The sequence below is a fragment of the Streptomyces sp. JLBG701 genome (assembly GCF_058544905.1).
The window spans coordinates 8148214-8263556 of the sequence record NZ_CM178588.1 but is presented as its reverse complement, the minus strand read 5'-3'; the positions used below and the strand labels follow the sequence as shown (position 1 = coordinate 8263556).

The 115343-nt window shown below is 70.3% G+C and carries 91 protein-coding genes and 5 pseudogenes (2 of these 96 only partly in view); 34 read left to right on the top strand and 62 right to left on the bottom strand.

All coding sequences use genetic code 11. The features are described 5' to 3' along the window. The 6 genes from AC5DRG_RS38205 to eccB form a co-directional block, all read right to left on the bottom strand. Window positions 1–383: the start of a hypothetical protein gene (locus tag AC5DRG_RS38205; protein WP_491804307.1), read on the bottom strand. The gene continues 1069 nt to the left of window position 1, outside the view; 383 of the gene's 1452 nt are visible here — the first part of the coding sequence; it begins with the start codon at window positions 381–383; its stop codon lies off the left edge, out of view. Between the two features lie 22 nt (window positions 384–405). Then, on the bottom strand, window positions 406–756 hold the full coding sequence (locus AC5DRG_RS38200) for a hypothetical protein (protein ID WP_491804305.1): 351 nt from the start codon (window positions 754–756) through the stop codon (window positions 406–408). Window positions 757–829: 73 nt separating this feature from the next. After that, window positions 830–2032 carry a type VII secretion-associated serine protease mycosin gene (gene mycP, locus AC5DRG_RS38195; protein ID WP_491804304.1) on the bottom strand — a complete coding sequence of 401 codons (1203 nt, stop codon included), beginning with the start codon at window positions 2030–2032 and terminating at the stop codon, window positions 830–832. A 324-nt stretch (window positions 2033–2356) separates the two neighbouring features. Beyond that, complete coding sequence (locus tag AC5DRG_RS38190; protein WP_491804302.1) at window positions 2357–2641, bottom strand: WXG100 family type VII secretion target; 285 nt, start codon at window positions 2639–2641, stop codon at window positions 2357–2359. A 110-nt stretch (window positions 2642–2751) separates the two neighbouring features. Further along, a complete protein-coding gene (locus AC5DRG_RS38185; RefSeq protein WP_491804301.1) occupies window positions 2752–3063 on the bottom strand; it encodes a WXG100 family type VII secretion target in 312 nt (103 codons plus the stop codon). Window positions 3064–3279: 216 nt separating this feature from the next. Beyond that, entirely contained in the window at window positions 3280–4842 is a 1563-nt protein-coding gene (gene eccB / locus AC5DRG_RS38180) for a type VII secretion protein EccB (RefSeq protein WP_491804300.1), read from the bottom strand. A 434-nt stretch (window positions 4843–5276) separates the two neighbouring features. Here eccB and eccE point away from each other — a divergent pair, with 434 nt between their 5' ends. From eccE to AC5DRG_RS38165, 3 genes are all read left to right on the top strand, one after another. After that, window positions 5277–6605, top strand: coding sequence for a type VII secretion protein EccE (eccE, locus tag AC5DRG_RS38175; RefSeq protein WP_491804298.1), 1329 nt, complete (start codon window positions 5277–5279; stop codon window positions 6603–6605). Continuing rightward, the gene (locus tag AC5DRG_RS38170; protein WP_491804297.1) at window positions 6605–7453 is read left to right on the top strand and encodes a hypothetical protein; all 849 of its coding nucleotides are present in this window, start codon (window positions 6605–6607) and stop codon (window positions 7451–7453) included. The genes eccE and AC5DRG_RS38170 overlap by 1 nt, the downstream gene beginning before the upstream one ends. 210 nt (window positions 7454–7663) lie before the next feature. Beyond that, window positions 7664–10267, top strand: a complete 2604-nt coding sequence (locus AC5DRG_RS38165) for an SCO5717 family growth-regulating ATPase (protein ID WP_491804295.1) — start codon at window positions 7664–7666, stop codon at window positions 10265–10267. A 95-nt stretch (window positions 10268–10362) separates the two neighbouring features. Here AC5DRG_RS38165 and AC5DRG_RS38160 read toward each other — a convergent pair whose 3' ends face one another. The 9 genes from AC5DRG_RS38160 to rimP all read right to left on the bottom strand — a co-directional run bounded on the left by AC5DRG_RS38160 (window position 10363) and on the right by rimP (window position 22503). Further along, window positions 10363–11331 (bottom strand): bifunctional riboflavin kinase/FAD synthetase, encoded by a 969-nt coding sequence (locus tag AC5DRG_RS38160; protein WP_491804294.1) that lies wholly within the window; start codon window positions 11329–11331, stop codon window positions 10363–10365. A 128-nt stretch (window positions 11332–11459) separates the two neighbouring features. Further along, on the bottom strand, window positions 11460–15098 hold the full coding sequence (locus AC5DRG_RS38155) for a trypsin-like peptidase domain-containing protein (RefSeq protein ID WP_491804292.1): 3639 nt from the start codon (window positions 15096–15098) through the stop codon (window positions 11460–11462). Between the two features lie 285 nt (window positions 15099–15383). After that, window positions 15384–16292, bottom strand: coding sequence for a tRNA pseudouridine(55) synthase TruB (truB, locus tag AC5DRG_RS38150; protein ID WP_491804291.1), 909 nt, complete (start codon window positions 16290–16292; stop codon window positions 15384–15386). Then, entirely contained in the window at window positions 16289–16741 is a 453-nt protein-coding gene (rbfA, locus tag AC5DRG_RS38145; protein WP_491804289.1) for a 30S ribosome-binding factor RbfA, read from the bottom strand. Before rbfA ends, truB begins: the two co-directional genes overlap by 4 nt. A gap of 38 nt (window positions 16742–16779) precedes the next feature. Next, window positions 16780–17073, bottom strand: coding sequence for a DUF503 domain-containing protein (locus AC5DRG_RS38140; RefSeq protein WP_491804288.1), 294 nt, complete (start codon window positions 17071–17073; stop codon window positions 16780–16782). 214 nt (window positions 17074–17287) lie between these two features. Then, the gene (gene infB, locus AC5DRG_RS38135) at window positions 17288–20467 is read right to left on the bottom strand and encodes a translation initiation factor IF-2 (RefSeq protein ID WP_491804286.1); all 3180 of its coding nucleotides are present in this window, start codon (window positions 20465–20467) and stop codon (window positions 17288–17290) included. 147 nt (window positions 20468–20614) lie between these two features. Beyond that, the gene (locus tag AC5DRG_RS38130; protein ID WP_266961235.1) at window positions 20615–20893 is read right to left on the bottom strand and encodes a YlxR family protein; all 279 of its coding nucleotides are present in this window, start codon (window positions 20891–20893) and stop codon (window positions 20615–20617) included. A 108-nt stretch (window positions 20894–21001) separates the two neighbouring features. Beyond that, window positions 21002–21994 carry a transcription termination factor NusA gene (gene nusA, locus AC5DRG_RS38125; RefSeq protein ID WP_491804284.1) on the bottom strand — a complete coding sequence of 331 codons (993 nt, stop codon included), beginning with the start codon at window positions 21992–21994 and terminating at the stop codon, window positions 21002–21004. A 2-nt stretch (window positions 21995–21996) separates the two neighbouring features. Next, a complete protein-coding gene (rimP, locus tag AC5DRG_RS38120) occupies window positions 21997–22503 on the bottom strand; it encodes a ribosome maturation factor RimP (RefSeq protein ID WP_491804283.1) in 507 nt (168 codons plus the stop codon). Window positions 22504–22698: 195 nt separating this feature from the next. Between rimP and AC5DRG_RS38115 the strand changes: the two genes are divergently transcribed. The 3 genes from AC5DRG_RS38115 to AC5DRG_RS38105 are packed head-to-tail and all read left to right on the top strand — an operon-like array spanning window position 22699 to window position 24699. Beyond that, a complete protein-coding gene (locus AC5DRG_RS38115; protein ID WP_491804282.1) occupies window positions 22699–23250 on the top strand; it encodes a hypothetical protein in 552 nt (183 codons plus the stop codon). Between the two features lie 3 nt (window positions 23251–23253). After that, window positions 23254–23763 carry a ferritin-like domain-containing protein gene (locus AC5DRG_RS38110; RefSeq protein WP_491804281.1) on the top strand — a complete coding sequence of 170 codons (510 nt, stop codon included), beginning with the start codon at window positions 23254–23256 and terminating at the stop codon, window positions 23761–23763. 45 nt (window positions 23764–23808) lie between these two features. Then, the gene (locus AC5DRG_RS38105; protein WP_491804280.1) at window positions 23809–24699 is read left to right on the top strand and encodes an aminoglycoside phosphotransferase family protein; all 891 of its coding nucleotides are present in this window, start codon (window positions 23809–23811) and stop codon (window positions 24697–24699) included. 74 nt (window positions 24700–24773) lie between these two features. On the opposite strand, the gene AC5DRG_RS38100 is transcribed toward AC5DRG_RS38105, so the two are convergent. The 8 genes from AC5DRG_RS38100 to AC5DRG_RS38065 form a co-directional block, all read right to left on the bottom strand. Further along, window positions 24774–24974, bottom strand: coding sequence for a ferredoxin (locus AC5DRG_RS38100; RefSeq protein ID WP_491804278.1), 201 nt, complete (start codon window positions 24972–24974; stop codon window positions 24774–24776). Window position 24975: 1 nt separating this feature from the next. Then, the gene (locus AC5DRG_RS38095; RefSeq protein WP_491804276.1) at window positions 24976–26193 is read right to left on the bottom strand and encodes an NADH-ubiquinone oxidoreductase-F iron-sulfur binding region domain-containing protein; all 1218 of its coding nucleotides are present in this window, start codon (window positions 26191–26193) and stop codon (window positions 24976–24978) included. Beyond that, the gene (locus AC5DRG_RS38090) at window positions 26190–26771 is read right to left on the bottom strand and encodes a ferric reductase-like transmembrane domain-containing protein (RefSeq protein WP_491804275.1); all 582 of its coding nucleotides are present in this window, start codon (window positions 26769–26771) and stop codon (window positions 26190–26192) included. The genes AC5DRG_RS38095 and AC5DRG_RS38090 overlap by 4 nt, the downstream gene beginning before the upstream one ends. Further along, a complete protein-coding gene (locus tag AC5DRG_RS38085; RefSeq protein ID WP_491804273.1) occupies window positions 26768–27787 on the bottom strand; it encodes an FAD:protein FMN transferase in 1020 nt (339 codons plus the stop codon). The genes AC5DRG_RS38090 and AC5DRG_RS38085 overlap by 4 nt, the downstream gene beginning before the upstream one ends. Then, the gene (locus tag AC5DRG_RS38080; protein ID WP_491804272.1) at window positions 27784–28140 is read right to left on the bottom strand and encodes a hypothetical protein; all 357 of its coding nucleotides are present in this window, start codon (window positions 28138–28140) and stop codon (window positions 27784–27786) included. Before AC5DRG_RS38080 ends, AC5DRG_RS38085 begins: the two co-directional genes overlap by 4 nt. 110 nt (window positions 28141–28250) lie before the next feature. Then, complete coding sequence (locus AC5DRG_RS38075; RefSeq protein ID WP_491804271.1) at window positions 28251–29945, bottom strand: proline--tRNA ligase; 1695 nt, start codon at window positions 29943–29945, stop codon at window positions 28251–28253. Between the two features lie 71 nt (window positions 29946–30016). Further along, window positions 30017–30583: a GNAT family N-acetyltransferase gene (locus AC5DRG_RS38070; RefSeq protein ID WP_491804269.1), complete on the bottom strand. Its 567-nt coding sequence runs from the start codon at window positions 30581–30583 to the stop codon at window positions 30017–30019. A gap of 112 nt (window positions 30584–30695) precedes the next feature. Next, window positions 30696–31544 (bottom strand): GNAT family N-acetyltransferase, encoded by an 849-nt coding sequence (locus tag AC5DRG_RS38065; RefSeq protein ID WP_491804268.1) that lies wholly within the window; start codon window positions 31542–31544, stop codon window positions 30696–30698. A gap of 388 nt (window positions 31545–31932) precedes the next feature. On the opposite strand from AC5DRG_RS38065, the gene AC5DRG_RS38060 reads away from it, so the two are divergent. Then, window positions 31933–32436, top strand: a complete 504-nt coding sequence (locus AC5DRG_RS38060) for a GNAT family N-acetyltransferase (protein WP_491804267.1) — start codon at window positions 31933–31935, stop codon at window positions 32434–32436. Between the two features lie 15 nt (window positions 32437–32451). Here AC5DRG_RS38060 and ispG read toward each other — a convergent pair whose 3' ends face one another. The 3 genes from ispG to dxr form a co-directional block, all read right to left on the bottom strand. Beyond that, complete coding sequence (gene ispG, locus AC5DRG_RS38055) at window positions 32452–33609, bottom strand: flavodoxin-dependent (E)-4-hydroxy-3-methylbut-2-enyl-diphosphate synthase (RefSeq protein WP_491804266.1); 1158 nt, start codon at window positions 33607–33609, stop codon at window positions 32452–32454. 201 nt (window positions 33610–33810) lie between these two features. After that, complete coding sequence (locus AC5DRG_RS38050) at window positions 33811–35103, bottom strand: M50 family metallopeptidase (RefSeq protein ID WP_491813268.1); 1293 nt, start codon at window positions 35101–35103, stop codon at window positions 33811–33813. An 8-nt stretch (window positions 35104–35111) separates the two neighbouring features. Beyond that, window positions 35112–36377, bottom strand: a complete 1266-nt coding sequence (gene dxr, locus AC5DRG_RS38045; protein ID WP_491804265.1) for a 1-deoxy-D-xylulose-5-phosphate reductoisomerase — start codon at window positions 36375–36377, stop codon at window positions 35112–35114. Between the two features lie 189 nt (window positions 36378–36566). Between dxr and AC5DRG_RS38040 the strand changes: the two genes are divergently transcribed. Then, a complete protein-coding gene (locus AC5DRG_RS38040; RefSeq protein WP_491804263.1) occupies window positions 36567–37016 on the top strand; it encodes a lamin tail domain-containing protein in 450 nt (149 codons plus the stop codon). A gap of 6 nt (window positions 37017–37022) precedes the next feature. Here AC5DRG_RS38040 and AC5DRG_RS38035 read toward each other — a convergent pair whose 3' ends face one another. Beyond that, window positions 37023–38963, bottom strand: a complete 1941-nt coding sequence (locus AC5DRG_RS38035; RefSeq protein WP_491804261.1) for an acyl-CoA dehydrogenase family protein — start codon at window positions 38961–38963, stop codon at window positions 37023–37025. 323 nt (window positions 38964–39286) lie between these two features. On the opposite strand from AC5DRG_RS38035, the gene AC5DRG_RS38030 reads away from it, so the two are divergent. Then, on the top strand, window positions 39287–40855 hold the full coding sequence (locus tag AC5DRG_RS38030; RefSeq protein WP_491804259.1) for a sugar transferase: 1569 nt from the start codon (window positions 39287–39289) through the stop codon (window positions 40853–40855). A gap of 121 nt (window positions 40856–40976) precedes the next feature. Here AC5DRG_RS38030 and AC5DRG_RS38025 read toward each other — a convergent pair whose 3' ends face one another. Next, a complete protein-coding gene (locus AC5DRG_RS38025) occupies window positions 40977–41945 on the bottom strand; it encodes a GDP-L-fucose synthase family protein (protein WP_491804258.1) in 969 nt (322 codons plus the stop codon). A 105-nt stretch (window positions 41946–42050) separates the two neighbouring features. On the opposite strand from AC5DRG_RS38025, the gene gmd reads away from it, so the two are divergent. The 4 genes from gmd to AC5DRG_RS38005 all read left to right on the top strand — a co-directional run bounded on the left by gmd (window position 42051) and on the right by AC5DRG_RS38005 (window position 48933). After that, window positions 42051–43064 (top strand): GDP-mannose 4,6-dehydratase, encoded by a 1014-nt coding sequence (gene gmd / locus AC5DRG_RS38020; protein WP_491804257.1) that lies wholly within the window; start codon window positions 42051–42053, stop codon window positions 43062–43064. Beyond that, the gene (locus AC5DRG_RS38015) at window positions 43061–45817 is read left to right on the top strand and encodes a CBM96 family carbohydrate-binding protein (protein WP_491804255.1); all 2757 of its coding nucleotides are present in this window, start codon (window positions 43061–43063) and stop codon (window positions 45815–45817) included. Before gmd ends, AC5DRG_RS38015 begins: the two co-directional genes overlap by 4 nt. Before the next feature lie 228 nt (window positions 45818–46045). Further along, window positions 46046–48283: a LamG domain-containing protein gene (locus AC5DRG_RS38010; RefSeq protein WP_491804253.1), complete on the top strand. Its 2238-nt coding sequence runs from the start codon at window positions 46046–46048 to the stop codon at window positions 48281–48283. Continuing rightward, window positions 48280–48933 carry a hypothetical protein gene (locus tag AC5DRG_RS38005; RefSeq protein WP_491804252.1) on the top strand — a complete coding sequence of 218 codons (654 nt, stop codon included), beginning with the start codon at window positions 48280–48282 and terminating at the stop codon, window positions 48931–48933. The genes AC5DRG_RS38010 and AC5DRG_RS38005 overlap by 4 nt, the downstream gene beginning before the upstream one ends. On the opposite strand, the gene AC5DRG_RS38000 is transcribed toward AC5DRG_RS38005, so the two are convergent. Beyond that, window positions 48903–50030 (bottom strand): glycosyltransferase, encoded by a 1128-nt coding sequence (locus tag AC5DRG_RS38000; RefSeq protein WP_491804250.1) that lies wholly within the window; start codon window positions 50028–50030, stop codon window positions 48903–48905. The genes AC5DRG_RS38005 and AC5DRG_RS38000 overlap by 31 nt on opposite strands. Next, complete coding sequence (locus tag AC5DRG_RS37995; RefSeq protein ID WP_491804249.1) at window positions 50027–50566, bottom strand: WcaF family extracellular polysaccharide biosynthesis acetyltransferase; 540 nt, start codon at window positions 50564–50566, stop codon at window positions 50027–50029. Before AC5DRG_RS37995 ends, AC5DRG_RS38000 begins: the two co-directional genes overlap by 4 nt. Window positions 50567–50669: 103 nt before the next feature. Here AC5DRG_RS37995 and AC5DRG_RS37990 point away from each other — a divergent pair, with 103 nt between their 5' ends. Beyond that, window positions 50670–52130 carry a hypothetical protein gene (locus AC5DRG_RS37990; protein WP_491804247.1) on the top strand — a complete coding sequence of 487 codons (1461 nt, stop codon included), beginning with the start codon at window positions 50670–50672 and terminating at the stop codon, window positions 52128–52130. A gap of 19 nt (window positions 52131–52149) precedes the next feature. Here the strand turns inward: AC5DRG_RS37990 and AC5DRG_RS37985 are convergent, their stop codons facing one another. Genes AC5DRG_RS37985 through AC5DRG_RS37975 form a run of 3 tightly spaced genes read right to left on the bottom strand, consistent with a single transcriptional unit; the run spans window position 52150 to window position 56236 of the window. Further along, window positions 52150–53379, bottom strand: coding sequence for an MATE family efflux transporter (locus AC5DRG_RS37985; protein WP_491804246.1), 1230 nt, complete (start codon window positions 53377–53379; stop codon window positions 52150–52152). Next, window positions 53376–55010: a P-loop NTPase family protein gene (locus tag AC5DRG_RS37980; protein WP_491804244.1), complete on the bottom strand. Its 1635-nt coding sequence runs from the start codon at window positions 55008–55010 to the stop codon at window positions 53376–53378. Before AC5DRG_RS37980 ends, AC5DRG_RS37985 begins: the two co-directional genes overlap by 4 nt. Then, on the bottom strand, window positions 55007–56236 hold the full coding sequence (locus AC5DRG_RS37975; protein WP_491813267.1) for a glycosyltransferase: 1230 nt from the start codon (window positions 56234–56236) through the stop codon (window positions 55007–55009). Before AC5DRG_RS37975 ends, AC5DRG_RS37980 begins: the two co-directional genes overlap by 4 nt. Before the next feature lie 193 nt (window positions 56237–56429). Between AC5DRG_RS37975 and AC5DRG_RS37970 the strand changes: the two genes are divergently transcribed. Then, window positions 56430–56882, top strand: a complete 453-nt coding sequence (locus AC5DRG_RS37970) for an FAD synthase family protein (protein WP_491804243.1) — start codon at window positions 56430–56432, stop codon at window positions 56880–56882. Here the strand turns inward: AC5DRG_RS37970 and AC5DRG_RS37965 are convergent. Beyond that, complete coding sequence (locus AC5DRG_RS37965; RefSeq protein ID WP_491804241.1) at window positions 56845–57558, bottom strand: CDP-alcohol phosphatidyltransferase family protein; 714 nt, start codon at window positions 57556–57558, stop codon at window positions 56845–56847. The genes AC5DRG_RS37970 and AC5DRG_RS37965 overlap by 38 nt on opposite strands. 67 nt (window positions 57559–57625) lie before the next feature. After that, window positions 57626–58435, bottom strand: coding sequence for a GH12 family glycosyl hydrolase domain-containing protein (locus AC5DRG_RS37960; RefSeq protein ID WP_491804240.1), 810 nt, complete (start codon window positions 58433–58435; stop codon window positions 57626–57628). A gap of 208 nt (window positions 58436–58643) precedes the next feature. Here AC5DRG_RS37960 and AC5DRG_RS37955 point away from each other — a divergent pair, with 208 nt between their 5' ends. The 3 genes from AC5DRG_RS37955 (at window position 58644) to AC5DRG_RS37945 (ending at window position 63132) form a co-directional block, all read left to right on the top strand. Next, window positions 58644–59660 carry a LacI family DNA-binding transcriptional regulator gene (locus AC5DRG_RS37955; RefSeq protein ID WP_491804239.1) on the top strand — a complete coding sequence of 339 codons (1017 nt, stop codon included), beginning with the start codon at window positions 58644–58646 and terminating at the stop codon, window positions 59658–59660. A gap of 121 nt (window positions 59661–59781) precedes the next feature. Next, window positions 59782–61836 (top strand): glycoside hydrolase family 31 protein, encoded by a 2055-nt coding sequence (locus tag AC5DRG_RS37950; protein ID WP_491804238.1) that lies wholly within the window; start codon window positions 59782–59784, stop codon window positions 61834–61836. Window positions 61837–61944: 108 nt separating this feature from the next. Then, on the top strand, window positions 61945–63132 hold the full coding sequence (locus AC5DRG_RS37945) for a sulfotransferase family protein (RefSeq protein ID WP_491804237.1): 1188 nt from the start codon (window positions 61945–61947) through the stop codon (window positions 63130–63132). Window positions 63133–63159: 27 nt separating this feature from the next. On the opposite strand, the gene AC5DRG_RS37940 is transcribed toward AC5DRG_RS37945, so the two are convergent. From AC5DRG_RS37940 to AC5DRG_RS37910, 7 genes are all read right to left on the bottom strand, one after another. After that, the gene (locus AC5DRG_RS37940) at window positions 63160–63876 is read right to left on the bottom strand and encodes a glycoside hydrolase family 12 protein (protein WP_491804235.1); all 717 of its coding nucleotides are present in this window, start codon (window positions 63874–63876) and stop codon (window positions 63160–63162) included. A gap of 36 nt (window positions 63877–63912) precedes the next feature. After that, complete coding sequence (locus tag AC5DRG_RS37935) at window positions 63913–66111, bottom strand: glycosyl hydrolase family 95 catalytic domain-containing protein (protein WP_491804233.1); 2199 nt, start codon at window positions 66109–66111, stop codon at window positions 63913–63915. Then, a complete protein-coding gene (locus AC5DRG_RS37930; protein WP_491804232.1) occupies window positions 66108–68090 on the bottom strand; it encodes a beta-galactosidase in 1983 nt (660 codons plus the stop codon). Before AC5DRG_RS37930 ends, AC5DRG_RS37935 begins: the two co-directional genes overlap by 4 nt. After that, the gene (locus AC5DRG_RS37925) at window positions 68090–70294 is read right to left on the bottom strand and encodes a 1,4-beta-glucanase (RefSeq protein WP_491804231.1); all 2205 of its coding nucleotides are present in this window, start codon (window positions 70292–70294) and stop codon (window positions 68090–68092) included. Before AC5DRG_RS37925 ends, AC5DRG_RS37930 begins: the two co-directional genes overlap by 1 nt. 131 nt (window positions 70295–70425) lie before the next feature. Next, a complete protein-coding gene (locus tag AC5DRG_RS37920; protein WP_491804230.1) occupies window positions 70426–71385 on the bottom strand; it encodes a carbohydrate ABC transporter permease in 960 nt (319 codons plus the stop codon). Continuing rightward, on the bottom strand, window positions 71382–72419 hold the full coding sequence (locus tag AC5DRG_RS37915) for an ABC transporter permease (protein WP_491804229.1): 1038 nt from the start codon (window positions 72417–72419) through the stop codon (window positions 71382–71384). The genes AC5DRG_RS37920 and AC5DRG_RS37915 overlap by 4 nt, the downstream gene beginning before the upstream one ends. A gap of 26 nt (window positions 72420–72445) precedes the next feature. After that, window positions 72446–74128 (bottom strand): type 2 periplasmic-binding domain-containing protein, encoded by a 1683-nt coding sequence (locus AC5DRG_RS37910; RefSeq protein ID WP_491804227.1) that lies wholly within the window; start codon window positions 74126–74128, stop codon window positions 72446–72448. 336 nt (window positions 74129–74464) lie between these two features. Here AC5DRG_RS37910 and AC5DRG_RS37905 point away from each other — a divergent pair, with 336 nt between their 5' ends. Further along, on the top strand, window positions 74465–77311 hold the full coding sequence (locus AC5DRG_RS37905) for a glycoside hydrolase family 3 C-terminal domain-containing protein (protein WP_491804225.1): 2847 nt from the start codon (window positions 74465–74467) through the stop codon (window positions 77309–77311). A gap of 137 nt (window positions 77312–77448) precedes the next feature. Here AC5DRG_RS37905 and AC5DRG_RS37900 read toward each other — a convergent pair whose 3' ends face one another. From AC5DRG_RS37900 to gabT, 3 genes are all read right to left on the bottom strand, one after another. After that, complete coding sequence (locus tag AC5DRG_RS37900; RefSeq protein ID WP_491804224.1) at window positions 77449–78894, bottom strand: aldehyde dehydrogenase family protein; 1446 nt, start codon at window positions 78892–78894, stop codon at window positions 77449–77451. Between the two features lie 117 nt (window positions 78895–79011). Then, a complete protein-coding gene (locus AC5DRG_RS37895) occupies window positions 79012–79692 on the bottom strand; it encodes a phosphatase PAP2 family protein (protein WP_491804223.1) in 681 nt (226 codons plus the stop codon). A 391-nt stretch (window positions 79693–80083) separates the two neighbouring features. Further along, window positions 80084–81418, bottom strand: coding sequence for a 4-aminobutyrate--2-oxoglutarate transaminase (gene gabT, locus AC5DRG_RS37890; protein WP_491804221.1), 1335 nt, complete (start codon window positions 81416–81418; stop codon window positions 80084–80086). Window positions 81419–81680: 262 nt separating this feature from the next. Here gabT and AC5DRG_RS37885 point away from each other — a divergent pair, with 262 nt between their 5' ends. Both AC5DRG_RS37885 and AC5DRG_RS37880 read left to right on the top strand, forming a co-directional pair. Continuing rightward, window positions 81681–83804, top strand: a complete 2124-nt coding sequence (locus tag AC5DRG_RS37885; protein ID WP_491804220.1) for an ATP-binding protein — start codon at window positions 81681–81683, stop codon at window positions 83802–83804. 15 nt (window positions 83805–83819) lie between these two features. Continuing rightward, window positions 83820–85403, top strand: a complete 1584-nt coding sequence (locus tag AC5DRG_RS37880; RefSeq protein WP_491804219.1) for a PucR family transcriptional regulator — start codon at window positions 83820–83822, stop codon at window positions 85401–85403. Window position 85404: 1 nt separating this feature from the next. On the opposite strand, the gene AC5DRG_RS37875 is transcribed toward AC5DRG_RS37880, so the two are convergent. The 9 genes and pseudogenes from AC5DRG_RS37875 to AC5DRG_RS37835 all read right to left on the bottom strand — a co-directional run bounded on the left by AC5DRG_RS37875 (window position 85405) and on the right by AC5DRG_RS37835 (window position 93718). Continuing rightward, complete coding sequence (locus AC5DRG_RS37875) at window positions 85405–85641, bottom strand: hypothetical protein (RefSeq protein WP_491804218.1); 237 nt, start codon at window positions 85639–85641, stop codon at window positions 85405–85407. A gap of 72 nt (window positions 85642–85713) precedes the next feature. Further along, window positions 85714–85928, bottom strand: a pseudogene (locus tag AC5DRG_RS37870) (chitinase); the annotation flags it as partial. Between the two features lie 7 nt (window positions 85929–85935). Then, on the bottom strand, window positions 85936–86388 hold the full coding sequence (locus AC5DRG_RS37865) for a hypothetical protein (protein WP_491804217.1): 453 nt from the start codon (window positions 86386–86388) through the stop codon (window positions 85936–85938). A 136-nt stretch (window positions 86389–86524) separates the two neighbouring features. Beyond that, entirely contained in the window at window positions 86525–87952 is a 1428-nt protein-coding gene (locus AC5DRG_RS37860; protein ID WP_491804215.1) for an NAD(P)/FAD-dependent oxidoreductase, read from the bottom strand. A 30-nt stretch (window positions 87953–87982) separates the two neighbouring features. Further along, window positions 87983–88783 carry an ABC transporter permease gene (locus AC5DRG_RS37855; protein ID WP_491804213.1) on the bottom strand — a complete coding sequence of 267 codons (801 nt, stop codon included), beginning with the start codon at window positions 88781–88783 and terminating at the stop codon, window positions 87983–87985. Continuing rightward, complete coding sequence (locus tag AC5DRG_RS37850; RefSeq protein ID WP_491804212.1) at window positions 88784–89716, bottom strand: ABC transporter permease; 933 nt, start codon at window positions 89714–89716, stop codon at window positions 88784–88786. It lies immediately after the preceding gene. After that, complete coding sequence (locus AC5DRG_RS37845) at window positions 89716–90885, bottom strand: ABC transporter ATP-binding protein (RefSeq protein ID WP_491804211.1); 1170 nt, start codon at window positions 90883–90885, stop codon at window positions 89716–89718. The genes AC5DRG_RS37850 and AC5DRG_RS37845 overlap by 1 nt, the downstream gene beginning before the upstream one ends. Then, window positions 90882–92129 carry a polyamine ABC transporter substrate-binding protein gene (locus AC5DRG_RS37840; RefSeq protein WP_491804210.1) on the bottom strand — a complete coding sequence of 416 codons (1248 nt, stop codon included), beginning with the start codon at window positions 92127–92129 and terminating at the stop codon, window positions 90882–90884. Before AC5DRG_RS37840 ends, AC5DRG_RS37845 begins: the two co-directional genes overlap by 4 nt. A gap of 53 nt (window positions 92130–92182) precedes the next feature. Beyond that, window positions 92183–93718, bottom strand: a complete 1536-nt coding sequence (locus tag AC5DRG_RS37835) for a gamma-aminobutyraldehyde dehydrogenase (RefSeq protein ID WP_491804209.1) — start codon at window positions 93716–93718, stop codon at window positions 92183–92185. A gap of 267 nt (window positions 93719–93985) precedes the next feature. Between AC5DRG_RS37835 and AC5DRG_RS37830 the strand changes: the two are divergent. Then, window positions 93986–94084: pseudogene (locus tag AC5DRG_RS37830) on the top strand (DUF1768 domain-containing protein); the annotation flags it as partial. A gap of 159 nt (window positions 94085–94243) precedes the next feature. Here the strand turns inward: AC5DRG_RS37830 and AC5DRG_RS37825 are convergent. Next, window positions 94244–95065 carry a DUF4190 domain-containing protein gene (locus tag AC5DRG_RS37825; RefSeq protein WP_491804208.1) on the bottom strand — a complete coding sequence of 274 codons (822 nt, stop codon included), beginning with the start codon at window positions 95063–95065 and terminating at the stop codon, window positions 94244–94246. Between the two features lie 78 nt (window positions 95066–95143). On the opposite strand from AC5DRG_RS37825, the pseudogene AC5DRG_RS37820 reads away from it, so the two are divergent. Both AC5DRG_RS37820 and AC5DRG_RS37815 read left to right on the top strand, forming a co-directional pair. Beyond that, a pseudogene (locus tag AC5DRG_RS37820) lies at window positions 95144–96293 on the top strand (adenosine deaminase); the annotation flags it as partial. Window positions 96294–96330: 37 nt separating this feature from the next. Then, a complete protein-coding gene (locus AC5DRG_RS37815) occupies window positions 96331–97017 on the top strand; it encodes a glycerophosphodiester phosphodiesterase (RefSeq protein WP_491804207.1) in 687 nt (228 codons plus the stop codon). 15 nt (window positions 97018–97032) lie between these two features. On the opposite strand, the gene AC5DRG_RS37810 is transcribed toward AC5DRG_RS37815, so the two are convergent. After that, the gene (locus AC5DRG_RS37810) at window positions 97033–98715 is read right to left on the bottom strand and encodes an RNA polymerase sigma factor (RefSeq protein ID WP_491804206.1); all 1683 of its coding nucleotides are present in this window, start codon (window positions 98713–98715) and stop codon (window positions 97033–97035) included. Window positions 98716–99154: 439 nt separating this feature from the next. On the opposite strand from AC5DRG_RS37810, the pseudogene AC5DRG_RS37805 reads away from it, so the two are divergent. Beyond that, window positions 99155–99307, top strand: a pseudogene (locus AC5DRG_RS37805) (peptidase); the annotation flags it as partial. Between the two features lie 16 nt (window positions 99308–99323). Here AC5DRG_RS37805 and AC5DRG_RS37800 read toward each other — a convergent pair. Continuing rightward, window positions 99324–100637, bottom strand: coding sequence for an RNA-guided endonuclease InsQ/TnpB family protein (locus AC5DRG_RS37800; RefSeq protein WP_491804204.1), 1314 nt, complete (start codon window positions 100635–100637; stop codon window positions 99324–99326). Here AC5DRG_RS37800 and AC5DRG_RS37795 point away from each other — a divergent pair. Both AC5DRG_RS37795 and AC5DRG_RS37790 read left to right on the top strand, forming a co-directional pair. Further along, the gene (locus AC5DRG_RS37795; RefSeq protein WP_491804203.1) at window positions 100552–100875 is read left to right on the top strand and encodes an Arc family DNA-binding protein; all 324 of its coding nucleotides are present in this window, start codon (window positions 100552–100554) and stop codon (window positions 100873–100875) included. The genes AC5DRG_RS37800 and AC5DRG_RS37795 overlap by 86 nt on opposite strands. A 23-nt stretch (window positions 100876–100898) precedes the next feature. Next, window positions 100899–101247: pseudogene (locus AC5DRG_RS37790) on the top strand (peptidase); the annotation flags it as partial. On the opposite strand, the gene AC5DRG_RS37785 reads toward AC5DRG_RS37790, so the two are convergent. Both AC5DRG_RS37785 and AC5DRG_RS37780 read right to left on the bottom strand, forming a co-directional pair. Beyond that, window positions 101240–101752, bottom strand: coding sequence for a hypothetical protein (locus tag AC5DRG_RS37785; RefSeq protein WP_491804202.1), 513 nt, complete (start codon window positions 101750–101752; stop codon window positions 101240–101242). The pseudogene AC5DRG_RS37790 and the gene AC5DRG_RS37785 sit on opposite strands and share 8 nt — an antisense overlap. Window positions 101753–101794: 42 nt before the next feature. Beyond that, window positions 101795–102433, bottom strand: a complete 639-nt coding sequence (locus tag AC5DRG_RS37780; RefSeq protein WP_491804201.1) for a nitroreductase family protein — start codon at window positions 102431–102433, stop codon at window positions 101795–101797. An 86-nt stretch (window positions 102434–102519) separates the two neighbouring features. Here AC5DRG_RS37780 and AC5DRG_RS37775 point away from each other — a divergent pair, with 86 nt between their 5' ends. The 3 genes from AC5DRG_RS37775 to AC5DRG_RS37765 all read left to right on the top strand — a co-directional run bounded on the left by AC5DRG_RS37775 (window position 102520) and on the right by AC5DRG_RS37765 (window position 105681). Next, window positions 102520–103203 carry an IclR family transcriptional regulator gene (locus AC5DRG_RS37775; protein ID WP_491804199.1) on the top strand — a complete coding sequence of 228 codons (684 nt, stop codon included), beginning with the start codon at window positions 102520–102522 and terminating at the stop codon, window positions 103201–103203. Between the two features lie 98 nt (window positions 103204–103301). Then, window positions 103302–104750, top strand: coding sequence for an NADP-dependent phosphogluconate dehydrogenase (gene gnd / locus AC5DRG_RS37770; RefSeq protein WP_491804197.1), 1449 nt, complete (start codon window positions 103302–103304; stop codon window positions 104748–104750). Window positions 104751–104964: 214 nt separating this feature from the next. Continuing rightward, window positions 104965–105681, top strand: coding sequence for an FAD binding domain-containing protein (locus AC5DRG_RS37765; RefSeq protein ID WP_491804196.1), 717 nt, complete (start codon window positions 104965–104967; stop codon window positions 105679–105681). A 97-nt stretch (window positions 105682–105778) separates the two neighbouring features. Here AC5DRG_RS37765 and AC5DRG_RS37760 read toward each other — a convergent pair whose 3' ends face one another. Together AC5DRG_RS37760 and AC5DRG_RS37755 are read right to left on the bottom strand one after the other, a co-directional pair. Then, window positions 105779–106534, bottom strand: coding sequence for an NPP1 family protein (locus AC5DRG_RS37760; protein ID WP_491804195.1), 756 nt, complete (start codon window positions 106532–106534; stop codon window positions 105779–105781). Between the two features lie 185 nt (window positions 106535–106719). After that, window positions 106720–107565, bottom strand: a complete 846-nt coding sequence (locus tag AC5DRG_RS37755) for a GntR family transcriptional regulator (protein ID WP_491804194.1) — start codon at window positions 107563–107565, stop codon at window positions 106720–106722. Window positions 107566–108031: 466 nt separating this feature from the next. Between AC5DRG_RS37755 and AC5DRG_RS37750 the strand changes: the two genes are divergently transcribed. The 4 genes from AC5DRG_RS37750 to AC5DRG_RS37735 all read left to right on the top strand — a co-directional run bounded on the left by AC5DRG_RS37750 (window position 108032) and on the right by AC5DRG_RS37735 (window position 113613). After that, entirely contained in the window at window positions 108032–109462 is a 1431-nt protein-coding gene (locus AC5DRG_RS37750; RefSeq protein WP_491813266.1) for a cellulose binding domain-containing protein, read from the top strand. A gap of 68 nt (window positions 109463–109530) precedes the next feature. After that, window positions 109531–110202, top strand: a complete 672-nt coding sequence (locus AC5DRG_RS37745) for a winged helix-turn-helix domain-containing protein (RefSeq protein WP_491804192.1) — start codon at window positions 109531–109533, stop codon at window positions 110200–110202. Next, window positions 110199–111452 carry a sensor histidine kinase gene (locus AC5DRG_RS37740; protein ID WP_491804191.1) on the top strand — a complete coding sequence of 418 codons (1254 nt, stop codon included), beginning with the start codon at window positions 110199–110201 and terminating at the stop codon, window positions 111450–111452. The genes AC5DRG_RS37745 and AC5DRG_RS37740 overlap by 4 nt, the downstream gene beginning before the upstream one ends. Window positions 111453–111684: 232 nt before the next feature. Next, window positions 111685–113613: a glycoside hydrolase family 9 protein gene (locus AC5DRG_RS37735; protein WP_491804190.1), complete on the top strand. Its 1929-nt coding sequence runs from the start codon at window positions 111685–111687 to the stop codon at window positions 113611–113613. 21 nt (window positions 113614–113634) lie between these two features. Here the strand turns inward: AC5DRG_RS37735 and AC5DRG_RS37730 are convergent, their stop codons facing one another. Then, on the bottom strand, window positions 113635–115343 hold the 3' portion of the coding sequence (locus tag AC5DRG_RS37730) for an alpha-L-rhamnosidase-related protein (protein WP_491804188.1). The gene runs 1195 nt beyond the window's last position; the window shows 1709 of its 2904 coding nt (coding positions 1196–2904); the start codon falls outside the window, past its right edge; its stop codon occupies window positions 113635–113637.

Here is a 115343-nt window from a genome sequence, read left to right as displayed (position 1 = left end):
GCGTCAGCCATCTGAGTACTATTGAGATCAGCGTGCCAGGCCGCGTACCTGACGTTCTGCGCGATTTCGCGAGCCTTCTTCTCGAAACTCCTGGCTGCGTCGCCCTCCCAGTGCTCCAGGACGTTGTCGACCGCCTTGTCGAGCAGGCCCGCGATCCCCCCACCATCGCCACCGGCAAGGATTTCGTTGACCTTTCCCCAGTGGCGACCAGTCTCTTCGATCAGGTCTGGATTAGTGCCGTCAAGCATCTGCTTGAGCTCTTTGAGTGAGTGGTCAATGAATTGAGTCCTGGTCTGAGGGCGCCCTGGGTCCGCAACGCAGACGTCATTCTCAATCACGGGCTTCGGCAGGTCTTTGTCTCCGGCCATTTTGAACTCCTCCACTTAATGGGTGATTTCGATCGGACTACTTTGCCCAGTCGCCGTTCGAGCCCCCGGAGTCACCACCCATTTGCTGCTTGTTCGCGTACTCCTGCTCGGTGTACTTGTCCTTCACCTTGGACGTGCTCTTGCCGAAACTGTCGATCAGGCCATGCAGTCCCTGGATCGCACCTTCAAGGTCACTCTTCGCGTCCTTATGGGCATTGAAGAGATCGCCCGCCTCCAGGAACACACAATTGTTCCCGAACGCACCCATCGTGATCTCCGTGTTATACCGCGACGTCTGCCCCGCTTTGTCCATGTCGTCCAGCAGCGTCCAGAGCTTCCGGATGACCTCATCCAGCGCACTCAGATCAACCCGCATACCGTTACTCATACCCCGTTGTCCTCTCCCCTGTTCCTCAAGTTGTCAGTACCCGCTCGGTGCCCAAGTTGCCCAACTCGCCCAGTCATCGCACAAGTCCGCTACCCGACCGACCAGCTCGCCCGATCCGGCCATCCTGCCCAACCCGACCATCCCGCCGACTACGCCAGTCCCGCACAGCCACCCCACCCCCCGCAACCACGAGTGCCAGCGCCACCCCCGTGCCCAGGACGTAGATCGCGATCCGGCGTTCCCGTTCCGCCTCGCTCTCGCCCATCGTTACGGCCATCGGGACGACCCTGCCGGCGCCGACCGTCGTCACCGGATCCGGTGACGGAGACGAGCCCGGCGTCGAGTCGTCCGAGAGGGCGGCTACCGGGTCGACCACGCCCCAGCCGATGAAGCTGTTGGGGCCCCGCCCCGGACGTACGGCGGTTTCCTCGATGCGGGTGGCGATTTGGGACGCCTTCCACGTCGGGTGTTTCTGCTTCAGCAATGCCGCTACGCCCGCCACGTACGGAGCCGCGAAGCTCGTGCCGTCGGCGCTGCACTGGCCGCCCTTCGGGACGGTGGAGACCATGTCTACGCCGGGTGCGGCGACGTCGACGAAGTCGCCCGACTGTGAGAAGTAGGCGCGTTCGTCGTTGCGGTCGGAGGCCGCTACCGCGAGGACGCCGGGGTAGGAAGCCGGGTATGTGTCCGCGGACTTGCCGTCGGCTCCGTCGTTGCCGGCGGCTGCCACGATCAGGGCGCCCTGGCCCACCGCGTACTCCACGGCGCTGCGCAGGCCGTCGTTGTCTTCCTTGCTCGCGGTGTCCGAGGAGATGTTGATGATCTCCGCGCTCGCGGCCACCGCGGCCCGGATCGCCTCCGACATGGTCCCCGAGTTGCCCTGCCCCTCGTCTCCCTCCCCGCCCGTGTAGCGGAGGGAGAGGATCTTGGCGTCGGGGGCGATGCCCACGAAGCCCGTGCCCTTGATCGCGCGTGCGGCGATGATGCCCGCGACCCTCGTGCCGTGGCCTTCGAGGTCCTGAGTGCCGTCCGTGGAGCCGACGTAGTCCTTGCCACCAGCCGCCATGGCACTGCTCAGTTGAACGTTGGTGTCGTCGACGCCCGTGTCGATCACGGCGACCGTGACGCCCTTGCCCGTCGCCTGTTCCCACAGCTGGTCCAGGAGTAGCCGCTGGAGCGACCACGGCGTGGACTTGATGACGTCGCCGCCGAAGACGCACTCCGTGCTGGCCGCCAGGCCGAAGTCCACGCTGCCGGAACCAACCGTGTCCGCCATTGCCGACTGCGCCGGCGCCGACGTCAAGCAGATCCCCGTCGCCGCGAGCACGCCGAGAACCCGCTGCAGTGCGCGGGTTCCACTGTTGCGGCTACGCGAACGGGCTTTCCGGCCCTCCACGTTCAGGCCCCTCATGTCCAGGCCCCCAGGGCTTCCTTGCTTCCTTCGAAGCTGGGTCATGTGCGTGTGAAGATTTGCGGGATTTGCCGTGCTCGGTCCCGCAGAAGGTGTGTACGACCCCGGAGCAGAGGTCGGCCCAGCGGACGCCTTGGCATTCGCTGGGCCGATTCTCTTCATCTCAGGTCCCTCGGGTCGCCGACGGGCCTAGCCCCAGGTCGAGGCGTTGCTCTTCTCGGTGGCCTGGTAGCTCTCGGCCGCGCTCTGCAGGGCGGTGGAGATCTTCAGCAGGGTCGCGTGCAGGTCGGCGGCGGTCTGGTCCCATTCGCGCTGCTTGCGCTGGTAACCCTCCTGCGCCTCGCCTTCCCAGGAGTTGGCGACGCGCTTGACCGCGGCCTCGAGGTCGTCGAGCTGCTGCTTGATGCGGCCGGCGGTCGTCTTCACGTCCGTGGACGCGTTGGTGATGGTTGCGTAATTGACGAGAATCGACATCGTCGTTCCCTTTCAGGAAGAGTCGTAAGAAGAGAAGTCAGTGGAGATCGGTCGAGGCCCCTACGGATCCCTCGGAACCGACGAAGATCTGCTGGTGTCCGCGGCCCTTGTCAGCCGAAGTCGGACATGATCTTGCTGATCTCGCTGTTCTGCTGCTCTTCCGACGCGGAGTAGTTGCTCCGCGTGGAGTCCACGGCTTCCTTGATGTCGTTGAGGATGTCGCTCATCCTCTTCGCGTCGGAGTTCCAACGGTCCTGCAGCTGACGGTAGGACTGGGCCGCCTGACCCTGCCAACCTCCCGCGATCTGGTCGATCACTCCGTTGAGACGGCGGATCTCGCCCTGCAGTTGGCCGCTGACGGTGTTGATGTCACCGGAGAGCTTGGTGAGTTCGTCCTCTGTTACCCGGAACTGGCCGGCCATGTTGAACCTTCCCCCATGTCGTCGTTGATTCCGGGAAACCTGCACTGGTGCCCGGAAGCTTCGCACCGTTGAGCGCTGCAAACACTCTATCGTTAGCCTGTCACTCATCCACAGGCAAGACCAATCAGTTACACGGCTCACACACTTGGGCGATCGTTTTGTGATCCACACGCCGTCTTACTCTCAAGTGAGCTTGCACGCCAGCCCGTTGGCCGGTCACTGACTCTGTTCCTGAGTCGCGCTACCGGTGTCCAGAGTGGGCCCCTTCGGGATGAATTTCGCCCACGTCTGCGGCACGACCGCGGGGGTGGAGACGTCCTCGTATCCCAGCCGCGTACGCGCCTTGTCCGTCTCGCTCGCCTCGCCCTCCGACGAGGACGAACCGCTGCTGCCCGACGCCGCGGAACTGTCGTTGTTCACCGGCAGTGAATACCGAAGGCCCGTGTCCGTCAGCAGGTACCACGCCCCGCCGCCTCCCGCCGTACCGACGACCTCCTGGAAGAGAAGCCCCGAGCCCGACGAGACATAGGCGCTCAGCGAATCGGCGATGACCTTCTTCGGGTACGTCGTTCCCGCCCAGGTGGCGAGCTGCGGCTTCTTGTCCGTGCCGATGGTGCCGTCGTAGACGCTGCACGAGGTGGTACGGGCCGCGTCGGTCACCGTGGCCGCGGGGTTGGCCTGCTGCGGGACCTTCTCGGGCCAGCCCTTGTCGGCGTAGAAGCGGTTCGCCTGGCCGCCGTTGGCCGCGCTGATGTCCTGGGTGGGGACCTTGACGGCCTCGGTTCCCACTGCGGAGGGCGACTGGTTGAGCAGCTGGGCGACGAAGGGCGTGATGGAGGCGACCTCGTCCTTGAGGACGACGTAGTACTGCGTGCCCTGCGCGTCCTGCGCCTCAAGGACCTGGCCGACCGTGCTCGCATTGGCGGGGAGGCCCTGGACCGAGGCCGTGTCTCCGGCGGACGGCACCGTCGGGAAGCCGATGACCCCGCCGTCGTTGAGGGTGGCCAGCCACTCCTGGCTCACCGGCTGCGGCTCGGCCCTGCTGCCGATGACGGCGGAGCGCAGCTGCGCCATGGTGGTGTCGTCGAGACCCGACGTGCCGCCCAGCAGGAAACGGTTGCCCTTGCCGTCGACCAGGTACTCCAGCGAGGTCTTGCTGTCGATGACGTACAGGGCCTCGCTGGAGGAGACCTTGCCCGCATCCCCCAGCGCCTTCGCGTCCGCCGCGTCGAGGACGAAGACCGCGCGGTCGATGGCGTTGTCCGAGCCGTCGGTCGGGCGCTCGCAGACCGCCCAGGTCTTCGCCTTCTCCGCGTCGTCCTTGGCGGGGAGGCGGTCGGGGGCGTACGGGATGCCGAGGGTCGAGCCGTGGGGGATGCCGCTCTTGTCGATCTCCTTGCCGGAGACCTCCAGGACGCTGCCCTTGCCCTTGTCGAGGAGGAGCTTGGCGGAGGCGTAGTTGAGGACGGGGTGCAGGGTCGGGGTCTTCTTGCCGTTCGCCGCCTTGTCCTCCAGGACGACGTAGCGCGTCGTGGAGTCGCTGTCGACGATGATGTACTCGCCGGGGGTGTCCCAGCCCTCGGGCGCCGCCGGCTTGAGCACGCCCCAGGCGATGAAGCCGATCACCAGGACGACGCCGACGGCGAGGCTGGGCATCACCGTACGGACGGGACGCGGTGCGCCTTCCTCGGAGCCGCCCGGCGACGGCGCCAGAAACGCCGCGACGGTGCGCTTGCGAGCGAACGTGTAGGCGGCGAGCTCATCCCGACGCTTTGCCATGGTCCCCGTGTCTCCCGATTTCTGGTCCCCGATGGTCCCCGTTGGCGGGGTCCGAGTTCGCAGGCCCCCGTTGGTACCCGTTGGTGCCCGATCGTGCCGGATCGCGAATCGCGAGGCGATGCCCGACGACAGGCCGCCGCTTCGGCCGAGCAGGCACCTACTATGCCCTGCGCCGCGGGGTGGCGGTCCATCAGGGTAGGGCCGTCCCCGCATCCGGCCCCGCATCTTCACAGATCATCTTCACAGAGCTTCACGACAGCGCTCCACCATGCGACGCGGGTCCGTGCGAGGCTGGCCACCCGGGGCTCTGTGTCCCCTGTGCCGCTGTGCCGCCTGTGCTCGGCAGCGGGTACCGTGAGCCACTCGTATGGACGATGTCGGCCAATGGGCGCCTGACGAACGGCCACCACTTCGCGAAAGGGATGTCCCGGGGGATGACCAGCGCTACGAGCTCTCGGCGCGAACGCCGCGCACAGCAGCAACCGGACGGTCCGGGCCGCGGTCCGGGGCAGGGACGCGTGCCGACTCCGGTCCCCACCGCCGCTTCGCCCCGCACGCTGCCAACTCCCGGCGGCATGGGGCCGGTACGGCTGCAGCAGCTCATCCTGGTGGAGCTCGCGGCGGGCGTCATGCTGGCCGCCTGGGTCACCGACGTGTCCTGGCTGCTGGCCCCGGCGGGTGCCGTGGCCGCGCTGCTGCTGCTTCTCGCGGTTCTGCGCCGGGGCCGTCGGCCGCTGCCCGAGTGGTACGAGACGGTACGTGCGCTGAGGCGCCGTCAGCGTGAGGCCAAGTCGCCCGTCCCGCCCGGGACCGACCCGATGCTGGCCCCGGCCGTGGAGTGCGATCCGGCGCTGCGGACCTACGGGTTCGTGTCCCGTAACGACCGTTCGATCGGCCTGATCGGCGACGGGACCTTCCTGACCGCGGTGCTCTTCGTGCAGCCGGGAGACATGCCCCTGCGTCCCGAGGCAGCCGGCCGGCAGCTGCCGCTCCGGCTGATCCAGGACGCGTTGGAGGTCGACGGGATCCGGCTCGCCTCCGCGCAGGTCGTACAGCACACCCAGCCGGCGCCCGCGCCGCATCTGCCCCAGGAGTCGATCGCCGCGCGGTCCTACGGCCCCCTCCAGGCGCAGGCGGGTTCGCCCGCGCTGCGGCTCACCTGGGTCGCCCTCAAGCTCGACCCCGAGCTGTGCCCGGAAGCGGTTCAGGCGCGCGGGGACGGCGTCGCCGGGGCGCAGCGCGCGCTGCTGCGGGTGGCGGACCAGCTGGCCAGCCGGCTGGACGGGGCCGGGTTCAAGGCGACCATCCTGGACGAGAACGAACTGGTGCAGGCCCTCGCGACCTCCAGTTGCCTCAACCCGCGAGTCAGCGCCCAGCACACCCAGGACGGGCGCGCGCCCCAGCGTCGTACGGTCGAGGCGGTTCGGACCTGGCGGGTCGACGACCGGTGGCACACCACGTACTGGATCTCCCGCTGGCCGCAGTTGGGGGACGGCGGGGTGTCACTGCCCGAGCTGATCACGCGGTTCACCTCGCTCCCGGTGCTCGCCACGACGTTCAGCGTGACCCTGAGCAAGGCCGGCAGCCGGGGTGTCTCCTTCGCCGGGCACATCCGGGTCACCGCCCGTGGTGACAGCGAACTCGGCCAGGTGGGAAGGGACTTGGAGCGGACCGCGAGTGCCGCGAAGGTCGGACTGGTCCGCCTCGACCGGGAACAGGTCCCCGGAGCCCTCGCCACCCTGCCGCTCGGAGGTACGTACTGATGTCCCAGCCCGCTCAGACCATGCCCCCGGGTCAGCCGGGCCGGAACGCCGCCCCCGCACGCACCCCCGCGCACGTGGCCTCACCCACCGACACCGGCATCATCCCGATCATCCGGCAGCCGTCGGCGACCCGGCAGCAACGGCGCGTCTTCAGCCCGGGGTTCGGGCTGCGCGGGCCGCGCCGGAACCGCCATGTCGTCACCGTCGACGAGCTCCCGGCGATCAGCATGCCGATCGGCGACGACGGCGTGATCATCGGCACCGACCGGTCGAACCAGCCGGCCGTGCTCGGCCTGGCCCGGCCCACCCCGTTCGATGTCGTGCTCGTGGGCGGTCTCTGGCTCGCCCAGGTGTTGGCGCTGCGTGCCGCGGCGACGGGGGCGCGCGTGGGCGTGGAGACCGGTCGGCCGCAGGCCTGGCAGCAGTTGGCCCAGACGGCCGGTGGCGGCCAGCAGTGTGTGACGGTCTATCCGGTGGGACGCGTGCCCGCTCAGGGCCCCTCCGTGTCGAGCCCGGTCGTCCTGTTCCGGGACTGCGGTATCCGCCCGCCGCGCGGACGCGTCACCTCCCTGCCGTGGCAGGCCGTGGTGACGGTGCTGCCCTTCGTCAGCGAGCACGCTCCGCGCTGGCTGTCCCAGGCCCAACTGGTGGGGATCCAGCGCATCTCGCCGCAGGAGACCGAGATCGTCCAGGACACCCTGGGGATCCCGGACGAACCTCTCCAGTACCTTCCGAACCTTCACGACAGCGTCGCCCTGTGGTGCACTCGTAAGCACCGCAGTTTCGTCATGACCGAACCCACCGACGCGGAGACGGGTCTGCTCGGCGTGGCCCGTCGCCTGGACTGACGCGTCGTCCGTTTTCCGGGAATACGTCACTGTTTCCCGGGATGCGGTGCGAACCGGTCATGCCCATGGGTGCTTTTCCGTACCGCGATGTGAGTGATTAGGCTTCTGGTGATGCGGTGACGATCGCAGCCGCGTGGGGGGTTCGCCACTCGGTCCGCCCGGCCGCGACGACGACCAATTCAGCAGCAGTGGCTGACCAGGAGGCAAGCAGTGAACAGGGAACCGTCCGAGTACAACGGCGGCGGCGGCCCGTCCTCTGACGGGGACGAACAAGAGGTGGAACTCACCGGTGAGTTCGAAATCGTCTACACGCCTCCCGCCTGGTACGCCCCCAGCACACAGTCCGGCTCCGCGGCCGCCGATCAGCGGAACGCCGGGCAGGCCGCACCACAGCCACCGACCGGGTCACCCGTCGGCTCGCCTGGCGGGCCCTCGGCCGGACCGCCCGGTGGTCGCGCACCGCAGCAGCCGGCGCAGGGCGCACCGGGCGCGCCTGGTGTGAACCAGCAGGGCGCGGGTGGCACGAGTGGCTACGGCGTCCCGCAGCCCCCTCAGACCCCCCAGCCGTCGCAGCCCGCCCAGCCGCCGCAGCCACAGCCGCAGGCCGGCTCGACCCCCGCCGCCGGCGTCCCCGCGGCCCCCGGCGGATACGGCTACCCCCAGACCCCCGGCCAGCCCCCCGCCCAACCCCCGGCGTCGCCCCCGCCCGCCGCCGCACCCGGCTTCCCCGTGCTGCGCCCGGTCGACGAGGACTCCCAGGGCAACGCACCGCAGGCCGCCGCCCCCGCGCCGAGCGTTCCCGAAGAGCCCGCCCCCGCCGCACAGCCGATGCCCGAGCTCAACCACGCCGCCGCCGACGCCGAGGCAGCCGCGCTGTTCGGCACCGCCGATGAGCCGGAGGAGCACCGGAGCGAAGAGACGTCGGAGTCGGGTGGCCCCGCGTCCGCCCCGGAGGGCGAGGGAACGGCGGGCGTCCGTTCCGACACGGGTTCCCCCGCGCAGACCGGCGCCGACGCGCCGGCGACGCCGGAGGCAGAGCCCGAGCCCGCCGCGCAGGCCCCCGTGACACCCCCGGCCGGCCAGGGGATCCCCCCGCTGCCGCCGGGCTACACGCCCGCGCACCCCACGCAGGGAGCGCCGCAGCAGCCGCAACAGCCAGGCCGGCCGGGCCAGTTCGCCCCGGCCGCCGCACAGGCCGACGGCTACGGCTACCCCCAGCAGGCCCCTCAGCCCGGACAGCCCCAACCCGGCTACGGCTACCCCCAGACTCCCGCCCAGCCCCCGCAACAGCCGGGACAGCCCCCGCAGCAGGGCACGTTCGGCCCGCCCCCGGCGCAGCCGCAACCACAGCCCGGTTACCCCGCACAGGGCGGACAGCCGGCCCCGGTCGACCCGCGCCTGGCCCCCCAGCCCCCGCAGCCGCAGGCCCCCGGATACGGCTACCCCCAGCCCGCACCCGGACAGCCCCAGCCGCAGCCCGGCTACGGCTACCCCCAGCCCCCCGCCCAGCAGCAGCCGGGCTACGCCTACCCGCCGCAGCAGCCCCCGGCCCAGCAGCAGCCCGGGCAGCCTCCGGCCCAGGCCCAGCAGCCCGCCACTCCCCCCGCCGCCTACGGCAACCAGGGCTGGACCGCCCCGCCCGGCCCGCAGTCCGGCCCCGGCGCCCCCCAGCAGCAGCAAGCCGCGCCCGGCACCCCGCTCGGTTACAACGCGGCCGTCGAGCTGTCCTCCGACCGACTGCTGCGCAACCAGCCCAAGGCCCGTAAGAACAACCAGGGCCCGTCCCGCTTCAAGCTCGGCGCCAAGAAGGAGGAGGCCGAGCGGCAGCGGAAGCTGGGGCTGATCCGTACGCCGGTGATGTCCTGCTACCGGATCGCGGTGATCAGCCTCAAGGGCGGCGTCGGCAAGACCACGACGACGATGTCGCTGGGCGCCACGCTCGCCACCGAGCGACAGGACAAGATCCTGGCGATCGACGCCAACCCGGACGCCGGCACCCTCGGCCGACGGGTGCGGCGCGAGACGGGCGCGACCATCCGCGACCTGGTGCAGGCGATCCCGCAGCTGAACAGCTACATGGACATCCGCCGCTTCACCTCGCAGGCGCCCTCCGGTCTGGAGATCATCGCCAACGACGTGGACCCGGCGGTCTCCACCACGTTCAACGACCAGGACTACCGCAGCGCGCTTGAGGTGCTGGGCAAGCAGTACCCGATCATCCTCACGGACTCCGGTACCGGTCTGCTCTACAGCGCGATGCGCGGAGTCCTCGACCTCGCCGACCAGTTGATCATCATCTCCACGCCCTCGGTGGACGGTGCGAGCAGCGCCTCGACCACGCTCGACTGGCTGTCGGCGAACGGGTTCGCCGATCTCGTCCAGCGGTCGGTCACCGTGATCTCCGGTGTCCGCGAGACGGGCAAGATGATCAAGGTGGAGGACATCGTCGCGCACTTCGAGACGCGTTGCCGCGGTGTCGTCGTGATCCCCTTCGACGAGCACCTCTCGGCGGGCGCCGAGGTCGACCTCGACATGATGCGTCCCAAGACCCGCGAGGCCTACTTCGATCTCGCGGCGCTCATCGCCGAGGACATCGCCCGTACGCAGCAGGGCTTCGGCAACCCGAACATGGGTTACCAGCAGCAGCCCCAGCAGGGTTACGCGCCCCCGCAGCACCCCCAGCAGCCCTACGCCCAGCCCGGCGCCGCCCCCCAGCCGGGCCAGCAGTGGCAGCAGCCGGCGCAGCCGCCCCAGGCTCCGCAGCAGGAGCCGCCGCAGCAGGGAGTCGTACCGCCCGGCTGGACACAGCAGTAGCGGAAGCTGAAGTCGACGCATGACGGAGGGCCGACACCATCACGGTGTCGGCCCTGCGTCGTTCGCGCATGTCCCCCCGGTGTCGGGGGCCGGGATCAGGCGGGGCCGGGCCCGTCCGCGGCTGCGGCCGTGATCAGTTCACGGCACTTCTTCACGTCCTCGGCCATCTGCACCAGCAGCGCGTCCAGCGACTCGAACTTCGCCTGACCGCGCACGAAGGACAGGAAGTCGACGGCGACATGCAGGCCGTACAGATCGAGCCCGACGCGGTCGATCGCGTACGCCTCCACCGTGCGCTCCGTCCCGTCGAACTGCGGGTTCGTGCCGACGGAGATCGCGGCCGGCATCACCTCGTCCTGCGCGTGCAGCCAGCCCGCGTAGACGCCGTCGGCCGGGATCGCGGTGTGCGGCAGGGTCTCGACGTTCGCGGTGGGGAAGCCCAGCTCGCGGCCGCGCTGGGCGCCACGGACGACCACGCCCTCCACGCGGTGCGGGCGCCCGAGGATCTCGGCGGCTCCCTCGACGTCGCCCTCGGCGACCAGGCGGCGGGTGAGCGTGGAGGAGAAGGGCTGGCCGCCGCCTGCCGCGCCGGACACGTACAGGTCGACGACCTCGACCTCGAAGTCGTACGTCTTGCCCTGCTCGGTCAGGAACTCCACGTTGCCCGCGGCCTTGTGGCCGAAGCGGAAGTTGGGGCCCTCGACGACCGCCTTGGCGTGCAACTTGTCCACCAGGACCTTCACCACGAAGTCGGCCGGGGACAGCTTCGAGAACTCGGTCGTGAAGGGGAGGATGAGGACCGCGTCCACACCAAGGTCCGCCATCAGCTCGGCGCGCCGGTGGTGCGGGGCCAGCAGCGGTGGATGGCTGCCGGGGCGCACGACCTCGCTGGGGTGCGGGTCGAAGGTGACGACGACCGAGGGAACGCCCAGCTCACGCGCGCGTTCCACGGCATGCCGGATGATCAGCTGGTGCCCGCGGTGGACTCCGTCGTAGGAACCGATGGTGACGACGCTGCGCCCCCAGTCCTCGGGGATGTCCTCCAAGCCACGCCAGCGCTGCACTGTGACCGCTCCTTGTCGAACCCGTGTCCGTCTTTGCCTGTTCTTACGCAGGTCCTAGGGTGCCATGCCGCGTGCGTCCGTCCGGCATCGGCATGGGGGCTGTGACGGGGCGCACGTATCTCGTCGGGTTATGCGGGGACTCGCACCCCTGCCAGGTTCTCGATCATGCGGCGGGTGCTGGGGCCGACGACCGCGGCCCACGCCTCCGGGGTGTCGCTGAGCCAGCCCGCCACCAGGGTGGCGAAGCCCGGGATCCGGCGGCCCAGGTCGACGAGGCCGCGGTCGAAGCGGGTCGCGCCCGCCGGGGTGCGGACCAGGAGGAGGCCGGTGCGGTGGACGAGGTCGCGGATGCCCTCTGCACGGTGTTGGGCCGCCGCGTGCAGCAGCGCGTCCAGGACGCCGGGATCGTGCTCGTGGGCCAGCAGGAATTCGAGGAGCTCGTGGCGCAGGGGGCGGGACGCGGGGGTGCCGGGCGCGGCGAAGACGGGGGCGAGGGCCTCCCGTACCTCCTCCGGGCCGCCGTCCAGGAGACCGGTGACCAGCGGGAACAGCACGGCACGGGCGGCGGGGCCCTGGTCGAGGCGCCGGTCGACGTACGCGGCTACGTGCGCCGCCGTCTCCGGCCGCTGCTCCACCGCCTCCCGTACGAGGCCGGCGACCCGGCGGGCCAGGCTCGGGGTCGTGACATCGGCGAGGGTCCGCAGCGCATCCCCCGCGTCCGGTCGGCGCAGCCGCGCCCGGAAGGCGTCGAGGACCGGCTCCGGGTCGGTTGGCAGGGCGGCGACCAGTGCGCTCGGCGGGAACTGCGGGTCTCCGGCGGCGAACTGCCGTAGCGCCTGCGGGAGATGGCGGGCGCGGGTGTGCGGATCCCGGACGAGGAGGGCGAGCGCGCCGCCGTGCAAGGTGCAGTCGGCGGGACGGGCGAGCAGGGCGAGGGCGGCGTAGCGGAGCAGTTCACGGTCGGCCTCGGTGCGTACGTGGGGTGCGGCCCGCAGTCCGTACGCCACCGCCGCTACCCGCCGCGCGGGCCGCTCGTCGTGCGCCCATCGGTCGACGGCCCGGCAGACGGCCGACGGCTCGTCCTCCGCGAGTACGGCCAGCAGCTCGTCGGCGCGCCGGTGCGCGACACCGACGAGCACCTCCGTCAGGTCGTCAAGCGCCCGGTGCCGGTGCGTGTGCAGCAGCGCCTGCGCGGCCTTGGCGACCGTGGCGTACGGGGTCGCGGGCAGCGGGCGCTCGTCGTCGAACCAGGCCGTCAGAAGCGGCTGTACGGCCGTGGCGTCGGCGGCGAGGAGATGCGCGGCGGCGTCGAGGTAACGGGGGGAGTCGGTGTCCTGCGGGGCCGGGTCGGCCAGGACGAGACGGCGGAGAAGATCGAGGCGGGTCGCCTGCGCCAAGGGCAGGGCAGTCCAGAACTCGGGGGCGAACTCCCGTGGTGCGGTGCGCTGTTGCTGCCGCCAGGCCACCAGTCGGTCGGCGAGGAGGCGGAGCGGTCCGATGTACGGCGTCGCGTCCGGGACGCTCAGCAGGGTGTCGGCGAGTAGGCGGGCGGCCCACCAGGATTGCGGGTCGGCGTCTACGGCGTGCACCAACTCCTGTAGGCGGGAGGTGAGTTCGGCGGGGCCTTGCTGGCGGGCCAGGAGGAGCAGGGCCTGGACGACAGGGCCGATGCGGTGGTGTGGGACGGGGAGGGGGTGCGTGGCCTGCGGGGTGCGGCGGCGGTGGACCAGGGCTCGCAGGGCCTCGTCCAGGTCCAGGTGCATGCCCTGGATCCAGTCGGCGAGTTCCTCGTGGGCGAAGCGGTAGCCTCCGCCGGCCGGGACGAGGAGACCTTCGGTCAGGACGGCTGACGCCCAGCCCGTGCCGCCGCCTAGCCTCTTCGGGGCCAGGCCCCAGGGGAACACCGCCTCGAAGGACTTGCGGTCCAGTTCGCCCTGGCCGGGGCCCAGGCTGCGGCGGGCTGCCTCGTGGATCTGGCCGGAGACCTTGGCTGCGAGGCGGCGAACGGCTGTCCCGCGGAGGCCGTTCTCGGCGGCTAGGCGTACCGCGATGCGTAGGCACATCAGGTCGAGGTAGGCCGCGAGGATGTCGTCGCGGTCGAGGAGGGGGGTGTCCGGGGCATCGGGGAGGGCGGCGCGGACCTCTGAGAGGAGGCGGAGGGTGAGGGGGTGGCGGGCGTCGGTGTCGTTGAGGACGCCGTCCGGGATGTCGTAGCGGGTGCGGGCCTGGTGGGCCTCGTCTTCGGTGAGGTCGCCCAGGTGTACGCAGGGGTGTTTCTCGCCACCGCCGCCCCTACCCGTCCCATCCCTGGGGGCTGCGCCCCCAGACCCCCCTATCGGCCCTGAACGGGCCTCGTCCTCAAACTCCCCCAGAGGGGGGACCCCCAGACGGGCTGGGTGGTGCGGGCCGGCGTCTGCGGGTGCGGCCCCGTGCAACACCTCTCCCGCAAACCCCACCCCCGCCCCCTCCCAGTACTCCTCCCTGCACGCCACCACCAACCGCGCCCCCGTCTCCCGCAGCCACTCCTCCGTCCCCTCCGTCCACTCCCCCAGGCGATGGGCGAGGACCGGCGGCATCTCCTCGGGGCCGTCGAGCAGGAGCAGCAGCGGTCGGCCAATGTCGCTGGCCACGCGTGCCAGGCGTTCCGGCGTGAGGTCGCCCAGGTCGGCCGGAGTGGTCGACTCGGAGGTGGCGACGATGCGGGCCGCGCGGGAAAGGGTTCGGCGGGCCGCGTCCGCCACCGAGCCGTCTGCGTCCTTCAGGTCGGCGCCGCGGAGCCACAGTGTGGGGGCCGGTTCCGTACCCCGGTGGCGGCGTGCGGCCAGGGCTGCGAGTGCGGTCGTACGGCCGGTGCCCGGGGCGCCGACGAGGGCCAGGACGGCGGCCTCGCCTGCCGTGAAGTTGGCGAACGCCCTTGCCACCGTTGCCCGTTCGACCGGCGCCACCGGGCCCGGGCCTCCTCCGGCGTCCGTCTTTCTGCCTACGTAGCCCGCCAGGGCGCCCGGCGGGCCGTCCGAGCCGACCGAGGTGGCCGTCAGTTCCAGGACGCCGGCCAGGTTGAGGTCGGCGCCGTAGGCGGGCACCGTCGAGGCGTTCAGGGACAGCAGGTCGGCCAGGGGCCCGGCCTCCGCCGCACGCAACCGCACCGCGAAGCCCGTGTCGCGCTGGCCGGCCTGGAGTGCGGTGCCCAGGACGCCCAGTACCGCGCCGGTCGCGGCGTCGAGGACGGGGCCGCCGGCCGCCCCGCCGCCGAGGCGTAGGGCGTCGCGGCCGGCCGTGCCGATCGCCAACTCCAGAGCGTCGTCGAGGAGATGGAAGCGGTCGGTGGCCGTGTAGGTGACGGAGGCGTTGCCCAGGACGCGGGCCTCACGCCAGCATCCGGCGGCGAGGCGGACGTAGGTGCCGGTCTCGATGGTGTCCCGGATGGTGATGGGGAGCGGGTCTACGCCCAAGCCCTCGGTGCGTACAAGGGCCAGGTCCAGGGCCGGCAGCGGGGTCACCGCTTCGGCGGGCACCACGCATGTGCGGTCGCCCGCCGCGCGGAGCACGAGCCGGGGCAGTCCGTCGACCGCCTCGTGGCTGGTGATCACCGTGCCGTGGTGGTCGGCCACGAATCCCGTGCCGCGCGGTCGGCCGGCCAGGTCGTGGATCCGCACCAGGACGTCGTCCCGCGCGGCACCGGTGTCCGTGCCGGTCGCCCGGTCGTCGTCCCGGCTCGCGTCCGGCGTACGGCGGCCGCCGCCGGTCCGCGGGCCCCGTCCCGCCATGGTCGAACCTCCCCGCCGGGCGCCCGTGCTGTCCGCGCCCTGTGTTCGACGGTAGGCGCGGGTTGATCAGCCGGACAGATCGCGCGGTGAACGCGCCCCCTTCCGCTCCCTCGGTTCACTCCGAGCGCCTGCCCGGACGGGTGAATAGGAGGGGGTCGCTGGATACACCCTAGGGGTGGGGGAACCGAGGGGGGACCGTGGAGCGGCGGCCATCGAAGTACGACCCCGTGATCGCCGCTCCACGGGCAGGTGGCCGGGAAGAGAAGAGGTCCGTCGGCGGACCCGTCAGCCGCCGAAGACGGCCAGACTCTTCGCCTTGCCCTTGTGCTCCTCGACCAGCGCGACGAAGACGCCCTCGTGGTCGAAGACGGCGACGGTGCCCTTGCCCGCGTATTCGTCGGGCATTTCGAGCCGCACGCCGTTGATGAGCAGCCGCGCCCGCTTGGCGTCCACGTCCCAGCGGGGGAACGCGGCCGAGGCGGCCTCGGCGATCGGCATCACGGTCAGCTCCTGCTGGTGCTGGTCCAGGGTGCGGGCCGAGTCCAGCTTGTACGGTCCGACGCGCGTCCGGCGCAGCGCGGTGAGGTGTCCGCCGACGCCCAGGTCGGCGCCCAGGTCGCGGGCCAGGGCCCGGATGTAGGTGCCGGACGAGCAGACCACCGAGACGACCAGGTCGAGCACGGGGGTGCCGTCCTCGGCTACGGCGTCCCGGACGTCGTAGACCGCGAAGGACGAGATGGTGACCGGCCGGGCGGGGATCTCGAACTCCTCACCCTCCCGCGCCCGCTTGTAGGACCGGACGCCGTCGATCTTGATGGCGCTGACCTTGGACGGCACCTGCATGATGTCGCCGCTCAGCTTGGCGATCCCGGCGTCGACGGCTTCCCGGGTGACCTTCGAGGCGTCGACGGACCTCGTGATCTCGCCCTCGGCGTCGTCGGTCAGGGTCGTCTGCCCGAGGCGGATCGTCCCCAGGTACTCCTTCTCGGTCAGGGCGAGGTGCCCGAGCAGCTTGGTGGCCTTCTCGACGCCGAGGACGAGCACGCCCGTCGCCATGGGGTCGAGGGTGCCGGCGTGCCCGACGCGTCGTGTCCTCGCGATGCCGCGCATCTTGGCGACGACGTCATGCGAGGTGAAGCCCGACGGCTTGTCGACGATGACAAGCCCGTCGGGCGTCCGGTTCTTCTCGGTCATTCGGCGGCGTCGTCCGTCTCGTCGTCCTCGTCGGGCTTCTTGTACGGGTCGGCGCCACCGGCGTAGTCCGCACCCGCGGACACCTGGCGCACCTTCGCGTCGGAGGCGCGCGCCTTGTCGAGGAGGTCCTCGATGTTCTTGGCGGTGTCCGGCAGAGCGTCCGCGACGAAGGCGAGCGTAGGCGTGAACTTCACACCGGCCGCAGCGCCCACGGCGGACCGCAGAACACCCTTGGCGCTCTCCAGCCCGGCGGCAGCGGCGGCCCGCTCCTCGTCATCGCCGTACACCGTGTAGAAGACGGTCGCCTCCCGCAGGTCACCCGTCACCCGGGTGTCCGTGATGGTGACGTGCGAGCCGAGCCGCGGGTCCTTGATCCCACGCTGCAGCTTCTGGGCCACCACCTCTCGGATGAGGTCCGCCAGCCTCTTGGCACGCGCGTTGTCGGCCACTGGTCCGTCTCCCGTTCTTCCTGTTCTACGTCTCTGATCTAGTCGTCGTCGCCATGGAGCCGGCGTCTGACCGACAGCAGCTCCACCTCGGGGCGCCCGGCGACCAGCCGCTCGCACCGGTCCAGCACATCGGTCAGATGCCCCGCGTCGCCGGACACCATCGCGAGACCGATACCGGCCCGGCGATGAAGGTCCATGTGGTCCACCTCGGCCGCGCTCACCGCGTACTTCCGCTGGAGCTCGGCGACGATCGGGCGGACGACGGAGCGCTTCTCCTTCAGCGAACGTATGTCGCCGAGGAGGAGGTCGAAGGACAGAGTCCCCACGTACATGTGTAACCGGTTCACCCGCCGGTACGGGATCGATGGCCCCACCATCTCAACGGGCGGGACATCAAGAACGGTACAGCGTGAGGCCGTGCCGATCGACGGATATTACGCTCCGTAGACCTTGGAGCGAACCGTCACTGGGGCCTGGGGGCAGCCCCCAGACACGCCGCGTTGGCCGACGGAACGAATGTCCCGCCGGCCAACACGAACCGTTGGCTTACGCCCGCGGCTTTTCGCGCATCTCGTACGTCGCGATGACGTCGTCGACCTTGATGTCGTTGAAGTTGCCGAGGTTGATACCGCCCTCGAACCCTTCGCGGATCTCGGTGACGTCGTCCTTGAAGCGACGCAGCCCGGAGATGGTGAGGCTCTCCGCGATGACCTTGCCGTCGCGGATGAGGCGCGCCTTGGTGTTGCGCTTGACCTCGCCCGAGCGGACCAGGACACCGGCGATGTTGCCCAGCTTGGACGACTTGAAGACCTCGCGGATCTCCGCCGTGCCGAGCTCGACCTCCTCGTACTCCGGCTTGAGCATGCCCTTGAGGGCCGCCTCGATCTCCTCGATGGCCTGGTAGATCACCGAGTAGTACCGGACGTCGACGCCCTCGCGCTCCGCCATCTGCGCGGCACGACCGGCCGCGCGGACGTTGAAGCCGATGACGATCGCGTCGGAGCCGGTCGCCAGGTCGATGTCCGACTCGGTGACCGCACCCACGCCGCGGTGCAGGATGCGGATGTCGACCTCTTCGCCGACGTCGAGCTGGAGCAGCGAGGACTCGAGAGCCTCCACCGAACCGGACGCGTCGCCCTTGATGATGAGGTTGAGTTCCTGCACCAGACCGGCCTTGAGGGCCTCGTCCAGGTTCTCCAGGGAGAACCGGACACCCCGGCGGGCGAAGTTGGCGTTGCGCTCGCGCGCCGCCCGCTTCTCGGCGATCTGACGCGCCGTGCGGTCCTCGTCGACGACAAGGAAGTTGTCGCCGGCGCCCGGGACGTTAGTGAGACCGAGGACGAGGACCGGGGTCGAGGGACCCGCCTCTTCCACGTTCTCGCCGCGGTCGTCGAGCATCGCGCGGACACGGCCGTACGCGTCGCCGACCACCATGGTGTCGCCGACCCGCAGGGTGCCGCGCTGGACCAGGACGGTCGCGACGGCGCCGCGGCCACGGTCCAGGTGGGACTCGATCGCGATGCCCTGCGCGTCCTGCTCCGGGTTGGCCCGCAGGTCGAGCGAGGCGTCCGCGGTGAGGACCACGGCCTCCAGCAGGGAGTCGATGTGCAGACCCTGCTTGGCGGAGATGTCGACGAACATGGTGTCGCCGCCGTACTCCTCGGCCACCAGACCGAATTCGGTCAGCTGACCACGCACCTTGACCGGGTCGGCGCCCTCGACGTCGATCTTGTTGACCGCGACCACGATCGGCACACCGGCCGCCTTGGCGTGGTTCAGCGCCTCGATCGTCTGGGGCATCACACCGTCGTTGGCCGCCACCACGAGGATCGCGATGTCGGTCGACTTGGCACCACGGGCACGCATGGCGGTGAACGCCTCGTGACCCGGGGTGTCGATGAAGGTGATCCTGCGCTCTTCGTCGTTGACCTGAGTCGTGACCTGGTACGCACCGATGTGCTGCGTGATACCGCCGGCCTCGCCCGCGACGACGTTCGTCTTGCGGATGGTGTCGAGAAGGCGGGTCTTACCGTGGTCGACGTGACCCATGACGGTCACGACCGGCGGACGCGCGACGAGGAACTCCTCGCCACCCTCGTCCTCGCCGAACTCGATGTCGAAGGACTCGAGCAGCTCGCGGTCCTCCTCCTCGGGGCTGACGATCTCCAGGACGAAGTTCATCTCGTCCGCGAGGAGCTTCAGCGTCTCGTCGGAGACGGACTGCGTGGCAGTGACCATCTCGCCGAGGTTCATCATCACGCCGACGAGCGACGCCGGGTTGGCGCCGATCTTCTCGGCGAAGTCGGTGAGCGAGGCACCGCGCGACAGACGGACGGACTGTCCGTTGCCGCGAGGCAGCATGACGCCGCCGACCGACGGGGCCTGCATGGCCTCGTACTCCTGGCGCCTCTGCCGCTTCGACTTGCGACCACGACGCGCGGGACCGCCGGGACGACCGAAGGCGCCCTGTGTGCCACCACGGCCACCGGGACCACCGGGACGACCGCCGAAGCCGGGACGGCCACCGCCGCCACCGGCCGGAGCACCCGGACGGCCGGCGAAACCGCCACCGCCGCCACCGGGACCCGCGGGACGACCGGCGAAACCGCCACCGCCGCCACCACCGGGACGACCGGCGAAGCCGCCGCCGCCACCGGGACGACCGCCGCCACCACCGGGACCGCCGGGACGACCGCCGCCGCCACCGGGACCACGGCCACCGGGGCCGCCACCGGGACGGGGGCTACCGCCCGCAGCAGGACGCTGCGGCATCATGCCGGGGTTCGGACGGTTGCCGCCGGGGCCGCCACCGGGACGCGGAGCGCCACCGGGACCACCCTGCGGACGAGGCATGCCGCCCGGGGTCGGACGGGCACCGCCCGGACCGCCCTGCGGACGCGGAGCGCCGCCGGGACCGCCCTGGGGACGAGGACCACGGTCCTGACCCGCGCCCTGGGGACGCGGAGCGCCGCCGGGGGCACCACCGGGGCCACCGGGACGCGGGGCGCCGCCCGGACGGGGCGTCTGCGGACGCGCCATACCGGTGGAGCCACCAGAGGTGAACGGGTTGTTGCCCGGACGGGGACCCGACGGGCGGGCACCACCCGGACGCGGGGCCTGGCCGCCGGGACGCGGAGCGCCCTGACGGTCGCCGCCACGCTCGGGACGGTCACCACGACCCTGGCCGCCGCCCTGGCCGGGACCGGCCGGACGGGCACCGGGACGCGGAGCCTGGCCCGCCGGACGCGGGGCGCCCGGACGAGGAGCGGAGGAACCGGTGGAAGCCGGTGCGGCGGGAGCCGCGGAGGCCGCGGGAGCCGCCGGGGGTGCCGTGAACTCGGGCACGGCCGGAGCCGGGGACACCGGGGCGGGCCGCGGTGCGGGCTTCGGGCCCGGGGTGGGACGGGGGCCGGTAGCAGCCGGAGCGGCGGCAGCCGCGGGCTTCTCGGCGGCCGGCTTCGGGGCCGGCGGGCGCGGGGCAGCCGGACGGGCGGCCTGCGCGGGGGACGGGGCTGCCGGACGCGCCGGGGCAGCCTTGCGTGCGGAAGCGGGCTTGCCGCCTCCGTTGCCCTGCTGGAGGGCGTCCGTCAACTTACGGACAACGGGCGCTTCGATGGTCGAAGACGCCGAACGGACGAATTCACCGAGTTCCTGGAGCTTGGCCATGACGACCTTGCTCTCAACCCCGAACTCCTTGGCGAGTTCGTATACCCGGACCTTAGCCACTTCGCTCCTTTTAGGTCCGGGTTGTGTCCGGACCGTCGCTACTTCATGGGCGTACTCATCGCGTGCTCATCGAGTGCTCATCGCAATCTCGACCTACTTCCAACTCGCGGAATACCGGGCCGCACGGGGGTTCCGTACGACTCGCTCTTACGGTGTTGCCTGCTCGACGTAGAGGCGCAACGCCTTGGTGTCGAGCGCTCCCGGGGCGCGCAGCGCCCGCGTGAACGCCCGGCGGCGTACCGCCAGGTCGAGACAGACCAGGGCGGGATGCACATACGCACCCCGGCCGGGCAGCGTACCGCGATGATCAGGGACGCATTCGCCCTCGACCGCCACGATGCGCAGCAAGTCCTTCTTGGCCGCTCGCTCCCGGCACCCCACACAGGTGCGCTCAGGGCATGCTCGGGCTCGCGTCCGGCCAGACACTCTTAAGTCTACCTCCCCGCACCGACCTCACCCCTTTGGGGCAAGAATCGAACGGCTGTTGTCGTGATCTAAGCCACGTGCGGCTTGGATCTATTCCTCACGTGGACGTCAGTCCTGTTCGGACGGCTGCTCGATGTCCGGACGGATGTCGATCCGCCAGCCGGTGAGCCGGGCCGCAAGCCGGGCATTCTGCCCTTCCTTGCCGATGGCCAGCGACAGCTGGTAGTCGGGGACCGTCACGCGCGCGGAGCGGGCCGCGAAGTCGACGACCTCGACCTTGGAGACCCGCGCCGGGGACAGCGCGTTCGCCACCATCTCGGCCGGGTCGTCCGACCAGTCGACGATGTCGATCTTCTCGCCGTTCAGTTCGCCCATGACGTTGCGCACCCGGCCGCCCATGGGGCCGATGCAGGCGCCCTTGGCGTTCAGCCCGGAGCGCGTCGAGCGGACCGCGATCTTCGTCCGGTGACCGGCCTCGCGCGCGATGGCGGCGATCTCGACCGAACCGTCGGCGATCTCGGGCACCTCAAGCGCGAAGAGCTTCTTCACCAGATTGGGATGCGTGCGCGAGAGGGTCACGGACGGACCGCGAACGCCCTTCGCCACCCGGACGACGTACGACCGAAGCCGCAGCCCGTGCGGATACGTCTCGCCCGGGACCTGCTCCTGCACCGGCAGGATGGCCTCCAGCTTGCCGATGTCGACCAGCACGTTCTTGGGGTCGCGGCCCTGCTGGACCACGCCGGTGACGATGTCGCCCTCCCGGCCGGCGTACTCGCCGAGCGTCGCGTCGTCCTCGGCGTCGCGCAGCCGCTGCAGGATGACCTGCTTGGCGGTGGTGGCGGCGATACGGCCGAAGTCGCCCGGGGTGTCGTCGAACTCGCGCGCCTCCTGCCCCTCCTCCAGGTCCTCGGGGTCCTCCTTCGCCCACACCGTCACGTGGCCGGTCTCCCGGTTGAGCTCCACGCGCGCGTGGCGGCGGCTTCCCTCGGTGCGGTGGTAGGCGATGAGGAGGGCCGACTCGATCGCCTCGACCAGCAGGCTGAAGGAGATCTCCTTCTCCCGTACCAAGCCCCGCAGGGCACTCATGTCGATGTCCACGGCTACGCCTCCTCTACGTTCTCTTCGTTCTTGTTCTTGCGGTTGAACTCGACCTGGACGCGCGCCTTGGCGATGTCCCCGAAGGCGAGCCGTCTGGCGGTGGGCTTGCGCCCCTTCACGCCGGGCACTTCGAGGTCGATCCCGTCGTCGTCCACTTCGAGGATCCGGGCGACCAGCTCGCCGCCCTCGCCCAGCTGGAACTTCACCAGGCGGTCGATCGAGCGCACGTAGTGGCGGTGTTCCGTGAGCTCGCGCTCGGCACCGGGGGTTCCGACCTCAAGGGTGTACTCGCCCGCGCCCATCGCGTCCGTCTCGTCGAGCTTCGCCGAGAGCGCGCGGCTCACATCGGCGACCTGGTCCAGGTCGGCACCGGTGTCGGAATCGACGACGACACGCAGCACCCGCTTACGTCCAACCGAGTCCACTTCGACCTCTTCGAGATCGAGTCCCTGGGAGCTGACGAGCGGTTCCAGCAGTTCCCGCAGCCTCTCGCTCTGGGTGGTGCTCATCCGGGTGACTCCTCGGCCGCGTGTGCTGTTGTGGTTTGGTCGCGTGTCTGGTCAAAGGGTATCCGGTCCCGGGGTGTGTTGCCGTCCACCCGCTGATGGGCGGTGCCGGTGACCGGTCTCGGACAGATGCGCGGGTACCGTGATCACGGGCTTGCCGCCCTCCCTCTTTCGTACGAGCTCCCGAGGACGTCTGCCGTGCCGTTCCCCCCGCCGCCGCGCACCCCCTCGGGGCCGCGCAGAAGGAGCCTGCTCGCCGCCGCCTCGACGGCCGCGCTGCTCGCCGGCTGTTCCAGCCGGTCCGAGGAGTCCGGCAGCACGGGCGGCAGTCCGTCCGCCGCCGACCGGGCACGCGCGCGTGCGGCCCGCGACAGCCAGGGGCTGACCGAGCGGTACGACACGGTGCTCGCCGTGTTCCCGGCGCTGGCGGCGCGGCTGGGGCCGCTGCGGGCGGAGGTCGTACGGCATGTGGAGGCGTTCGGGGGGAGTGAGAAGGCGTCGCCGTCCGCTTCGCCGTCCGCTTCGCCTTCCGCCTCGTCATCTGCTTCGTCGTCCGCTTCGGCCTCTCCCTCCGCCTCCTTTCCGGCGAGCGAAAGGGACGCGCTCGCCGAGCTCGCCACCGCCGAGCGGGCGCTCGCGGACCGGCGGGCGAAGGCTCTCCTTGAGGTGCCCGGCGAGCTGGCCAGGGTACTGGCCTCGGTGGCGGCCGCCGGGGCGGCGCACGCGTATCTGCTGACGGAGGGTGGCTGACAGATGAGCGAGGCGAAGAAGACCGGGAGCCCCGAGAGCACGGCGAGCGCGGAACTGGTCGCGCTGCAGGCCGCGCTGGGGGCCGAGCACGCCGCCGTGTACGGCTACGGGGTCGTCGGCGGGCTGATCCGCGAGGGGCGCCGGGTCGAGGCACGGGCCGCGTACGACGCTCACCGGGCCCGGCGGGACGCGCTGGCGCGGGAGGTGCGGGACCTGGGCGGTACGCCGGTCGCCGCGACCGCCGGGTACGCGCTGCCCTTCCCGGTGCCGGACTCGGCCGCCGCGGTGCGGCTCGCCGCCGAGTTGGAGGAACGTGTCGCCGGGGTCTACTCCGACCTGGTGCGGGCGACGGACGGCGACCGGCGCGGCACCGCCGCCGAGGCGCTGCGCGAGGCCGCGGTGCGGGCGGTGCGCTGGCGCGGCGAGAGCGTAGCCTTCCCTGGTCTTGCCGAGCGGGCCGCCACCGCGTCCGCGTCGGCCTCGGCAACAGCGACGGCGACGCCCACGGCGTAATCCGCACCGGCTCGCAGAAGCTCGCAGGAAGGGAACGACTCGCGCATGGCTTTCGAACCGCCGCAGCGTCTGGTGAGGGCGCTCGGTGAGACGCCACCGAACGGTGACGACTGGTTGGAGAAGCTGCCCGAGGCGGCCCAACAGGTCGTTGATCTACGCGGGTTGACCGTGGAGCGGGTGCAGGTGCCCGGTGGGCGCAGCAGCCTCGTCGTGCTGGTGCGGCGTTCTGATGGGACGCCGGCCGTGCTGAAACTGGCCCCGCGTCGGGCCCGGCCGGAGAGTGAGCGAGCCGCGCTGGCGCACTGGGGTGGGCGGGGTGCCGTACAGCTGCTGGAGCCGTTCACCAGTGACGGTGTGCTGTTGCTTGAGCGGCTGCACCCTGATGTGTCCGTGCGGTCGTTGCCTGAGGCGAAGGCGTTGCTGGAGGCGGCGGGGACGTTGCGGCGGCTGTGGGTGGAGCCGCCGAGTGACCATGTCTTCGAGACCGTGGCCGAGCGGACGGGGCGGCAGGCCGAGGTTATGCGGGGTGCGTCTTCGGAGGTGGCGGGGCTGGTGAGCGCGGCTCTCTCGGCGCGTGAGGAGCTTTTGGCTGCGCCGCCTGAGTTGCGGTTGCTGCATGGGACGTTTCGGCAGAGCAAGGTGCTTGCGGGTGAGCGGTCTCCCTGGCTGGCCGTCGGGCCTGATCCGGTGGTTGGGGAGTGTGCGTTCGATCTGGCTCGGCTGGTGCGGGATCGGGTGGAGGATCTGATCGCCTCGTCGTCGGGGGCGTCGATTACTCGGCGGCGGGTGAGGCGGCTTGCTGAGTCGTTGGATGTGGATCAGGAGCGGTTGCGGGGGTGGACGTTGTTCCGGGCCGTGGAGTCCGGGGTGCGGGCACTGCGCGTGGGGCGGCCTCGGGATGCTGAGTTGTTGCTGGAGTTTGCCGGGTGGCTTTGAGGGGCTTGCGGATCATTGCGGAGTGCGGGTGCTTCGTGGCTGGTCGCGCAGTTCCCCGCGCCCCTTCAGGTACGTCACCCAGACCTGAGTTTCAAAGCTAGGGCCGGGCAGTCCGTCGCCGCTCTGCGGGCTCGTTTGATCGTTCTGGTGGGGATCGGGGTGTCGTCCACTATCGGGTAGCCCCACTCGTCCTCCGTGATGCGTTCCGGTAGGAGTTCTGTGCACAGGCCGTGGGCCTCGCAGGATGTCCAGTCGATTTCTATGTGCTGGTCCATGTCAGTTCTCCTCCTCGGGGACGGGCAGCAGGGGTGTTCGGTCGGTTGCTGTGCAGGAGCCTCCTGCGTGGGCTTCCAGTTCGGTCGCGAACGTGGTCAGGGCGCTGCGGACCAAACGGACCGTGCCGTCGGGGTGGTGGCAGGCTCCTCGGCCTTCCACCAGGCCCGCCCAACGGGCCACATCTGTGCGGGTGTTGGCCTGGAGGCCCGGTGTGGCCAGGGTTCGGAAGGCGGCGGCTATGCGAGGGAGGCCGTTGAGGCAGGGGCCGCACTGGCCTGCTGACTGGAGGGCCAAGTAGCGGAGGACGCGGGCGGTTTCGGCCAGGCCGCAGCGGTCGGTGGGGAGGGAGGCCAGGACGCCCGCTCCCAACGTGGCTGTGGTGAGGCGGAGTTGGGCGGCTTCGTGGGCCGGGATCCACGTGCCGTGGTAGCCGCCCAGGAGGACCGCGGACATTCCGTCGAGGGGTAGGAGGCGGGTTAGTGGCATGCCGAACGGGGCTTCCACCACCCGGGGTTCGCGTCCCGGGGTGTGGATTGTGCACAGGGCGCTTCCCGGTTCCGACGGGGTGCCTGCGGCTCGGTACCAGTCGGCGCCGTAGCGGGCGATCAGGGCCAGGTGAGCGAGGGTTTCCACGTTCTGGACGAGGGTCGGGGAGCGGTGCACGCCGCGTTCGCGGACCGGCGGGTTCTGGTACGTGGGGAGGGCGGCACCTCCCGAGAGGTACCGGGCCAGCGCCGAGGACTCCCCCGACAGGAACCGTTTCGGGAGCCGTACGACCGTGACGCGCAGGGGGTCCTTGCGCTGTGCGAGGGCCGATTCGAGATAGGTCGCGCCGTCCTCCACGGCCAGGTACGCCTCCCCCGCGCCGACCGCCCGGGCCGCCAACTGCAGCCCGTCCAGGACGAGATGGGGCGACAGCTGGAGCAGCGTGCGGTCCTTGCGGCTCGCGGGCTCGCCCTCCGCGCCGTTCGCCACGACGACGGGGGCGCGGTTGGTTCGCCGGCCGGCCTCGATCACCGAGACCAGCTTGCGGTACGCCGGGAAGGCGGCTCCGCCGCGGCCCGTGAGGCCGGATTCCGCGACTGTCCGGAGCAGGGCGGCCGGATCGCCGTACGCCAAGGGGCCGTAGCGCTGCTCGTGTGTCGTGAGGTCGGCCGGGGCGCCGCCCGGTGCGAGCAGCCGGGGTGACATGTAGAGGTCCGTCGAGGTGAGGGTCACGGTCGGGCTCCTTCGGCCGCGTGGAGGAGGGCGGCGGGCGTGCGGCGGGCGGCTCGGACGGAGTTCGCCAGCCGGATGCCGCCGGCGGTGAGGACCGCGGCCACGCAGGAAACTGTCAGCCAGGTCATCCAGTCGGTGCCGGTGTCCGTGCCGATGCCGATGCCGTGGATCAGGGCGACGGGCCAGGAGGCGTAGGCCAGCCAGTGCAGCCCGCGCCAGGCGCGGTGGCCTATTCGTTCCCTGAGCAGGCTGGTGATCAGGACCGCGAGCAGCAGGTCGAACGCGACCGTGCCGAGGCCCAGCCACAGGGGCTGGTAGTCGGAGACGAAGGGGACGAGGGCGTCCAGGGCGGTGATGTTGACGTAGCCGTCGACTATCGCGGTGGTGATGTGGAGGGCCAGGAAGGCGGTGGCTGAGAGGGAGAGGGTGCGGTGGAGGGTGACCGTGCCGAAGCGAGGGAGGCCGGGGATCTTCTTGCGCAGGCGTACGGCTATGCCGAGCAGGACGACTGTTGTGAAGAGAATCAGGCAGACGGCACCGGTGGCTCTGTTGGCGTACCAGAGGGTTTCGGAGGTCATGCGGCTGTCCCCCGGCGGGTGGTGCTATCGGCCTTGACGGCCTCGTCCTCAAACGCCGGACGGGCTGAAATTGGCCAACCCGGGGTTGTAAGGACGACCCCCTCTTGCGTCACCAGTCGCGCCGGCAGCCCCAGTCGCGTCAGCCAGCGTTCCGCCCCCGTGCCCTTCACCAGGGCCGCCGTGGTGGCCGCGTTGGCGTCGGCGCAGGTCGCGGCTGCCACGGAGACCGTGCGCCAGGGGGTGAGGACGGGCAGGCCGGTGTGTGGGTCGATGATGTGGTGGAGGCTCTGGGTACCACGGCGCCAGTGGCGGGCCGCCGTGCCCGACGTGGCCAGGCCTCCGGCGCGCAGGCCGATCGTGGCGTACGGGCCCTGCTCGGGTGTCTCCTCGACCGGGCCCGTGACGTCCTGGACGCGGATCTGCCAGCCGCCCGCCGGGGGCTCACCGGCGACGGCCGTGTCGCCGCCCAGGCTCACCAGGATTCCGCAGCCGGCGGTGCGGGCCAGCATGGTCGCGGCCCTGTCGGCGGCCCAGGCCTTGGCGGTGGCGCCGAGGTCCAGGCGGACTCCGTCGGGGACGCTGACCGTGCCCGACTCGCGGTCCAGCTTGATCAGGCGCCAGCCCGGAGCGCGCTTCACCGTCAGCCGTACCGGGCGGTCGTCCTCGCGGACGAGGGTGAAGTCGCGGTCGTAGCCGATCGCCTCCATCGCCGAGCCGACCGTCGGGTCGACCGCTCCGTCCGTCGCCTCGGCTGCGCGCAACGCCACCGCGAGTGCCTCGGCGAGCAGCGGGCTGACCCGGACCGGGCGGCCGTGCGTGCCGTCGAGGGCGGCGAGTTCGGAGTCCGTGCGGAAGCGGCTGCACGCCGCGTCGACCTCGGCGAGGTGTCTGGCCAGCAGCAGGTTGCAGGAGTCCAGGAGGGCCGGGTCGGTGGTGACGAGGCGGACGCTCGTGCCGAGGGCGCGCCACTCGGTGGCGGCCGTCGTCCGCGGGGCGGTGGCGGCTGCGGTGGTCACGACGCCCCCGAGGTGGAGTCGGAGGAGCCGCTGCTGCCGGACGTCAGGCTGTCCGAGGACGACGACTGAAGGTCCGAGGAGGAGGAATCCGAGCTGCTTGAACTGTCCGAGGACGAGCTGCTCGAACTGCTTGAGCCGTCCGACGTCGAGGAGTCGCTCGACGATGACGAAGACGACGTAGAGGACGAGTTGTCCGTGCTGCCCGTCGCCGTCGCTTCGGCGTCCGACTGCATCGTGCCGACCAGGGCGAACACCCCGGCCGCCGCCGCCAGCGTCACCGCTGCCGTCGTCGCGGCTATGCGCCGCGTTCCTCTGCGGACCGCCGCCGCGGCCCCCCGCTCCCTGACTGTCATGGCCGTTCCCCTCCCGAGTGACGCTCTGTCACGTCATACGGTCGGGGAACGGCCTGAGAGAAGTCTGTGAGGCGTCCATACGCCTCTCAAGAAGTCTCTGAGAGGTTTCTTTACGCGGTGAGGCGGGCGATCGCTTCCTCGACGGTGAGTTCCTCGCGCTCTCCCCTTCGGCGGTCCTTGAGCTCCAGGACGCCCTCGGCGGAGCGGCGGCCCGCGACGAGGATCTTCGGTACGCCGATGAGCTCGGAGTCCGTGAACTTCACGCCCGGGGAGACGCCGGCGCGGTCGTCGACCAGGACGCGGACGCCGGCCGCGGCCAGCTTGTCGGAGATGTCGAGGGCCAGTTCCGTCTGGAGGGCCTTGCCCGCGGCGACGACGTGGACGTCGGCGGGGGCGACCTCCTTGGGCCAGACCAGGCCCTGCTCGTCGGCGTGCTGCTCGGCGAGGGCGGCGACGGCGCGGGAGACGCCGATGCCGTAGGAGCCCATGGTCACGCGGACCGGCTTGCCCTGCTGGCCGAGGACGTCGAGCTGGAGGGCGTCGGCGTACTTGCGGCCCAGCTGGAAGATGTGGCCGATCTCGATGGCGCGGTCCAGCTTGAGGCCGGTGCCGCAGGCGGGGCAGGGGTCGCCTTCCTGGACGACCACGGAGTCGACGTACTCGTCGACCTCGAAGTCACGGCCCACGAGGACGTTCTTCGCGTGCACGCCCTCCTTGTTGGCGCCGGTGATCCAGGCGGTGCCGGGGGCGATGCGCGGGTCGGCGAGGTAGCGGACCTTCTCCAGGCCCTGGGGGCCGACGTAGCCGCGGACCAGGTCCTCGCGGCCCACGAAGTCCTCGGCGGTGACGAGTTCGACGGGGGCCGGGGCGAAGTGCGCCTCGACCTTGCCCAGGTCGACCTCGCGGTCGCCGGGGACGCCGATCGCGACGATCTCGCCGTCCACCTTGATGAGGAGGTTCTTGAGGGTCGCGGAGGCGGGCACGCCCAGGTGCGCGGCGAGCGTCTCGATGGTCGGGGTGTCGGGGGTGGGGATCTCTTCGAGGGCGGGCACGGCCGACCCGTCCACCGGCTGGAGCGCGTACGTGATCGCCTCGGTGTTGGCGGCGTAGTCGCAGTTCGGGCAGTCGGCGAAGGTGTCCTCGCCGGCCGCGGCCGGGGCGAGGAACTCCTCCGACTTGGAGCCGCCCATGGCGCCGGCGGTGGCCGCGACGATGCGGTAGTCCAGGCCGAGGCGCGTGAAGATCTTCTGGTACGCCTCGCGGTGCAGGGCGTACGACTTGGCGAGGCCCTCGTCCTCCAGGTCGAAGGAGTAGGAGTCCTTCATCAGGAACTCGCGGCCACGCAGGATGCCGGCGCGGGGGCGGGCCTCGTCGCGGTACTTGGTCTGGATCTGGTAGAGGATCACGGGCAGGTCCTTGTAGGACGTGCACTGGTCCTTGACCAGGAGGGTGAAGATCTCCTCGTGGGTCGGGCCGAGGAGGTAGTCGCCGCCCTTGCGGTCCTTGAGGCGGAACAGTTCGGGGCCGTACTCCTCCCAACGGCCGGTCGCCTCATAGGGTTCCCTCGGCAGCAGGGCGGGGAGCGTGACCTCCTGGCCGCCCATGGCGTCCATCTCCTCGCGGACGATCCGCTCGACGTTGGCCAGCACCTTCTTGCCGAGCGGCAGCCAGGACCACACACCGGCGGCGGTGCGGCGCACGTAGCCGGCGCGCACCAGCAGCTTGTGGCTGAGCACCTCGGCGTCCGCCGGGTCGTCGCGCAGTGTCTTGACCATCAACCGGGACATGCGCTGGACCTGGGCCATGATTGTTTACTCCTGCTGCTCAAGGGTTATGGCAGGAGGTTAGCCGGGCGGCACGGGACGGTGGAAATCCGTTAGCGGTGACGCAGGGGCAAGGGGGCGCCCATCACCGCATACGGCTTGGGGGCGCTGGGGAACAGGACCCTGCGGGCCAGGTCCTCGTAGCCGAGGGAGTGGTAGAGGCCGCGGGCCGGGCTGTCGGTGTCGATCGCGGAGAGGATCGAGCGGGGCTCGGCGGCGGCGTCGGTGACGGTGGTGATCAGGGAGCGGCCGATACCGCGGTTCTGGTAGCGGGGGTGGACGTGCAGCTCCGTGATCACGAATGAGTCGTCCAGCCAGGCGTCGTGGCCCTGGGCGCGGAGGTAGGGCTCCACGACGGTGGACCACCAGTGGGCACGGTCGTTGGGCATGCCGTAGACGAAACCCACGAGGCGATCCGCTGCGGTGGCCCCCAGGGCCGTTGCTCCCGGGTAGGTCATGTGGCGCAGGACGATCTGGCGGCGTACGGCGATCTCGTCGGCGCCCAGTCCGAAAGCCAGGGCTTGGACTGCCAGCGCCTCGTCCACGCGGGCGCTCAGGTCGAGGGGGCCGATCACGACTTCGTCGGGGTGGCGGTGGCCGTGACCGGGGAAGCGCAGCATGTCGGGAGACTACAGGGGGGTGCGCGTTGTTGATTTGGTGCGGGCTGTCTGTGGCTTGTCGCGCCCACGCGGCGGAGCCGCATATCGATACAGCCCCGCGCCCTAGGGGGTTTCAGAACAGGATGCTCATGAACGCGCCGACCTCTTGGAAGCCGACCCTCCTGTACGTCCTTCTCGCCGACGTGTTGAAGTCGTTCACATAGAGGCTTACCACCGGGGCCACGTCGGCCATCGCGTAGCGGAGTACCGCCGCCATTCCGGGGGCCGCGTAGCCCTTGCCCCGGTATTCGGGGGCCACCCAGACGCCCTGGATCTGGCAGGCCCTCGTCGTCGCCGCGCCGATCTCCGCCTTGAAGAGGACCTTGCCGTTGCCGTCGAGGCGGGCGAAGGAGCGGCCGGAGCCGACCAGTTCGGCGACGCGGGCCTGGTAGAGGAGGCCGCCGTCGCCTGCCAGCGGGGAGACGCCGACCTCCTCGGTGAACATCGCCACGCACGCCGGCATGATCGTCTCCATCTCGTCCTTGCGGATGCGGCGGACGTACGGATCCGGGGCGATGTCGACGGGCATGCGGTCGGTGACCATGAGGGGCTGGTGCGAGCGGACCTCGCGGGGCGGGCCCCAGTGCGGTTCGAGGAGGCGCCACAGCAGGGCGGTGGCATCGGCGGGGCCGACGATCGAGGAGCAGCGGCGGCCTGCGCGGCGGGCCCGGTCGGCGAAGGCGCGAACCGCTCTGGGGGTGGCGCAGATCGGGACGAGGTTGGCGCCCGCGTAACAGAGGGACGTCAGCATGCCGTCCTCGTACCAGCCCCACATCTCGCCGCCGAGCCGCCACGGGTCCAACCCCGCGATCTGCACCCGCGATGTCACGAAGGCGTTCGCGACCGGCTCGCGGTCGAGTACGGCGAGCGCGGCGTCCAGGTCGCTCGGTTCGAGGACCCGGGAGGTGGTCTGCGTCAACACGTGCGGGGCCTCACCCTGGGGTCTGCTGATCTCCGCACTGTACCTGCGGAAGCTGAGCCGCGCCGCCCTGTGTAAGGGGGCTGCCTTCTCGTAGGTGGCCGTTGGGCAGCGTGCCGTTCCTGGGGGCTGCCGCCCCCAGACCCCCGCTCCGGCCCTGAACGGGCCTTGTCCTCAAACACCGGACAGGCTGAGTGATGCGGACCGGCGTCGAGAGGTGCGCCCCCAGCGGGTGGGTGGGGGCTCGGGACGGCAGTGGTCGTCCTCAAACACCGGACAGGCTGAGATACCCGGACCGGCACTGAAAGGGAACGCCGCCCGACGCCGAGATACGTTCCCTCCGGCGTTAACCAGGTGCGGGTGAGTGTCGGCAGCGGGGAGACTCACGCGCATGACCCATGTCATCGCCCCTCCACGTCTCGTCTGGCCCACCGTCGCCGTGCGCGATTCCTATCTGACCGGCGAGCGGGCCGACTGTCTCGCGGAGGGGCGGTCCACCGAGTGGCTGGGGCCTGCCGGTGACGACTTCGACGCGTTCGTCGCGGAGCGGCGTGGGCCGCGGATCCGTTGGGGCGTCCCCTCCACCGTGTTCTGGTATGTCTCCGGTGAGCACTACCTCGGCACGCTGGTGGTCCGGCACGAACTGACGCCCGAGTTGGCCGAGGTCGGCGGCCATGTCGGGTATCACGTCGTCACGCCTTGGCGTCGGCAGGGGCATGCGACGCGGATGCTCTCGGCCGGGCTGGAGGAGTGCCGACGGCTGGGGCTCGACCGTGTCCTGTTGACCTGTGGCCAGGAGAATCACGCGTCCCGCCGGGTGATCCAGGCCAACGGCGGCGTCCCCGACGGGCAAGTGCGCGGCGAGGATCGGTTCTGGATCACCCTTGCTGCATGAACGGACGCGGCTTCGTCAGCCCGCGACCGAGACCGACGGCTCGCCTGACGCCACGCCCGCCGCCTCCATCTCCTCGGCGATCTTCAGGGCTTCCTCGATGAGGGTCTCCACGATCTTGGACTCGGGCACCGTCTTGATGACTTCGCCCTTGACGAAGATCTGGCCCTTGCCGTTGCCCGAAGCGACGCCGAGGTCGGCCTCGCGGGCCTCGCCGGGGCCGTTCACCACGCAGCCCATGACGGCTACTCGGAGCGGGACCTCCATGCCGTCCAGGCCTGCGGTGACCTCTTCGGCCAGCTTGTAGACGTCCACCTGGGCGCGGCCACAGGAGGGGCAGGAGACGATTTCCAGGCGGCGTTGGCGGAGGTTCAGGGACTCCAGGATCTGGATGCCCACCTTGATCTCCTCCGCCGGCGGGGCCGACAGGGATACGCGGATCGTGTCGCCGATGCCCTCCGACAGCAGCGCGCCGAAGGCCACCGCCGACTTGATCGTGCCCTGGAACGCCGGGCCCGCCTCCGTCACGCCAAGGTGGAGGGGGTACTCGCACTGGGCCGCGAGCTGGCGGTAGGCGTTGACCATGACCACGGGGTCGTTGTGCTTGACCGAGATCTTGATGTCCCGGAAGTCGTGCTCCTCGAAGAGCGACGCCTCCCACAACGCGGACTCTACGAGCGCCTCCGGCGTCGCCTTGCCGTACTTCTTCAGGAGCCTCGCGTCCAGGGAACCCGCGTTCACGCCGATGCGGATCGGGGTGCCGTGGTCCTTGGCGGCCCGCGCGATCTCCTTGACCTTGTCGTCGAACTGCTTGATGTTGCCGGGGTTGACGCGGACCGCGGCGCAGCCGGCCTCGATCGCGGCGAACACGTACTTCGGCTGGAAGTGGATGTCCGCGATGACCGGGATCTGGGACTTGCGTGCGATGGTCGCCAGGGCGTCCGCGTCGTCCTGCGTGGGGCAGGCCACTCGGACGATCTGGCAGCCCGACGCCGTCAGCTCGGCGATCTGCTGGAGCGTCGCGCCGATGTCCGACGTACGGGTGGTCGTCATGGACTGCACCGACACCGGGGCGTCTCCGCCTACCGCCACGGATCCGACCTGGATCTGTCGGCTCTGCCGGCGTTCGGCGAGCTTGGTCGGAACGGACGGCATGCCGAGAGAAATCGCAGTCATCTGCTGTGCAACCCCAAGTCGTGGATCAAGGCTCCGGTCCCGGAACAACGGGCTCCAGGCTTCGAGATTACGGCACGTGCGCAGGCCGGAGCACTCCCCCACCTCGAACCACTCGGCGGGGGGACCCCCATCGCCCTTAAACCCACTCATGAGTGAGCGGCCTGGCACAGATCGTGCCAGGCCGCCACAAAATCCGGGTGACTAGGAGATTCTCACCGGGTTAACCACGTCCGCGATCAGGACCAGGATGGTGAAGCCGATGAAGATCGTGGCCACCACATAGGCCACCGGCATCAGCTTCGCCACGTCGAACGGGCCCGGGTCCGGGCGGCGGAGCACCTTCGCCAGGTTGCGGCGCAGCGACTCCCACAGGGCGCCCGCGATGTGTCCGCCGTCCAGGGGCAGTAGCGGGAGCATGTTGAAGAGGAAGAGCGACAGGTTGAAGCCTGCTACCAGCATCAGTGCCATCGCCAGTTGCTGGGTGGGCGGGATGTCCAGGGTGAAGATCTCGCCGCCTACTCGGGCCGCGCCCACCACGCCCATCGGGGAGTCCGATTCGCGCTCGGCGCCGTCGAACGCGGCGTTCCACAGGGCGGGGATCTTGCTCGGGAGGTTCGCGATCGAGTCGACGGCCTCGCCCATGCGGTCGCCCATCCAGGTCAGGGAGTCACCGAAGTCCTGGCGGACGATGCCGGTGGCCGCACTGAAGCCGAGGAAGCCCGCGGTGACGTACTCGCCCTGGACGATCTGACCGCTGGAGTCCTTCTTGGCGACCTTGTTCGTGGCGATGGTCGCCTCAAGGGTCTTCTGCTCGCCGTCCCGGTCCACGACTATCGGGACCGTCTTGCCGGGGTTGGCGCGGATGAGGTCGGAGAGGGTGTTCCAGTTTTCCGTCGCGACCCCGTTGAAGGAGACGATCTTGTCGCCCGCCTTCAGGCCCGCAGCCGCGGCCGGGGAGGCCGGGTCGGAGTCCTTGCACTTGTCGCGGTTCTCGGTCTGCGAGATGACGCACTGGGAGACGGAGCTGACGCTGGTGGTCTGCTGCGAGATGCCGAAGCCCATCAGGACGATGAGGAACAGCGCCACCGCCAGGATCAGGTTCATGAACGGGCCGGCGAACATGACGATGACGCGCTTCCACGGCTTGCGGGTGTAGAAGAGGCGGTTCTCGTCACCCGGGCGCAGTTCCTCGAAGGCCGCCGAGCGGGCGTCCTCGACCATGCCGCGCCAGGGCGAGGTGGAGCGGGCCTCCAGGCGGCCGTCGGGGCCGGGCGGGAACATGCCGATCATGCGGATGTAGCCGCCGAACGGGATGGCCTTCACGCCGTACTCCGTGTCGCCTTTCTGGCGCGACCAGATGGTCGGGCCGAAGCCGACCATGTACTGCGGCACCCGGATCCCGAAGAGCTTGGCCGTGGACAGATGCCCCAGCTCGTGCCAGGCGATCGAGACCAGCAGGCCCACCGCGAACACGACTATGCCGAGGATCATCATCAGGGACGTCATGCACGAGCCTCCGCGGTCGCTGTCGTCTGCGCTGTCAGTTCCCTCGCCCGGGCCCGGGCCCAGGTTTCCGCTTCGAGGACGTCCGGCACGGTGAGCGAGGTTCCCGTGCGCGGGGTGCCGTGCTCCTCTACCACCCGCGTGACCGTCTCCATGATCCCGTTGAACGGCAGCATGCCCTGACGGAACGCCTCCACGCACTCCTCGTTGGCCGCATTGAACACCGCCGGAGCGGTGCCCGCGAGCTGCCCCACGTGCCGGGCCAGGTTCACCGACGGGAACGCGTCATTGTCGAGCGGGAAGAACTCCCACGTCGAGGCCTCGCTCCAGTCGAAGGCGGGCGCCGCGTCCGGGACGCGCTCCGGCCAGCCGATGCCGATGGCGATCGGCCCCCGCATGTCGGGGGGCGTCGCCTGGGCGAGCGTGGATCCGTCCGTGAATTCAACCATCGAGTGGACATACGACTGCGGGTGCACGACGACCTCAATGCGGTCGAAGGGAATGTCGTACAGCAAGTGTGCCTCGATGACCTCCAGGCCCTTGTTGACCAAGGTCGCGGAGTTGATCGTGATCACCGGGCCCATGGCCCAGGTGGGGTGCGCGAGTGCCTCCTCGACCGTCACCTGCGCCAGCTGCGCCTTCGTACGGCCACGGAAGGGGCCGCCGGAGGCGGTGACGACGAGCTTGCGTACGTCCGCGCGCGTGCCGGCCGCCAGCGCCTGGAACAGGGCCGCATGCTCGGAGTCGACCGGGATGATCTGGCCCGGCTTGGCGAGCGCCTTGACCAGCGGGCCGCCGACGATGAGCGACTCCTTGTTGGCGAGCGCGAGGGTGCGGCCCGCCTCCAGGGCGGCGAGGGTCGGGGCCAGGCCGATGGAGCCGGTGATGCCGTTCAGGACCGTGTGGCAGTCCGAGGCAGCCAGTTGGGTGGCCGCGTCCGGGCCCGCGAGGATCTCGGGGAGCGGCTCGCCCGCTCCGTACTGTGCGGCGAGCGCCTCGCGCAGCGCCGGTACGGCGTCCTCGCGGGCCACCGCTACGGTCCGCGCCCGGAGCCGGTGCGCCTGCTCGGCGAGGAGTCCAACCCGTCCGCCCGCGGCGGAGAGTCCGGTGACCCGGAAGCGGTCCGGGTTGCGCAGCACGAGGTCGATGGCCTGGGTGCCGATCGACCCGGTGGAGCCGAGGATCACGACGTCCCGCGGACCGTCCGGTGCTACGGGGTCGTAGACGAGGTGCGGGTCGGCGAGAGGGGCTGGGCTGTCGGTCATCCCTCCATTGTTGCCGTAACAGCTGTCGGCGAGGACAGTGCGTCCCTCGTGCGGGTGCCTTATCTGCTCTCGCCACCGAATGAAGTGAAATCCCCCTTTGTGAAGTCGGCGTGAAGATCGTGTGATAACACTTCAATCCTGGTCGGTGGACGACCGGCCACTGGTCGACATCCTTGGGGGGATTCCACTATGCGAATACGCCTTGCCATGCCCGCGCTCGCCGGTGCGGCGCTGCTCACCGGCACCCTGCTCAGCACTCCGGCCGAGGCCGCCGGAGGCGTGATCATCTATCGCGTCTGGTTCGACAGCCCGGGCTCGGACACCGGCTCCAACACGAGCCTCAACGCCGAGTGGGTGCAGATCAAGAACACCAGGACGACGGCGGTCTCGCTCAAGAACTGGGTGCTCAAAGACGCCTCGAACCACAAGTACGTCTTCCTCAACGTCAAGATCGGCGCGGGCAAGACGATGAAGATCCGCACAGGCACGGGCTCGGACACCGCGACGAACAAGTACCAGGACCGTGGCTGGTACGTGTGGAACAACACCAGCGACACGGCGACGCTGACCAGAGCCAGCGGCACCAAGGCCGACTCCTGTTCCTGGACGACGCGGGATCCGAGCTCCAAGTACTGCTGACCGGTTCTACCTGATCGGGCGGTGCACGTTCTCCCGTGTGCTGGGGCCGGGGGTCGCGTCCGCGATCCACGGTCCCTCGCCCGACAGGTCCACGATCCCGTCCTCCAGCCATGTGTAGGCGCCGCCCAGAACGCCCTTGACGACCTTGCGGTCGACGTCGTCCGTGTTGGACCACAGGCGGCCGAAGAGTTCCTCGACGCGGACGCGGGCCTGGCGGCAGAAGGCGTCGGCCAGTTGGTAGGCCTCGCGGCCGTTCTCGCCTGTGCCGCGCAGGAGTTCGGCGCGTACGCAGGCCGCGCTCATCGCGAACAGCTCCGCGCCGATGTCGACGATCCGGCCCAGGAAGCCCTGCTTGGTCTCCATGCGGCCCTGCCAGCGGGACATGGCGTAGAACGTGGAGCGGGCCAGCTTGCGGGCGTTCCGTTCGACGTAGCGGAGGTGGGGTGACAGGTCTACGCCGTTGTCGAACTCGGCGTAGGCACGCGGGAGTTGTCCCGGGCCCGCGACCAGTTTCGGGAGCCACTTGGCGTAGAAGACACCCGCGCTCGCGCCCGCCTTCGCCTTGTCCGTAAGGGACTTGTCGGGGTCGATCAGGTCGCCGGCGACCGACAGGTGGGCGTCCACCGCCTCTCGGGCGATCAGCAGGTGCATGATCTCCGTCGAGCCTTCGAAGATGCGGTTGATACGGAGGTCGCGCAGGACCTGTTCCGCCGGGACCGCGCGTTCACCTCGGGCAGCCAGCGACTCCGCCGTCTCGAAGCCCCGGCCGCCGCGGATCTGGACCAGTTCGTCGGCCATCAGGCATGCCATCTCGGAGCCGTAGAGCTTGGCGAGGGCGGCTTCGATGCGGATGTCGTTGCGGTCCTCGTCGGCCATCTGGGAGGAGAGGTCCAGTACGGCTTCCAGGGCGAAGGTCGTCGCGGCGATGAAGCTGATCTTCGCGCCGACCGCCTCGTGGAGCGCCACCGGCTTGCCCCACTGCTCGCGCACGCCCGACCACTCGCGGGCGATCTTCAGGCACCACTTGCCGGCGCCCACGCACATCGCCGGCAGCGACAGCCGGCCGGTGTTCAGCGTGGTCAGGGCGATCTTGAGGCCCGCGCCCTCGGGGCCGATGCGGTTCGCGGCGGGGACGCGGACCTGGTGGAAGCGGGTGACGCCGTTCTCCAGGCCGCGCAGGCCCATGAAGGCGTTGCGGTTCTCGACCGTGACGCCCTCGGAGGCGGCCTCGACGACGAAGGCGGTGATGCCGCCCTTGCCGCTCTCGGACTTGGGCACGCGTGCCATGACGACGAGGAGGTCGGCGACGACGCCGTTCGTCGTCCACAGCTTGACCCCGTCGAGGATGTAGTCGTCCCCGTCCGGGACGGCGCTCGTGGCCAGACGGGCGGGGTCCGAGCCGACGTCCGGCTCGGTCAACAGGAACGCCGAGATGTCCGTGCTGGCGAGGCGGGGCAGGAACCTGTCCTTTTGCTCCTGCGTACCGAAAAGTTTCAGGGGCTGCGGTACGCCGATCGACTGATGGGCGGAGAGCAGGGCGCCCAGCGCCGGGTTCGCGGAGCCGACCAGGGCGAGGGCCTTGTTGTAGTAGACCTGCGTCAGCCCGAGGCCGCCGTACTTGGTGTCGATCTTCATGCCGAGGGCGCCGAGTTCCTTGAGGCCGCTGATGACCTCGTCGGGGATCTGGGCGTCGCGCTCGATGCGGGCCGCGTCGATCTTCGTCTCGCAGAAGTCGTGCAGCCTGGCGAGGAACTCCTCGCCGCGCCGGGCGTCCTCGTCGGCCGGGAGGGGGTGGGGGTGGATGAGGTCGAGCCGGAAGCGGCCGAGGAACAGCTCCTTGGCGAAGCTGGGCTTGCGCCAGTCCTGCTCCCGGGCCGCCTCCGCCACCTGGCGTGCCTCACGTTCGGTGACGGTGGGGCGTGTAGGTGGGGTGGTTGGTGCGGACATGAGGCTCACCTCGCCGCGATCGGGGATCTTGGGGGCCTTACGTTACTGATCGGTGCTACTGGATCGTATGTACCCGATACCGGGCGAGCCCACCACCCCTGGCGCGCGGTTCACTGCCCGACCCCCGACTGTTTCCGCCTGGTTTCCATGGGCATCACGTGGTCGTGACGTGAAGGCCCGTCATCAACACCTTCACCGGATTTCTGTGAATTCTTCGAAAACGGCAGCCAACGAACGTACTTGTGTCCTAACGTTCTCGATCACTTGCTCGCATCTGAATTTGGGGAGCCCTGGGGGGCGGATGCGGCGCTGAGCGTTGACGTATGGCTGGGGGGCACATGCGGGATGTCGACGTGTCCGAGTCCGCCGGGGAACCGGGGGCGCAGGAGACCGAGGACGCACAGGAGGCGCAGGAGACCTCCGGGGAGATCGGGGCCGCGAGACGGAAGCCTGTACGTGCCAGACCCAAGGTGCGGACAGGCGACGGGAAGGCCCGCTGGTACCGGCCGCTCGCGGTCGTGACCGATGCCTGCGGGATCGGGGTTCCGCTCGCGGCGGCGCTGGAGGCGGAAGGGCAGAACGTTCCGGTCGTCGGCGGGCTGGTGGGCGCCGGGGTGTGGGCGGCCATCCGGGCCTTACGGCGGCGGTACGCGGACCAGCGGCTCGGGGAGTCGTGGGGCGTGCTGGCCGCGGTGCGGGACTGGGTGCTCTTGGCCGGGGTCCTGGCGCTGGCGCTGATCCTCTCCGATGTGGACGACGGACCCCAACCGACCCTCGCCCTGGCCTCGTTGACGCCGGGGCTCGCCATGGCGGCGACGGTGGGGCCGATGACCCGGCTGCATCTCAACAGGCAGCGGCGTGAGGCCCGTTCGGTGCGTAGGGCGCTGGTGGTGGGTGAACCGGCGGCAGTTGACCAGGTGGTGGGGCGGCTGGCCTCCCGTACGGATCACGCGTATGTGGTGGTGGGAGTGGTGCCGATCGGTTTCCAGGCCCTGGGGTGCGGCATGCCGGTCGACGAGCGGCTGGGGGCCTTCCCCTCGGACCACACCCAGGACAGCGAGGTCGTGCTGCGGGCCGTGGAGGCCTTCGGGGCGGACGTCGCGCTGGTGGTGCCGGGGCTGCGGATGACCGGCGACCGGCTGCGACAGGTGTCGTGGGCGCTGCACGGGGCCGGGCTGCAACTCGCCGTGGTGCCGGGGCTGACCGAGGTCATGGAAGGGCGCGTGCGGCCCACCTCCGCCGCCGGGTTGACGATGCTTCAGGTCGCGCCGCCTGCACAGGAGTTCGGGCAGCCGTGGCTGAAGTCGCTGCTCGACCGGGCGGGGGCCGCGATCGGACTCGCCCTGCTGGCACCGGTGTTCGGGGTGCTGGCGCTGTCGGTGCGCTGCACTTCGCCGGGGCCGGTCTTTCATCGGCAGACCCGGTGCGGGCTGGGCGGGGAGCCGTTCACCATGTGGAAGTTCCGCACGATGGTCGTCGACGCGGAGGCCCGGCGGGACGAGCTTGATCGGGCGGGGGCCAACCAGCACGACGGGCACATGTTCAAGATGCGGCGCGATCCTCGGGTTACGCGGCTCGGGGCCATGTTGCGGCGGCTGTCCCTGGACGAGTTGCCGCAGCTCTTCAACGTGCTTCGTGGTGACATGTCCCTGATAGGGCCGCGGCCGCCGTTGCCGGATGAGGTGGCTCGTTACAGCCGTACCGAGCACCGGCGGCTTGCCGTCAAGCCGGGGATGACCGGGTTGTGGCAGGTCAGTGGGCGTTCCGATCTGTCGTGGGACGAGACCGTGGCGCTGGATCTGTGGTACGTGGACAACTGGTCTGTCGGCGCCGATGTGGAGATCATGACCCGTACCCTGCGCGCCGTCGTCGACGGGCGCGGGGCGTATTGAGGGCGGCCAGGTGAGGTTGTTGCTTGGCTGCGGGTTCGTTGTGGCTGGTCGCGCCCCGCGGCGGAGCCGCATATCGACACGGCCCCGCGCCCCTGAGGGGCGCGGCCGAACCGTTTCTCGTTCAGTGCTGGGCGAGCCACCACTCGTATGTCGACCTGATGCCGTCTCGCAGTTCCACCGACTGCTTGAAGCCGAGCGCTGTGAGTCTGGAGACGTCCAGGAGTTTGCGCGGGGTGCCGTCGGGCTTCGTCGTGTCCCAGACGATCTCGCCTTGATACTCCGTCACCTCCCGGATCAACGCGGCCAGTTCGGCGATCGGGAGATCTTCGCCGCAGCCGATGTTGACCGGGCCCTCGTCGTCGTAGCGGGCCAGGAGCAGGGTGCAGGCCGCTGCCACGTCGTCCACGTGCAGGAACTCCCGGCGGGGGGTGCCCGTGCCCCAGAGGACCACCTCGGGGGCGCCGGTCTCGCGGGCCTCGTGGAAGCGGCGGATCAGGGCGGGGAGGACGTGGGAGGTGGCCAGGTCGAAGTTGTCGCCGGGGCCGTAGAGGTTGGTCGGCATGGCGCTGATGTACGCGGCGCCGTACTGGCGGCGGTACGACTGAACCTGGGTGATGCCGGCGATCTTGGCGATGGCGTAGGCCTCGTTGGTCGGCTCCAGTGCGCCGGTGAGCAGGGAGTCCTCGCGGATCGGCTGCTCGGCGAGCTTCGGGTAGATGCAGGACGAGCCGAGGAACAGCAGGCGCTCGACGCCGGCGGTGTGCGCGCCGGCGATGACGCTCAGCTGGATCCGCAGGTTGTCCTCCAGGAACTGCACCGGATAGGTGCTGTTGGCCATGATCCCGCCGACCTTGGCGGCGGCCAGCACGACGGCGTCCGGGTGGGCGTCGCGAAGGAAGGCCTCGGTCCGTGCGGAGTCGCGCAGATCGAGCTGGTCCCGACCGCGGGTCAGTACCTCGTGTCCGTCGGCCTCCAGCCGTCGTACCACCGCGGAACCGACCAGGCCGCGATGGCCCGCGACGAACACGCGGGCCGGGCGCGGAAGCAGGGGGGACGTGGGGTCGGGCTGGGGCGAAGCGTCAGCAGTCATGGCGCGGATTGTGCCAGCGACGGCGGCCCTCAGGGAACGTTCCATGGAAATCTGGGTCAATTCACATGAAAGTGCGGCCTGTTGGCCGTGACGGAGGGGGTACGGATGGGCAAGTCGGCACTCATCACCGGAGTGACCGGTCAGGACGGCTCGTATCTGGCGGAGCTGTTGCTGGGCAAGGGCTACACCGTGCACGGCCTGATACGCAGGTCGTCGAGTTTCAACACCGAGCGGATCGACCACATCTACCAGGGGCCCGACCAGCCGGAACGCTCGTTCATCCTGCACCACGCCGACCTCTCGGACGGGGTGGCGCTGGTGAACCTGCTGCGTGACATCAGGCCCGACGAGGTATACAACCTCGGCGCGCAGTCGCACGTCCGGGTCTCCTTCGACGCGCCCCTGTACACGGGCGACGTCACCGGGCTGAGCGCGGTCAGGCTGCTGGAGGCGGTCCGGGCGAGCGGCATCCACACCCGGCTCTACCAGGCCTCGTCGTCGGAGATGTTCGGTTCCACACCGCCGCCGCAGAACGAGAAGACGCCGTTCCATCCGCGCAGCCCGTACGGTTGCGCCAAGGTCTTCGGCTACTGGACGACCGTCAACTACCGCGAGGCGTACGACATGTTCGCGGTCAACGGCATCCTCTTCAACCACGAGTCCCCGCGCCGCGGCGAGACCTTCGTGACCCGCAAGATCACCCGTGCCGTCGCCCGCATCCAGGCGGGTCTCCAGGACCGTCTCTACCTCGGCAACCTCGACGCGGTGCGCGACTGGGGATACGCGCCCGAGTACGTCGAGGCGATGTGGCGGATGCTCCAGCGGGACCAGCCGGACGACTACGTGGTCGCCACCGGTGAGGCCGCGTCCGTACGGCAGTTCCTTGAGGTGGCGTTCAGTCATGTCGGCCTGGACTGGGCCGAGTTCGTGCGCTACGACCCCAAGTACGAGCGGCCCAGCGAGGTCGACGCGCTGATCGGGGACGCCTCCAAGGCGGAGGAGCTGCTCGGCTGGAAGCCGTCGGTGAAGGTGCAGGAGCTGGCCCGCATCATGGTGGACGCCGATGTGGCCAGCCTGGACAACGAGATGGCCGGTACGGCGGTCAGGGTGGACAGATGAGACGGGCACTGCTGTCCGTACTCGCCCTGACAGCGGGCCTGTTGGGCGGTACGACGGTCACGGCACCGTCGGCCGCCGCGGTCACCTCCCCGGTCGCGTTCAGCGCGGACGACCTGGACACCTGGCAGACCAACGGGATCGTGTGGGCGCTCGCCGAGAGCGGCTCCACGGTCTTCGCGGGCGGCACCTTCTCCACCATCCGGCCGCCGGGGGTCGCCTCCGGCGGCACCGGCACGCAGTCGGCCGTGAACTTCGCGGCGTTCAACGCGGCGACCGGCGCCCCGACGAGCTGTTCCCTGTCCTTCACCCGCACCTCCGGCACCGCCACGGTGCGCGCGCTGGCGGTCTCCCCCGACGGTGAAACCCTTTACGCGGGCGGCTACTTCACCGCCGTGAGCGGCGTCGCGGTCAACGGCCTCGCGGCGATCGACATCGACACCTGCACGGCCCGGTCCGCCTTCAACCCCGCCTTCAACTCGACCGTGCGCGCCCTGGACGTGGCGCCCGACGGCACGGTCTACGTGGGCGGCGACTTCACGACCGTACGCGGCACCGCCCGGCAGCGGTTCGCCGCGCTGACCCCGGCCGGGGCGCTCACCTCGTGGACTGCGGACGCGGATCTGTCGGGGCGGGCGGTCGAGGTCACCGAGGACGGTCAACACGTCGTGCTGGCCGGTGACTTCACCACCGTCGCGGGCACGGACTCGCACTCCCTGGCCGTGGTGGACACCGCGACCGGCGCCCTGGAGCACACCTACCCGATCGGGTTCATCCCCGCCACGGCCGTCATCAAGGACCTGGTGACGGACGGCACGGGCGTGTACGCGGCCGGCGAGGGCATGGGCGGCGCCTCCTTCGACGGGCGGCTCGCCATCGACACCGACGACTGGGAGCAGCGCTGGCGGGACACCTGCCAGGGCGCCAATCAGGCGCTCGCGGTGTACCAGACGGTGCTGTACAGCGGGAACCACTCCCACGACTGCTCCTCGATGGGCGAGTACCCCAACGTCGAGCGCAAGCACTTCCTGGCGCAGAGCGTCAATGACCCGGCGCTGCTTGCCTGGGCCCCCGACACCAACGAGGGCACCGGCGAACAGCTCGGCCCGCGCGCGCTGACCCTAGCCTCCAGCGGCAGCTCCGAATTCCTGTGGGCGGCGGGCGAGTTCACCACCGTCAACGGTTCGGCCCAGCAGAGCCTGACCCGGTTCGGCACCACCGACACGGGTGCCCCGAGCGCTCCGGCGGTGTGGGCGTCCGCCGACTCCCCCGGCAGTGTCAACGTGCGCTGGCAGGCGAGCCAGGACCTGGACGACGGCAACCTCACCTACGCGATCTACCGCAACGGGTCGAGTACGCCCATCTACACCACGACGGCCTACTCGCTGCCGTGGGAGCGGCCCCAGTGGTCGTGGACGGACACCTCGGTGACCGCCGGGACGACGTATTCGTACCGGATCACGGCGAGCGACGGCACCAACACCAGTGCGCTGTCGACGGCCCGTACGGCTACGGCGGTGAGTTCGGCGGACGCCTACGCGGCTGCCGTACGCGGTGACGGGGCGTCGCTGTACTGGCGGTACGACGAGTCCTCCGGGACCTTCGCCTCCGACAGCAGCGGGGCGAACGACTCGGGCGCGTACGTGAGCACGCCGTCCTACCGGCAGACCCCGGCCGCGGTGCCGGGCTCCAGTACCGCGCTCGGGCTCAACGGCACCTCCGAGTACGTGTACAGCGAGAAGCGGCACAGCCGACCGGATACCTACACCGCGGAGACCTGGATCCGGACGTCCACGACGAGCGGTGGGCGGATCATCGGGTTCGGTGACAACGTCGGTTCCGCACAGGGGTACTTCAGCCGGAACTCCGACCGGCTCGTCTACATGACGGACGCGGGCCTGCTCGGCTTCGGCACCGGCAGCACGCGGGCCGGGAACCAGGCGACCATCCTGACCTCGGCCGCCTACAACGACGGGGCCTGGCACCATGTGGCCGCGTCCCAGGGCCCGGGCGGCATGGCGCTGTACGTGGACGGCGTGCTGGTCGGCTCCAACACCGTGACGACGGCGCTCAATACGAGCGGCTTCTGGCGGGTCGGCGCGGACACGCTCACCGGATGGCCGTCGAACCCGACGAGCGCGTTCTTCGCGGGCACGGTCGACGAGACGGCCGTGTACCCGAGCGCGCTCAGCGCCGAGCAGGTCGCCACGCACTACGCCGTCGGCACCGGTTCGGGCGGGGGCGGGGGCGAGGAGTCCACGGTCACGCTGGCCGCGACCGAGGACTCGTACGTCAACGGCTCGGCGACCGGCACCAATTACGGCACGTCGACCTCGCTCGCCGTGCGCGGCACCGCCGCTTACATCGGCTATCTGCGCTTCGAGCTGCCGGCCGCACCCAGCGGCACGACGCTCACGGGCGCGGTACTGCGGCTGCGCACCACGTCGCTCAGCACGGCCGGGTCGGCGGACTCGTTCGACGTGGTGCCGGTGACCGGGGACTGGACCGAGACGGGGGTCACGTACGCGAACCGTCCCGCCCTGTCCTCGACGGTGCTGGGCACGCTGGCCGCGCCGAACGCGGTGTCGACCGACTACGAAGTGGCTCTCAGCTCAAGCGGGTTGAGCGGGCTGCTCGGGTCGACGTCGTCGGTGGCGCTGACCAGCACCGGCACCGACGCGCTGTGGCTGTGGTCGAGCGAGGTCGGCACCGAGGACTACCGGCCCGAGCTAGTCCTCACGTTCAGCCCTTCCTGAGCCCCCACCTCAGACTGCCGGGCGGCCCGGACGACCCCTCCCCCGGACCGCCCGGCTCTCTCTGCACCAAGCGAACTGGTGAATTCCGGTGCGCTACAGCGCCCGCTTTTTTGGGGGCGCGGGGAACTGCGCGACCAGCCCCCACCGGGCCGCAGCCAACGAACCGCCTAACCAGCGGAGTACTTCGCACCGCTCGCAGCACAAGGAGATCCAATGCACCACAGACCCATGAGTCGCAGACCCAGACCCCGCCGGAGCCTAGCCGCCCTGGCCCTCACTCTCGCCGCCCCCATGATCAGCGTCCCGCTGACCAGCACGGAGACGGCCGCCCTCACCCCGCCCGTGGCGCTCACCGCGGACGACCTGTCCACCTGGCAGACGAACGGCGTCGTGTACGCCCTCGCCCAGTCCGGCGGGGTCGTGTTCGCCGGGGGCACCTTCTCCGCGATCCGCCCCGCGGGAGCCGCCGCCGGGGACGCCACCGAGCAGGCGGCCGTGAACTTCGCGGCCTTCGACGCGGCGACCGGCGCGCCCACCGGCTGCACGCTCTCCTTCACGGTCGGCGAGGGCACCGCGACCGTGCGCGCGCTGGCCGTCTCGCCGGACGGGCAGACCCTGTACGCGGGCGGGTACTTCGGCGCGGTCAACGGCGTCGGCGTGAACAGCCTGGCCGCGATCGACATCGCCACCTGCACCCCCAGCCCCGACTTCCATCCGGCGGTGGCCGCGACCGTGCGGGCGCTGGACGTGACGGACTCCACGGTGTACCTCGGAGGGGACTTCGGGACCATCAACGGCACCACGAGGGAACGATTCGCCGCCGTGGACACGGCCGGGGCGCTCACGTCCTGGACCGCGAACGCGGACGAGCCCGGACGGGCCGTCGAGGTCACCGCGGACGGGCAGCACGTCGTGATCGGCGGGGACTTCTTCGACGTCAACGGCACCAACTCGCACGCCCTCGCCGTCACCGACGCCACGACCGGCGCCGTGACGACGGCGTACCCGAGCGGCTTCTTCCCGAGCACGTCCGTCGTCAAGGACATCACCGCCGACGCCACCGGCGTCTACACCGCCAACGAGGGCAGCGGCGGCGGGGTGTTCGACGGCCGTACGGCGTTCGAGCCGGACACCTTCGCGCAGCGCTGGCGGGACACCTGCCTGGGCGCCACCCAGGCCCTCCAGCTCTACCAGGGGCTCGTCTACAGCGCCTCGCACGCGCACGACTGCTCCTCGATGGGCGAGTACCCGGACGGACAGCGCCGTCATCTGCTCGCGCAGGGCACCTCCGATCCGGCACTCCTCGGCTGGGCCCCGGACACCAACGACGGCATCGGTGAGGGCATCGGCCCGCGCGTGTTCGCCCTCGCCCCCTCCGGCGGCACCGACTACCTGTGGATCGGCGGCGAGTTCACCACCGTCGGCGGCACCGCACAGCAGGCCCTGACCCGGGTCTCCTCCGGCCCGGACACCGGCGCGCCGACCGTGCCGCAGGTGAAGCTGGAGAGCGTCGTGGCCGGGCAGATCGCCGTCCACTGGCGCTCCAGCTACGACACCGACGACAGCCACCTCACCTACCGCGTCTACAAGGACGGGGCGAGCACCCCGATCTACACGGTGGCGGGCGACTCGCTGCCCTGGTCGCGGCCCCAGCTCACCTGGACCGACACGAGCGTGGCGGCCGGCGAGACCCACTCGTACCGGATCAGCGCCTCCGACGGCACCAACACGACGTCCAAGTCCACCGCCCAGTCGGTGACCGTGGCCAGCGCGGCGGACGCGTACGCCACGGCGGTCCGGGGCGACGGGGCGTCGCTGTACTGGCGGTACGGCGAGGCCTCGGGCACCTACGCGGCCGACAGCTCCAGCGCGGACGACAGCGGTGTCCACTGGAACGCGCCGACGCAGGCCGTGACCGACGCGGTGGCCGGATCCGGCTCCTCGGTCGGCTACACGGGTTCGCAGAGCGAGTGGACGTACAGCGACAAGCTGCACAGCGCCCCGACCTCCTATTCGCTGGAACTGTGGTTCAAGACCACGAGCACCAACGGCGGGAAGCTCATCGGCTTCGCCAACAAGGTGCAACTGACGTCCACGGTCTACGACAAGCACATCTACATGACCAACAACGGACGGCTCGTCTTCGGCGTCTACCCGGGCGCGATCCGGACCATCACCACGCTCCAGTCCTTCAACGACGGTGCCTGGCACCACGTCGTCGCCACCCAGGGCAGTGACGGCATCCGGCTGTACGTGGACGGAACACAGCGCGCGTCCAACGCGTTCGTCACCGGGAACGAGGCGGGCAGCGGGTACTGGCGGGTCGGCGGCGACAACCTCGACAGCTGGACCAACCGGCCCTCCAGCCGCTTCTACACCGGACTGATCGACGAAGTCGCGGTGTACGGCGGGGTCCTGACGTCGAGTCAGGTCGCGTCCCACTACGCGCTCGGGACGGCCTCGTGAGGCGTACCGCGGTCGCGGCGGCGCTGCTGCTCCTGCCCCTGCTCGCCGCGTGCGGCGGGGGCGGGGAGCAGCGCACCGAGGCGGCCGGGAGCAGTCCGCGGCCGGCGGGAGAATCGGCGGCACCGACGTCCGGTTCTCCCTCCCCCACCGCCGCCGGGAAGAGCGCGTCCAGCGCCTCCTCCCAGGGCCCGAAGAACACCGTCCCCGACGACGAACTCACCCCGGCCACCGGGTCGTTCACCAAGAAGGAGAAGAAGTACCTGTCCGGGCGGGTGCCCGAGGGGACCGATCCGGCGGCGATCCTCCAGGCCGGCCAGGAGACCTGCGACAAGATCGCGTACACGGCGAAGGTCGACCGGGACGCGGCCGTGGGGGCGGTCATCGCGGGCGAGATCAGCGGGGCGAAGGCCGCGGTGGAGGGGCTGTGCCCGGACCTCCGGTCGGTCATCGACGACGCCGAGGGCGGCTACGCCGACGGCGACCACGCGCAGCCCGCGGCCGGCACCTACCGTGCCCTGACCCCGACGAAGGACTGCTCGTGGTCCCTCGACGGCACGTCGGGCACCGAGCACACGATCACCGTCAAGAAGGGAACCAAGTCCTTCTCGTCCAGCGGGTGTTACGCCTGGGCCCGCACCAGCGACTCGTAGAGCGACTGGAGGCGGTCGGTGACCGCCTCCAGCGAGAAGGACGTACGGGAGAGCTGCCAGGCCGCCTCGGAGGCGGTCTCGGCGGCGTCCGGATCCAGCAGGGCGAGGATCTCTCCCGCGATGCGCTCGGGGGTGCGGGCCACCCGGCCCCCGCCCGAGCGGGTCAGGTCGTCGGCGAGCCCGTTGGTAGGCGTGACCACCGACGGGACGCCCACGGAGAGGGCCTCAAGCACGGACATCGGGAACGGTTCGTCCACCGAGGGCAGGACATGCACATGGGCCCGGCGCAGTTCACCGAGGACCGCGCCGGGCGCCAGGCTGCCCAGGTAGTCGACGGAGTCGGCCACGCCCAGGGACTCGGCGAGCTTCAGCGCCGCACCGAGCTCGCCCTCGTCGGCCCCGGCCAGCACGAAGCGGGCCTCGGGGTGGTGGCGCAGCACCTCGGGGGCGGCGGCGACGAAGTCCGAGGGGCGTTTGCGGGCCTGCATCCGGGCCAGGTACAGGATGCGTGGTGGTCCGGCAGGGTGCGGGCGGCGGTTCTGTGCGGGTACGCCGTTGACGAGCCGGACGCCGTTTCCGGGGTCGGTTCCGCCCAACACCGCGTTCAGGCCCTTGCGTTCGTACGACGTGAGGTGCAGGACGGCGTCCGCACTGCGCAGCACCCGGCGTACGGCGACGGCGTCGAGGAGCTTGGCGAGCGCCTTGTCGCTGGGGTCGACCATGCCGTGCGTCTGGAGGACCAGCGGGCGCCTCGCCGCGAGCGCCGCCAGTGCGATCGGCAGGGTCACCAGGTCGCGGGCGAGGTGGACGTGGACGACGTCGGCGTCGCGGACCAGGCGGCGGGCGCCGGCCAGCAGAGACGGCGAGGTGATGCCGCTGAAGCCGGCGCCGGGCAGGACGCGGCGGGCCGGGTAGAGGCGGGCGGGGCTGCCGTCGACGTCGGTCGGGAGCGGCCCGTCGAAGCCGGAGCCGAGCGCGACGATCCGCGTCTCGACGCCCCGCGCGGCCAGTCCGCCGGTGAGGTTGACGGCGACGCGGACCGGGCCGCCGAACGCCTGGGTCGGCGTGTGCAGGGTGACCGCGTGCAGGACTCTCACGGTGTGGGCTCCTTCAGCTCACGGGTCCCCGCCGCCGTGTGCAGCGTGAGTTCCGGCAGGTCCCGGCCGAGGACGGCACCGGCGCCGACCACCGCGTGGCGGCCGACGGTGACCCCGGCGAGCACGGTCGCCCGCGCGGCGATCCACGCGCCGTCCTCTACCCGGATGGGCGCGTTGCGGTACCGGAAGTCGGTCGTACGGTGGTCATGGCTGCCGGTGCACAGCAGCGCCTCCTGGGAGACGCACACGTGGGCGCCGATGGTGACCGGCTCCAGGTTGAGCAGCCAGGCGCCCTCGCCGATCCAGGTGTGGTCGCCGACGGTCAGCTTCCAGGGCCACAGGATCCGCACCCGGTGCCTGATCAGCACACCTTCACCGATCTTCGCGCCGAAGGCCCGCAGCAGCGCGACGCGTATGCGGGCCGGGCAGAACCACGCCATGAACAGCGTGTTCATCACGCAGAACCAGAGTGCCTGCACCGCGATCCCGCGTCCCTTGTCGTATCCGGACAGGGTGAACGTCCGTAGATCGCGCATGAGTCGCCCCCCTCAGAGCCCCGTTGTGATCCACCCTAGGGATTCAACGCCCACTTCGCACACAAATCCGTAGACTCTGTGAACGATAAGTAGAGGGGGGCTTATGGCCGTGGCAACACCGGCTGTCGGAACGTCGGTTGGACGGCTGGCGCCCGGCGCCCTGCGGCGCGTGCTCGCGCTGCCGCTGGTCCTGGGGTTGACGGTGTTGCTGCCCGCGTTCGTGGCGCTGCAACCGGGGGCCGGGCTGCGTGACCAGGCCTACGTCCTTCAGCTGGTCCTCACGGTGTACGCGGGGGCGCGGCTGTCCGCGATGATCCTGGGGCGGCATCGCAAGCTGCTTCAGGGCACGTTCTGGCTGTTCGTCTACATGGCGATGGGGATCGCGGCGCTCGCGCAGGCCGTGGTGGGCAAGACGCCGGTGCCGGTGGCTGGTTCGCGGTCCGATCTGGCGCTGGCGGTGGCGCTGGTGATCGTGGCGTGCGTGGCCTTCGACGTGGGGGCGCTGCTGGTGCGGCCTGGGGCGCGGACAACCGCCCGTACGGTGTTCCGGCCGGCGATCGTCGCCCGACGGCGGCTCGCGGTGCTGGTGGCCGTGGCGTTCGTCGGCAGCGGGCTCTTCGTGGTGAAGCTCGGCGGGCTCTCGGTGTTCTTCGCCAGCCGGATGGAGATCAACGAGTCGATCGCCGACAGCGGTCTCTCCAGCGCCGGTTCGCAGGCGAGTACGGCGATCCTGCGCGGCTTCGGCACGGTTCCCGCGCTGCTCGCGCTGATGGTGGTGACCCGCTGGCTGATCACCTCGCCCCGGGCGCGGCGGCGTCCGCTGCCGTGGATCACGCTGGTCGCGCTCGTGGGGCTCAACGCGATCGTCAACAACCCGATCTCCAACCCGCGTTACTGGTTTCTGACCGTCCTGCTCGCCCTGTTGTTCACGGTGTTCCCGCAGAGCCCGGCGATGTACCGGGCGGCGCTGTCGCTGGGGGTCCTGGCGGCCGTGCTGATCTTTCCGTTCGCCGACAAGTTCCGCTACGACGAGGCCAACACCCGGGCCACCGAGACGACTTCGATTCTCGATCCGCTGGTGCTCAAGGATTACGACCAGATGGCGATGTTCGCCAACACCCTGACGTATGCGGATGCGGGCAATGGGCACACGTACGGGCGTCAGCTGACCGGGTCCGTGCTGTTCTTCGTGCCGCGCTCGGTGTGGACCGACAAGCCGAAGGACACGGGGGTGATGGTGAGCGAGTGGATGGCTGCCGCCAACACCAACCGGTCGTCGCCGTTGTGGGCCGAACTCTGGCTGGACTTCGGGCCGTTGGGGATGGTTGGCGGGTTCGGGCTGATCGGGTGGGCGTCTGCTCGGGTGGATCGGCGTTATGCGCACGCGGTGACTCGGCCGGGGCCGGCGAGCATTCTCACGCTGGCGGTGCCGCTGGTTGCCGGGTACTCGTTCATTTTGCTGAGGGGGCCGTTGCTCCAGGCGTCCGGTCGTGTCGCTATCGGCATCATGTGCCTGGCTCTGATTACGACGCTGCGTCCGGAGCGGTGGCGGCAGCTGCACTGACGATGGACAGGTCGGTCGTTCACTGCGGGCCGGTGGGGGCTGGTCGCGCAGTTCCCCGCGCCCCTAAGAACCCCTCTGTCGCTCTGGCCGCCTGCCCCCACGCCGCCGCCCCCTTCAGCACCGACCCCAGGCACAGGCCCCAGGCCGCTCCCGCGACTCCCGTCCATGCGTATCCGGCCAGCAGCAGCCCCGCCGACACCGGGGAGAACACCAGCTGGACGGGGAGTGTGGCCCGGGGTGACAGCACCCGCAGGGCCAGCAGGCCGCTCACGCCGAAGGCCATCGCCGCGTACTGGGCGCCCGTCGCGGGCAGGACGCGTGACGCCGACTCCCAGGTGTCGCCCAGGAGTTGCCTACCCCAAGTCCCGGGCAGCGTGTACAGGACGGCACCCCAGCCGGCGGCTACGGCGGCCAGTGCCGTGCCCGCCAACAGAGCCGCTCGCCGGGGTGCCGGGTGGCGGGTGAGGAGGGGTGGGCCGAAGCCGGTGGCCGCGTTGAAGGCCACGTTGAGGGGGCCGAAGAGGGTGGTCGCACCCCGCAGGGCGCCCACCGCGAGAGGGGTCGCGAACAAACCCAGGGCGAGGACCGCGAGTTGGCTCGTGGCGTTCCCTACTCCGAACTCGACCAGGAAGCGCCGGCCCAGGTGACCTCGTACGAGATAGGGCTTGAGGTCGGCCTTCGCGCCCCTGACGTGCGGGCGCAGCAACGCCAAGGCCAGTAGGAGGGCTGGGAGTGCGGACAGGCCCCACACCAGGGTCGTGCGGGCGGCGGAGGTGTCGTCGGGCTGTAGGGCCAGGGCGGGGAGCGCCACCGCCAGTCTCAACAGGTCGGTCAGCAGGGCCAGTTGGGGTTGGCGTAGGACCGAGAAGCAGTAGCGCAGGGTGTCCTGGGTCAATGTGATCGGCAGGACCAGGCCCAGGGCCGCGAAGACCGCCGCGTCGTCCGTCAGCAGTACCGCGCCGCCCGCCAGCAGGGCCCCCAGCGTGGTCGAGGCGCATGCCGTGAACGCCGTAGCCGAGCGGCAAGCCTGGCGCAGCGTCTCCGGCTCACCCCTGTGCAGTACGAGCTCCTGGCCTACGTACGCCCCGAATCCCCCCAGCAGCACGCTGAACACGACGTACGCCGTGGTGAACAGGGCGAAGGTGTCGGCCTCGCTGTGACGGGCGACCAGGACCAGGACGGCGATGTTGGTGAGCGCGCTCACCGCCTGGTCGAGGACGGAGCAGAGGGCGGCTGTGCGGGCTCTCAACGGGTGACCGAGGACAGTGTGATGGTGGTTTCTGTTTCGGTGGGGAGGGGCCCTACCGGCTTCGGGACCGCGTGCGCGGGGGCTTCCCGGCGGCGGAGACGGCCCTTGCGCTGGCGTCCGCCGGAGTGCAGGACGGCGCCGAGGACCTGGCCGCCGGCTCCGTCGATGAGTTCGCGGATGCGTTCCAGGGCGGTACGGGCGACCGTGCGCGGGTCGCAGACCACGACGACTCCGTCGACGCGGTCGACGAGGGCGAGGGCGTCGGCGTAGGAGAGGACGGGTGGGGCGAGGACGACGACCGTGGTGTTCGGGGCGTCGGCCTGGTCGATGAGGCGGGTGGTGGCCGCGGAGGTGAGGATGCGGGCGACGTGCGGTACGCGGGTGCCGGGGACGAGTTCGAAGGTGCCGGACTCGCCCGCGTCCACCGTGATGTGCCGGCCGCCGGGCCATGGAGTGCCGTCCGTCGCCTGGCCGTTGGCCCAGCTGGCGCGTGTCCGGGGTGCTTCGGGCAGGCGGCTCGCGAGGTCGGGGTGGCGCAGGTCGGCCTCGATGAGGAGGGCGGACATGCCGGTCTCGGCGAAGCAGGCGGTGAGGTTGACGGCGACGATCGACGCCGTGGTGCCCTCGCCGTTCGGTTCGACGACCAGGAGTCTGCGGCGGTCTGCGAAGTGGCGGTCGTACGCCAATCGGAACGCCACTGAGCGGTACTGCTCCGCGAGGCTCCCGTCCGCCGCGAGCAGCGGTTCCTCCGGGACGCGGGGCAGGCTGCCGAGGACGGGGGCGCGCAGTGCGCGGGAGACGGAGTCTGCCGAGCGGGCCGCCGGGTCGAAGATCATGCGCAGCCAGGCGCCGAGCAGGCCCAGGGCCAGGCCGACCACTCCGCCGAGCGCGATGAGCATCGGGGTGCCGAGGCCCTCGGCCTTCGTGGGCGGTTCGGCGGTGACGGTGATGTAGCCCGGGGTGGTGTCCAGGGCCCGCAACTCGCTGATGTCGTTGGTGAGTTCGGCGATCTGGCTGAGCAGGTTGGCCTGCGCGGCGAGCGCGGTGCTCTTCTCGGTGTCGCCCTGGAGCTGGTCGATCTGGTCGAGGAGGTCCTCGCGCTGCTTGGCGAGCGGGTTGAGCTGCTCCTTGTACCCGGCGATCATGTTGTTGACGGTGCCGGTGGTCTGCTTCTCGCGGTATTCGAGGTACGCCTGCGCGAAGGCGTCGGCGCCCTGGGCGGCCTCCCGCGGGGTGCTGCCGACGTAGGTGAACTTCAGGACCAGCGTGTCGGGCGGGTTGGTCACCTGGAGGTGCCCTTGCAGATCGCCTACGTCGGAGGTGCTGACGCCGAGCTTTCGCGCGGCCTGTTCGGCGACCGCGTTGCCGCCGGCGGTCTGCCGTTCGCTGCCGATGTTGATCTGCTTGTCGACCGAAACCCCGTTCGTGGCATAGGGGTTGATGGTCGCCGCCCGCACGAGCACCTCGCTGGAGGACTCGTACGTCGGTGTCGCCCCGAAGGCGAGCCAGGCCCCGGCGAGCAGTCCCGCGACCAGTCCGCCGGAGACCAGGACGCGGTGCCGCAGGATCTGCTGGACCTGGTCGCGCAGCAGCTCGGGCTCTTCCTGCCGCCCGCGTGCGTCTTCGCTCATGCGCGTGCCACTCCTTTGTGCGCGTGGGTGCCACGCTCCAGTGCCTCGGCGAGGAGGTCGTCCAGCCGGCCGAGTCCGGCGGCACGGCTGAGCCGCTCGTCCACGTAAGCGGGCCCGCGGGCCCCGAGCCGGTCGGCCTTGGCGGGATCGGCCGCGAGATCTCGTACGGCCTTCACCAACGCACCCGGGTCCTCCGGGGGGACGAGCACGCCCGCGCCCGAGCGGCGCACCTCGTCGGCGGTGCCGCCCTCGTCGGCGACAGAGGCGATCACCGGGCGCCCGGCGGCGAAGTAGGAGGTGAGCTTGGACGGGATGCTCATGTCCAGGACGGACGCCCGCTGGGTGACCGCGAGGACGTCGGCGGCGGCGAGGACGTCCGGGAAGTCGGCGTCGTCGGCGGGCGGCAGGAAGTTGAAGTTGGGGAGTGCTCCGGCCAACTCCTCAAGCGTGGCTCGCTGGTTGCCATCGCCCATGAGGACGAAGTCCATGCCCGGGTCGAGGCGGGCCGCTTCGACCAACACCTCCAGGCCCTGCTTCAGGCCCATGTTCCCCGAGTGCAGGACGACTTGGCGGTCGGGCGCCCAGCCGAGCCGGGCCCGGGTCTCGGCACGCGGGCGCGAAGGGCGGGCCACGTGAGACCAGTTGGGGACGAGGCGGATGCGGGACGGGTCGACGCCCATGGCCTCGACGCGTGGGCGGAAGGTGTCGTGGATGACGCCGACGAGGGTGGCCCGGCTGAGCGCGTACCGCTCGGCGGCTCCGGCCACGGCGGCCGCCTTGTCGCCGCCGCTGATGCCGCTCTGCGCGGCGGCCGCACCCATCAGGTCCTGCACGACGGGGATGAACGGCACCCGGTGACGGCGGGCGATCCGCGCCGCGGCGACCGCACCCGCCAGGCTCGGCATCTGGGCGACGACCGCGTGCGGGCGGGGCATCCGGGGCGGGGCGGCGAGCTGGTGGGCGAGCAGCGAAGCCTCGAACAGGGCGCGGCGCAGGGCGGTTTGGCGGGCCGGCACGGTGTGTCTTCGCCGGTGCACGGTGACCCCGCCGCGCTCCTCCCGCGCCCGCCACCTGCCCGCATAGGCCGGGTCCAGGCGCCAGGACGGGTAGTGCGGCATGCCCGCGAGAACGTGGATGTCGGCGCCGCGCGCGGCCCAGTGCTCGGCGAGCTGGGTGGCGTACGGGCCGATGCCCGTGTGCTCGGGCGCGTAGTTCGTGGACACCAGCAGCAGCGTGCGGCCGGCGAGTGTGTCGTGTATCCGCTGCGGCTGCTCTATACGGACATGTGTGGGCTCGAATCCGGTCAACGCCGGTCCCCTTCCCCCCAGAAGCGTTCCTTGACCACCTTAACTGTTCACCCGATCTCCAGGTGGACTTCACAGTAAGGTCGTTGAACCATCGACCGTGGGGGGAGAAAACATGGTCCATCGTGTCGGCTATGCGCCCGGCGTCTACGACCTGTTCCACATAGGCCACTTGAACATCCTGAGACACGCCCGCAGCCAGTGCGACTACCTGGTGGCCGGAGTCGTCTCGGACGAGATGGCCGAACTCGCCAAGGGACGCAGCCCGGTGGTCCCGCTGCCGGAGCGGCTGGAGATCGTCCGCAGTGTCCGGCATGTGGACGCCGCGTTCGTCGAGACCGTCCCGGACAAGCTGGAGACCTGGCAGCAGGTCCGCTTCGACGTCATCTTCAAGGGCGACGACTGGCGGGGTACCGAGAAGGGCCGGCGCCTGGAGCGGGACTTCGCGACCGTCGGCGTCGAGGTCGTCTACTTCCCGTACACCGTCCACACGTCCAGCACCCTGCTGGGCAGGGCGCTGGACGCGCTGGTCACGCCGGGTTCCGGGGAAGCCCGGACAGCTCCCTGAACCACTTCGCGAGGAACGCCACGAGGAACACGGTGTGGACGACGGCGAGGACGGCGTAGGCCGCCCGGAACACCTGTGGCGCTCCCAGGGTGAGGAACACCAGGCAGAACACCCCGTAGTCCACCGGCAGCAGGGCGATGGCCCGGAGCCGGGAGGGCTGAGCCGCCGGGGTGGAGCCGACCGCCTTGCCCCTCTTGAGCTGCTCGGTCAACAGGCCGCCGCAGAATGTGACCACCGCGGCGAGCTGGAAGCCCAGCGGCAGCAACAGCCAGCCGTCACCGGGGAGTTCGAAGAACCGGTAGAAGGCGATCAACACCGCCGCATGCAGCGCGACCATCTTCGCGCAGTCCACGACGTGGTCCAGCCACTCGCCCGCGGGCCCGCCCTTCCCGGTGAGCCGCGCGAGCTGCCCGTCCGCCGAGTCGAAGGCGAAGCCGACCACCAACGCGGCGTAAACCGCGAGCGCCAGCGGCCAGGACGGCCGCACGAGTGCCACGGCCGCGATGCCGGCGAAGGTGAACGCGGCGCTCACCAACGTGACTTGATTGGGCGTCAGCCCTACCCGAAACGCGCCCGCCGCCAGGATCCGCCCGGCCGGCCGGTTCACGTACCGCGAGTAGAGCGACACCCCCTTCGCCGACTTCTGCGCGCCGCGCAACGCCGTAAGAGTCCCCACGAGCCCCCCTCGTGTCCCCGTTTCAGTGAACGCAATGATGACACGGGGTGAACGGGAGTTCGGCAGGCTAGCCGATGTTGACGGAGTACGACTTGGTGTCAAGCCGTCCCGTGCCCTTGAAGACCTCGGTGCCCGACTCGATGCCGGAGACGTACTTGTCGTTGCTCAGCAGATTCCGCCGGACGAGCGCCTGGGTGAAGTCGTCCAGGTTGAGGGTGGCCTTGGTGGTGTTGGCGCGGCGGACGAAGGAGTACACCTTCCAGCCGATGTCGCCCTGGTAGATGTCCCACATGGCCCCGCCGAGGCTGACACTGCCGTACTTGGTGCCGAGCGGGCCCGCTCCGCCCTGGCGGTTGAGCCAGATCATGATCTCGTCGGTGGGCTGGTCCTGCCAGTCGGCCGTGTTCTTGGTGTGCAGCCACAGGTCGTAGGCGACGTTCATGGTGCCGGGCGTGGAGTTGAGCGAGAACTCCCAGCTGGCCGTGACCTTCTTGCGGTCGCCGACCCGGATCGGCAGCCCGGTGGACGCCTTGTCGACCTTCCAGCCCCAGTGCCAGCCAAGCACCGTGCTGGCATACGACTTCACGTCGTAGTCCTTGCCGGTGGCGCTGTTGGCCAGGCTGTAGCTCGTGCCCCAGGAAATGGTGGACCCGGACTGGGAGTTGTCCCAGACGCACTGGGTGCCGGTGTACTTCCCCTCGTTCCAGAGGTTGTTGTTCACGTAGTACTTGCCGAGCGTGATGGTGTCGTAGGCCGTGCACTTCTTGCTCGACTCGCCCGCCTGGGCGATGGTCACACCGGCGGCGGCCGCGAGCGCGACCGAGGCGGCGACGAGGGCCTTCGCCTTCTTGGACAGGCGGGGTCTGCGGTGTTGCATCGGGGGTCCTTCCGGGGGACGGTTCGGTGTACGTCCCTTCAGTGGCCGCCGCGGGCGACAAGGTTGCCGTGGCGCCCGAGAAACCTTGTCGAAGCGCTTCGACAACCTATGGACACCCACCCCCGCTGGAGCTACTGTCGAACCACCCTCACCCGCCCGTATTCGCAACGCGCACTGTCGAAGCGCTTCACAAAGCTTGGAGAGCTGGATGGTCACCCTCGCCGAGGTCGCCCAGCACGCCGGAGTCTCGGCGAGCACGGTGAGCTATGTCCTCAGCGGCAAGCGGTCCATCTCCGTGACCACCCGCAAGCGGGTCGAGCGGAGCATCCAGGAGCTGGGGTACCACCCGAACGCGGGCGCCCGCGCCCTGGCCAGCAGCAAGTCGAACATCATCGCGCTGATGGTCCCGCTGCGCACCGACATGTACGTGCCGGTGATGATGGAGATCGCCATCGCCGTGGCGACCACCGCGCGCATTCACGGCTACGACGTCCTGCTGCTCACCGGCGAGGAGGGGCCCGACGCCGTACGCCGCGTCACCGGCAGCGGGCTCGCCGACGCGATGATCCTGATGGACGTGGAGCTGGACGACGAGCGGCTGCCGCTGTTGCGCGGCACGGACCAGCCGTCCGTCCTGATCGGCCTCCCCGCCGACACCAACGGGCTGACCTGCGTCGATCTCGACTTCGGGGCGACGGGCGCGCTGTGTGTGGAGCACCTGGCGATGATGGGGCACCGCGACATCGCTGTCATCGGCGAGGCGCCCGCGGTCTACGAACGGCACACCGGTTTCGCCGAGCGCACCCTCGACGGATTGCGCTCGCGCGCCCGGGAGCTGGGGCTGCGGGTGCTGCACCGGCCGTGCGAGGGCGGCTACGACGCGATGGCCCTCACTCTCGCCCGGGTCTTCGACGAGCGCCCGAGTACCACGGGCTTCGTCGTGCAGAACGAGTCCGCGGTCGAGCCGCTGCTCGCCCTGCTGCGCCAGCAGGGCCGTGCCGTGCCCGAGGACGTGTCGGTGGTCGCGATCTGCCCCGACCAGGTCGCCACCCAGGCCTCGGTGCGGCTCACCTCCGTCGCCATCCCCGCCCAGGAGATGGGCCGGCACGCCGTGGAGCACCTGGTCGCGAAGCTCGACGGGCGAGGCAAGGACGAAGTCGTGCTGATCGCACCCGAGTTGACGGTCCGGGCCAGTACGGGTCCGGCCCCCGCCGCCGCCATCTGATCCGGCTCCGGCCGCATCCATCTGATCCGAGAGCTCCACGCGCGTCGCCCTTCCGGGGCACCCCTGTGCCCGCACCGCCTTCCTGTCTCCTCATGTCTCCACTCCCCCAGGAGCACACCACGTGAATCAGCCTGCCGAAAACCAGCCTCAGGTCAGCTTGGCCCAGTCGTCCCCCACCGTCGGTACGTTCCGGGAGCGGGACGGGGCGCTGGAGTGGAGCGGCCGCCAGGAGACCGTACGGATCGAGCCGTGGGGCCCGGACGCGGTCCGGGTGCGGGCCAGGCTCGGCGGCCCGATCCTCGAAGCGCTTCCGGGCGCCCTCCTGGACGAGGCTCCGGCCACCGAGGCCTCGGTCAAGATCGAGGACGGGCAGGGCACGCTCACGGTCGGCGCGCTGACCGTCGAGGTCGACGCCGAGGGCCTGATCCGCTATCTGCGCACCGAGGACTCTGCCGAGCTGCTGGCCGAGGAGCGCGCCCACTTCTGGTGGCCGGGCTCGCGCCTCTACACGGCCGTCGGCAATGGCCACCACCGCCTTGAGCAGCGGTTCGCCGCCTACGAGGGCGAGAAGCTGTACGGCCTGGGCCAGCACCAGCACGGGCGGCTCGACCAGAAGGGCCTCGTCCTCGATCTGATCCAGCGCAACGCCGAGGTCGGCATCCCGGTGCTGACCTCCAGCCGCGGCTACACCCTCCTGTGGAACAACCCGGCGATCGGCCGCGTGGAGCTGGCCGGCAACGGCACGCGCTGGGTGGCGGACTCGGCCCGCCAGATCGACTACTGGATCACCGCGGGCGCTCCGGCGCGGGCCCAGCGCAACTACAGCGCGGTGACCGGCCGTTCGCCGATGATGCCGGAGTGGGCGGCGGGCTTCTGGCAGTGCAAGCTGCGCTATCGCACCCAGGACGAACTCCTCGCCGTGGCAAGGGAGTACAAGCGGCGCGGACTGCCCATCACCGCGATCGTCTGCGACTTCTTCCACTGGACACACCTGGGCGAGTGGAAGTTCGACCTGTCCGAGTGGCCCGACCCGGCGGCGATGGTCCGTGAACTCGACGAGCTGGGCATCAAGTTGGTGGTCAGCGTCTGGCCGTCGGTGTCCCCGCTCAGCGAGAACCACTCGCTGATGGAACAGCGCGGCTACTTCATCGGCACCCAGTACGGCCCGATGGCCCACGCAGACTGGCCGGACAAGGGGGTCGCCTCCACCGTCCAGGTCGCCTTCTACGACGCCACGAACCCCGAGGCCCGCGAGTTCCTCTGGTCGAAGGTCCGCGACAACTACCTTGCCCCGTACGGCATCACGGCCTTCTGGCTGGACGCCTGCGAGCCCGAGCTGAAGCCGGGCTTCCAGGAGAACCTGCGCTACTGGGCGGGCCCCGGCCTGGAGGTCGGCAACATCTACCCGGCCGACAACGCCCGCACCTTCCACGAAGGCCTGCTCGCGGAGGGCGAGTCCGAGGTCATCACCCTCAACCGCTCGGCGTGGGCGGGCAGTCAGCGCTACGGCGCCGCCCTGTGGTCCGGCGACATCGGCACCGACTTCCCGACCCTGCGCCGCCAGATCGCGGCCGGCCTCAACACGTCGCTCTCGGGCATCCCTTGGTGGAACACCGACATCGGCGGCTTCCACGGCGGCGACCCGAGCGACCCGGCGTACCAGGAGGTCATGGTCCGCTGGTTCCAGTTCGGAGCCCTGTCCCCGCTGATGCGCCTGCACGGCTTCCGCGACCCGGGCATGCCGCTGGGCCCCGACATGACGGGCGGCCCCAACGAGGTCTGGTCCTACGGCGAGGAGGCCGGCGCGATCCTGGAGAAGTACCTGCGGCTGCGCGACCGTCTGAAGCCGTACGTGCTGCGGGTGATGCGGGAGGCCCACGAGGAAGGCCAGCCGGTGATGCGCCCGCTGTTCCTGGAGTTCCCCGAGGACCAGGCAGCGTGGTCGGTCGACGACTCCTACCTCTTCGGCCCGGACCTCCTGGTCGCCCCGGTACTGACGGCGGGCGCCACGGCCCGGACGGCGTATCTCCCGGCGGGCGCGTGGTGGACGGACGCGTGGACGGGCGAGACGTACGAGGGCGGTACGGCCGTCACGGTCGACGCCCCGCTGGACCGCATCCCGCTGTTCCTGCGGGACGGGGCGCGGCTGCCGGTGGCGGAGCAGGGCGCGCTGTGAACTTCCGTTAACGGAACGATTTCCGGTGAACTTCCCTGTGGAGAGGGGCAGTTGGCGTGGGTAGGTTCGCCCCGTCCACTGCCCCCCACGCGAAGGATGTTCCCCCACATGTCCTCGTCCCCGCTCGCCCTCGATGTGGCCAATCTGCTGCTCAGCCCGTGGTTCGGCTCCCGCCGCACCCCCGACCGGAACTTCGACCGGCTGCTCGCCGATGCCGAACAGGCGGACGGGGACAAGCAGTTCGTCGACGAGTTCAGGTTCCTGTTGCGCCACTGGGCCAGGGACGAGACCCTCACGCCGGTCGGCTGGGCGTCCGCGCAGACCCACGTCCGCAGGCATCTCACCAACCGGGCCCGGATCCGCCGACTGATCGCCGAGCACCCCGAGATCGCCCAAGAGCCCATCGAGAAGCCAGTGTTCGTGGTGGGTCTGCCGCGCACCGCGACCACACTCACCCACGGCGTGCTGTCCCTCTCGCACCAGCACCGATGTCCGAGGTTGTGGGAACTACTGACCCCCGACCTGGACGGAACGCCCTGGCAGCGACGGAAGGCGCTCAGGACCGCGCGCGTCATGGTCGGCGGAATCAACCTTTTCGATCCGGGCTACCGCGACATCCACCCGATGGTGCCCGAGGGCCCCGAGGAGTGCACCTTCGCCCTCCCGCACACCATCATGCCGCTGTCCCAGGCCCGCATTCCCGAGTACCAAGTCCGCCTCTACGAGCGGGACTTCACCCCCGACTACGCGTACCTCAAGCAGATCTACCAGGTACTCCAGTACGGCCGCGTCCGCCGCCGCTGGGTGCTGAAGTCCCCGCTGCACACCGACAATCTGGACGCGCTGCTCGCGGCCTTCCCGGACGCCACGCTCGTGTGGACCCACCGTGACCCGGCCGCTGTCGTGGCCTCGTTCTGCAGCCTGATCGAGCACGGCATGGCCATCACCCTGCGCCCCCTGGACCTGCACGGCCTCGGCGCCACCTGGCTGGAGCTCCTGAGCCGCTCCGTGAGGCGCGGCCTGGCGGCCCGTTCCGCGATCCCCCGCGAGTCCCTGGTCGACGTCCCGTACTCCTGGCTCGGATCCGACCCGGAGGCGGGCGCCCCGAAGCTCTACGACGCCATCGGCGCCCGCTGGACCGACGCCGACGCGGCCCGCCTCCCCGGGGTCGTCGCCCGCCCCAGGGGATCCCGCCGGCACACCTACGACCTGGCCCGCTATGGCCTGACCCGGGCCGACGTCGACGCTGCCTTCGCCGACTACAACGTACTGCGGGCCGAGGTCGACCGCGCCTGACGGTACGACCCCGGCCCTGATGGTGGATCAGCTGCTGCTGACCGTCAGGTTGTTGGCGGCGAAGTCGAGCCCGCCGGACGACGAGGTGATCTCGAAGCCGAACTGCACGTCACCGATGGTCTCGTTGCCGAACCAGCCCTTGGTGTCCTTGATCCACTTGAGGATCGGCAGGACGTTGACCGTGCCGGAGGACGAGTCGGAGGTGCGCAGGAACGAGAAGACCTCGTTCGCTCCGTTGTTGCCCTTGTACACGGTCCAGGTGTGGCCGCCGAGGGTGAGGTTGCCCTGCGAGGTGCCCAGGGGGCCGACGGCTCCGTTGTAGTTGACCCAGAGCATGATCTCGTAGTCGTAGTCGGTGTCCCAGATGTCGTACGACGTGTTGTACGCGCCGGACGACGGGACGGTGACGTTGTAGCTGCTGGATAGCGAGCCGAGCGAGGTGATCGTCTTGTTGATCACCTTCTTGGAGTTGGGGTAGGACTTGATGCCGCCGGTGTTGGGGTGGTTGGCCCAAACACCCCAGTTGGTACCGGAGTTGGCCCAGATGCACTGGCTGCCGGCGCCGGAGCCCCAGATGTTGTTGTAGAGCGTGTAGCCGTTCAGGCTGGTGTTGCCCCACTGGTCGCAGGAGCTCCAGACGGCGGCCGAGGCGGGGGCGGAGGCGAGGCCGATGGTGGCGCCGAGCGCGAGGGCGGGTGCCAGCAGGGCCTTGGTGATCCTGCCGAGCGTGCGGGTTGTTGCCATGGTGTCCCTTCCATGGGTGGGGGGAATTGCGGGGATCTACCACGTCCCCAGGGTGAGGACCTGGTCTTCTCCGGCGACGAGGTCGAGCGGCTGTGCGCCGGAGGAAGTCCTGAGTTCGATGCGATGGCTGCGCGTGGGGCGGATCACCGCGGACGCGCTGTCGGGGCTCCAGGCCAGGTCGACCTCGGCCCCGAACCTCGTGCGGATACCGCGTAGTTGGCCTTTCGGGTACGACGCCGGACGCGCCGGCAGCAGGACCAGCCGGTCCGGCGTCGACTGCACGAGCATCTCGACGAGCACGGCGGGCAGGGTGTGTGCGGCGTCCGCGTTGTAGACGTCGCGGTCGGGGTAGTGCGCGCTCATCAGGGAGACGTGGAAGAAGTCCCCCTTGAGAACCTGGCCGAGGGCGTCCGCGACCCGTTCGCCATCGCGCAGACGGGCCGCGATCAGGGCGTGGTGGAGGTGGCCGTGGGCCGAGTCGTTCTCGGCGCCCCGGAGTTCGAGGGCGCGGTGGGCGGCGGCCGCGAGGCCCGGGGTGTCGTACGGGTTGATCTCGTCGAGCGGCCAGACGCCGTAGAGGTGACTGAGATGGCGGTGGTCGTAGGTGTCGTCGAGGCCGGGCCAGGCCCATTCGGCGAGCGCGCCGTCGGAGTTGATCCGGTGGGGCGGGAGCCGGTCGGCCAACGCACGCCAGCGGTCGGCCTGTTCGGGGTGGTACTCGGCGGCGGTGAGCAGGGCGTGCCGGGCGGCCGAGAGGTCCATGGCCGCGTTGACCGCCCCCCAGCTCCCGTTGGCCGGCCGGTTCTCGGGCGAGTAGGAGGGGACGACGACGAGGTGACCGTCGTCGTCGGTGCTGGTGAGGAAGTCCTGGTAGAACTGAGCGACTTCGGCGAGGGCGGCGGCGGTGCGCGGGTCCTGGTGACCGCGGGTCTCGTCGTGGTCGACGAGGGGCTTGAGCAGCCAGTCGGCGCCGGCGGTCCACAGGTGCAGCGGGTACTCGCGGCTGAAGTGGTACGTCAGCCCGGACTCGCCGTCGGTGTGCGCGGGAGCCATGACGCCCCGGACGCCGAAGACGGAGCGGGCGTTCTCGCGCCAGTCGTCCAGCTGACCGTGGATCAGTGAGGCGAGTGCTTCCGTGACTTCGGGGAGTGCGGCGGCAGCGGCCGAGGCGGTCTGAAGGTTGACGTTGGCGTCGTTGGTGAACGCTCCCGCCCACGCCGTGTCCCAGTCGCCGGTCCACAGGCCGGTGAGACGGGGCGGGAACAGACCACTGGCGGAGAGCAGGTGGTAGCGGCCGGCGGCGAAGAGGCGTTCAAGGAGGGCCGCGCTGTCGGGGTACTCCAGCAACTCCGAGCCGGGCAGGGCGCGTTCGTCCTTGTCGCCGCCGAGGTCGAGGGTCACGCGGGCGTAGGCACTCCGGTGGAGGGCGAGATGGCGGTCCAGGAGATCGCCGTACGGCGTCTCCGCGCGCGTCAGGAGATCGCGCAGCGCCCGCGCCTCCTCGACCACGTCCAGTTCCCCGGTGTGGCGCCGGACTCGGGTGAGGAGCAGGACGGATTCGGCGCCCTGGACCCGAACTCCCGGTGGGGCGAGGGTCGTTGTGCCGCCCGTGACGGCGACGAGGGTCGTGCCTGTGTAGGCGCGGTCGCTGTCCGGGTAGCGGGCGCGGAGGCTCAGCAGTGCGCCCTCGGGGGTGAGGAGTGCGCCGTGGCCGACTCCGAGGCCGGCCGGGGCGCTCGGGAGGCGGTGGTCGAGGGAGATGTCGAGCGTGAGGTCGGGGGCGATGACCCGCTGGACGATCACGTCGTCGGCGCGGGAGACGAAGACCTGGCTGGTCCAGCCCGCGCACTCGGCCCGCGTGACACCGGTGGCGAAGTCGACGGACCGGCGGTAGCCACGCACGTCCCCGGCCGGCCGACGCAGCCGTATCTGAAAAGCCGGGTGGAAGGGCTGTACCCACTGGAGCGGGCGCCCGTCCGTGAAGCTCTCGGCGGCGGTGAGGTCGCCCGCGAGCAACCGGTCCTGGAGAGCGGGGAGTTCGGCGGCCAGGTGGGGTGGGCGGGCGTGTTCGCCGCCGTTGGGGCGTACGAGGGTGTGGTGCGTGACGATGACACGGTCGTCGTTCGGATCGCCGAACGCGAGAGTGCCGTGGTGGCCGTTGCCGCTCAGGAAGGCGTCCTCCCAGCGAGCGGCCGGGAGCGGTTCCCAAGTGCCGTGCACGGGACCGCCGTTCATGGCTTCAGCACCGCCGCTCCGTAGCGGCCGAGGGTGACCTCGTCCGTGACGGTCACGCCCGTCAGCAGATCCTGGTGGGTGCCGGGGACGGGGACGGTGACCGAGTCGCGGCCGTGGTTGAGCACGAACAGCAGCTCACCTCGGCGGACGGCCTCGACGCCGTCGGGGATCGAGTCGAGCACCGGCCGCACACCCGCGTCGGCGGCGATCCGGGCGAGCAGCTCGCGGTGCGCCTGCGGCTCCGGGAGGGTGGAGACGTACCAGGCGCGGCCCTTGCGCAGGACGGCGGGCAGCCCGTCCAACTCCCCGCCTTTGTACGGGATCGACTCGGCGGCCGAACCGTCGCCCTCGATCTCCTCCGACCACAACTCCCCCCGGAAACCGTCGCACTCGACGCTCTCCCCCGGGTCCAGCGGCCACCACTCGTGCAGCGTGCGGATGCCGAACAGCTCGCGCAGCCGGGCGTCCATGCCGCCTGGCCGCACACGGTCGTCCTCGTCGGCGACGCCGGTCAGGAAGCCGCAGACGAGGGTGCCACCGCCCTGGACGTAGGCGAGGAGGTTGTCGATCGCCGCGTCCGTGAGGAGGTAGAGCTGCGGGACGACGACCAACCGGTACGCGGAGAGGTCGTGTTCGGGGTGGGCGAAGTCGGTGGTGAGGTGGGCCTGCCAGAGGGCTCGGTGCCAGGACTTCAGGACCTCGGCGTGGTCGACCTGCGTGGACGGCCGGCCTTCCTGGGCGCTGGCCCACCAGGCGTGCCAGTCGTGCAGGATCGCGATGTCCGAGGTGATGTGACTGTCCGTCACCTGTGGGCTGATCCGGGCGAGTTCGGCGCCGAGCTGCCTCACCTCCTGGAAGGTGCGGCCCTGTTCCCCCGCGTGGCTGACCATCCCGGAGTGGAACTTCTCCGCGCCCTGCCGGGACTGACGCCACTGGAAGTAGCAGACGGCGTCGGCGCCTCGGGCCACCGCTTGGAGGGACCAGAGCCGGTTGAGACCGCGCGGCTTGGGGTGGTTGACGCCACGCCAGTTGACCGGACCGGCGGCCTGCTCCATCAGCATCCAGGGACCGCGAGCCTGGGAACGGGTCATGTCCTGTACGACGGCGCTCTCTTGGGCACCGAGGGGGTCGCGCGGATCGGGGTAGATGTCGACGGAGACGACATCCTCCTCCTCGGCCCAGCGCCAGGCGTCCTGCCCCGTCCACAGCGGCATGAAGTTGCTGGTGACAGGGATGTGCGGGGTGTGGCGGCGGACGATGTCGCGCTCGGCGGCGTAACACTCCAGGAGCATGTCGGAGGTGAAGCGCCGGAAGTCCAGAACCTGGGTCGGGTTCTTCATGTAGTGGGTGCGGCGCGCGGGCAGTACACCGTCCCAGCTGTCGTAGCCCTGGCTCCAGAAGGCCGTGCCCCAGGCGGAGTTGAGGGCATCGAGGGTGCCGTACTTCTCGCGCAGCCAGCGGCGGAAGGCGGCGGCCGCCTCGTCGCCGTGGTCGAAGGTGCAGTACTCGTTGTTGATGTGCCACATCGTGAGGGCGGGGTGGCCGCCGTAGCGGGCGGCGAGGTCCTCGGTGATCGCGGCGGCGTAGCGGCGGTAGGTGGCGCTGGAGTGGGAGAAGTGCTGGCGGCCGCCCCACCATTCGACGCGGCCGTCCTCGTCGCGGGGCAGGGTTTCCGGGTGCAGCCGGCCCATCCAGGGCGGGGGCGCGGAGGTGGGGGTGGCGAGGACGACACCGATGCCGTTGTCGTGCACCAGGTCCATCAGCCGGTCCAGCCAGCCGAACTCCCTCGCCCCCGGCTGCGGTTCGAGCTTCGCCCAGGAGAAGACGCCGAGGGTGACGGAGTTGACGCCGGCGTCCTTCATCAGCCGGATGTCGTCGGCCCAGGTCTCCTCGGGCCACTGCTCGGGGTTGTAGTCGCCGCCGAAGAGGATGCGGCCACGGGTGGCGGAGGCGAGGGTGGGTTGTCGGCGTGCGGCCATCAGACCGGCTCCCCGTACTGGATGCCGCGCCCGTTGGTGGCGAGGTAGACACGGCCGTAGACCCGCGGGTCACCGACGATGACCTCGCCGGTCCAGCCCCACTGATGGGCGTCGTCGTTGATACGGACCCAGGTCTTCGCCTCGTCGTCGGAGCGGTAGACGGCGGTGATGCTCTCCGTCGAGCCGACCTGGTAGATCGCCGGGTAGCCGGCACCGTCGGCGGCCTTGCCGAAGCCGAGGGTGTACGAGGCCCAGCAGCTGGCGACCTTGGAGAAGGAGACGCCACCGTCGGTGGACCGGTAGAGCCCGTTCCACTTGGTGCTCACCCACAGGTCACCGGAGCGCCCCGGCGCCGCGACCAGCTTGAACTGGCTGTCACCGGAGGGCAGCCCACCCGCACGGGCCGTGAACGAAAGGCCACTGTCAGTGCTGGCGTATAGCGTTCCAGTGTCGGAATCGAATGCGTAGAACAGTGCTGGATCGGCCGGGTCGGCGACCGGTGTGGCGCCCTTCGGGAAGGAGGAGATCTCGGTCCAGGTGGCGCCGTTGTCCGCCGAGCGGTGCGCCGCGTACTTCGTGCCGTCCCAGTGCACGAAGGACCACAGGAGCACGCTGCCGTCGGCGTTGGCGGCGATCGGACCCGGTGCGTTCTTGGCGATGTCGGGCTGGGCCTCGAAGGGCGCCCAGGTCTGCCCGCCGTCGTTGGAGTAGGCACCGTTGCCGTTGTCGCCCCAACCTGCCCGGACGACATACGCCGGTCTGCCCGCGGCCTGCGCGAGTCCCGTCGCCGACCCGAACACGGGGTTCGTCGCCATGCCGCGCGAGGGCGAGGCGGTGAGCCGCTCGTGGTACATGACGCCGATGTCCCTGGACCCGCTCAGCAGGTGCGCCTCCCCGACCGGGGGCGACACCAGCTGCACCACGGACGCCTCCTCCAGGCCACGGATCTGCGGGGCCCAGTGAGTGAGGTCCCGCGTCCCGTAGAGGGTGGCGCCGGTGCCGTAGACGACGTGCTTGGAGTCGTACGGGTCGACGCCCACGGCCTGGATCCACCAACCGAACTTGGGCGCGTCCGCGCCCCACTTGAGGTAAGGAGTCTCGGATACGTCGAAGACAGCGGCGTCCTTGAGGGACGTCCAGGTACGCCCGCCGTCGGTGGTCCGGTACAGGGTGTCGACGGCCGCCCACCGGTTGTTGGTGGAGACGACGACGGTGCCGGGGCGACGCGCGTCCACGGCGACGCCGCCATAGCCGAAGGCGTCGGTGGAGCCGTCACTCGTGGTCCCGCCCGGCTTCACCGGCGTGACCTCGGTCCACTTGCCGGTGCCGGTGGCCAGCTTGTGCACACTGCCGTCGGACTGCCCGTTGGGCCCAGGGGCATTGGCATACGTCACGTACAGCTCGCGGCTGAGGCAGTCGTACGCGGCACGGATCGGCACCTTGGCGGAGGTGCCGGCGGGCTGCCCCGGTACGGCTTCCCAGGTGGCGCCGTCGGCAGTGCGGTACAGGTTGGACGCGGTGCCGTCCGAGTCACCCCAGCCGGCGTAGAGGACGCGCCCGGCGGCGACGAGGAAGGTGACGCCCTGCCCACTCGCACTGGGCGTACCCGGAAAGCCGCTCACGGCTGCCCAAGTGGCCCCGCGGTCGCTGGACTTGAGCAGCCCGTCATGCCTGGTCCCCAACCACAGCGTGTCACTGTCCCGCGGATCGACAAGCAGCCGCTCCCCCATCCCCCGCCCGTCCTCATTGGCCCCGAGCTTCACGGCGAGGTCGGTCCGGGTCCAGGTGGCACCACGGTCGTCGGAGCGCAGGATCGCCCCGTTGGAGGCCCAGGACTGGGCGTAGGTGCCGAGGGCGAGATAAACCCGGTCCGGATGGGCCGCGTCAACGGCGACGGCCTCGACCCCGAGGAGATTCCAGTCGTCCCAGCCGAGATGGTCGATGAGGGGCGTCCAGCGGGCGGCACGCTCGTCCCACCGATAGGCACCCCCTATGTCGGTACGGGCGTAGGCGAGACCACGGACGGAGGGGTGGAACAGCACACCGGTCACAAACCCGGTCCCACCGATGACGGCGTTGCGCCAGCGGTAGGCAGAGGCATCGGCGGCCTCCGCACGCCCTTGGAAGGCGGGGACGGCGGAGAGTGCGGCAGCGGCAGCGACCCCGCCAAGAACAGCACGACGGCTCAGTCTGGACGCATGCATGACACATACCTCGATCTAGAAAGGGGGGATCAGTGGACGTACTTAAGGGGCGCGGGGAACTGCGCGACCAGCCACAACAAACCCGGCAGCCGCCGACGAACCCGCAACCACCCCACCGACTAGGCGAACGGCTAACCCTTAACCGCGCCAGTCAACATGCCCTTCTTGAAGTGCCGCTGCACAAACGGCGAAAGCACAGCCACCGGCACCAGAGCCAGCACCATCACCGCCATCTGAACGGCCAACGGCGACAGTTGCCCCGTATTGATCTGCGTGGCCAGCCCAACAGGCCGTTCCTGCTTCTGCACCAGCTGGATCATCACGTTCTGCAACGGCATCATGTCCTGGTCGGACAGATAGATCGACGCGTTGAACCAGGCACTCCAGTACCCGACCGCATAAAACAGCGCGATCACAGCGAGCACGGCCCGCGACAACGGCATCACGATCTTCCAGAGAATCCGCCAGTCCCCGGCCCCGTCGATCCGCGCGCTGTCGATGAGTTCCGGCGAGATCCCCATGAAGAACGACCGCAGCACCAGGATGTTGAAGACACTCACCGCACTGGGCAGGATCAGCGCGAGGTAGGTGTCGGTAAGCCCCAGGGCCTGCACCAACAGGTACGTCGGAATGAGCCCGGCGCCGAAGAACATCGTGGCCAGCAGCAACATCAGGAGCCACTTGTGCCCGAGGGAACCCACCCGGGAGAGCCCGTACGCGGACAGCACGGACACCGTCATGCTGAACAACGTGCCGACGAGGGTCACGCCCACACTGACCAGCGCGGCCCGCTGGACCTGCCCACCGCTGAGAAGTTCCTGGTAGGCGACGAAGGTGATGCCCTTGGGGATCACCACAAGACCGCCGGTCGCGTCGATGGTCTTCTTCGACGAGAGGCTCGTGACGATGACGATCCACAGCGGGAAGAGGATCGCGAAGCAGGCCAGCGTGAGGACGATCCCCTTGCCGGCGAGCCCCGCCTTGGAGGGCTCCTCCTCCCAGGACGGCCGTTCCGGAGCGGCCCACCAACTCGGCGTGGACGCCGACGCGGGCGCCGCGGACTTGTCGGGCCTGTCGATGACGGCACTCACTTCTTGTACACCCCCTGCTCACCCATGAGATGGGCGACCTTGTTCGCGGTCAGCACGAGGGCCAGACCGACCACGCCCTTGATCAGGCCCGCGGCCGCGGCGTAGCTGAAGTCCTGGTTGCGGATGCCGTTCCACCACACATAGGTGTCGAGGACCTCGGCGGCGCCTGGTCCCACCGAGTCGCGTTGGAGCAGGAGTTGCTCGAACCCGACGGTCAGCGCGTCCCCCACCCGCAGCACCAGCAACAGCGCGATCACCGGGCGCAGTGCGGGAAGCGTGATGTGCCACATACGGCGCCAGCGTCCGGCGCCGTCCATCGCGGCGGCCTCGTACAGGTCGTTGGAGACGGCGGACAGGGCGGCGAGGAAGACGATGATGCCCCAGCCCGAGTCCTTCCAGACGCCCTCGGAGGTCACCAGGAACTTGAAGATCCCGGGATCGGTCATCAGGTCGAAGCCGTCGTACCCGTGTTGGCGCAGGGTCTGCGCGATGATGCCGGCGCCGCCGAAGATCTGCTGGAAGACGGTGACGACCAGCACCCATGAGAAGAAGTGGGGCAGGTACATGATCGCCTGGGCGACCGCCCGAACCCTGGGCCTGATCACGCTGTTGATGACCAGCGCGAGCAGGATCGGGATCGGAAAGAAGAGCACCAGCTGGAGAGAGAACAGCACGAACGTGTTCTGCACCGCGTGCCAGAAGGCGGAGTCCTGGAAGATCCGGTCGAACTGCTCGACGCCGACCCAGGGGCTCTCGAACATGGCGATGAAGCCGTTGTCGCTCAGATACGGGTCGTAGTCCTGGAAGGCGACGACATTGCCGAGGATCGGTATGTAGTTGAAGACCAGGAGCAGCAGTACGGCCGGCAGGGTCATCAGGATCAGCGTGCGGTCGCGTCTGAACCGGAGCCGGAGGCTCAGTTTCCCCGAGCGTCGCTTGCCCCGGGAGCCTGCGGCGCCGTCGGACACCGCCGGAGACTTCTCGTCGGTCTTCGTCGCCTCGGCCCTGCTCCGAGGCACCGTGCTGTGGGACACGGTTTTCTCCTTGCCTCAGCCCTGGATCAGTTGGCCGCGGAGCCGTTGTCGTCGAGCAGCTTCTTGTACCAGTCGCGCAGCCCGTCGCCGCCCTTGGCCTTCCAGTCGGACACGGCCTGCTGGACGTCGCTGATCTTCTTGCGGCCGCGGACGACGTCGTCCTCCAGCTGCTCGAAGTCGTTGGCGAGGTTGGTGTAGCGGTTGGGCTCGGTGATGGTGAGGCCGTAGAAGGAGGACTTCTTGGTGAAGGCACCCATGCGCTGCTGCCACTCGACCTGGAGCTTGGCGATCTCGGGGAGGTCGGGGTGGGCGAGGTAGGAGGCGGGGTCGCCGGTGTAGTCGTAGGCGCCGAAGACCTCGTTGTTGCCCTTGGTGGTCTTGGTGGGCATGCCGTCCTTGAGCGTGTAGTCGGTGCCCTCGACGCCGTAGACGGTGAGCATGTACTCCTTGGTGCCGTACGGCGCGGCGCAGTAGTTGGCGAGCGCCAGGAAGTCCTTGATCTGCTGCTTGGACGCCTTCTTGTTGACGAAGGTGAAGATGCCCGCGGGCTGGGTCGCCCACAGCGTGGGGTCGCCGCCGTCGGGGCCGAAGATGTCGAACGCGCCCATCTCGAAGTCGGTCTTCTGGATGCGCTGTTCGGCGGTGGAGGCGTACCAGTAGGAGATGTCGCCGTTGAAGACGAGGGACTGGCCCGCGGTGAAGCGGTTGGACGCGTCGCCCTTGACGGCCTTGGCGTCGGGGTGGACGACGTCGGCCTCGTAGAGCTTGCGCATCCACTCCAGGGCTTCGAGGTAGGCGTCGGTCTCGATGCGGTTGACGAGCTTGTCGCCTTCCAGGTTCCACCACAGGGCCTTGTCGCTGCCGTTGAGGACGCCGTAGATGTTGAAGGCGGTCCACTTCAGGTCGTCACAGGCCCACACCTTGCCCTTGGCGTCGGTGGCCTCCTTCGCCCAGGCCAGGAACTCGTCGGGCGTCCCCGGGAGTTCGTAGCCCTTCGCGTCGAAGATGTCCTTGCGGTAGAAGGGCACGATGTTCGTGACATACGAGCCCGGCATCGGAATCGCGCGCAACTGGCCGCCGAAGATGGACCGTTGCCAGGCGTCCGTCGGTACGGCCGCGAGGTTGGGGTACGCCTTGACCTTGTCGCCGGACAGGTAGGGGCCGAGGTCGGCGAACTTGGCGTTGATGGCGCTGGGTATCTTGCCGTTCAGGTTCCAGCCCGGGACGACCACCACGTCGGGGATCTCGCTGGAGGCGAGGACGGCGCCCAGCTTCTCGTCGTAGGTGTTGCCGTCCTGGTTCTGCCAGGTGGCCTTGACGCCGATGGCGTCGTTCATGGCCGTGTAGTAGGCGTTGTCGTTGGAGGGCGGGCTGCCCCACATCGGCGCCATGATCTTCAGGTCGCCGCCGCCGCCGAGCTTCTTCGGCACCGAGGTCTTCAGGGTGTTCAGGTCGATCGCCTTGGTGAAGCCGGCCGACGAGCCGTTCTTCGAGGGGAGGTCGGGCACGACCACGCTCGACGCCACGAACGCGGGGAGGATCTTCTCGGCCGCCTTCCCGGAGGTCGTCCCCTCCTTGCTCCCTTCCTGTCCGCCGCCGCAGGCGGCGAGCAGGGGCATTCCTCCGGCCACCGCGGCGGTGGCGACCGCCGTGGAGGCGAGGAAGCTTCTCCGACTGGGGGCGGAGGAGGTGGCGGCGTTCGGCGTCATTGCGTCAACCCTTCATGGCGCACCAGGACACCCGGCGGTGGGGCCGTCGGCTGCGGTGTCTTGTCTGGAACTGGCTGAGCTGAAGCGGTCCTCCGACGTATGCCAACGGGCTCGTAGTCGAAGCGCTTCGATGTTGCTGTGAGGTTAAGTGAACCCCCGGGGGTGCACAAGGGTCGTATCCAAGATTCCTCCGAGGTATGGGAGACGACCATTTCTTATGCACTGCTTGAAGTGACAGTGTTGATGGTGTTGATCTCTTGACACCCACCCCCGGGTCGAATGAGCATCGAAGCGCTTCGAAAGCACCGAGCCGATGCATCGCAAGGGGATCCCCACGTGACCGCACACCCGCCCCACACGCCGCCTTTCCGTGATCCGCAGCTGCCGTTCGCGAAGCGCATCGACGATCTGCTGTCGCGGCTGACCCTCGACGACAAGGTCGCGTTCGTCCACCAGTTTGCGCCCGCCGTCGACCGGCTCGACGTCGCTGCCTTCCGCACCGGCCAGGAGGCCCTGCACGGGGTGGCATGGATGGGCCCGGCGACGGTGTTCCCGCAGGCGGTGGGGATCGGCGCGACCTGGAACCCGGAGCTGGTACGCCGGATCGGCGAGGCGGTGTCCAAGGAGACCCGCGCGATGCGCGCCCGCGACGAGCGCGTGGGCCTCAACGTCTGGTCCCCGACGGTGAACCTCCTGCGCCACCCCCTCTGGGGCCGCAATGAGGAGGGCTACTCCGAGGACCCGAAGCTCACCTCGGCCATCGCCACCGCCTACACCCGCGGCCTGCGCGGCGACCACCCGACGTACTGGCGCACGGCCCCCGTCCTCAAGCACTGGCTCGCCCACAACAACGAGACGGGCCGCGACGTCACGTCGTCCTCGGTCCGCCCGCGCGTCCTGCACGAGTACGACCTGCGCGCCTTCCGCGAGACGGTCGAGGCGGGCGCCGTGGCCGGTGTGATGCCCGCGTACAACCTGGTCAACGGCCGCCCGAACCACGTCTCCCCGTACCTCGGCGAGCACCTGCGCGCCTGGACCGACCAGGACCTCCTGGTCTGCTCGGACGCGGGCGCGCCGTCCAACCTGGTCGACTCCGAGCACTACTTCGACACCCACGAGGAGGCCACCGCGGCCGCGATCCTCGCCGGCGTCGACAGCTTCACCGACCACGGCACGGACAACTCGAAGATCACTGAGCGGGTCCAAGGCGCCCTGGACCAGGGCCTGTTGACCGAGGCGGACCTCGACACGGCGGTCCGCCGCCAGCTCGCGATCCGTTTCCGGCTCGGCGAGTTCGACCCGCAGTACGACCCCCACGCGGGCACCAAGGACTTCGACACCCCGGCCCACCGCGCCCTCGCCCAGGAGGCCGCCGAACAGGCGGTGGTCCTGCTCAAGAACGACGACCTGCTCCCCCTCGCCCCCGACACCCGTATCGCGGTGGTCGGCCTGCTCGCCGACGAGTGCAAGCTCGACTGGTACAGCGGCACGCTCATCCACCGGTCCACTCCCCTGGAGGGCCTGTACGAGCGGTTCGGCGCCGAGCGCGTGGAGTTCGCGGAGGGCATGGACCGCGTACGGCTGAGGACCTCGGCGGGTACGTACCTGCACGTACCGCCGACCGAGGCGGCGACCGACGAGGTGCGCGGCGCCGAGGGCGCGCTGGACCCGGCCCTCCTCGCGGGCCGCACCGACCTGCCCCCGCTGACCACGAACACCACCGGCACCGAACTCGCGCTCATCGACTGGGGCGAGGACGTCCTCACGCTCCGCGCCCCCGACGGCCGCTACCTCTCGGTCGCCGACGACGGCTGTGTCCGCGCCTCCGCCGACCAGCCCGGAGGCTGGGTCATCCAGGAGACATTCCGCCTGGAACCCCATGGGAGCGGACACCTCCTCAGGCACCTCGGCACGGGTCGCCACATCTCTGTCGCCGCCGACGGCGTGAAAGTTGCCGAGGAAAACGACGAAAACCCGGCGATCTTCGAGCTGGAGGTAGTGGAACGCGGCGAGGACGCGGTGACCCGCGCCGCCGCCCAGGCGGACGTGGTCGTCGTGGTCGCGGGCAACGACCCGCACATCAACGGCCGCGAGACCGAGGACCGTACGACCCTGAACCTCCCCGCCCACCAAGAGCGCCTGCTGCGCGCCGCCCGCGCCGCGAACCCGCGCACGGCGCTGGTCCTGGCCTCCGCCTACCCCTACGCGGTCGACCCGTCCGACCTCCCGGCCGTCCTCTGGACGGCACACGGCGGCCAGGCGGCGGGCACCGCCCTGGCCCGCGTCCTGGCCGGCGACGTCTCCCCCGCCGGCCGCCTCCCGCAGACCTGGTACGCCGCCGACTCCGACCTGCCCGACCTCCTCGACTACGACGTGATCGGCGGCCGCCAGACGTACCTCTACTTCGAGGGCACCCCGCTCTTCCCCTTCGGCCACGGCCTGTCGTACGCCTCCTTCTCCTACGCGGACTTGACGGTCCGGATCGAGGCCCGCACAGCGCACGTCTCCTTCACGGTCACCAACACCGGTGACGTCACGGCCGACGAGGTCGCCCAGCTCTACACCAGCGCGGCGGACCCATCGGTCCCGCGCCCACGCCGCGAACTGGTCGCACACCGCCGCATCACACTCGCCCCCGGCGCCCAGGAGGAGCTGACCTTCGAAGTCCCGCTGTCCGCCTTCGAGTTCTGGGACGTGGCCCACGGACGGTGGCGTCTGGAGCCCGGCCCGTACGACGTCCTGGCCGGCGCGTCCAGCGAGGACATCCGCCTGCGCACGACCGTGCTCCTCGACGGAGAGCCGAACGCACCGCGCCCCGTCCTCCAACGCGGCCTGGAAGCCGCCGACTTCGACGAGCAGAGCGGCACCGAGATCGTCGACCGCACGAAGGCGTCGGGCGACGCGGTGGCGGCGGTGGACGGCGGGACGGGTGAACTGCTCTACCGGGACTGCGACTTCGGGCGCGGCGCCACGGAGGTGACCGCGAGCGTGGCAGGCGAGGGAGAGATCGAGCTGTCCCTGGACGGCGGCCCGGCACTGGCCGTACTCACCCTGTCCGCGCCCACTTCGGGCCCGTACGACTACACCACCCTCGCCGCCGGGCTCACCACCACCGGCGTGCACGACGTCCGCCTCAGGCTGCGCGGCCCACTGCGGCTCGCGCATGTCGGCTTCTCCGGCTGAGGGTCCGGAGGAGTTCGGCACAAAAGAAGGAGCCCGGCACCGGAAGGCATCGGAGCCGGGCCCCTTTGGCGAGACGCATCGCCGACGACAACCCTAGCTGAAAATGGTTCCCATTAGCTAGAGCCGGCCGACCGGAATCAGAGCGCGAGGCCCGTCAGGACCAGCACCCGCTCGTAGGTGTAGTCGTCCATCGCGAACTTCACGCCCTCGCGGCCCACACCCGACTGCTTGGCGCCGCCGTACGGCATCTGGTCGGCGCGGTAGGACGGCACGTCGCCGATCACGACACCGCCGACCTCAAGGGCGCGGTGGGCGCGGAAGGCGACCTGGAGGTCGTGGGTGAACACGCCTGTCTGGAGGCCGTACTTGGAGGAGTTGACAGCGGCGAAGGCCGCGGCCTCGCCGTCCACCTTCTGCACGGTGAGGACGGGTCCGAAGACCTCCTCGCAGGAGATGGTCGTGTCGGCCGGTACGTCGGTGAGGACGGTCGGCGCGTACGAGGCGCCGTCGCGCTTGCCGCCCGCGAGCAGGTTGGCGCCGGCCTGGACCGCCTCGTCCACCCACGACTCCACGCGCTTGGCGGCGTCCTCGCTGACCAGCGGGCCGACGTCCGTCGTGGCGTCGGCGGGGTCGCCGGTGACCTGGGCCTCGACGGCGGCGACGATGCGCGGCAGCAGCCGGTCGTAGACCGACGCGTCGGCGATCACGCGCTGCACGGAGATGCAGGACTGGCCGCCCTGGTAGTTGGAGAAGGTGGCGATGCGGGTGGCGGCCCAGTCGAGGTCGGCGTCGCTCGCGTAGTCGCCGAGGACGACGGCCGCGCCGTTGCCGCCCAGCTCCAGGGTGCAGTGCTTGCGCGGCACCGAGTCCATGATCGCGTAGCCGACCTTCTCGGAACCGGTGAAGGAGATGACCGGCAGCCGCTCGTCCTGGACGAGGGCGGGCATGCGGTCGTTGGCGACCGGGAGGATCGACCAGGAGCCGGCCGACAGCTCGGTCTCGGCGAGCAGGTCACCGATGATCAGGCCGGACAGGGGCGTGGCGGGCGCCGGCTTCAGGATGATCGGCACGCCGGCCGCGATCGCCGGGGCGATCTTGTGGGCGCACAGGTTGAGCGGGAAGTTGAAGGGCGCGATGCCGAGCACGACGCCCTTGGGGAAGCGGCGGGTGAGCGCGAGGCGTCCCTGCCCGCCGAGGTCGGTGTCGAGCCGCTGGGCCTCGCCGCCGTTGAACCGACGGGCCTCCTCGGCCGCGAACCGGAACACAGACACGGCCCGTCCGACCTCGCCGCGCGCCCACTTGATCGGCTTGCCGTTCTCGGCGGAGATGAGCTGCGCGATCTCCTCGGTGCGCTCGACCAGCCGCTTGCTGACGTGGTCGAGGGCGGCGGCGCGGACGTGGGCCGGGGTGGCGGCGAACTCGTCCCGCACGGCGTACGCGGCGGCCACGGCCTCCTCGACCTGGGCGTCGCTCGGCACGCTGACCTTGCCGACGAGACGGCCGTCCCACGGGGAGGTGACGTCGAAGGTGTCCTCGCCGGTGGCCTGGCGGCCGGCGAGCCAGAAGGCGTGGGTGGAAGTCATGGGGTCCACGGTAGGCGCGGGGAGACGAGGTGGCGTTTGTCCGAGTCGTAGCAGTGGCGGCGGGCCGTGCGCCGCAATGGCTACATACGACGGCCGTACGGACCGGACCGGACCGGACTACGTACGACGGCTGATCCGGCCGAGCACCAGCACGAGCAAGGTCAGCAGCACCGTGCACAGACACCAGCTGGCCACGACGTCCAGGGGCCAGTGGTAGCCGCGGCGGATCAAGCCGAAGCCCACGCCGAAGTTGACGGCGGCACAGGCGATGACGAGCTCGCGGCGGGCGTACGCCGTGCGGAGCCAGGGCAGGAGCAGCAGGGTCGCGGAGCCGTACGCGATGGCGGCCGTGGCGGTGTGACCGGAGGGGAAGTAGCCGACACCCGGGGGCATGACAGGGGTGCCGTGGCGGGCGGTGAGTTCCTTGAGGGGGACGATCAGCGCCGGGAGGACGGCCATCAGAACGGCCGCCGCGGTGGCCGGCCACCACCAGCGGTCTGTACCTGCACGCCTGGCCTGCCGGGCGACGTACACCACGACGACGGCCAGGATCGGGACCGCGACCTGGATGTTGCCCAGGTCGGCGAGGAGTTCGGAGGAGCGGTCCGGGTGGACGAGGGCTTTGCTGAGGCGTTCGTCCACCCGCAGAAGCGGGCCGTCGGCCACGACCTGCCAGGTGATCAGTGCGAAGAGGAGGGCGGGAAGCCCGAGAAGGAGGATCAGCCCGAGAAAGGAGGTCGGCCGCCCCGGAACAGGGGGGGTAGTTCCGAGGCGGCCGTCCGGATCGGATCGTCGCACGCCCCGGGGGGTTTGGGGCGGGCGACTGTCCGATCGGTGAGGAGATCCGGAGCCAGAGGCTCCGGTTGTGTGCGCGAGGGCACGACCAGGTCGAAGCTGGGGAGGCCCCGGCCTGGCGTCGCCCACAGTCCCCTGTGGGCGGGGTGTATCTCTCATCTGGGTAGAACCTACGGCAGGGGGTGCGGGTGCGACAGGCGGAATCGCGTCCCGTCATGCACCTCGCACACCTTCTTCACACGCTCTGACGGCGGCCACCCCGGCCGTGCAATCCCAAGGGAGGCAAGGGCTGGGGCGGGTGGGACGCCCGAGGTGGTACAACAGTGAACCACTTGTGCGTCCCTTGTGCCTGAGCTGCGATTTTCGGCTGTTGTCTCAGATGCGCACTGACACGTCAGATACGCGCGAAGGCCTGCTCGATGATGTCGAGGCCCTCGTTGAGGAGGTCCTCGCCGATGACGAGCGGGGGCAGGAACCGGAGCACGTTGCCGTAGGTGCCACAGGTCAGGACCAGCAGGCCCTCCTGGTGGCAGGCCTTGGCGAGGGCGGCGGTGGCCTCCGCGTTCGGCTCCTTGGTGGTGCGGTCCTTGACCAGCTCAATGGCGATCATCGCGCCCCGGCCGCGCACGTCACCGATGATGTCGAACTTCTCGGCCATGGCGGCGAGGCGGGCCTTCATGATCGCCTCGATGTTCTTGGCCTTGGCGTTGAGGTCGAGCTCCTTCATGGTCTCGATCGAGCCCAGCGCACCCGCGCACGCCACCGGGTTTCCGCCGTAGGTGCCGCCCAGGCCGCCCGCGTGCGCGGCGTCCATGATCTCGGCGCGGCCGGTCACGGCGGCCAGCGGCAGACCGCCCGCGATGCCCTTGGCGGTGGTGATCAGGTCGGGCACGATACCCTCGTCCTCGCACGCGAACCACTGCCCGGTACGGCAGAAGCCGGACTGGATCTCGTCCGCGACGAAGACGATGCCGTTGTCGGCGGCGAACTGGCGGATCGCGGGCAGGAAGCCCTTGGCCGGCTCGATGAAGCCGCCCTCGCCGAGCACCGGCTCGATGATGATCGCGGCGACGTTGTCGGCACCGACCTGCTTGTTGATCATGTCGAGGGCCTGCGCGGACGCCTCGGCACCGGCATTCTCCGGACCGGTCAGCCAGCGGTAGCCGTAGGCGACCGGCACGCGGTACACCTCGGGCGCGAACGGCCCGAAGCCGTGCTTGTACGGCATGTTCTTGGCGGTGAGCGCCATGGTGAGGTTCGTACGACCGTGGTAGCCGTGGTCGAAGACGACGACGGCCTGGCGCTTGGTGTACGCACGGGCGATCTTGACGGCGTTCTCGACGGCCTCGGCACCGCTGTTGAACAGGGCGGACTTCTTGGAGTGGTCGCCCGGCGTGAGCTCAGCGAGGGCCTCGGCGACCTCGACGTACCCCTCGTACGGCGTGACCATGAAACAGGTGTGGGTGAAGTCGGCGAGCTGCGCGGAGGCGCGGCGTACGACGGCCTCGGCGGACGCTCCGACACTGGTCACGGCGATGCCGGAACCGAAGTCGATGAGCCGGTTGCCGTCGACGTCCTCGATGATCCCGCCGCCCGCGCGCGCGGTGAAGACGGGCAGCACGGAACCCACGCCCTGCGCGACCGCGGCGAGGCGGCGGGCCTGCAGCTCCTGCGACTTCGGGCCGGGGATGGCGGTGACGACGCGGCGCTCCTGCGGAAGTGCGGTCATGAGGGGCTCCTGGGGTGTTACGGACGTGGTGTCGCGGACGCTTTCTTCTTTTCTCGCAGGCTAGGACCGTCCAAGGGGGGTGGGCATGCTCCATGTGGGCGTTGTCCGGGGGGTGGCTTTGTCCGTGGTGGACAGGTGCTGGACACAACGGCGCACAGCGTCCGATCCGCGCGCCGGGCGGTACGAACGGTGAACTCCCCAGACAGGCGCGTTAGATTGACTCGCTGATGGTGGACGGAGCGGCTGCTCAGGGGGCAAGGCGATGGACAGCGACGGGACGCAGGACGCACGGGGCACGCATGCGAACCCGGTGCCGCGTCCGGCGGGGCCGCGAGAGGGCGCCGTGGTGCCGCCGAGGCCCTCGGTGGCGCCCGGGATGCCGCCGCTGCCGGACGGCTCGGCGTTCCTGACCTGGCTGCGGGCGCCGCGGCCGGAGGCGGCTCCGGGCGTCTGGCGGTTCGGGCACAGGCCGCGGCCGGCGGAGGAGCCGGAGATCATCCCCGCGCGGCAGCTGTTCGGCGGTGCGGTGATCGCGTTCCTCGTGGGGTGGCTGATCTGGTCGCTGCTGTGGAACGGCTACCTGGGCGGCTGGTGGCTGCTCCCCCTCTACGCGATGATCCCGGAGTCGTGGGCCCAGCCGCACAGCTTCGGCGCGGTCGTGGTCGTCTACGCGTACTACCTGGTCGTAGCCCTGATCATCATGATCGGTGTGGGCCGCCTTGGCCGGTGGGGTGAGATCTGGCAGCGCTACGGGCTGCCCGCCTGGCGCAAGGCGGCCCCCGCGAGCGAGCGTCCGCCCGCCCCCGAGCAGGACCCCGCCGAGTGGCCCGCGCTGCGCGCCGCCGGTGCCGTGGACGTAGCCGACCGGCTCACCGCCGAGGCCCGTTCCGGGCTGATGCGGGACGTCGACCACGCCCGGATCACCCGGGCCTGGCAGGGCGTACGCAGCGGCCGGCACAGCCTCGCCACCTTCACCGGGGCAGTCCTCAAGGACGGCGCCGCGGCCTGTCCGCACCCGTCCGGGGAGCGCGACCTGGCGGCCCGGATCGCCCGTCACGACCTCCTCACCGGCCAGGTGCGCCTGGGCACGACGGCCGACGACGCCCGCAATCCGTACGCCTACCGCGGCGTCGGCCTCGCCCTCGGCCCCGAGTTGCTCGGCACGTCCCTCCTCGCGATCGGCCCGGCCGGCTCCGGCAAGACGGGCAGCGTCGTCCGGCCCCTCGCCGAGTCGCTGTGCCTGCACGCGCTCGCCGGGCGGGCCGCCGTGGTCGTGGTCGGCGCGGCGGGCGCGGGGCTCGGCCCGGCCGACGCGTACGACGTCGTCGTACGGATCGGGAATCCGGAATCCGTGTACGACCTCGACCTGTACGGCGGCACGGCGGACCCGGACGAGGCCGCGGCCGTGCTCGCGGAGGCGCTGGTCGGAGACCTGGCCGATCCGCATCCGGGCGGTGACAGCCGCCGTTCCACGACGGTGCTGGCGCAGCTGCTCGGCCCGTTCCGGGCGGTCCACGGCCGGTTCCCCTCCGTGCCGGAGCTGCGGCAGCTGCTCGACGGGGCGCCGGGGCCGCTGGGCGCGCTGCGGAAGGGCCTTGAGGACTCGGGCCAGGCGTCGCTGTTGCGTGAACTGGACGCGCGGGAGCGGCAGTTGGGCCACCCGGGAGATGTGGGGAGCGTCCTCGCGGACCGCGTGGCGTTGCTCGACCGACCGGCCTTCGCGGGCTTCTTCGATACGTCCGGACAGTCGCGGCCGTTCTCGCTCAAGGCCCTCGATCACCCGGTCCGGGTCCGTATCGACCTGCCGGAGCGCGGGCACGCGGACGCCTCGCGGATGCTGGCGCGGCTGGTGCTGGCTCAGTTCACGTCGAGCGTGTCGGTGCGGGAGGACCGGTCGCTGTTCGCGTGTCTGGTGCTGGACGACGCCACGGGGGTGGTGACTCCGGAGTCGGTACGGGGGATCCAGCGGCTGCGGTCCGCGAACGCCGGGGCCGTACTGACCCTGCGCACCCTCGACGACGCGCCGCGGCCGTTGCGCGGCCCGCTGCTCGGCGCGGCCGGCTGCCGGATGGCGCTGTCAGGGCTCACCCCCTGGGACGGCCAGGACTTCGCCGAGGTGTGGGGCAAGGAGTGGACCGAGGCGACCGACGTCACCGACCGGCAGATCATCGCCGAGACACCGGCGGGCAAGGCCGTGCACATGCTGCGGCGGGTGATCACCGGCAAGGCGCCGACCGCGCGGGCGGTGACCGTGCGACAGGTCGAGCGGGAGCGGTGGTCCGCGTCCGAACTCGCGCACGGGGTGCCGCCGGGGCACGCGGTGCTGTCCCTGACGAACGTGAAGGGCGAGCACGCGCCGCCGCTGCTGGTGGATCTGCGGGGCTGAGGCAGAATCGGCCTCATGGCCCCCACGCTCGCCTCGCTCGTCCAGCACTCCACCCTCAAGTTGAAGGTGCGGGCGGGCGAGGACCGGCTGGACGTGCCCGTGCGCTGGGCACACGCCAGTGAGCTCACCGACCCCGTCCCCTACATGGAGGGCGGGGAGCTGCTGCTGATCACCGCGCTGAAGCTGGACGCGGAGGACCCGGAGGCGATGCGCCGCTATGTGAAGCGGCTGGCCGGGGCGGGGGTCGCAGGGCTCGGCTTCGCGGTCGGGGTCCACTACGAGGAGATCCCGAAGGCGCTGGTCGACGCGGCGCAGGAGGCGGACCTGCCGCTGCTGGAGGTACCGCGCAAGACACCCTTCCTGGCGATCAGCAAGGCCGTGTCGGCGGCGATCGCGGCCGATCAGTACCGGGCGGTGACGGCGGGTTTCGCGGCCCAGCGCGAACTGACGAAGCAGACCCTGTCGGACGGCCCGGAGGGCCTGCTCGCCGCACTCGCCTCGCAGGTCGACGGCTGGGCCGCCCTGTACGACGCCTCGGGCGCGGTGGTCGCGACGGCACCGGAGTGGGCGGGCCGGCGGGCGGCACGTCTGACGCCGGACGTGGAACGGCTGCGGGAGCGCCCCGCACCGGCTTCCTCGGTGGTGGGCGGCCCGGACAACGAGGACCGTGTCGAGCTGCACTCCCTGGGCACCGGACGCCGCCCCCGCGCGGCGCTGGCGGTGGGGACGGCGGCCACGCTGGGCACGGCGGAGCGGTACGCGGTCCACTCGGCGATCGCCCTGCTGACCCTGACGACGGAACGGTCCCGCTCCCTGCACGCGGCCGAGCAACGAATCGGCACGGCGGTGCTGCGCCTGCTGCTCGCCGGCCAGCCGGACCACGCCCGGGCCGTCGCGGGAGATCTGTACGGCGGCCTCCTCGACGCCCCCTTCCGTGTGATCGTGGCGGAATCGGCTTCCGCGCCGACCACTGCCGACCCGCTGGGCGGGCTCACGGAGATCGTGGAGTCGGCGGCGGCCCGGTCGGGAGAAGCCGTGCTGGTGGTCCCGGACGGCGAACGCCTGGTGGTGCTGGCGAGCGACGGTGGCGCCGCGGTCGCCGCCTGCGGTGAGTACGCGACGGCGTTGGAGGCGGCGCGGTCCGGAACACCACAGGACCCGACCACCCCCGGCGACGAACTGATCGCGGGCCTCTCAGCCCCCGCCGGCCCGATCACGGCCGCCGCCGCGTACAAACAGGCCGAACAGGCACTGTCGGTCGCGCGCCGGCGGGGCCGGATCTTCGTCGAGCACGAGCAGTTGGCAGCCGGCTCGGTACTTCCGCTGCTGGCAGACGACGCGGTACGGGCATTCGCGGACGGCCTTCTCCGCCCCCTCCACGAACACGACGCAACAGGCCGCGGCGACCTGGTCGCCTCCCTACGCGCCTGGCTCTCCCACCACGGCCAATGGGACGCGGCAGCAGCCGACCTGGGCGTCCACCGCCACACCCTGCGCTACCGAATGCGACGGGTCGAGGAGATCCTCGGGCGGTCACTGGACGATCCGGATGTACGGATGGAGCTTTGGCTGGCGTTGAAGACGACGTCGCCGGAGTAGGTCACGCCGGCCGCACGGCCTTCGCCTCGTCGCTGATCTGCCGCATCTGGTCAGCCGTCAGGCGGCGGACGTTCCAGATCAACTCGGCCGCGTCGGCCGCCGCCGGGATCGGTGGCGGTGTCCCGTCGGGCAGTTCTACGGCGGTCAGGGCGGCCAAGTCGGCGGCGGGGATACCCAGGACGGTAGCCAGGCCGGCCAGTAGGTCGGGGGTCACACCGAACCCCGGATAGTCCGTCATGCCGCCAGCCTAGGGCGTCGGTGTCGGTGTCGGCCGAAGCAGCCGTCGAACGTCCGCTGGGACTCCCGGCTTCGTCCCCGTCTGCGCGCACTGGGCGTTGTCGCTGCCGGCCGGGATCGCCGGAGCGCCGAACCACCACTGCGCGCAGGTGAGTTGACGATGGTGCCCGCTGCGCGTGTCCAGCCGCCGTTCCTCGCCAGGTCCGCGTCGGCCGCACGGGCGACCGACGAGAGCGAGGGGATAGCCAGGTGATGACCAGCCGAGGGGGGATGCCTCCGGCTCTTCAGACGTCCGTCACGAGTCCCCCTCCGTCGCCAGCCCCGCCGCCGCCTCGTGCATCGCCAGTTCCAGGAGCGCCGGGTCGGTGAGGGTGCCGGAGCCGTCCGGCGGGACCAGCCAGCGGACACCGCCGGTCGCGCGTCCGGGGTAGGGGACCACGATCCAGGTGCCGCGTCCCGCCGTACGGATACCCGTGCCGACCCAGCGCGCGGCCGTGCCCGGCGGAACCAGGAAACCCATCCGCGCGTCGCCGAAGTCGACCAGGACCGGGCCCGGTTGGTCCAGGATCCGGGTGAGGATGTCGAGCGTGGGATAGCCCAGCTCACTCGGCAGGATGAGTACGTCCCAGGCTTTGCCGGCGGGGAGCAGCGCGACCCCCAGGGGGTTGCGTTCCCACTCCCAGCGGCAGGCCTCGGGATCCGGCGCCACGGATGCCAGCCACTCCACCGCCGTCTTCGCCCCAGTCATGATGGGGACCTCCCTCTTTCGAGAAATCTCGTGTCGACGCTGGTCGCGTCACGAGAGAGAGGGAGGTCCTGCCGGGAGCATTACGCGGGTTTCGGCTACCAGTTGACAGTGATCCGGATCACACTGGCTGAGCGGGTCAGCTGTCGAAGCCGAGCCCCAGCTTGTCCATCGTCTTCAACCACAGGTTGCGCCGCCCGCCGTGCGCGTCGGCCCGGGCCAGCGACCACTTGGTCAGCGCGATGCCCGTCCAGGCGAAGGGTTCCGGCGGGAAGGGCAGCGGCTTCTTGCGGACCATCTCCAGCGAGGTGCGCTCCGTACGCTCCCCCGCCAGCAGGTCCAGCATCACGTCCGCGCCGAAGCGGGTCGCGCCCACACCCAGGCCCGTGTACCCGGCCGCGTACGCCACCTTCCCCTGATACGCCGTCCCGAAGAACGCCGAGAAGCGCGAGCAGGTGTCGATCGCGCCGCCCCACGCGTGCGTGAAGTTCACGCCCTCCAACTGCGGGAAGCAGGTGAAGAAGTGGCCGGCGAGCTTGGCGTACGTCTCCGGGCGGTCGTCGTACTCGGCGCGCACCCGGCCGCCGTACGGATAGATCGCGTCGTAGCCGCCCCAGAGGATCCGGTTGTCGGCGGACAGCCGGAAGTAGTGGAACTGGTTGGCGCTGTCCCCCAGGCCCTGGCGGTTCTTCCAGCCGATCGACGCCAGTTGGTCGGCGTTCAGAGGTTCCGTCATCAGCGCGTAGTCGTAGACCGGGACGGTGTACGCCCGTACCCGCTTGACCAGGTTCGGGAAGATGTTCGTGCCCAGGGCGACCTTGCGGGCGCGGATCGAGCCGTAGGGCGTGCGTACGGCCATTCCGGCGCCGTACGGCTTCAGGGTGAGGGCCGGGGTGTGCTCGTAGACCCGCACGCCGAGTTGCACACACGCCCGCTTCAGGCCCCACGCCAGCTTCGCCGGGTCGACCATGGCGACGCCCCTGCGGTCGTGGAGGCCTGCCAGGAATGTCGGTGAGTCGACTTGTTGCCGGACCTCCTCCGCGTCCAGGAACTCCGTGCCCTCCGCCAGCCCCTTGGCCTCCATCTCCTCGTGCCACTCGCGGAGTTCGGCCGCCTGGTGCGGCTCGGTCGCCACGTCGATCTCGCCGGTGCGCTCGAAGTCGCAGTCCAGGTCGTAGCGGGCGACCGCCGCCTCGATCTCGTCGAGGTTGCGGGCGCCCAGCTCCTCCAGCTTGTGGATCTCGTCCGGCCAGCGGGTGAGGCCGTTGGCCAGGCCGTGGGTGATCGAGGCGGCGCAGAAGCCGCCGTTGCGGCCCGAGGCGGCCCAGCCCACCTCGCGGCCCTCCAGGAGAACCACCTCCCGTTGCGGGTCGCGCTCCTTGGCGATCAGCGCGGTCCACAGTCCGCTGTATCCGCCGCCGACGACCAGCAGGTCGCAGGTCTCGGCGCCGGTGAGCGCGGGCTCGGGGTGGGGCTTTCCGGGGTCGTCCAGCCAGTACGGAACCGGCTGGGCTTCGGAGAGAGATCGTGTCCAGTCGTTGTTACGGCTCATGGCGCTTGGGGCCATGATTTCAACTCCCTACAGGGCTATCCGCGGTTATGCCTTTTGCCTGTTCCGGCGATTTGAGATGACCATCGAGAACAGGACGAACAGTACGGCGACCAGGAACATGGCCGTACCGATGACATTGATCTGAACGGGCGTTCCGCGCTGTGCCGAACCCCAGACGAACATGGGGAAGGTGACGGTCGAACCCGCGTTGAAATTGGTGATGATGAAATCGTCGAAGGAGAGCGCGAAGGAGAGCAGCGCGCCCGCCGCGATTCCGGGGGCCGCGATGGGCAGCGTGACGCGCAGGAACGTCTGCACCGGGCCGGCGTAGAGGTCCTGGGCCGCCTGCTCCAGGCGCGGGTCCATCGACATCACGCGCGCCTTGACCGCGGTGACGACGAAGCTGAGACAGAACATGATGTGCGCGATGAGGATCGTCCAGAATCCCAACTGAGCACCCATGTTGAGGAACAGGGTGAGCAGCGAGGCCGCCATGACGACTTCGGGCATCGCCATCGGCAGGAAGATCAGCGAGTTGACGGCGCCCCGCGCGCGGAAGCGGTAGCGGACCAGCGCGAAGGCGATCATCGTGCCGAGGACGGTCGCGCCGACCGTCGCCCAGAACGCGATCTGGAGGCTGATCGACAGCGAGCCGCACATGTCGGCGACGCCGCAGGGGTCCTTCCAGGCGTCCAGGGAGAACTGCTGCCACTCGTAGTTGAAGCGCCCCTTCGGATTGTTGAAGGAGAACACCGTGACGACGACGTTCGGCAGCAGCAGATATCCGAGCGTCAGCAGTCCCGCGATGACGACGAGATGGTGCTTGAGCCAGCGTACGAAGGCCATTTAAACCAGATCCTCCGTCCCGGACTTGCGGATGTAGAAGGTGACCATGGCGAGAATTCCGGCCATGAGGATGAAGGAAAGGGCCGCCGCCGTCGGATAGTCCAGAATCCGCAGGAACTGCGTCTGGATGACGTTTCCGATCATGCGGGTGTCGGTCGAGCCGAGGAGTTCCGCGTTCACGTAGTCGCCGGCCGCCGGGATGAAGGTCAGCAGCGTCCCCGACACCACACCCGGCATCGACAGCGGGAAGGTGACCTTCCGGAAGGTCGTGATGGGCTTGGCGTACAGGTCGCCCGCCGCCTCGTGGAGACGTCCGTCGATGCGCTCCAGCGAGGTGTAGAGCGGCAGGACCATGAACGGCAGGAAGTTGTACGTCAGACCGCAGACGACCGCCAGCGGCGTGGCCAGCACGCGGTCGCCGGAGGTCATGCCGAGCCAGCTGGTGACGTCCAGGACGTGCAGCGAGTTGAGGGTGGAGACCACCGGGCCGCTGTCCGCGAGGATCGTCTTCCAGGCGAGCGTACGGATCAGGAAGCTGGTGAAGAACGGCGCGATCACCAGGATCATGATCAGGTTGCGCCAGCGTCCCGCGCGGAACGCGATCAGGTAGGCGAGCGGGTAGCCCAGCACCAGGCACAGGATCGTCGCGGCACCGGCGTACAGCACCGAGCGCAGGAACTGCGGCCAGTACTCGGACAGCGCGTCCCAGTAGGTCGCGAAGTGCCAGGTGACCTTGTAGCCCTCTTCCAGGGAGCCCGTCTGCACGGACGTGGAGCCCTGGTAGATCATCGGCAGCGCGAAGAAGATCAGCAGCCAGAGTATGCCGGGCAGGAGCAGCCAGTACGGTGTCCAGCGGCCCCGCTTGCGTGGCGGCTTCGCCTCAGGTATCTCGGGAGTCGGCGCCAGGGGGGGCGCCTCGGTGACAGCCGACATCAGGCTGCCTCCTCGTCGACCGTCTCCACGCCCGCGTCGATGTCCTGGGCGGCGTCGAGCCCGAAGGTGTGCGCCGGGCTCCAGTGCAGGACGACGTCCGCGCCCGGCACCAGCCGCGCGTCGCGGTCGATGTTCTGCGAGTAGACCTCGAACTCGGGGCACACGGCACTGTCGATGACGTACTGGGTCGACACACCGATGAAGCTGGAGTCGGCGATCTTGCCGGTGATGCGGTTGCGGCCCACCGGGATGTCGCCCGCGTCGTCGGCGTGGGTGAGGGAGATCTTCTCCGGGCGGACGCCGACCAGCACCTTGCCGCCGGTCGCCGTCGGGGCGGAACATCGCGCCTCGGGCAGGACGAGCTTGCCGCCGCCCGCCTTGAGGACGATCTCGTCGCCGCTCTTGGAGTCCACCTCGGCCTCGATGAGATTGGAGGTGCCGAGGAAGTTGGCGACGAACGTGGTGTTCGGGTTCTCGTAGAGGTCGGCGGGCGAGCCGAGTTGTTCGACGCGGCCCGCGTTCATCACGGCGACCGTGTCGGCCATGGTCATGGCCTCCTCCTGGTCGTGCGTGACGTGGATGAACGTGATGCCGACCTCGGTCTGGATGCGCTTGAGTTCCAGCTGCATCTGGCGGCGCAGCTTGAGGTCGAGGGCGCCGAGGGGCTCGTCGAGGAGCAGCACCTTGGGGTGGTTGATCAGCGCGCGGGCCACAGCGACACGCTGCTGCTGACCACCGGAGAGCTGGTGCGGCTTCTTACGGGCCTGTTCGCCGAGCTGGACGAGCTCCAGCATGTCCTCGACCTGCTTCTTCACCGACTTGATGCCGCGCCGGCGCAGACCGAAGGCGACGTTCTCGAAGATGTCGAGGTGCGGGAAGAGGGCGTAGGACTGGAAGACCGTGTTCACCGGCCGCCTGTACGGCGGCAGGTGGGTGACCTCCTGGTCGCCGAGGAAGACGGTGCCGGAGGAAGGTTCCTCCAGGCCCGCTATCATCCGCAGGGTGGTGGTCTTGCCGCAGCCGGACGCGCCGAGCAGGGCGAAGAAGGAGCCCTGCGGCACGGTCAGGTCGAGCGGGTGTACGGCGGTGAAGCCGTTGTCGTACGTCTTGCTGATGCCCGAGAGGCGGACGTCGCCGGTGGTGTCTGTCTTGTTGGTCACGGTGGTCACGCCCCAGTCAGCTTCGCGAACTTCTCTTCAAAGGCCGTCTCTTCCTTCGAGCTCAGTGAGCGGAAGGCGTGGGACTTCGCGGCCATGGCCTCGTCCGGGATGATCAGCGGGTTGTTCGCCGCATCCGGGTCGATCTTCTCCAGCTCGGGCTTCACTCCGTCGACGGGAGTCACGTAGTTGATGTACGCGGCGAGCTCGGCGGCCGGCTTGGGCTCGTAGTAGTAGTCGATGAGCCGCTCGGCGTTCGTCTTGTGACGCGCCTTGTTGGGGATCAGGAAGTTGTCGGTCGACGTCATGTATCCGCTGTCCGGGATCACGAAGTCGATGTCGGGACTGTCCGCCTTCAGCTGGACCACGTCACCGGCCCAGGCGATACAGGCCGCGAAGTCGCCGCTGCTCAGATCGGAGGTGTAGTCGTTGCCGGTGAAGCGGCGGATCTGGCCCGCGTCGACGGCCTTCTGGATACGGGCGATCGCCGCGTCGTAGTCGTCGGCGGTGAAGTTCGCCGGGTCCTTGCCCATGTCGAGCAGGGTCATGCCGATGCTGTCACGCATCTCCGACAGGAAGCCGATCTTGCCCTTGAGCTTGGGGTTGTCGAGCATGTCGGAGACCGACTTCACCTCCTCGCCGTCAAGTGCCTTCTTGTTGTAGGCGATGACGGTCGAGATGCCCTGGAAGACGTACGAGTAGGCGCGGCCGGGGTCCCAGTCGGGGTCGCGGAACTGCGCCGACAGGTTGGCGAAGGCGTTCGGGAGGTTGGACGCGTCCAGTTTCTGGACCCACCCGAGGCGGATCAGCCGGGCCGCGAGCCAGTCGGTGAGGACGATGATGTCGCGTCCGGTGTCCTGGCCCGCCGCGAGCTGCGGCTTGATCTTGCCGAAGAACTCGACGTTGTCGTTGATGTCCTCGGTGTACCTGACCGTGATGCCGGTCCGCTTCTTGAACTCGTCGAGAGTGGGGTGGTGCTTCTCGCTCTCGTCCAGGTCCATGTACTCGGTCCAGTTGGAGAAGTTGACGGTCTTCTCCGTTGCCGAGTGGTCGTCCGCGGAGACGCCGCCCTCGGTGTTGCCTGCCGCGGGGATTCCGCAGGCGCTCAGCGCCCCGAGGCCGCCGAGAGCGAGCGCGCCGCCGGCGGAGGAACGCAACAGGGACCGACGGGTGAGGGAGGCCCTGCCGTTCCGGAGGCTGCGCCGCATCGCGGCCAGCTGGACCGGAGTCAGCGGTTCGGGCTCGTACTGCTCCATGCGCTTGGTGCCCTTTCGGGAGGTTCGGCCGTGGTCTGGCGGCCGGATTCTGACTATCGGTCCCCGAAGATCGTGCGGTGCCAGTCCTTGCGGGCAACCGCGGTGTTGTCGAACATCACGTGCTTGATCTGGGTGTACTCCTCGAACGAGTACGAGGACATGTCCTTGCCGAAGCCGGACGCCTTGTAGCCGCCGTGAGGCATCTCACTGATGATCGGGATGTGGTCGTTGACCCACACGCAGCCCGCCTTGATCTCGCGGGTCGCGCGGTTCGATCGGTAGACGTCCCTGCTCCACGCCGAGGCGGCCAGGCCGTACGGGGTGTCGTTGGCCAGCCGGATGCCTTCGTCGTCGCTGTCGAAGGGCAGGACGACCAGGACGGGCCCGAAGATCTCGGACTGGACGATCTCGCTGTCCTGGGCGGCGTCGGCGACCAGAGTGGGGCGATAGTACGCGCCGTTCTTGAGTTCCCCCTGAGGGGCCTCGCCGCCGGTCACCACGCGCGCGTAAGCACGCGCCCGGTCCACGAACCCGGCGACACGGTCCCGCTGGACGTGCGAGATCAGCGGGCCGAGGTCGGTGCCGGGGGCGAAGGGGTCGCCGAGCCGGACGGTCTCCATGAGGGCGGCCGTCCTCGCGACGAACTCGTCATAGAGGGGCCGTTGCACGTACGCGCGCGTGGCGGCCGTGCAGTCCTGACCGGTGTTGATGAGCGACCCCGCGACCGCGCCGTTGACGGCCGCGTCCAGGTCGGCGTCGTCGAAGACGACGAAGGGCGCCTTGCCGCCCAGCTCCAGGTGGATCCGCTTGACGGTGGCGGTCGCGATCTCGGCGACGCGCTTGCCGACGGGGGTGGAGCCGGTGAAGGAGGTCATGGCCACGTCGGGGTGACCGACGAGGTGCTCGCCCGCCTCCTTGCCGGTGCCGGTGACGATGTTGATCACGCCGTCCGGGATGCCGGCCTCGGTGGCGGCCTCGGCGAAGAGCAGTGAGGTGAGCGGGGTGAGCTCGGCGGGCTTCAGGACGATCGTGTTGCCCGCGGCGATCGCCGGGAGGATCTTCCAGGCGGCCATCTGGAGGGGGTAGTTCCAGGGTGCGATCGAGCCGACGACGCCGATGGGTTCGCGGCGGACGTACGAGGTGTGGTCGCCGGAGTACTCCCCCGCGGACTGCCCCTGCAGATGCCGTGCGGCACCTGCGAAGAAGGCGGTGTTGTCGATCGTCCCGGGGACGTCGAACTCGCGGGTCAGCTTGAGCGGCTTGCCGCACTGGAGGGACTCGGCGCGGGCGAACTCCTCCGCGCGCTCGGCGAGCACGGCGGCGAAGCGGTGCAGCGCGTCCGAACGCTCGCCGGGGGTGGCCCCGGACCATCCCGGGAACGCCTCGCGCGCGGCGGCGACCGCGGCGTCCACGTCCTCGGTGCCGGCCAGCTCGTACGTGTAGACGTCCTCGCCGGTGGCCGGGTCGACGACCGTGTGCGTACGGCCCGAGGTGCCCTTGGTCAGCCGGCCCGCGATGAACTGCGCGCCGGCCGCGAGGCGCTCCTGTGCCGGGAATCGTTCCGGGGTGCTATTGCCCGGGTTGTGCATGTCGCTCTCCTCCGCCGTCGCCCCGCGTCTTCCGGGAACGGGTGGCGTAGCTCCAGCTCGATTTGAGTGCCGATCCTGACAGAGCAATGGTTCCCCAACAAGTGATTCCGTTGTTGCCTTTTGGTTACGCGACGGAATCTGTCGACCAGGTGTCGAGTCGACACGGGAAAGGGGGGACGTGTTGTCAGTGGTGGCTGCCAGACTCGCGTGCAAGGGGAAGATCGCTTGGAGGGAAGCCCTGATCAGGGAAGGGCGTGCGGGGGCTCGGCCGAACGGCGGGTGGTGGCGGCCGGATCTCCGGCTCAGGCCAAGAACGTCGGTCGGCTCGTGCGGCGCTTCGACGAGGCGATATGGGAGCGCGGGCGCTCCGCTGGAAGCGCGGTACCAAAGGTGCGGGCCGTCCGTGGCTGGTCGCGCAGTTCCCCGCGCCCCTGAGGGGCGCGCTACAGCCCCGGTGAGCTGAGTACGGTCGCTCCCTTGTCACCGACTTTGGTGCCCTGGGGATCGGTCGGCCCCCTACGGTTCCTACACCACCGTGATCAGCACGATCATCCCGATGCCCAGGGCGATGCCCGTGGCTCCGCAGATGATCCCGGCCAGGGCCTGGCCCGCGTTCGTGGCCTCGCCCCTGCTCGCCTTCTTGCGGCCGAGCGCGCCGAAGACCACGCCCAGGATGCCCAGCACGATGGCGAGCGGCCACATGCAGAAGATGAGGGCCGACAGGATCCCGAGCACCAGTCCGGCCGTGCCCATCCCGTTGCTCGGGGACGGGGACATGCCGGGCCAGCCGTAGTAGCCGGGGGCGCCCTGCATCTGCTGGCCGGGGGTGCCGTAGCCGGTCTGGGCCGGGTATGCGGGGTAGCCGCCGGGTGCGACGGGGGCGCCGGGATAGCCGTACGGAACCTGGCCGGGACCGCCGGGTGCGACGGGCGGCGGGGGGACGGTGTCCTGGGGAGCGGGCGTCATGGGCGCCGCGAAGGGGTTGCCCTGGCTGCTCGGGGCGCTCGCGCCGTTCGTCGGAGTTGCCGGACCCGCAGGGCTCGGCGGGGCGAAGGGGTTGCCCTGGCTGCCGGGATGACCCGCAGAACTCGGCGGCGCGAAGGGGTTGGCCCATGACGGGGTCTCGCCCCCGTCCGGCGGCGACGTGACCGTCCGCTGGTCGTGGACGGAGGGCGGCTGCGGGGTTCCGGGCGCGACTCCGGGCGATTCGACGGCGCCGCCAGGACCGCCCGCGCTGTCGGACGTGTCGAGCGCCGCCCACGGATCGTGGGACGCCTCGCTCGACGGAGTCGACCGGTTCGCGTCGGCAGGCTCCGGTGTCGCCGGCGTCGGCGCGTCGTCGGACATGCGCGGCCCCCCTTGTCATGCGTTGCCGTCTGGCGTGCGTCCCGTCATGCTACGACCCGCACGCCCTCCACCGGAGGCCCGGCCTACGATGATCCCGAGTCATCGATCAGCCGATCACCCGCGCCCCCGCCGTCACGCCGGCCGGGGCGCCGTTCCCGGGGAGGAACCCTTGACCGAGCACATCGCCACCGGCGCCCCGCGCGACCTGCACGCCTTCATCGCCGGACTGCCCAAGGCCGAACTGCACGTGCATCACGTCGGCTCAGCCTCCCCCCGTATCGTCTCGGAACTCGCCGCCCGCCACCCCGACTCCAGGGTTCCCACCGACCCCGAGGCCCTCGTCGACTACTTCAGCTTCACGGACTTCGCCCACTTCATCGAGGTGTACCTGTCCGTCGTCGACCTGATCCGCACCCCGGAGGACGTACGTCTGCTGACGTACGAGGTGGCCCGGGACATGGCCCGGCAGCAGGTGCGCTACGCCGAGTTGACCATCACCCCGTTCTCCTCGACCCGGCGCGGCATCGACGAGCGGGCCTTCATGGACGCGATCGAGGACGCGCGCAAGGCGGCCGAGGCCGACTTCGGGACCGTACTGCGCTGGTGCTTCGACATCCCCGGCGAGGCCGGACTTGAGGCGGCCGAGGAGACCGCGCGGCTCGCGACCGACGACGGGCTGCGGCCGGAGGGGCTGGTGTCGTTCGGGCTCGGCGGGCCGGAGATCGGCGTACCGCGGCCGCAGTTCAAGCCGTTCTTCGACCGGGCGATCGCCGCCGGGCTGCGTTCGGTGCCGCACGCGGGCGAGACGACCGGCCCGGAGACGGTGTGGGACGCCCTCGTCGACCTGCGGGCCGAGCGCATCGGGCACGGCACCAGTTCCGCGCGGGACCCGAAGCTGCTCGCGCATCTCGCCGAACACCGCATCGCCCTGGAGGTCTGCCCGACCTCCAACATCGCCACCCGCGCGGTCCGCACCCTCGACGAGCACCCCATCAAGGAGTTCACGCGGGCCGGGGTCCTCGTCACGATCAACTCCGACGACCCGCCGATGTTCGGCACCGACCTCAACAACGAGTACGCGGTCGCCGCACGGCTGCTCGACCTGGACGAGCGGGGACTCGCCGGCCTCGCCAAGAACGCCGTAGAGGCCTCCTTCCTGGACGCGGCGGGCAAGTCCCGCCTTGCGGACGAGATCGACACCTACACCTCCGCATGGCTCGCGCCCTGAGTACCCCTCACCACCACGGCCCCAGCACAATGGGTCCATGCACAACGTGACCGCCGTCGCCCATCGCGGCGACCCCTACCGTGCCCGTGAGAACACGATCGACTCGCTGCGTTCCGCGCTCCAACAGGGCGCGGACGCGGTGGAGATCGACGTACGGCTCACCCGGGACGGTGTGCCCGTGCTGCTGCACGACGAGACGTTGAAGCGGCTGTGGGAGCACGACCGGCCGCTCAACTCCCTGTCGGCGGACGAGGTGCGCGGGGTCACGGAGGGCGGGGTGCCGACGCTGGTGGAGGCCCTCTCCGCCACCGACGGCAGCCGGGTGATGCTGGATCTGCCGGGTCAGGCAGATCCGCGGGCCGTACGGCGAGTGGTGGACGTCGTCCGCGAATGCGGGGCCGACGACCGCGTCTACTACTGCGCGGGCGCGGACTGGATGCTCGCGGTGCGCGCGGCCGACCCCGCCGCCGAGATCGCCCTGACCTGGACGACGCTCGCCCCGCCGCGCCCCGCACTGCTGGAGGCGGTACGGCCGCGCTGGCTCAACTACCGCTTCGGCCTGGTGGACCGGGACCTCGCCGCCCGCGTCCACCGCGACGGCTACCTGGTCTCCGTCTGGACCCCCGACACCCGCCGCTCCATGCGCCGCCTCCTCGACATGGGCGTCGACTCGATCACGACGAACCGCATCGACGCGTTGTGCGCGTTGCGCAGGGGCAGTTGAGCTCGATCAGCAGCGCTACACGCGGGAGCCCTGAGCCACCGTCGCCGGGTCGGCCGGCGTCCCCCTGGTGACGTACTGCGGTACCGGGGTGTCGTCCTTGCCGGTGTCGCGGACCAGGCCGTAGCGGATGGCGCCCGCTGGGGGGCCGTAGTGGATGTCGTCGTTCGCCTCGTCCCAGGTGGACGGGAAGACGGTCAGGCCGTAGTCGGCGCCGCGTTCGTTCACGGTGAGGGTGACCGTGCCGTCGAGGTAGAAGTACTCGTTCTGCCACATCTGTTGGGTGCCGGTCGGGAGAACCGTGTAGCCGACCTCGGGGCCGCCCATGCCGGAGGTGTAGCCGTCGGCGGTCTCGGCGAAGGTGTCGTCCATGCGGCGGCCGCCACCCGAGGCCACGTGGAAGAGCTTGCCCTTCAGGCCGGTCCAGGTCGGCATGACCAGCGCGCCGGGCCGGGACTTCGGGGAGATCTGCCAGCGGACGAGGACATAGCCCTGGCCGGTGAGGGTGACGGCGTCGCCGCGGTGCTGCATCACCGCCTTCGCACCGCCCGTACTGGTGATCCCGGACTCGGGCCGGTGCGGCAGGGCCGCGGGCTGCGCCTGAGGGTCCGGGGCCTGGTCGACGGCGTCGACGACCGTGCCGTAGAGCTCGGTCTTCGTCCTCGTGGGGGAAGGGGACGGCGAGGGTGAGGGCGAAGCCGTAGGTGACGCGGACGGTGACGGGGTGCGCGGGCGGGATGTGCTCGCCGCCGTGGGGGTCGCGATCGGGGGCGGGTCGTCCGGGGGCTGGGTGACGACGTACGCGCCGCCCGCGGCGATCGTCGCGCCCGCCGTGACCGCGACGGCCGGTTTGGTCAGCGCCGTCAGAACCTTGGCGGACCAGCCGACGGTCGTGGCGGCGACGGCCGTCTTGCCGCCGAAGGCCAGGGAGATAGTGAACCCGACCGGTACGGGGACCAGCGCGAGGCCGACGAGAAGGCGTTCCGCCGGTACGACCGACTCGTGCGGGTCGCCGCAGTAGGCGCAGCTCCTGATGTGCCGGGCCAGCCGCTTGCGCCAGACGGAGTCGGGGCGTCCGTTCCAGCGGGCCGTCGTCTCCTGCAGGTCGGGGCAGGCTCCGTCCAGGGCCCGGACGATGCCGCGGGCGGCCTCCAAGCGGGCCTTCATCCGCTGGACGCGCACGGCGGCGTGCTGCCGGCTGATGCCGACGGCCGAGGCGAGTTCGCGGCGGGTCAGTTCGCCCGCGACCTCCAGCCACCACAGGGACAGGAGTTGCCGGTCCTCGTCGTCGAGCCAGCGCACGGCCTCCGCGACCTCGCGCCGCTGGCCCTCCAACTGGAGGCGCAGCACGGTGAGTTCGGCGAAGTCGGCGGCGGCGTCGCCCGCCAGGTCCTCGGGCAGCCGGTCCGGCGACTTCCGGCGGGCCCGGTCCCTGATCTGCCGCATGGCGATCGCCACCAGCCAGGACCGGAAGCTGTCCGGGTCGCGCAGGCTGCCCAGGTTGTCGACGGCGCGCAGCATCGTCTCCTGGACGACGTCGTCCACGTCGGCGTGGCCGTTCAGGGCGCGGCCGACGACGTTGTAGACCAGCGGCAGCCAGCCCGCGACCAGCTCGTCCAGGGCCTGCCGGTCACCGGCCTGCGCCGCCGCGATGGTGGAGCGCCATTGCCGCCCGTCCACAAACGTCCTCTCGGGTGTCATTTGGTGTGCGTACGCACCTTCTCAGTCGCGCCCCTGTGGTTCGCCATGAGGAAGATCACAGATACGGAGACGGGGTGAAGGCGCCCGCGATAACAGTTTTTCGGCCCTCGTACGGCCCCCGTAGGGGCGATCCCCCACAACACCCTTGCCGTGGGCGGGAGTTGCTCGGGGTTACTCCAGGGGCCGATGCCCTCCTCAGTGACGATCCGTACACCGCCGTAGCGCCGGAGGATCTTCACGGACTCACACCGACCCGCCCCTGGAGCAGCCGATGCGCAGTCGTACGTCCGTCCTCGCCGCGTCACTCGCCATCGCCCTGGCCGCCGGCCCGCTGGCCGCGCCCGCCCTGGCCACCTCTTTACCGGTGTCCGTGCACGACACAGCGGGACCGGACGCGGAGGCCCTGCGTGCCGCGCTCGCCGGACTCCCCGACGCCGACGCGACCGAGGCCACCCGGCGTGTCTTGCTCCCCGCCGGGATGCGCGACACGTACTTCCCCGGCACCGACCCTCGGATCCGCGGCCCGCACAACCTCGGCTACCAGGCAGTGAAGAGGGCCGACGGTACGCCGGAGTTCGTGGACGTGACCGATTGACATCCTCCCCCTCTCAAAAGAGGGGGATTCCAGCCCAGGCGGGCTGAGGTTCACGGACGCTCGAACGGCCGGTGGCCGTTGTCATCCCTCCGGCACCGGCTGAGCCCCGGGGGCGGGGGAACCCGCCCTGTCCTGCCGCGACATTGGTTGCTGCGTTCTCATCGGCGTTGCAGGTGAACCCGCAGGACACGCAGACGAACTCGGCTTGGCTCTTGCGCGAGTTCTTCTCGATCCATCCGCAGGCGCTGCACCGCAAAGACGTATAAGGGGCGGGTACGTCCTCGACCCGTCCAGGGGCCTTGTGTTCGGTGCGCTGGTGGAGCAGGCCCCAGCCCTGGGCGAGGATCGCCCGGTTCAGGCCGACCTTCTGCCGGACCCTTTTTCCCGGCTCGGCAAGGGTACCCTTGGCCGAGCGGGTCATGTTCTTGATGTTCAGCTTCTCGAACCGCACCAGGTCACAGGTGCGGGCGAGCATGGTTGAGGTCTTCTCACACCAGTCCTTGCGCCGGTCGGCTTCCTTGGCCTTGATCTTTGCGACCTTGGCGTACCCGGCGGCCTTGGCCTCGCTGCCCTTGGGTGCGCGTGCGGCGCGGCGCTGGTGCTTGCGGATCTGCGCCCTCTCTTTGGCCGTGAGCTGGGGGCAGTTCAGCTTCCGCCCGTCCGAGAGGGCGGCCGTGACGGTCACGCCCCGGTCGATGCCGATGACCTGACCCGTGCCGGGCGCGGGGATCGGGTCGGGGATGACCGCGAAGGCGATGTGCCACTGGCCGTTTCGGAAGGTGACGCGGAAGGTCTTAGCCTCGGGCAGGCCGGCGCGGGTGAGGCGGAAGCGGACCCAACCGCAGCCGGGAACCTTGACCTGAGCCCACCTGCGGTTGAGTTTCTGTACCACCACGGATCGGCCCATCACCTGCTTGCCCTTGGCATTCACCTTCGGGCAACCGCCTGCCTCGAACTCCGGCACCCGGTCGGTACCGATGACCCGAAAGCCCTCGTGCTTGAACCGCTTGCGCCAGGTCGGCTCACCGAACCCGGACGTGAACTTGGCGTTCTTGGCCTTCGCGAAGTCCTTGAGCGCCTGCTGCATCACATCGGCGTTGCCCTCGCGCAGCCACTCATTCTCGCGCCGGGCCTCCGTGAGCTGGCGGCACTGCTCGACGAAACCGGGGGCTCCGTACTGCTTGCCGTCCGGGCGGTAGCGCGCCTTGTGCTTCCGCCAGTGCGAGTGCTGCTCAACGGCCATGTTCCACACGAACCGGGCGTGCTCGCAGTGCTTGAGCATCATGCTCGCCTGCTCGCTCGTCGGGTACATACGGAACCTGGCCATGGCCCCATTGTGGCCCTACTCTTGCCCCATGATCAAGCTGAACCTTCGACTCCCCGAAGACCTCCACACCCGGCTGACCACTCGGGCCGCTACGGACCGGCGATCCCTCAACGCCGAAATCCTGCACTTCATCGAGATCTGCCTCAGCACCCCGCCGTCCGGAACGCCGAATCGCCCTGACGGCGATCCGGCCACCCCTGCCCCTCTACCCGGGAGCGGGCACTCACCCCGGCCCTGAAGGACCGGGCACCCCACCCGAAAACAACAAGGAACCAGACGGACCGGTGGGCGGCCGGCGACATGATCTCGACGACCGCCGACCTGGCGCGGCTGTTCCGGGGCAAGTTGGTGCCCCGGCCGCAGATGAAGGAGATATGCACGCTCCCGGCGGGGATCGAGGGCGCCACGATGTCCGCCGGGCTTCAGCGTTTTCGAGTACGGGGGCCGGGTCTACTGGCTCAAGTCGGGCGCCCGGTACGGCTACAACACCGTGCTCGCCGCGACCCGCGACCTCTCGCGCACGCTGGTCGTGTCGGTCGACTCGACGGACGCGAAGAGCGAGGACATGAACCCGGTGATCCAGCGGATCACGATGGCCGCGCTCAAATAGCCGGCACTGGAGCCGAGTTCGGGGTCAGCGCCTCCAGCCGCTTGATCTTCCCGCGCAGCACGTACAGCGGAATCACCCCGAACACCCCGAACGACATGTCGATGACCATCCACCAGAAGGGGATCCCGCGGATCGGCCCGCAGATCAGCGCGAGCGGGATGATCCCGGCGCAGGAGATCATCCCGAACTCGACGACCCAGATGTTGCGGACGGGGTCGCGGTAGGGGCCATAGAAGGCGACCGCGATGACGAGGTGCGCGAAGGCCAGCCAGTCGGTGCCGTAGAGGAGGAAGGGGTAGTCGGTGTCGGCGGTGTCGAGTCCCTGGCGGACGCGGGTGATCCAGTCGGTGAAGGCGTCCGGCGCGGGGAGGTGCCGCAGCAGGTCCTCGGTCCAGCGGAGTTCGTGGACGAGGGGGAAGGCCGTTACACCGCTGAGCACCAGACAGACGACGAAGAAGACCAGCCAGACACGGATGCCCTTCAGCAGGGCGGCTCTGTCGCTCATGACGGCAGCGTACGCCCGCAATTGAACATGTTCAAAATAGCCTCACCAGGCATCCCAGTGGAGCACCTCCTCCCTCGGCACCCGGCGCGCCGGGCGGAAGTCGGTGCCGAGGGTGTGCGCGACCGGGATGAACGCCGCCTGCATCACGTCGTCGTACGGGATGCCGAGGACACGGGCCGACTCCTTCTCATGGGCGAGGTTGCCGGTGGTCCAGCAGGTGCCCAGGCCTCGGGCGCGGGCGGCGAGCATGAAGCTCCACACGGCCGGGAGGATGGAGCCCCAGGTGCCGGCCTGGCGGACAACGGATACGTCGTCGGTACGGCCCTCCACACACGGGACGACGATCGCCGGGACCTCGTGGATGTGGTCGTAGAGGTGCTGGGCGCCGGAGTAGACGCGCTCCATACGCGCCACCTCCGCCCGGCGGATGTCACGCTCGGGGAGCGGGTCGCCCGGGGTGTTCACTCCCGCCCGCCATACCTCGGCGAGCGCGGCCCGCCGCTCCGGGTCGGTGATGATCACGAAGTGCCAGCGCTGACGGTTGCGTCCGCTCGGGGCCTGGACGGCCAGGTCGACGCATTCTTCGAGGAGTTGGCGCGAGACCGGCCTGGCGAGGTCGAGGCGATAGCGGACGGCGCGGGTGGTGGACAGGAGCTCGTCGGAAGACAGGGCGAGAGTCATGCGTTGACCTTCGCGGGGCGTGCCGTACGGCGACAACGCCCGGCTTTCACTGGATGAAAACGCCCGGATGAGAACACGGGGAGCGCATGGCCGAGAGTGTGGCGGGACGGGTCCTCTCCGTGCTGGACGCCTTCGTGGGCGCGCCGGACACGCTCCGCTTGACGGAGATCGCCCGCCGCACCGGGCTGCCGGTGCCCACCGCCCTGCGGATGGTGCGGGAGTTGGTGGTGTGGGGCGGTCTGGAACGGGCGACGGACGGCTCGTACCGGCTGGGTACCCGGATCCGCGCGCTCGGCGCGGCGGCGCCCTGTCCTCGCGGGCTGCTCGACGCGGCACTCCCGGCGCTGCGCGCCCTGACGACGCGCACCGGCGGCCACGCGGACATCGCCCTGCCGAGCGACGGCACCGCCTTGTGCCTGGTCAGCGGCGAACGGCTGCCGCTGCACGCGACGGCCGCGGGCAAGGTGCTGCTGGCCCACGGCCACGGGCCGCCGTCCGACGTACGGCGTCACACCCCCTACACGGTGACCGTGCCCGGCCCACTCGGCGCCCAGCTGGCACGGATCCGGGCGTCCGGCCTCGCGACGGCCCACGAGGAGTACCGGCTGGGCGAACTCTCCGTCGCCGCCCCGGTGTTGAGGGACGGTGTGCTGGTGGCGGCGGTGTCGGTGACGACGGGCACGACGATGCCGTACGAACGGCTGGGCGCCGCCGTCCGGGAGGCGGCGTCGGTCATCGGTCGGGCACTCGACGCGCCGCCGCGACCGTAGCGGCACCGGTTGTGCCGCTACGAGGGCAACGCAACGGCGTCCGCATACGTACGTGAGGGCAGCACGTGCTCACCACCGGCAAGGGAGAGGCATCCCCGATGAACCCGACGAACCCGTCCGCGCAGATCGGCGTCACCGGACTCGGCGTGATGGGCCGCAATCTGGCCCGCAACTTCGCCCGCCACGGCTACACCGTCGCCGTCCACAACCGCACCGCGAACCGCACGCGCGCGCTCGTCGAGGAGTTCGGCGACGAGGGCACCTTCGTCGCGGCCGAGTCGGCCGAGGAGTTCGTGGCCGCCCTGGAACGCCCGCGCCGGCTCATGATCATGGTGCAGGCGGGCGAGGCCACCGACGCCGTCATCGACGAGTTCGCCCCGCTCCTGGAGAGCGGCGACATGGTCATCGACGCCGGCAACGCCCACTTCGCCGACACCCGGCGCCGGGAGCGCCAACTGCGCGAGCGGGGCCTGCACTTCGTGGGTGCAGGTGTCTCCGGCGGTGAGGAGGGCGCGCTCAACGGGCCGTCGATCATGCCGGGCGGTTCGGCGGAGTCGTACGCCGTCCTCGGCCCGATGTTCGAGAACATCAGCGCGAAGGTCGACGGCACCCCGTGCGCGGCGCACATCGGCAGCGACGGGGCCGGGCACTTCGTCAAGATGGTCCACAACGGCATCGAGTACGCCGACATGCAGCTCATCGCCGAGGCCTACGACCTGCTGCGCCAGGTCGGCGGCTACTCCCCCGCCGAGATCGCGGACGTCTTCCGCACCTGGAACGAGGGCCGGCTCGGCTCCTATCTGATCGAGATCACCGCCGAGGTCCTCGCCCACGTCGACCAGGACACCGGCAGGCCGTTCGTCGACATCGTCGCGGACACCGCGGGCCAGAAGGGCACCGGCCGCTGGACCGTGCAGACCGCCCTGGACCTCGCCTCCCCGGTCACCGCCATCGCCCAGGCCACCTTCGCGCGGGCCGCCTCCGGCCAGACCGAACTGCGCGCCGCCTACCGCGACCTGCCCGGCGGCACCACTCCCCCGCTGAGCCGCACCGAGGCCGACCGGTTCACCGCGCAGGTCGAACACGCCCTGTACGCCTCCAAGGTCATCGCGTACGACCAGGGCTGGACGATGATCCGGGACGCGGCCGTCGAGTACGGCTGGAAGATCGACCTGGGTTCGGTCGCCACGATCTGGCGGGGCGGCTGCATCATCCGCGCCTCGTTCCTCGACCGCATCCGGGCCGCGCACGCCGCCGACCCGGGCCTGGTCAGCCTGCTCGGGGAGAAGGAGTTCGCGACCGAGATCGCGGACGCGCAGGTGCCCTGGCGGGAGACCGTCGCCTCGGCGGCCCGGCGCGGCATTCCGGTCCCGGCCTTCTCGGCCGCCCTCGCGCACTACGACACCCTGCGCGCCGACCGCCTCCCGGCCGCGCTCCTCCAGGGCCAGCGGGACTACTTCGGCGCGCACACCTACCAGCGCACCGACCGCTCCGGCGCTTTCCACACCCACTGGGCACGGGCGGGCCGCCCGGAGACGGTGGCCTGAGCGGGGTCCGTATCTCTCCAGCTCCCCCCGCTTTCTCCATGAAGGTCACGCCCCCCGCGGCGGTCGGGGGGCGCACGGAGTGGACCCGTGAACCCTGTATGCGCCCCTGGTGGGCTGGGGAGAATACGTGTGGCCAGTTGTCATCTGGCCGCGGTGGCGCGTTCCCTACCGGGTTCCGCACCGCGAACCTTCCCGGGAAAGCAGGTCGGGTGCCGTGTTGTTGCGTCTTCCCACGTCCGTGTCCGAAGTGCAGGAGTGTGTCGCCGAAGGAGCGACGCCGATAGGCGGGGCGACTCTCGTGTGGGCGGCGTTTCAACGGGACGGGTTTCCTCAACAGGCCGTGTCACTACGCGAGTTGCCGGAGGCCAACGCTATCGGACCCGAGGTGCTCGGCGCGGCGGTGCTGCTGAGCCAGATCGACGACCGCGTTCCGGAGGTGCTGCGCCGGGCGGCCTCCACGGTGGGAACGGGAGCCGTGCGCCGTACGGCCACGGTCGGCGGCAACATCGTCGGCAGCGCGCTGCGCTGTCTGCTGCCCGCGGCTCTCGTCCTGGACGCCCGCGCGACGGTCCTCGAACCGGACAGCGTCTACGAGACCGACCTCGCCGAGGTCCTGGCGAAGCGCCCCCTCCTGCTCGACCTCCACTGGAGCGCCCCGCTGGCCAGCAGTTACCGCAAGCTGCCCGGCGAGGCGGGCGGCCCCCCGCCCCTCGTGGTCGCCGCCGCCGTACACGCCGAGGGCGGCGGCACACGGCGCCTGCGTGTCGCCGTCCGCGACGGCTACGAGGTGCTCAGCGCGAGCACCCCGTGCGACACGGATGCAGAAACGGTCCACCAGGCCCTGGACCGCACGGACATCGGCACGCTCCCCGTCAGCGCCCGGGAAGTGGTCCACCAGCAGGTCACCTACGTGCTGTCCCGCTCCGCCTAGAGCTGAGCGAACCCCCGCACACGGACCCCCGTACGTGGGTCCCCGGAGCGTCCGGGGACCCACGTGCCGGAGGCGACCGCCAATTGGGGCCGTTCGGTCAGGCGTTGGGGTCGAAGGTGATGCCGGACGGCAGGGCCTTCGTGAGGTGGGCGGCGAAGTTGGCGTCCTTGAGGCCGAAGTTGGCGCTGCCGAAGTCGTAGGCGCTCAACTTGTCCCGCAGGCCCGCCGGGTAGCCGTTCCAGCCGACCAGGTCCGGGTACTGCCAGGTGCCGTAGGCGTTCTCCGGCGGCTCGTCGTTCGCGTTGGCGAGACGGAAGTCGTGCGTGCTCAGGCCGTCCTTCTGGTACACGATCTTGGGGTGGTTGCCGTCCCAGCGGACGTCGCCGGCGGCGTGCACGGTGAAGTCGCCGTGGTTGGACGTGGAGACGTACTTGGCGGTGCCGTTCTGCACCCAGACCACGACGTGCTCCCAGTCGTGGCGGTGGCCGCCGATGGTCGCCTGGTCCTTCTCGAAGTACAGGCCGTACATGATCGCGCACCAGCCGTTGTTGCACTTCTCGCGCGAGTAGCCGTTGGTGTTGTCCAGGTCCGAGGCGTCATGGCACTCGCCGCTGGCCGAACCGGACGGGTTGAGACCGCCGTTGATCGTTCCGTCGGGGCCGATGGCCGGGGTGGGGTAGCAGCCGTCGGTGTCGTAGTCGTAGGCCGGCTGCCAGGTCTTCTCCAGGTCGTCCGCGTTGGCGGGGAGCGCCGCGGGCGGGGCGGCGAAGGCGCTGCTGGGGAGGGCGACGACCAGCGCCACGGCACTGGCGAGGATGAGCGAGGCCCGGCGGATGCGTGCACTTCTCTGCACTGAGTTCTCCTGAAAGGACTGCGTGGGGGTGGGGGCAAGCGGTTTCTTCGCTTGCCGGAGCCAACCCTCACGCGAGTGATTGAGTAACTCAAGCTTTTTCAGGTGTCGGAGGAGTGAAGGAGCAACGAACATGCGGGCGCGGAGAGTTGGGGCGGGAGACCGTGACCGAGAAGGCACTCGGCGCCTCACCCTCCCGACTGGATGTCCCCCCGCGTGGACGACGCGATCGTGTCGCGGTGAGCGAAGTCGCCCGGGGGGATACCGGGATGGTGTCCGAGCGGGTCCGGCGACGCGGTGGCGGTGGCCGTGGGGCCGAGGGTGAGGCGGGAGACGATGCGGTAGCGGTCGCCGCGGTAGATCGAGTGGACGTACTCGACGGGCTGGCCGGTGGTGTCCGAGGTGAGCCGCTCGAAGAGCAGCGCCGGGGACAGCTCGGGTACGTCGAGCAGCTCGGCCTCCGCCCGGGTGACGACGGTCGGCTCGATCGCCTGTACGGCCTCCTGGACGTGCACACCGTGCTGCTCCCGCAGGTGCTCGTACAGGTCGCCGACCTCCAGCTCCTGGGCCGACAGGTTGGGGACCAGGTCGGCCCTGATGTGCAGATGCTCGATGGCCATCGGAGCGCCGTCGACCAGACGCAACCGCGCCACGTACACGATCTCGGCGGCGGGTGAGATACGCAGTTTGCGGCCCACGCGCGCGCCCGCCGGGATGGTCGTGAACTCCAGGAGCCGGCTCGACCAGGCCCCGGAGGCCTGCGGCACCGTCATGGACTGTCGGCCGGAGACGAGTTCCTGGGTGATCTTCTCGGGTGCCACGAACATGCCGCGCCCGTGTTCCCGTACGAGCAGTCCCGCGGCGACGAGTTCATCGACCGCAGCACGCAAGGTCGGGCGGGAGACGCCCAGTTGGGCACAGAGGACGCGCTCGGAGGGGATGGCGTCCCCGGGGTGGTGTGACTCGACGAGGTCGAGGATGAAGTCGCGAACGCGCTCCCGCTTGAGAACCGCACCTGGTTCGTCGGCCTTCATGTGCGCCCCCTCCCTGATTCGCGGAATCCCCAGTTAACCACTTACCAGTTGACCAGTTGACCGGTGAGGCGATCGTCCAGATCTCGACCGGCCTTCGCGCCAAAATCCTTCGCAGCAGCGGGGGTTGACGCCTTCGATTGGTCTATGCCACCTTCATCCCCACATCAACAGGTGAGCTGTCCAGTGGGCCTCACTGGTCAGGTGGTCAGGTCATGCCCTCCAGAGGTGAACCATGCCCGCGCACCGACCCGCACCCAGTCTCTGGTTCCTCGGCCGGATCGGCGATCACCTCGTCCGAAACGGGCGCCGCCCGGTCGGCCGGGCCGAGACCGGCGCCGAACTGCCCCTGGACTTCATCGAGTACCTCACCTATCGCGGCTGTGCGCCGTACGGCGCCACCCCTGAACCCCATCCCCCTGACCTGTCCATTCCGGGAATCACCCCACCTTTCTGGAGAGGAACAACGATGAGATTCGCCGAGAACCGGCTACGCGCCACCGCATCCGCCGCCGTCGCGGTGGCCATGGGCGCCGCCGCGCTCACCGCGCTCCCGGCCGGCACCGCCAGCGCGGCCGGCGAGGGGCTGAGCGTCCAGTACCGTACGAGCGCCACGGGAGCCAGCGCCGACCAGGCCGAACCCTGGTTCAAGGTGAAGAACACCGGGACCGCGAGCGTGCAGTTGAGCGGCGTCAAGGTCCGCTACTACTTCAAGGCCGACTCGGCGAGCGCGAGTTACCGCTTCGCCTGTTCCTGGGCCGTCAAGGGCTGCGCCAACGTCACGGGCGCCTTCGGCACGCTCGCCAACCCGACCGCCACCGCCGACCGTTACCTGGAGATCGGCTTCACCTCCGGTGCCGGCACTCTCGCCCCGGGCGCCGACACCGGCGACATGCAACTGCGCTTCTACCAGTCGACGTGGCAGCCCCTGAACCAGAGCGACGACTACTCGTTCGGCGCCTCCCAGACGTCGTACGGCGACTGGTCGAAGGTCACGGCCCAGCTGGCCGGCACCACCCTTTGGGGCCAGGCCCCGGCGGGCAACGACCCTACGACCCCGCCCACGGACCCGCCGACCGATCCTCCCGCCGACGCCGCCACACTGTTCGACGACTTCAACTACAGCAGTCACAGCGACCCGAACATCTCGGCGCACGGCTGGAGCGTGCGCTCAAACTCCGGTGGCCCCGGCGTGTCCGGCGCCACCTGGGCGCCCGAGAACGTCACCTTCGCCACCACCAGCGGCAACTCCATCATGAACTTGGAGACCTCGACCGCCGGCACCGGAGCGAGCACCGAACAGACCGAAATCCTCACCCAGGCACGGAAGTTCAAGAACGGCACCTACGCGGCCCGGGTCAAGTTCAACGACGCGCCCAAGTACGGCCCGGACGGCGACCACCTCGTCCAGACGTTCTTCGCCATCAACGACCTCACGGCACCGCTCGCGGACGACTACGCCGAGTACGACTTCGAGTACCTGCCCAACGGCGGCTGGGGCGAGCCGTCGAACATCCTCTACACGACGTCCTGGGAGACCTACCAGGCCGACCCGTGGGTGGCGGTCAACCAGCACACCGAGGCCCGGCAGAGCTACGCCGGCTGGCACGACCTGGTGCTGACCATCGACAACAGCAGCATCAAGTACTACATCGACGGCCAGCTCTTCGGCACCCATGACGCCGCGTACCTGCCGGAGCGGCCGATGTCGATCAACTTCAACCAGTGGCTGATCGACTTCGGCGGCCTGACCAGCAGCACCGCGCGGGCGTACGACCAGCAGGTCGACTACGTCCTCCACGTCGAGGACCAGGTCCTCACCCCGGCGCAGGTCGCCGCGAAGGTGACGGCCTACCGCAGCGCGGGCACCACGTTCCAGGACACGGTCCCCAGCAGCTGATCCCCGTACTCGACGCCGGGGCCTGTGGCTCAGCGGGCCCCGGCACCCACACCCTCTAAGCTCCGGCCATGCGCGTATTGGTCTTGGAGGACGACCCCGAGCTGGGGCCCGTCGTCGCTGCTCAGCTGCGGGGTGCGGGGTTCGCGGTGGACCTCGCTCGGACTCTGGCCGAAGCGGATCTCAAGCTCTCCGTCAACAGTTACGACTGTGTCGTGGCCGACCGCTCGGTCCCGGACGGCGACTCCCTCACGCTGCTCGCCGCGCATCGGCGCACGGGGTCGGCGTTGCCCTTTCTGCTGCTGACGGCGCTGGACGCGGTGAGCGACCGGGTGGCCGGCTTCGAGCACGGGGCGGACGACTACCTGGTCAAGCCCTTCGCCTTCGCCGAACTGGTCGTACGCGTGCGGGCGTTGTGCCGCAGGGAGCAGCCCGCGCGGCTGCCGGTACTGCGGGCGGGTGACCTGGAGGTCGACCTTCCGCGCCGCCGCGTGTCCAGGGCCGGAGTGCTGCTCAGCCTCTCCGCCAAGGAGTTCGCGGTCCTTGAGCTGCTGATGCTGCGCGCGGGCGAGGTCGTCACGCGCACCGAGCTGATCGAGAGCTGCTGGGACGAGGCGAGCGAGCCGATGTCCAACGTCGTGGACGTCCTCATCGGCCAGCTGCGCCGGCGGCTCGGGCCGCCCGATCCGATCGGAACGGTGCGCGGCGTCGGCTACCGGCTGGGCGACGGGGCGCAGGCGTGACCCGCCGGGCTTCCCTTTCACCAGCCGTGGCCCGGCTGCGGCGCACCCGCCGACTGATGACCCTCCTGTTCGCCTCGACGACCGCCGCCTGTCTCGTCGTACTGGCCACGGTCGCCATCCGCATCGACGCCGAATCCCGCCGCTCCGGCCTCGACCACGAGGTCGACAGCCGCGCCGTCGGCCTGTCGCGGGCGGTCTGGTTCGACGCGGGGGCGCTGCACCTGGAGCCGTTGGGTGAGGACGAACTCGCGCGGGGCGCCGAGGTGTTGGCGGTCATGCAGGCGGGGCGCGGAGAGTCGCCGTCGCTGCGGAACGTCGTTCCCGCGCGCTCGGCGCTGCCCGGTCAGGACCGGCTCGACCAGGTCTGGCAGCGAGTCCTGGAGGAACAGGAGACCGTCGTCGTCACCGCCCCCTCCTCCGACGGCGGGCGGCTGAGATGGGCGGCGGCCCCGGTCTGGGACGACGACCGGATCGGTGCGGCCGTGCTGGTCGGCACGGAGCTGGCACGCAGCGAACACGATCACGACCTCCTCGTGCGCTGGCTGGCGCTCGGCTGCACGGCTCTGGTCTGCTGCGCGGCTGCGGTCGGCCACCTGCTGTCCGGCCGGGCCATGCGGCCTGCCCTGCGCGGGCTGGAGCAGCAGGAACAGTTCCTGGCGGAGGCGGCGCACGAGCTGCGTACGCCGCTGGCCACGTTGCGGTTGGTAGTGGAGCGCGGTCGTCCTTCCGACGAGGCCCTACGGCTGGTCGACCGGCTGAGCCGGCTGGTCACCGGGCTGCTCGCCAGGGCCCGTATGGAGGCCGGTGCGACACGGGCCGAGCTGGTGCCCCTGCGCCTCGACCAGCTGGTGGAGACCACGGTCGAGGAGCTGCCGGACCACGAGAGCGTCACGGTGAACGCCGAGCCGGTGGTGGTGCTCGGGGACCCGGACCTGCTGGCCCAGGCGGTACGGAACCTGGTGGAGAACGCCCAGCGGCACGGCGGCCCGGCCGGGTCGCCGGTGGAGGTCACGGTCGCGCCGGGCATGGTCACGGTCCGCGACCATGGGGCGGGCGTGCCGCTCGCGGACCGGGAGCGGGTCTTCGACCGGGGTGTCACCGGGGGTTCCGGAGCCGCTTCGGGTACGGGCGCGGGGCTGGCCATCGTCCGCTGGGTCGCCGAGCTGCACAACGGGACCGCTCACCTGACGGACGCGCCCGGAGGCGGCCTGATCGCCGAGCTGCGACTCACTCCGCTGGAGGTGCGGTGACAAACCTGCGGGCCGGTGGGGGCTGATCGCACAGTTCCCCGCGCCCCTGACGGGGCGCTGTACGCACCGGACTTCACCGGTCCTGCTTAGAACCTGCGGTTCGGCAGCGCCCTAAGGGGCGCGGGGAACTGCGCGACCAGCCACGACGGCGCCGCAGCAAAACGACGACACATCGCGCCCCCGCATCCTCATCCTCATCCTCATCTCATGAAGTCCCCGGCACCGTAGGCGCATGATCCCTCCGCGCAACCCCCGGCTGCTGCTCGGCACCGCCGCGGGACTCAGCACCCTGGTCCTCGCCGTGAACCTGCACGGCCTGCCGTACGGCGGTGCCTCGACCAACGTGGCCGTCCGGGTCGACCAGGTCGGCTACATCCGCGGCGAGGAGAAGCAGGCCTACGTCATGGGACCCAAGGCGGCTCTGGCCGGAGCACGCTTCAAGGTGGTCGACGCCAAGAACAAGGTCGTCGCGGCAGGCAGGCTCGGAGCCTCCACCGGCCACTGGAACGCCAAGTACCCCTCCGTGCGCACCGCCGACCTCTCCGCCCTGGACACCCCCGGCACCTACCGCATAGTCCTCACCGGCACCGCGTCCGGCCGCTCCCCCGCCTTCCGGATCGCCGACGCCGACGAGCTGATGACCCCGCTCGTCCGGGACAACATCCGCTTCCTCCAGGCCCAGCGCGACGGAGCCGACGTGCTTCCCGGCGCCATGCCACACGGACCTTCCCATCTGGCCGACGAGGACGCGACCGTCTACGCCGAGCCGGACTACGACGAGGAGGGCACCGAGCTGCTCGACGAGTTGACCCCGACCGGTGACCGGGTCGACGTCTCGGGCGGCTGGTTCGACGCGGGCGACTTCCTCAAGTTCACCGCCACCACCTCCTACTCGGTCGCCGAACTCCTGCTCGCCCAGCGCGACTTGCCGGACATGGAGGAGCTCTCCGACGAGACCGCGCACGGGCTGGACTGGCTGGACAGGATGTGGGACGAGGACAGCGAGACCCTCTACGCCCAGGTCGGCATCGGCGCGGGCAACGAGAACGCACGGTCCGATCACGACGTGTGGCGGCTGCCGGAGGCCGACGACCGACTCGACGTGTCCCCCGGCGACCCGGACTACACGATCAAGCACCGTCCGGTCTTCCGCGCGACCGACCCGGGTGAGCCGATCAGCCCGAACCTGGCGGGCCGGGTGGCCGCGGCCTTCGCCCTCGCCGCACAGCACGCGGCCGACACGGACCCGGAGGAGGCCCAAGCCTGGCTGGACAAGGCCGCCGCCGTCTACGACCTCGCCGACACCGACCACGACCCCGACGAGCCGCTGGTCACCGCGTTCCCCGGCGCCTTCTATCCCGAGGACTCGTGGCAGGACGACATGGAGTTCGGCGGCGCCGAACTGGCCCTGGCCGCAAGGCAACTCGGGGATGACAGGGAGAGCGCCTGGACCGACGCCGCGACCGGCTGGGCCGGCGACTATCTGGACTCCGACGTCAAAGGCACCCTCAACGTCGCGGACGTCAGCGCCCTGGCCCACGTCGACCTGGCCACCGTCCTGGACGGCACCCGCACGAACGGCATCGGGACCGAGGAGCTGCACGAGGACCTGCGCCGCCAGCTGGAGGACGGCGTCGACCGCGCCGGGCACGACCCGTTCCGGGCGGGCGCCGTCTACGACGACTTCGACGCCGTACCGCACACCTTCGGCCTGGTGGCCACCGCCCGCCTCTACGCCGAGGCCACCGGAGACACCGACTACGAGGCCTTCGCCGGCCGGCAGCGCGGCTGGGCCCTCGGCGCCAACGCCTGGGGCACCAGCTTCGTGATCGGCGCGGGCGAGGTCTACCCGCACTGCCCGGAACACCAGTTGGCCAACCTCAGGGGCAGCCACGACGGCAAGGGCGCCATCCTGCGCGGAGCCGTGGTCAACGGCCCCAACGAGGCCTCAAAACTTGAGGAGTTGAACGGCTTCCCGACGATGAAGAAGTGCACGGCCGCCCCGCCGACCGGAGCCTGGACCGACTTCGACGGCAAGGGCGCACGGTACGTCGACGACGTGGGCGCCTGGCAGACGGTGGAGCCCGCACTGGACTTCACGACGACGGCACTGCTGGCCTTCGCCCTCACCGCACAAGGCGAAGGAGGCGAAGGCCAGTAGCCGGGACTGTCCTGGCGCTCCTCAGGAGGTGAGGTAGCAGGACTTGCTCACGCCGGGCAGCGGATCGGTGCCGAATGCCGCCGTCGTGCAGGCGGTGCCGCCGGTGAACGACTTGTAGAGGAAGCGGCCCCGGGCTCCGTAGGCGACGGTCTGCTGTCCGCTGAAGGCGCACGTGCCGCCTTCGGCGGAGCAGCTGGTGGCGTAGCCGGCCGGGCCGCCGGTGGCGGTGTAACAGGCCTTCGACTCACCGGGGATCGGGTCGCCGAACGTGGCGTCGGTGCAGGCGGTGTCGCCGGTGGCCGTCCTCGTGGTGAACGCACCGAAGGCGCCGTACATCACCGGCTGGCCGGCCGCGGCCGGGCAAGTGCCGTTCTGGTCCGCGCACTTGGTCCAGCCGCCGGCCGGCGCTCCGGCGGGCGGCAGGTAGCAGGACTTGACGACGCCGTCGATGGGATCGCCGAAGTGGGCGTTGGTACAGGCGACGGAGCCGTTGGTGACCTGGTGGGCGAAGTTGCCGTTGGCGCCGTAGGCGACGTCACGGTTGTAGCCGGGTACGGCGCAGGTGCCGGCCTCGGCCGCGCAGACGGTGTATCCGGGCGGGCCGCCCGCGTCGGCGACGTAGCAGGACTTGACGAGGTTCGACGCCGGGTCGCCGCCGAAGGAGGCGTTGGTGCAGGCGGTGCCGGCGGTCACCGTCTTGTACCTGTACGTCCCTGCCCCGTAGGCCACCGCGCGAGTGCCGCTGAAGGAACACGTGCCGCCCTCACCCGCGCACCGGGTGAAGCCCGCGCGCAGGGCGCCGGTGCCGGGTTCGGCGGGCGGAGCGGGATTGCCCAGGCCGGTGGCGGTCACGGTGTAGCTGCCCGGGGCGACGCCGGTGAAGTAGACGTACGTGTCGTCCTGGCTCGCGCCGGTGATTCCCGACGTGGGCGTGAAAGTCCCGTTGTTCCAGACGACGTTGCCGTTCACGGACACCGAGATGTTGGAGCCGCCGAACTTCGGGACGCCGATGCGGCCGGTGGTGCCGGACGGGCTGGTCAGGTGGGCCGAGTAGGTGCCGGCGGCGGGGTCGCGGGACCAGGACGCGTTGATGGCGCCCTGGGGCATGGTGATGCGGCCCTCGGCGCTGGTCAGGTCGCCGGGGTGCGGGACGAAGCGATAGGCGCCGTTCGACGACTCCGGAGCGGTGCCGAGCACGTCGAAGGTGAGCGTGGAGGTGGGCGCGGTGGACCAGCCGTGGGCCAGGCTCATGAACGAACCGCCGTAGGCGAGACCGCCGTCGGCCTTGACGCCCTCCCAGAAGGTGCTCTTGGTGCCGATGTCGCTGTTCAGCATGTGGCCCCAGGTGCGGCGGATCTGCGCGAGGGCGCCGTAGTCGTCGTTGGCGGTGAAGCGGGCGTTGAGCTCCATGCCGCCGGCGAAGGGCGATACGTTGCTGCCCCATTCGGGGGTGGTGGGGCCGTAGATGCCCCAGTTGTTGCCGAGCCCCGCGATGATGCTCTGCGACTTGGCCGTGGAGTCGGTCAACCCGTACCAGACCGCAAGGGAGTTGCCGTCCTGCGGGTACAGGGCGCTGGTCGGGTTGTCCTTGTACATGCCCTTCGAGGCGTCCCACAGAAGGGAGTTGGCCGCGGTTTTGATCGCGGCAGCCTTGCCGGCCCAGCTCGTGGCAAGCGCGCTGTCGCCCTCGACCGTGGCCAGGGTGACGCCGCCCTTGAGCGCGGCGTACA

Coding starts and splice junctions, on each gene's coding strand:
- AC5DRG_RS38190 (WP_491804302.1), bottom strand. CDS start 2,641: ATGTCGATTCTCGTCAATTACGCAACCATCACCAACGCGTCCACGGAC.
- eccB (WP_491804300.1), bottom strand. CDS start 4,842: ATGGCAAAGCGTCGGGATGAGCTCGCCGCCTACACGTTCGCTCGCAAG.
- gnd (WP_491804197.1), top strand. CDS start 103,302: ATGAACCCGACGAACCCGTCCGCGCAGATCGGCGTCACCGGACTCGGC.
- AC5DRG_RS37850 (WP_491804212.1), bottom strand. CDS start 89,716: ATGTCGGCTGTCACCGAGGCGCCCCCCCTGGCGCCGACTCCCGAGATA.
- AC5DRG_RS37750 (WP_491813266.1), top strand. CDS start 108,032: ATGAGATTCGCCGAGAACCGGCTACGCGCCACCGCATCCGCCGCCGTC.
- AC5DRG_RS38050 (WP_491813268.1), bottom strand. CDS start 35,103: ATGATGATCCTCGGCATAGTCGTGTTCGCGGTGGGCCTGCTGGTCTCG.
- AC5DRG_RS37935 (WP_491804233.1), bottom strand. CDS start 66,111: ATGAACGGCGGTCCCGTGCACGGCACTTGGGAACCGCTCCCGGCCGCT.
- AC5DRG_RS37885 (WP_491804220.1), top strand. CDS start 81,681: ATGGACAGCGACGGGACGCAGGACGCACGGGGCACGCATGCGAACCCG.
- AC5DRG_RS38090 (WP_491804275.1), bottom strand. CDS start 26,771: ATGACCTCCGAAACCCTCTGGTACGCCAACAGAGCCACCGGTGCCGTC.
- AC5DRG_RS38075 (WP_491804271.1), bottom strand. CDS start 29,945: ATGGCCCAGGTCCAGCGCATGTCCCGGTTGATGGTCAAGACACTGCGC.
- AC5DRG_RS38060 (WP_491804267.1), top strand. CDS start 31,933: ATGACCCATGTCATCGCCCCTCCACGTCTCGTCTGGCCCACCGTCGCC.
- AC5DRG_RS37735 (WP_491804190.1), top strand. CDS start 111,685: ATGATCCCTCCGCGCAACCCCCGGCTGCTGCTCGGCACCGCCGCGGGA.
- AC5DRG_RS37900 (WP_491804224.1), bottom strand. CDS start 78,894: ATGACTTCCACCCACGCCTTCTGGCTCGCCGGCCGCCAGGCCACCGGC.
- AC5DRG_RS38170 (WP_491804297.1), top strand. CDS start 6,605: ATGTCCCAGCCCGCTCAGACCATGCCCCCGGGTCAGCCGGGCCGGAAC.
- AC5DRG_RS37855 (WP_491804213.1), bottom strand. CDS start 88,783: ATGGCCTTCGTACGCTGGCTCAAGCACCATCTCGTCGTCATCGCGGGA.
- AC5DRG_RS38015 (WP_491804255.1), top strand. CDS start 43,061: ATGAGACGGGCACTGCTGTCCGTACTCGCCCTGACAGCGGGCCTGTTG.
- gmd (WP_491804257.1), top strand. CDS start 42,051: ATGGGCAAGTCGGCACTCATCACCGGAGTGACCGGTCAGGACGGCTCG.
- AC5DRG_RS38070 (WP_491804269.1), bottom strand. CDS start 30,583: ATGCTGCGCTTCCCCGGTCACGGCCACCGCCACCCCGACGAAGTCGTG.
- AC5DRG_RS37995 (WP_491804249.1), bottom strand. CDS start 50,566: ATGCGCGATCTACGGACGTTCACCCTGTCCGGATACGACAAGGGACGC.
- AC5DRG_RS37785 (WP_491804202.1), bottom strand. CDS start 101,752: ATGAGCGACAGAGCCGCCCTGCTGAAGGGCATCCGTGTCTGGCTGGTC.
- AC5DRG_RS38110 (WP_491804281.1), top strand. CDS start 23,254: ATGAGCGAGGCGAAGAAGACCGGGAGCCCCGAGAGCACGGCGAGCGCG.
- truB (WP_491804291.1), bottom strand. CDS start 16,292: ATGACCGAGAAGAACCGGACGCCCGACGGGCTTGTCATCGTCGACAAG.
- AC5DRG_RS37955 (WP_491804239.1), top strand. CDS start 58,644: ATGGTCACCCTCGCCGAGGTCGCCCAGCACGCCGGAGTCTCGGCGAGC.
- ispG (WP_491804266.1), bottom strand. CDS start 33,609: ATGACTGCGATTTCTCTCGGCATGCCGTCCGTTCCGACCAAGCTCGCC.
- AC5DRG_RS38185 (WP_491804301.1), bottom strand. CDS start 3,063: ATGGCCGGCCAGTTCCGGGTAACAGAGGACGAACTCACCAAGCTCTCC.
- AC5DRG_RS38030 (WP_491804259.1), top strand. CDS start 39,287: ATGGCTGGGGGGCACATGCGGGATGTCGACGTGTCCGAGTCCGCCGGG.
- AC5DRG_RS37865 (WP_491804217.1), bottom strand. CDS start 86,388: ATGACTGGGGCGAAGACGGCGGTGGAGTGGCTGGCATCCGTGGCGCCG.
- AC5DRG_RS37775 (WP_491804199.1), top strand. CDS start 102,520: ATGGCCGAGAGTGTGGCGGGACGGGTCCTCTCCGTGCTGGACGCCTTC.
- AC5DRG_RS37800 (WP_491804204.1), bottom strand. CDS start 100,637: ATGGCCAGGTTCCGTATGTACCCGACGAGCGAGCAGGCGAGCATGATG.
- AC5DRG_RS37815 (WP_491804207.1), top strand. CDS start 96,331: ATGCACAACGTGACCGCCGTCGCCCATCGCGGCGACCCCTACCGTGCC.
- AC5DRG_RS37990 (WP_491804247.1), top strand. CDS start 50,670: ATGGCCGTGGCAACACCGGCTGTCGGAACGTCGGTTGGACGGCTGGCG.
- AC5DRG_RS38155 (WP_491804292.1), bottom strand. CDS start 15,098: ATGGCGGGACGGGGCCCGCGGACCGGCGGCGGCCGCCGTACGCCGGAC.
- AC5DRG_RS37795 (WP_491804203.1), top strand. CDS start 100,552: ATGTTCCACACGAACCGGGCGTGCTCGCAGTGCTTGAGCATCATGCTC.
- AC5DRG_RS37925 (WP_491804231.1), bottom strand. CDS start 70,294: ATGCATGCGTCCAGACTGAGCCGTCGTGCTGTTCTTGGCGGGGTCGCT.
- AC5DRG_RS37840 (WP_491804210.1), bottom strand. CDS start 92,129: ATGGAGCAGTACGAGCCCGAACCGCTGACTCCGGTCCAGCTGGCCGCG.
- AC5DRG_RS37910 (WP_491804227.1), bottom strand. CDS start 74,128: ATGACGCCGAACGCCGCCACCTCCTCCGCCCCCAGTCGGAGAAGCTTC.
- AC5DRG_RS38025 (WP_491804258.1), bottom strand. CDS start 41,945: ATGACTGCTGACGCTTCGCCCCAGCCCGACCCCACGTCCCCCCTGCTT.
- AC5DRG_RS37970 (WP_491804243.1), top strand. CDS start 56,430: ATGGTCCATCGTGTCGGCTATGCGCCCGGCGTCTACGACCTGTTCCAC.
- dxr (WP_491804265.1), bottom strand. CDS start 36,377: ATGACCGACAGCCCAGCCCCTCTCGCCGACCCGCACCTCGTCTACGAC.
- mycP (WP_491804304.1), bottom strand. CDS start 2,032: ATGGCGGACACGGTTGGTTCCGGCAGCGTGGACTTCGGCCTGGCGGCC.
- AC5DRG_RS38080 (WP_491804272.1), bottom strand. CDS start 28,140: ATGACAGTCAGGGAGCGGGGGGCCGCGGCGGCGGTCCGCAGAGGAACG.
- AC5DRG_RS37960 (WP_491804240.1), bottom strand. CDS start 58,435: ATGCAACACCGCAGACCCCGCCTGTCCAAGAAGGCGAAGGCCCTCGTC.
- AC5DRG_RS37835 (WP_491804209.1), bottom strand. CDS start 93,718: ATGCACAACCCGGGCAATAGCACCCCGGAACGATTCCCGGCACAGGAG.
- AC5DRG_RS38035 (WP_491804261.1), bottom strand. CDS start 38,963: ATGTCCGCACCAACCACCCCACCTACACGCCCCACCGTCACCGAACGT.
- AC5DRG_RS37930 (WP_491804232.1), bottom strand. CDS start 68,090: ATGGCCGCACGCCGACAACCCACCCTCGCCTCCGCCACCCGTGGCCGC.
- AC5DRG_RS37860 (WP_491804215.1), bottom strand. CDS start 87,952: ATGGCCCCAAGCGCCATGAGCCGTAACAACGACTGGACACGATCTCTC.
- AC5DRG_RS37880 (WP_491804219.1), top strand. CDS start 83,820: ATGGCCCCCACGCTCGCCTCGCTCGTCCAGCACTCCACCCTCAAGTTG.
- rimP (WP_491804283.1), bottom strand. CDS start 22,503: ATGAGCACCACCCAGAGCGAGAGGCTGCGGGAACTGCTGGAACCGCTC.
- AC5DRG_RS37825 (WP_491804208.1), bottom strand. CDS start 95,065: ATGTCCGACGACGCGCCGACGCCGGCGACACCGGAGCCTGCCGACGCG.
- AC5DRG_RS37780 (WP_491804201.1), bottom strand. CDS start 102,433: ATGACTCTCGCCCTGTCTTCCGACGAGCTCCTGTCCACCACCCGCGCC.
- AC5DRG_RS38140 (WP_491804288.1), bottom strand. CDS start 17,073: ATGTACGTGGGGACTCTGTCCTTCGACCTCCTCCTCGGCGACATACGT.
- gabT (WP_491804221.1), bottom strand. CDS start 81,418: ATGACCGCACTTCCGCAGGAGCGCCGCGTCGTCACCGCCATCCCCGGC.
- AC5DRG_RS37875 (WP_491804218.1), bottom strand. CDS start 85,641: ATGACGGACTATCCGGGGTTCGGTGTGACCCCCGACCTACTGGCCGGC.
- AC5DRG_RS37980 (WP_491804244.1), bottom strand. CDS start 55,010: ATGAGCGAAGACGCACGCGGGCGGCAGGAAGAGCCCGAGCTGCTGCGC.
- AC5DRG_RS38105 (WP_491804280.1), top strand. CDS start 23,809: ATGGCTTTCGAACCGCCGCAGCGTCTGGTGAGGGCGCTCGGTGAGACG.
- AC5DRG_RS37755 (WP_491804194.1), bottom strand. CDS start 107,565: ATGAAGGCCGACGAACCAGGTGCGGTTCTCAAGCGGGAGCGCGTTCGC.
- AC5DRG_RS37810 (WP_491804206.1), bottom strand. CDS start 98,715: ATGACACCCGAGAGGACGTTTGTGGACGGGCGGCAATGGCGCTCCACC.
- AC5DRG_RS37940 (WP_491804235.1), bottom strand. CDS start 63,876: ATGGCAACAACCCGCACGCTCGGCAGGATCACCAAGGCCCTGCTGGCA.
- AC5DRG_RS38100 (WP_491804278.1), bottom strand. CDS start 24,974: ATGGACCAGCACATAGAAATCGACTGGACATCCTGCGAGGCCCACGGC.
- AC5DRG_RS37945 (WP_491804237.1), top strand. CDS start 61,945: ATGTCCTCGTCCCCGCTCGCCCTCGATGTGGCCAATCTGCTGCTCAGC.
- AC5DRG_RS38200 (WP_491804305.1), bottom strand. CDS start 756: ATGAGTAACGGTATGCGGGTTGATCTGAGTGCGCTGGATGAGGTCATC.
- AC5DRG_RS38010 (WP_491804253.1), top strand. CDS start 46,046: ATGAGTCGCAGACCCAGACCCCGCCGGAGCCTAGCCGCCCTGGCCCTC.
- eccE (WP_491804298.1), top strand. CDS start 5,277: ATGACCAGCGCTACGAGCTCTCGGCGCGAACGCCGCGCACAGCAGCAA.
- AC5DRG_RS37745 (WP_491804192.1), top strand. CDS start 109,531: ATGCGCGTATTGGTCTTGGAGGACGACCCCGAGCTGGGGCCCGTCGTC.
- AC5DRG_RS38040 (WP_491804263.1), top strand. CDS start 36,567: ATGCGAATACGCCTTGCCATGCCCGCGCTCGCCGGTGCGGCGCTGCTC.